Here is an 82,750-nt window from a genome sequence, read left to right as displayed (position 1 = left end):
TAAGGCCAAACGACAACCATCCGAAGACAGTCGCCAAACCTTGAAGAGAAAAACAATCCCGACAAGAGTTATTCTTGCCAAAGAAATCCAAACCAACCATGACCAACCCCGAAGAGCCGACCACGATCAGCGAGGACCATAAAGGCACTGGCTTTTAGCACACTGTTGAGTTCTCAAGAAACGGACACACACCGTTGGAATTCTGTTTCCAGTTTCCCGTTCGGGGCTGTTGTCTCTAGCTTACCGATTTGTTTTCCTTTGTCGAATTGACCGACTCGGGATCACTTCTCGGTGCCGCCCAACATTTAACCACCGAAATCGAGGACTTCGGTAATCATCTGCTGGGAGGCTCCCGGTGACCGCGCCGCCATTCGGCGTCACGTACTCGACCGGATCGACACTCACGTTACCCCGCGCCAGAGATGCCTCTGTCACGAGCTTTCGTGGGGTGTCTTCCGCAGGGCCGGCCGCCTCTCGGCGTCCCGCTCCCCTGCGGGCAATAAGAACTCTACGTGCCTACGGCAGCAAGGTCAAATCCCGCCACCGGCACGTACGTATCCGCAGGTCAAGGTTCGCTGTTTGCGTTCTACCCCAGTGGTTCGGAGCGGAAACCTCAGACACTGAAACAACTTCAAGACCTTTGGCCCCAGGAGCCCACAGCGGACGTCTTGGGGACGATCCACCCCTGTTGGCCGACCTTTCGGGTCAGCCCCGGCGTGGGGCGTACCGCCTCGGCCGCCTCGCGGATGCCCGAGCCGGAGTTGCTCCGGTACCCGGCCCATGAGGGCGACCATCTCTACAACGGACCACGGCCGCCGGGAATTCCCAGCTAGGGGCCGAAGACCGCGAAGGCCGGCTCACCGGACCCTCGGGGTCCGGTGAGCCGGCCTCAGGACGGCGCGCGAACGGCGCCAGAGCCGCGGAGAGCGGTCAGGCGCTCGGCAGGGCCGCCAGTTGGGCCTCCAGACGGGCCACGTCGGCACGGGCCTGCTCCAGACGGCTCCGGGTCTTGGCGACGACCTTCTCCGGGGCCTTGGACATGAACTGCTCGTTGCCGAGCTTGCCCTCGGCCTGGGCGATCTCCTTGCGGGCGGCGGCGAGGTCCTTCTCGAGCCGGGCCCGCTCGGCCGCGACGTCGATGGCACCGGCCGTGTCCAGGCGCACGGTCACGCCGTCCACGGGCAGGGACGCGGTCGGGCTGAAGCCGTCCTCCGGGGGCGTCAGGCGCAGCAGCGTGCGGGCCGCCTCCTCGTACGCCGGGTCGATGCCCTCCAGCGACGCGGCGACCCGCTGGCCCGGCTTGAGCCCCTGGTCGGCGCGGAACCGGCGGACCTCGGTGACGAGCCGCTGGAACCCGACGATCTCCGCCTCGGCGCCCGGGTCGGCGAAGGCGCCCGGCCGCGGCCAGGGCGCCGCGACGATGGTCTCGCCCCCCGTCAGCGCCGTCCAGAGCTCCTCGGTGACGAAGGGCGTCAGCGGGTGCAGCAGCCGCAGCAGGACGTCGAGCACGTGCCCCAGGACCGCGGAGGCGTCGGCGCTCATCCCCGGGATCTTGGACAGCTCGACGTACCAGTCGCAGAACTCGTCCCACGCGAAGTGGTAGAGCGTCTCGCACGCCTTGGCGAACTCGAACCGCTCGAAGTGCGCCTCCACGTCCGCCACCACCGACGAGAGCCGGGAGACGATCCAGCGGTCCGCCACGGTCAGGTTCTCGGGCAGCCCCTCGCCGACCACGCCGACGCCGCCCGCCGGGCTCGTCGCGCCGTTCAGCAGCGCGAACCGGGTGGCGTTCCACAGCTTGTTGCAGAAATTGCGGGAGCCCTGGGCCCACTCCTCGCTGACCGCGACGTCGCTGCCGGGGTTGGCGCCGCGCAGCAGCGTGAAGCGGGTGGCGTCCGCGCCGTACCGGTCGATCCAGTCCAGCGGGTCGACGACGTTGCCGAACGACTTGGACATCTTCTTGCCGAACTGGTCGCGCACCATCCCGTGCAGCGCGATGACCTTGAAAGGCTCGACGCCGTCCATGGCGTACAGCCCGAACATCATCATCCGGGCCACCCAGAAGAACAGGATGTCGTACCCGGTGACCAGCACGGACGTCGGGTAGAACGCCCGCAGCTCGGGGGTGTCGTCGGGCCAGCCCAGGGTGGAGAAGGGCCACAGCGCCGAGGAGAACCACGTGTCGAGCACGTCGGTGTCCTGGGTCCAGCCCTCCGGTGCCTCCTCGCCGGGGCCGACGCACGCCATCTCGCCGTCGGGGCCGTACCAGACCGGAATGCGGTGCCCCCACCACAGCTGGCGGCTGATGCACCAGTCGTGCATGTTGTCGACCCACTCGAAGTAGCGGGGCGCCATCTCCTCCGGGGCGATGCGCACGCGGCCGTCGCGGACGGCGTCGCCGGCGGCCTTGGCGAGCGGGGCCACCTTGACGAACCACTGCAGCGACACCCGCGGCTCGACGATCGTCTTGCAGCGCGAGCAGTGGCCGACCGCGTGGACGTACGGGCGTTTCTCGGCGACGATGCGGCCCTGCTCGCGGAGTGCCGCGACGACGGCCGGGCGCGCCTCGAGCCGGTCCAGTCCCTGGAACGGGCCGTGCGCCGTGATCACGCCGCGCTCGTCCATCACCGAGATCGCGGGCAGGTCGTGGCGGCGTCCGATCTCGAAGTCGTTCGGGTCGTGGGCGGGGGTGACCTTCACGGCGCCGGTGCCGAACTCCGGGTCGACGTGCGCGTCCGCGACGATCGGGATGCGGCGGCCGGTCAGCGGCAGCTCGATCTCGGTGCCGACCAGGTGGGCGTAGCGCTCGTCGTCGGGGTGCACGGCCACGGCCGTGTCGCCGAGCATGGTCTCCGCCCGGGTGGTGGCGACCACGATCGACGCGTCGCCCTCGCCGTACCGGATCGAGACCAGCTCGCCCTCGTCGTCGGAGTGCTCGACCTCGATGTCGGACAGCGCGGTGAGGCAGCGCGGGCACCAGTTGATGATGCGCTCGGCGCGGTAGATCAGCCCGTCGTCGTACAGCCGCTTGAAGATCGTGAGGACGGCCCGGGACAGTCCCTCGTCCATCGTGAACCGCTCGCGGGTCCAGTCGACGCTGTCGCCGAGGCGGCGCATCTGGCCGAGGATCTTGCCGCCGGACTCGGCCTTCCACTCCCAGACCTTCTTGACGAAGGCCTCGCGGCCGAGGTCGTGGCGGGACAGGCCCTCCTGGGCGAGTTGCCGCTCGACGACGTTCTGGGTGGCGATGCCGGCGTGGTCCATGCCCGGCAGCCACAGCGTCGCGACACCACGCATCCGCTGCCAGCGGATGAGCGCGTCCTGGATCGAGTGGTCCAGCGCGTGGCCGACGTGCAGCGAACCCGTTACGTTCGGCGGCGGGATGACGATCGAGAAGTGGGGCTTGCCGGGTACGGCGTCCGGGGTGAAGTGGCCGCCGTCGATCCAGCGTTCGTAGAGCCGCCCCTCGACGTCGGCCGGGGTGTATTGAGTCGGCAGGTCAGCGCGCGAAGTCACGCGAAAAGTTTAGGGATGTTCCGGCGGCTCCGTGGCCGCGGCCCGCAGATCCGGATTTTCCCTCGGTAACGATCGTCCCGCCGGCCGCGCTCGCGCCCGGTCTCCCAGGCGGCGGCCGACGGCCTCGGGCGGGCGGCAACGTACGGTCGGGTCACCCCGGAGCGGGCGTCGCCGGGCGAGCCGCCGTGGCTTCGCCCCCACGTCGGCGGAAACGCCTGATCGCGGCCATGCCGAGAACCGACGGCCGCCGGCACCGGTGCCGGGGTGAATCGAGGAGTCCCGCGCCCGTCACCGGATCGGGCGGCACCTCGGGGCGAAGCCGTACGGCCTCAAGACCGGGCCGTACGGTACGGGTCGGAGGCCGGCCGCCTCTCCGGAGACGGAGAGGCGGTCAGGCCGACTTCTCGCGCGGCTCGCGCTTGGTCCGCTCGCGCGGCACCAGGGTGGGGTTGACGTGCTCCAGGACGGCCTCCCGGGTGATGACGACCCGGGCGACGTCGGCGCGGCTCGGCACCTCGTACATCACGGAGAGCAGGACCTCCTCCATGATGGCGCGCAGGCCACGGGCACCCGTGCCGCGCAGGATCGCCTGGTCGGCGATGGCCTCGAGGGCGTCGTCGGTGAACTCCAGGTCGACGCCGTCCAGCTCGAACAGCCGGTGGTACTGCTTGACCAGGGCGTTGCGCGGCTCGGTGAGGATGCTGATCAGCGCCTCACGGTCGAGGTTGTGCACGCTCGTGATCACGGGCAGCCGGCCGACGAACTCCGGGATCATGCCGAACTTCAGGAGGTCCTCGGGCATGACGTCGGCGAACAGGTCGGCGGTGTCGTCACCGTCGTCCTTGGTGCGCAGGACCGCGTTGAAGCCGATGCCCTGCTTGCCGACTCGCTGCTCGACGATCTTCTCCAGGCCGGCGAACGCGCCGCCGCAGATGAACAGCACGTTGGTCGTGTCGATCTGGATGAACTCCTGGTGCGGGTGCTTGCGGCCGCCCTGCGGCGGGACGCTCGCGGTCGTCCCCTCCAGGATCTTCAGCAGCGCCTGCTGAACGCCCTCCCCCGAGACGTCCCGCGTGATCGAGGGGTTCTCGCTCTTACGAGCGACCTTGTCCACCTCGTCGATGTAGATGATGCCGGTCTCGGCCTTCTTGACGTCGTAGTCGGCGGCCTGGATCAGCTTCAGCAGGATGTTCTCGACGTCCTCGCCGACGTAGCCGGCCTCGGTCAGGGCGGTGGCGTCGGCGATGGCGAACGGAACGTTGAGCAGTTTGGCGAGCGTCTGCGCGAGGAGCGTCTTACCGGAACCGGTCGGGCCCAGCAGCAGGATGTTCGACTTGGCGAGCTCGACGCCCTCGTCCCTGCCGCCGCTGCCCGACTGGATCCGCTTGTAGTGGTTGTACACCGCCACGGACAGGGCCTTCTTCGCCTTGTCCTGCCCGATCACGTACGAGTCCAGGAACTCGAAGATCTCCCGTGGCTTCGGCAGGTTGTCCCACTTGAGATCGGAGGACTCGGAGAGCTCCTCCTCGATGATCTCGTTACAAAGATCGATGCACTCGTCGCAGATGTACACGCCCGGACCCGCGATGAGCTTCTTGACCTGCTTCTGGCTCTTTCCGCAGAACGAACACTTGAGCAGGTCACCACCGTCGCCGATGCGTGCCACCCTGTCTCCTTTTCGTGGGCCGCTCACCCGCTATGAGCGGGGCGAGGGAGCGTGCTGAGGCTCTCGACGTTGTGTCTCGACGTTACCGTCTCCTGGACCGTGAGTGAGCCCTCTGGCGTGGTCAATCTGGCGGACACCGGGGCGTCACCCACAGGCCGCTTATGACGACACTACCTCGGAAGCGCGCTTCTTGCGGCTGGCGATGATGTCATCGACCAGACCGTAAGCCTTGGCCTCCTCGGCGGTGAGGAAACGGTCGCGCTCGATGTCCCGGCGGACCTTCTCCACGTCCTGGCCGCTGTGCTTGGCCAGGATCTGCTCCATCTCCTCGCGGATCCGGAGGATCTCGTTCGCCTGGATCTCGATGTCGCTGGCCTGCCCGTAGCCGCCCTCGGTGGCGGGCTGGTGGATCAGGATCCGCGAGTGCGGCAGCGCGGCCCGCTTGCCGGGCGTTCCGGCCCCCAGCAGCACCGCCGCGGCCGACGCGGCCTGCCCGATGCAGACCGTCTGGATGTCGCACCGGACGAACTGCATGGTGTCGTAGATCGCCGTCATGGCGGTGTACGAGCCACCGGGCGAGTTGATGTAGATGCTGATGTCGCGCTCGGGGTCGATGGACTCCAGCGTGAACAGCTGAGCCATCACGTCGTTGGCCGAGGCGTCGTCGATCTGCACGCCCAGGAAGATGATCCGCTCCTCGAAGAGCTTGTTGTACGGATTCATCTCCTTGACGCCGTACGTCGTGCGCTCGACGAAGGACGGGATGATGTATCGGCTTTCCACCGGCTGGACGCCGGCCCGAATCTCGTGGTTCACGGTGTTCAGTCCCCTAGGGTCAAAAGTCATGACACCGCGCCTTCCGAGGCGACCTGGTTGGCGTTGTGCACGACGTGGTCGATGAAGCCGTAGTCCTTCGCCTCTTCCGCGGTGAACCACCGGTCGCGGTCGGAGTCGTTCTGGATCTGCTCGAGCGGCTGACCGGTGTGGAAGGCGATGCGCTCGGCGAGCGTCGTCTTCACGTAGAGCATCTGCTCGGCCTGGATCCTGATGTCGGCGGCGGTGCCCCCGATGCCACCGGACGGCTGGTGCATCATGATGCGCGCGTGCGGCAGGGCGTAACGCTTGCCCGGCGTGCCGGCGCAGAGCAGGAACTGCCCCATCGAGGCGGCCAGGCCCATTCCGACCGTCGCGACGTCGTTCGGGACGTACTGCATCATGTCGTAGATCGCCATACCGGCGGTCACGGAGCCGCCCGGCGAGTTGATGTAGAGGTAGATGTCCCGCCGGGAGTCCTCGGCCGCCAGCAGCAGCAGCTCCGAGCAGATGCGGTTGGAGATGTCGTCGTCGACCTGCTGACCGAGGAAGATGATGCGCTCGCGCAGCAGCCGCTGATAAAGCTGGTCCCCCAGCGGCAGGAGGGGCGCCTCGGCCGTACGCGCGTCTACGCGCGACGGACGGTCGAAGGTCGGAGGCGTGGTCACTGCGTCACCTGCTCCGGTTCGTTGTTCGTGGTCGGTTGATTGCGACATTAACGCGCTGGAGCGGCGGGTTAAGCCGCCGGGGCGGCTTGTTCGCTTTCGGCGTGGAAGACGGAGGCGGGAATACGGACGGGCCGGCGCCACCGGCGCCGGCCCGTCCGGAAATTCAGCCTGCTCAGGCGTCCGTCTTCTCATCTTCGGCCGCAGCGGTCTCAGCGGCGTCGGCGGTGTCGGCGCCGGTCTCTGCGGCGGCCTCCGCCTCGTCCTCACCGGCGAGCCGGCGCTGCAGCGCGGCCAGGTCGACCTCGGCGCCGTTCTCGTCGGTGGCCTTGACGTGCTCGACGACGAGGTTGAGGGCCTTGCTGCGCAGGACCTCGGACACCACGGCCGGGATCTGGTTGTTCTCGGTCAGGTGCCGCGCCAGGACGTCGGGCTGCACGCCCATCTGCAGGGCGTTGGAGACGACGTACTCCGTCAGCTCCTCGTTCTCGACGGTCAGCTCCTCCTGGAGGGCGAGCTGGTCGAGGATGAAGCCGCCCTTGACCGCCTCGCGGGCGTCCTTCTGCAGCTCCTCGTCGTACTCCTCGGCGGTCTGCTCCTGCTGCTCAAGGTACTTCTCGCGGTCCAGGCCGTACATCTGGAGCTGCTGGTCGAGCTGCTCGTTGCGGCGCTGGACCTCGCTCTCGATCACGCTGTCCGGGAGCGGGATGTCGATCTTCTCCATGAGCGCCTCGAGGGCCTTGTCACGGGCCTGGCCGAGCTGCTGGGCGCGCTTCTGCTGCTCCAGCCGCTTGCGGACGTCCTCGCGCAGCTCCTCGATCGTGTCGAACTCGCTGGCGAGCTGGGCGAACTCGTCGTCGAACTCGGGCAGCTCCTTGATCTTCACGCTCTGCACGGTGACCGTGATCTCGGCCTCCTCGCCGGCGTGCTCGCCGCCGACCAGAGTGGAGGTGAAGGTCTTGGACTCCTCGGCGGTCATGCCGGCGAGCTGCTCGTCGAGCCCGTCGATCGAGGAGTTGCTGCCCACCTCGTAGGAGTAGCCGGTGGTGCGGGCGTCCTCGACGTCCTCGCCGTCGATCTTCGCGGCGAGGTCGATGGAGACGAAGTCGCCCTCCTGCGCCGGCCGGTCCGCGTTGGTCAGCGTCGCGAAGCGCTCGCGGAGGTTGGAGATCGTCTGCTCGATCTCCTCGTCGGTCACGTCGACGGAGTCAACGGTGATCTCCAGGCCGTCGTAGTCCGGCACGTCGAACTTCGGCCGGATGTCGACCTCGGCGGTGAACGCGAACTGCTCGTTGTCCTGCAGCTCGGTGATCTCCACGTCGGGCTGGCCGAGGGCGAAGACCTCGCTCTCCTGGACGGCGCGACCGTACAGGTCGGGCAGCGCGTCGTTGACCGCCTCCTGCAGGACCGCGCCCCGTCCGACGTACTGGTCGATCAGGCGGGCCGGCACCTTGCCCGGGCGGAAGCCCTTGATGCGGACCTGCTGCGAGATCTCCTTGTACGCCTTGTCGAGGTTGGGCTTCAGCTCGTCGAAAGGCACCTCGACGGTGAGCTTGACCCGGGTCGGGCTCAGCTCCTCAACATCGGTCTTCACTGGGGCGGTCTCCTTGATCCGGCCGCGGCACGGATTTCACGTTGGATGTCGTGGGCGGCGGCGTTGTCAGCCGGTCGCGGGCACGCCGAATGCGGGCACCGCGCGCCTTCGCGCGCCAAGTCTATGGTGTTCGGCCATGTCCACGGACAGGCGGGGCGGCAATGCGTGCCCAAGTATTGCGAAAGGGCGCTCATTCCGGAGGCCCCCCCTGGCCGCCGTCGGGTTCCTCAGCACGAGGATCTCCACAGTGGGCACCAGGAAGCACCCACGAATCAGTAAATGTCATGCCATGATGCTGCGATGCTCCAGACCCGCGTCCTCAGCCTGTGCCTGCTCGGCGCGCTGGCCCTGTCCGCGGCAGGCTGCGGCGGGGTGGACAAGAAGGCGTGCGGCCGCCTGGAGAACACCCTGAACGGCATCCGCCGGCAGGCCATGGCGCAGGTCGACGACCCCACCCAGGTGGCGCGGACGTACGCCTCCGGCGCCGCGACGCTCCGGGGCCAGGCGAAGAAGACGGACGGGAACCTGCGCAAGTCCGCCGAGAAGGCGGCCGGCGCGCTGGACCAGCTGGGCCGGCAGGTGCAGGCGGCCGCGGACGGTACCGGGTCGAGCGTCGACTCGTCCGCGCTGATCGCCGCCACCAACGATCTCAAGCACACCTGCGGCTCCTGAACCCCCGGATCACGCCGTACCGCGCGTCATCTCTGGGGACGGCACGTCGTACCGCGCGTCGGCACGGCGTTCGTACGGCGTGGCGGGCGGGACAAGGGACCTTCGTCCCCGGATTGGGGGATCTTCGTCTCACCGCGGCCACACCCGTCCTCATTAGCGTGGTACCCGTGTGCACCCTGGACCCTGGGTGAGGAGTGTCCTGTGTACGACTCCGGTGGCCTGGAGATCCTGTCGGATGAGGAGTGCCGTCGGCTGATCACCGCGGTCCCGCTCGGCCGGATCGTCTTCACGGACCGGGCGCTCCCCGCGATCCAGCCGGTCAACTTTCTCATGTCCAACGGCGAGGTGATCATCCGAACGTCGTCCGGGTCGAAGCTCGCCGCGGCGGCCCGTAACGCCGTGGTGGCGTTCGAGGTCGACGAGTTCGACCCGGCGATTCAGGCCGGCTGGTCCGTGGTGATCGTCGGACACGCCCGCATCGTGTCGGAGAACGGCGAACTCTCCGAACTCCGCGGGCTGCCGCTGCGTACGTGGGCGCCGTCCGCCCAGGACCACTTCATCGCCATCACTCCGGAGCTGATCTCCGGTCGCCGGCTGCCCAAGGCGGCCTGACCGCCGCCTCCTCAGGCCGTACCTGCTTCCCGACGCGGATCAGGCGCGTACCTTCTCGACGCCGACCGCACGCGCGCACGCCGCGCAGCAGAAGATCCGGTCGCCGGCCTCCGCGCCGTGCCCGAGAACCCGGCAGCCACAGTGCTCGCACACCGGGGCGATCGCGTGCGCGGCGCACTCCACGCTGTCGAACACACGAGACGCACCGTCCGCCGTGATGACGGTGAACGCCTTGTCGTACTCATTGCCGCAGACATCACAGTGAGCCATGAGATAACCCCCGAGTTTCGTCAACCGCCACATCCCTAGCGGTTCCCCGTCGGTCGGCGGTCGAAGCGACTGCGGAGAGAGTTCGCGCAGGTGGAGGCCTGCCCCGCGCGGTCGGCCACGGTCCGGAGCGGGCAGGACCCTCACCATGCGACAGATCACGCTGGGAAGCCCCGCGTTCGGCGACCACGCGGAGATTCCGAAGGAGTACGCACACGAGGCCGGCGACGTCTCGCCGCCGCTGCGGTGGTCGGAGGTGCCGGAGGAGGCGGTCGAACTGGTCCTCAGGTGCGAGGACCCGGACGCCCCCGTCGGCACGTTCGTCCACTGGCTGCTCGCGGGGATTCCGCCGGAGACCGAGGGCATGGCGGCGGGCGACCCGCCGACCGGCGCCGTGCCGGGGCGCAACGACTACGGCCGTCCCGGCTACGGCGGCCCGCACCCGCCTCCCGGCGACCGGCCGCACCGGTACGTGTTCCGGTTGCTGGCCCTGTCCGAGCGTTCGGACCTGGCGCCCGGGTTCTCGGCCCGGGATCTGGACGAGGCGGTGGCGGACAGGGTCCTCGCGACCGGCACCCTGGTCGGCCGCTACGGCAGGTGAGCCGCATGTTTCCCGTCCGGCGGGTAGCGCGGAGCGGGAAGAGGACGTCTACGACGGAGGAGGAAACGTGGCAGACCGTACCGCCCCCGAGGTCGGGACGCTGTGGGAGGAGTTCCACCGGCTCGTCAACATGACCTCGGAGGAACTGCGAACGTGGTTGCTGACCGTCACCTCGGGTGAGGAGGCCTTCCCCGACGATCCCGACAAGCTGTGGTTCGGCCTCGGGACCGAGGTGGTGAAGATCCTCGGGAAGCGCAAGGTGGACCTGACCGACGACGACCTGGAGACCATGCGCCGCACGGTCGACGAGATCACCCGGCGGCTGGAGTCGCGGCCGGAACGCGGCGCGGTGAACGACGCGTGGCGCCGGTCGCTGATGACCCTCGGACACGACCCGCTCAGGCCGGACCGGCGCGGAAGCGGTGACCTGCCGTGAGCCCGCACCGGCCGCGATGACCCGATGAGACGAGGAACCCCCGGGCGTGCCGCCCGGGGGTTCCTCGTGATGCGGGATGTCGGGCTGGGGAGATTCGAACTCCCGACCCCTGCGACCCAAACGCAGTGCGCTACCAAGCTGCGCTACAGCCCGTGAGCCACCGAGTGTACCGAAAAGCCGCCCTTCCCGGCTGCCACACTGTTCTCACGTACGGTGACAGGGTCGCTGGTAGCGGGTAGGGCTCGGCGCACCGGCCGACGGACCACCGTACGCCGGGCTCAGCGGCACGGAAAATAACGGGCCAAAGGGAATTCAGCTCCAAATCGGAAATGTACCGGCGCGCCATGGGACCCCTCCCCCACGCACCCGACGAGGACACTTCGCCCGGTTTGTCACCAGCCGATATTCACGGTCAGTAATCACGTCGGCGCTAAAAGTGATCTTATTAATGGTGCGATCAATTAATGCGTCCACGGTGGTCGCAAAGCGCCTCTGATCAGCTACTCTAATGCACACGTCACACGATCGGGAGTCCGGGAGCCCCGCGTCCGTCGCGGGTTCCGGCGCCTCGACCGTCACTGCCGGTAATGCGGAAGATCGCCTCGAGAGGCGTTACGAGATCGTTTTTAAAGGCCGCTCAGCAGCGGGTTCGCCCGCGACCGCGGCGACCGAGGAGTGCCGCCGACACCCGCGGGTGTCGCACAACAGAAAAGGCATCAGGGCCGCCCCCATCTCCGACCGGGGACTGTTGGCGCAGCCGGCGGTAGACGCGGGCGGCCCCCTCCTCCATCGAACCTGCCGGTTTCGGGAACAGACAAGGCTCGCGGGAGTTCATGAAATGGCTATTTCACGCATTTTGCCGCCATTGCACTGGCCACACGGCGGTCACGGGTTGCCATCGCGTCCTACCGTACGCCACCGGCGGTCCGCCGGTCGGAGGTTTGGCGCTTCCGACCGCGGGGAACCGCCCACGGCCACCGGCGGTCGCCATGGATGACATGGGGACACGGTCGTCGGCCGCCACGAGCGGGACATCGGGCGCGGCCGCCGTCCTGGCCGGGGCGCCTCCGTCCTCGACCGTCACCGACGACGGGACACCACCGGTGGCGGCCACCATGGACGAACGGACGTCGTCCGCGCGCAAGGGGGGCGCGTCCTCGCCCGCGCGGCACCGCCACGCCCGTCCCCGCCCCCGGCGGAACCGCGGCGTCCTGTACGTCGCCGGTGGACTGTTCGGGGCGAGCGGGACCGGATGGTGGCTCTCGGAGGCCCGCCACGACGGCCTGCACATCACCGGCCTGCGCCTGCCACCGTCGGTGGTGCTCTGGGGCCTGGTCGGGCTGGCCGGCTGGGGGACGATCCTCCTCCTCGGCGAACTGACGCTGTTCGTCCTCGCGATCGTCAACGTCGCGGATCGTGAGGTGCACGACCGCTGCCGCAACCTGATGATTTTGTGGGGATACGTCCTGACGCTCGGCACGCCCCGCCTCTTCCGGAGACTGCCCGCGCAGTTCGCCCAGCTGTTCACCGAGGAGGGGACGGCCTCCCGGCCCACACGGCCCGCCCGCGACCGGCCGGCCGGCCGACGACCGCGCCGTACCCGGCCGCCACAGGACCGAGGATAGGGACCGAGCGTGCCTACGATCACCGCCCACGCGTGCACAACCGGGGTCCGGGAACCGGTACGCTACGCGAGGGACGTTGTGGGATCGGCGGTCATCCGCTCTTCTCCGGCGCACGCGGGCGTAGCTCAATGGTAGAGCCCCAGTCTTCCAAACTGGCTACGCGGGTTCGATTCCCGTCGCCCGCTCCAACGACAAGGCCCAGGTCAACCGGCATCCGGCGACCTGGGCCTTCGATTTTCGACCGGCCTTACGCGTGTAGGGCGCTCCCCCATCGCTCCTGAGGCATGGTCCGCTTCCCTGACGGGTGCGCGAGGCAGAGGGGATGACCCGGCGCGAGCGCGTCGCTGCGCGAAGCAGGATCAAGAACCCGTGTCGGCCCCGGGTGCGGCTGGATGGAAGTAGACGGTCACGCTGCACCGTTGCTCCCGTGATCGGGCCGCTGGACGTGTTCCCGACGGCTTGGGGTGGGGACATGGCAGGCACGGTGTCCCTCTCCAGGTCCCCCAGGTTCGCGCAGGTCAGAGGCGGGTTGGAGGCACGGGGGCGTCCGGCTCAGTTCAGGCGGGCTCGGAGGAGGCAGAACTCGTTGCCTTCGGGGTCGGCCAGGACGTGCCATGGCTCCTCGCCGGTCTGGCCGATGTCGGCCGGGCGCGCCCCGAGTTTCAGAAGGCGTTCGAGTTCGGCGTCCTGATCGCGGTCGGTGGCGTTGACGTCGAAGTGCAACCGCAGCCTGCCCGCCTTGGGCTCGGTCGTGGGGATGAAGACCAGAGTCGGCTGCAACCCGCCGAATCCCTCCTGCGGTCCGATCTCCACCGCGCCTTCGTCGTCGGTGTCGAGCACGATGAAGCCCAGCACCTCGCACCAGAACTCCGCCAGCGATTGCGGATCCCGGCAAGGGATTATCAGTTCGGAGATGCGACAAGCCATGACCGGCACCCTACGAGGCCACAGGGCCGCCCACCACCGGATTCCTGGCCGCCTGCTTCCCAGCGGTCTTGAGAGCGTCGCCCAGGGCCTTGGCGATCATCCTGTCTCGGTCCTGGCTTGCGCGCTCAAGCGGCGGCAGCTTCGCCGAGGGGATGCGGAAGGCCGAGGGTGACACGGCGGTAGGCGATGGCGGCGAGAGCGAACGCCAGGCCACCGACGGTGAAGAGCACGTCGGTGGCTCCGTTCGCGAACAGGTACCAGAACGAGGGGTGCGAGGTTCCCAGGGTCTGTGCCGTCGTCAGCCCAGTGAATCCTTTCGGCAGGATCCCGGTGACCCGGACCAGATCGTCTCCGACACCCGAGACCCCACGTGCCGCGAGGAGCACGGCTCCCGTCCACGCGGCGGAGAGAAGCATCCATCGAGGGACCCGCCGACCCCACGGCTGAGCCAGGGCCAACGGCAGCAGGGCTCCGACGATGACCATGAGAACGACGATCAACGAGAACACCTGAACGACGACCTGCCCGGCCCCATGCTGATCCGAAGCGGAGGGGAACTCGAGGCCGGTGATGTACCAGACGACGTGCCAGGCCAGAAAGACCATCACCCAGGCGAACGCCATATAGGCGGTCCTTCGATTAGCGCGCAGGACATCGTCGCGCCTGCGGCGATCCGGCGATGTCCGGTCGGCTCGCCGCGGTCGGGCATACGAGGCGAGCAAGCCTCCGAGGGGTTTCACATCGTCGATCATCATTCGGGCCACCGCATCGGCACGTCCCCCTTCCGGGGGGTGATGCTCCCCTGAAAGGCGGAGACGGCTTCGCACAGCTCGCCATCGTCCCTCGTGCCCGTCCGTGCCGTGGGTCGGGGAAGTGGAGATCCCGATGCCCGCGGCCAGTCGCCGGGTTCCGAAAGAACCACGGGAATCACCCGCTTGCCGACGCAAGCCGCTTCCGGACGGTCACCCCCTGCAAACCCATACAGACAAGATCGGATGGCATGGCCTGCGCCAGCCGTCCCAATGGTCAGGAGTGCCTGATGGCAAGGGAAACGCACGTCACGGTCACGAACGGTCCCGGGGCCGAGTCGACCGCGCTCCGGGAAGGGGCCGAGAAACTCGGAGTCGGTGTGCAGGAAGTGACGACCGTACCTGCGGGCTACCAGGACGGTCTGGGCGCCGGCGTCACCTACAAGGTGACCACCGAAGGCCGCTGACGCATCGCTTCAGAGGGTCCGCCCACCGGTGAGCCCAAGCATGGACGGTCCTTCCTCTCCGGGGAAGGACCGTCTCCTTGGGTGCCGCAAAGAGGTGTCCGGCCAAGGCCTCCGGCCTTCCACCGCCGCCCGGATCTCATCAGCGACCAGACCGCAGGACCTGCGAGCAGCGAGAACACCTGGTCCTGCCGACCATCGACGAACTGCGAACGCTCGACGACCACCGTCTGTCTCCCCCATCACTCACATCAGCCGCCGGAGGTGTTCCCGACGGCCGGCGCGTAGGGACGCCGTGGAGGACCTCACGCTCGTGCACCGAAGGGCTCGAACCGCGGGGGCGGCTGTCAGTCCCCATTCGTAGGATCACCGCATGTCCGATGCCTTCACCGTCTTGTGGACCCATGACACATGTCGTGCGCTGCGCAAGGCGGGTCGCGTGGGTGAGCGGCCGCCAGTCGCCTTCAGTGGTGTCCACTCCTCTCTGCCCGCCTGGTCGGGGGCACGCGTTGGGGACGAGGTGTACGCGCTGCACGTCAACCGGTGCGTCGTGTACGTGGTGACTCGGATGCGGGTGATCGACATGGAGCGGCGCGACTGCTGCGGCACCGAGCCGGCGACATGGCGGGATCCGGCTTTCGCCGGGCACGGTGACTGGTCGATGCTCGGCGTCGACGGCTGCGGCGCAGCAGCGGTGCACGTGGACGCGACGCCGGTGCGCTTCGACACGCCGATTCCGGGTGAGCTTCTGACAAGGCTCGAATGGCGTAACCGCCGAGGGCGGACACGCACGTTGAAATACGTGGTGGACGGCCGTCTCGAACGCTCGATCAGCCTCCAGGGGTTCTACCGTCTGGTCGCCGAGTCCGCTGCCGAGCTAGCGGAGCTCTCCGGCGACGCGGTGTAGACGGGCTGCCCGGCCCACATCCGTGTACTCACGCGACAGGTCCGGGGCCGCGCGGACTCACAGCTTGCCGTCGATCAGCACGGGGCGGTGGCCCTCCAGGCGCCGGGCGAACTCTTCGACGAACTCCGGTCGAAACGGGGGCCAGTTCCAGAATGTGAAGCCCAGGTGACCGAAGACGAAGTAGTCATCGGCCCACTTCCATGCGGTCGGCTGCACCCGGCGTGAGCACGCCGGGCAGGGGATGACGACGTCGCGGCCTTCGTCCCAGCCATGTACGACGTCACGGAAGGGCTCCCATGCCGCATCGTCGAGCTGGAAGTACTCGTCGACCAGTTCGATCTCCCTTGAGCAGTACGGACAGGTCACGGCCCTGGGCTCGCCTTGTCCGCCGTCGAAGACGGTACGGGTCGTGGTGATGTCCAGGCCATTCGTCCACACGTCCTGCCAGGGGGTGCTCCAGCCGGAGGCGTCCACGGCCTCATCGGCGCGTGGGCCGGGCGGATACCCGAGATCGCTGACCAGCACACAGTCGGTGCGATCCGCCAGTATGACGCTGGAAGAGATCAGCCAGTCCCGTACCTCCGAGGCCAAGGCGGCTGCGTTCTGCGGTGCCACCTGCACGTCGACGATCGTCTGAAACCAGTCCCCCACGACGACTCCCTGCTCATCACTCTCATCACCGCGAACGGTGCGAACCTACGGCAGGGAACCGATGAACATGCCCGGTGCGGGCAGGCCCTCTTCCCGAGGCCTCGGGAAGAGGGCCTGCCCGCAGCGCTTCACAGGAAGCGCTGCAGCATGACGACGAAGTCGTCATATCCCTGTTCGCGGAGATATACGAGAAACACGTCCATCGGTGGAAGGTTGCTCCGATAGGGCGCTGAAGACGGGCCCGCGTACAGCCCGCCGCCAGGCCCTGCGTATAAGCCACCTCCAGGGCCCGTGTAGAGGCCACCGCCAGGACCGGTGTACAGCCCGCCGCCCGGACCGGTGTACAGACCCCCGCCGGGCCCCGCGTACAGTCCGCCCCCGGGGCCGGCATAGAGGCCGCCGCCGGGACCGGCGTACAGTCCGCCGCCCGGACCGGTGGACCTCCCACCGCCCGGGCCGGTGTACTCGCCGCCGCCGGGACCGGCGTAGAGGCCGCCGCCCGGACCCGCATAACGGTCCCTGGGCCACATGTTGATAATCATGCGGCGAGTGTAAGAGCGGTGCCTGACGCCGGGTACTGACGGGAACGACAGACAACGCCGTACGGCCACGGTCTGCGACGTCTCGTCGAGCGTCCGAGCGAGGCTTCCGTCGCGGTCACCCGGGCGTGCCGCCTTCGTGAACGCCAAAGAGGCCGCCGCCGGGCCCATGCGAGCGAAATGCTCGGTGAGCAGGGGGAACTGGGCGGGGATTCGGGCAGGTCTCCCGTATTCGTACTCGCATTCACCGAGCGTTCGGCACCCATGCGGCCGGACTCGCGCCGATCACGGGCTGTTTCGGCTGGGCGTTGCCCGTCCGTACCGCCGGCCTCGAGCGGTGACCTTCAGGGTGAACGGATACCGCCTGTCGGAGCTGGTCGAAGACCCTGTCGCGGTCGAGCGTTCGTTGGCTCGTCTCGCCAAGGTGCTGGTGGACGCCCAAGCCCACGTGATCCAGCGGGGCCCGCCCGACCTGGCGGATCATCTCGCCGACTTGACCCGCCGGTTGCGGGCCGACGGAGACGCGATCGACGACGCTTTCGATCACGCTTTCCGGGAGGTCACGAGCGCGGCCGCCGACGCCTGTACGGAAGCCGTCCGGCGGAGTGGCATCTCCTCACCGGAAGACGGTGAGGCGCGGATGTACCAGGTGCTCACGTGAAGCCTCGTGGACCTGGTGACGGTCCGCATCGGCGGTCATGGCACCTTCGAGCATCAGGCGGGGGATCCGGCCAAGATCGATGAGGGGCCGGTTCCGAATACTCGGTGAACACCGGAACTGGGTGGAGATTCGGGCAGGTCGTTCGGATTCGTACTCGCGTTCACCGAGCGTACGGCGCCCATACGGGCAGGAGCCGGCGCGTTGACCAGGACGGCGCACGGCCGGACGACGCACGGCCGAGCAGCGCACGGCGGGGCGGCGCACGGCGGGGCGGCGCACGGCGGGGTGGGCTTGCCTCTGACGTATGGGTCAGGGGTTAGCGTCTCGGCGCCCTGTCACCCGGTCGAATCCGTCAGAGGAGCGTTAGATGTCCGATCTGCCGTCCGTTTCCCGTGAAGTGCGTCTCGTGACCGTCCCCTCCGGGTTGCCGCGGCCCGAGGACCTTGCCGTCGTGGAGGCGCCGCTGCCGGCCCCCGGCCCCGGCGAGGTCGTGCTGCGGAACCGGTTCTTCACCGTGTTCGCGTCCCTGCGCACTCTGCTCGGAGGCGGCGTGGAGGGAGCGCCGTTCCCTCCGGTCCGCCCCGGGGACGCTTTGTTCGGTCCGGCGATCGGTGAGGTGGTCACCGCGCCGGACTCCGGCGAACTGCGCGTCGGCGACCTGGTCTCCCACTGGTGGGGCTGGCGCGAGTACGCGGTCGTGCGAGTGGCCGACTGCTCGCCCCTCGCCGGTGCGCTGCCCGATCCGGTCATGAATCTGTCGCAGGGCCGGACCGTGTACGGGGCGCTGACGCGCGGTGCCAGGCTGCGGCCGGGTGACACCGTCTTCGTCTCCGGCGGCGCCGGGGCCGTCGGCTCCCTGGCCGGGCCGATCGCCCGGCTGCTGGGCGCCGGACGGGTGATCGGTAGCACCGGATCCCCGGACAAGGCGAAGCGGATGGTCGCCGAACTGGGCTACGACGCGGTGGTCGTGCGCGGGGAGGGCGCCCTCGTCGGGCAACTGGCCGCGGCGGCCCCCGACGGCATCGACGTCCTCTTCGACAACGTCGGCGGTGAGGACCTGCGGGCCTCCGTGGCGACGGCGCGGGCGGGAGCGCGGTTCGTCCTGGTCGGCGCGCTGTCGGGGCAACTGGCCGTGGACGGCACCGGCGCCACGGCACCGGTGGAGCTCGACTCCTACCAGCTCGTCCTCAAGCAGATCACGATGCTCGGGTACAGCGCCGGAAACGATCCGGACGTTCAGGCCGAGTGGACCGACCGGTTCGCCGGCTGGGCGCGGTCCGGCGCCATCGGCTTCCCGTACGTCCGCGTCGACGGCATCGATGAGGCGCCCAGGGCGTTGCACGAGTTGATGATCGGACGGCACCTCGGCACCGTCGTGGTTGCCTTGTGACCCCGGAGGACGAATGCGGATCGGCGACGCGGCGGCAGCGGCCGGGACGACACCCCGCGCCTTGCGCTTCTACGAGCAGAACGGCCTGCTGCCGCCTCCTCGGCGGACGGCCACGGGGCAGCGCGAGTACACCGAGCGAGAGGTCGCGCGGGTCCGCGTCATCCGTGGCCTGCTGGCGCTGGGGTTGAGCGTCGCGGACCTGCGCGAATGCCGGGACCGTCTGGACCTGCTGGACGGCGACGCGCTCCCGCCGTACGGAGGGCCGGGAGCGTGCGCGCGGCCCAGCGGCGTCGCGGACCGGCGGCTCGCCGCCCTGGACGACGAGATCGCCCGCCTGACGCGGCTCCGGGACCGTCTCGCGGCCCGGATCGACACGCGCACCCCGCCGGTGCGGACCGGGCCGTGACCGGCGGGCGGTCCCCCGCGACGTAAGGCGGTCCGAACTGGCGACCCCGTACGGCGCGGGCAGTGCCATGGGCGCTGCGGTCCGAACCGGCGGCGCCGTACGCGCCTCAGTCCGAGCCGGCGCCCCGTACGGCGTGGGCGGTGCCGTGCGCGCCGGGTCAGTCGCCCTCGCCGACACGGAGCGTGCCGTGCACCGATCCGGTGTCACGGTCCTCCCACAGCATGGTGCCGAGGGAACGCAGCATGGAGACGGCGGCCGTGTTCGAGACGTGCGTCTCGGCGATGATCGCGCTGGCCCCGTGCGCACGAGCCTCGTCGATCAGCAGGCAGATCGCCTCCCTGCTGTAGCCCTTACCGCGGGCCGAGCGGGCGAGCCAGACGTGCGCCTGGACCGCGCCCGGCGCCTCGGCGTGCGTGAAGCGCGCGCCGCCGACGAGCCGGCCGTCCACGAGCACCGCGTAGGCCGCCCCACCCGCCGGCCGGTGGAACTCGGCGAAGGCGGCGCGGCGCGCGTCGGTCCACCCGGGCGCCCCGGGTTCACCGGGCATGACCTCGTGCGGGTCGGCGTCGGCGACCGCGAGCTCGAGCAACCTCGGCAACAGGTTGTCGTCGACCGGTTGCAGTGTGACAGTGCTCATATCCGCAGACTGCCAGGTCGGCGCGACGGTGGCGGGGAGGCACGGCCCGGGAGAGGTCACTTCCGCCGGCACCCCGCCCGGTAAGGCGCACTTCCGCCGGCGCCGGGACCGGACGGCCGTCACTTCCGCCAGATGAGGACCAGCGCGCAGTCGTCGTCGCGGGCGGCGGCCATCTCGGTGACGAGCTCGGTCGCGCCCTCGCGGAACCCGCTGGGGACCAGGCGCTCGACCGCCCCGAGCAGCCGGTCGATGCCGGCGTCGAGATCACGGCCGGGCGCCTCCACCAGGCCGTCGGTGTACAGCAGCAGCGCGTCGCCCGGACGGAGCCGGCCGCGCTCCGGCTCGGCGCTCATCTCGGGGACGACGCCGAGCACGATGCCTTTGGCCGAGCTGACCCGCCAGGTGCCGCTGCCCGCGTCGAACTGCACGGCGGGCGGGTGGCCCGCCGACTCGACGACGTACTCACCGGTCCGCAGGTCGATGGTGAGGTGCACCGCGGTGACGAACCCCTCGTCCCACCGCTGCCGGTGCAGGTAGGCGTTGCAGGCGGACAGGAAGCGGTCGGGCTCGATGGATCCGAGCAGCCCGCCGAACGCGCCGGAGAGCATCAACGCGCGCGTGCCGGCGTCGACGCCCTTACCGGACACGTCGACCAGGGCGACCTCGAGCGTGTCGTCGCGGCAGACCGAGACGAAGAAGTCGCCGCCGAAGGACGAGCCGCCGGCCTGGAGCAGGACCACCTTGGAGTCCCAGCCGCTCGGCAGTGCGGGCATCTCGCCGTGGCGGCGCAGCCGGTCGCGCAGCTCCAGCAGCATCAGCTCGCCGCGCAGGCCCTTGACCCCGATCTGCTCCCGGCTGCGGGCGAGCGTCGTCGCGAGGACCGCCGTGACGAGGATGGTCCCGACGACGCCGGGGCCGACCCGGGAGAATCCCATGGCGATCGCGTCGTACAGCAGGGCGGCGGCGACCACGCCGAGGAGCACCCCGAGGCTTCGGACGCGCAGGAGGAGGCCGCCGGCCAGCACGGTCAGGACGACGGCGCTGGGCGAGAACCAGGTCTGTGAGGCCGGCGCGGAGATCCCGATCACGACGGTGACGGTGACGAGCGCGGCGAGCGCGTTGCGATCCTGCGTGAGCTGGCCGCGCTGGAGCCACTGGTACAGCCGCACGAGGACCGGGATCCGGCGCAGGAACGCGCGGACCCTCGGCGGCAGGAGCTGGACCAGGCGGCTAAGCATGATGCGGGCACTGTATCGAGCATCGCATGATCCGTGCTGAGGCACGGTGGACAGGATTTGCCTCTCGGCCGTCCGAAACACCGGTGGATCACGCGACCGGCGCGCCGCCTCGGCCGCCGGAGAACGGGTGTGCCGCCGCGTGTGTGTTTTCCGGCGGCCCATCGAGGGGAGACCTAACGGATCATCGGATCTTTCGGAGGTGACGGATGGGACAGGCCATGCGTGTCACGGTCGGCGCGGCGATGCGGGCCCGCGACGTCTCACGCGACCGTTCGGAGGACGAGGCGCCGAAACTCTCAGCCGCTCCCCCGCAGCCCGCCAAGCCCCGCCGGGGAGAGAAACGGCGACTGGCGAAGCGCCGCGCCGCCACACAACTCTGATCCGCGGCCGTCCCCCGAGGCCGCCCCGGCCGGACCGGGCCGCCCCAACCGGACCGGACCGCCCAGCGGGACCAGGCACCCCAGCCGGACCGGACGCTGCGTCTTCCCGCGGGTTCGGCCCTTCCGCACCGCGGGTCGGGCCGTTCCCGCCTCCTACGTCTCGCTCCACGCCGGTCGGCCTTCTTGACGGCCCGCGCGACCCGCGCCGAGCCGGCCGGCCCTCCGACCTGATCCAGGCCGCTCGCGCCGACCTGGCGCCGCGCCCCGGGTCCGCCGCCGGAGTCAGTCCGACAGGCGGGGGAGCTCGCCCGTCTCCTCGTAGGCCGTCAGCATGGCGATGCGCCGTACGTGGCGCTGCTCGCCGGAGAACGGCGTGTCGAGGAAGATCTCCACGAACCGGGTGGCCTCGTCCGTGGTGTGCATGCGCGCACCGACGCTGATGATGTTCGCGTCGTTGTGCTCGCGGCCGAGCCGGGCGGTCTCCTCGCTCCAGGCCAGTGCGGCGCGTACGCCGGGGACCTTGTTGGCGGCGATCGCCTCGCCGTTGCCGGAGCCGCCGATGACGACGCCGAGCGATCCGGGCTCCGCGGCGGTACGGGCGGCCGCGTCCATGACGAACGGCGGATAGTCGTCTTGGGGGTCGTACTCCTTGGGACCACAGTCGACCGGCTCGTGCCCCTGCTCGGTGAGCCATCCGATCAAGTGCTGCTTGAGTTCGTAGCCCGCGTGGTCGGAACCGAGATAGACGCGCATGCGGCAAAGTCTGTCAGGTCGCCGCCTCCCGCCGTACGTCCGGGGGCTCGACGCCGTACGTCCGGGGGCTCGGCGCGGGACCGTACGGAGGACGCGGGCCGTCAGGACGGGTCGGAACCGGGCTCGCGCCGCCACGGCTCCGGGTCGAGGGTGCGGTCCTCCGACCTGCCCGGCGCGGGTCGCTCGGGCGGTTCCGCGCCCCTTCCCTGCTCCGGCGGCGCGGGCCGGCCGGGGGTCGCGGACGGGTCCGTGGAAGGGCCGGGCTCCGGCGGCGGGCGGGTCGGCCGTCGTCCACCAGGGGTCCTGTCCCGGAGGTCGCCCCGGGGCGTACGGGGGCGGAGGAGGGGCCTGGGCCGGTCCGGCGTCCGGTGGGAGCGGACGCGCCGTGGGGGGCGGGGTGGCCGGGACCTCGCCGAACCCCGGGTAGGGCGCGGGCGGCGGGAAGGCGCCCCGGCCCGGTTGCGGCGGGGCGTACGGAGCGGACGGGCCCCCTGGCGGCGCGGGCGTGCGCCGGCCCAGGTTCAGGCCGATGAGGACGCCCAGGCCGGTGAGCCAGCCGAGAAAGAGTCCGTAGCCCAGGCCGGCGGTCAGGTTCGACCAGGTGAACTGCCAGGCCACGGTGCCGGGCAGTGGCTCGGAGGCGTTGAACAGCACGCCGCGGATCAGGCCGGCGAGTGCGCCGGCGACGATGGTCGCCCACCAGCCGCAGACGATCGCCCCGAACGCGCCGCCCCGGGCCTCCCCGCCGGCGCCCGCCGGGACGGGCGCCCACCCCGGCCCGCCGACGCGCGGGGCGAAGGAGCGGACCGCCGGAACGATCAGCAGCGCGGTGACCACCACCAGGACGAGCGTGCCCACGTCGGCCGGCAGCAGGGTGGCGGCCCGCAGCGGGCTGACGCGCCAGCTTGGGAACGTCAGGAACCGCACGACGGGCCCGATCTTCTCGTTCGTGAAGCCGTCGTGCCGGAGGATCGCGTCGGCAACCCACTGGTTGCCCAGGAGGACGGCGACCACGAGGACCGCGCCGACGCCGCCGATGACCGCCCCGATCACCCGAGATCGCATGGCGGGACACTAACCCGCCGCGGAATCCGCCGGAAGACCCTTCAGAATTGCAGCGACTTGACCTCCAGGAACTCCTCCAGCCCGTACCGGCCGAGCTCGCGCCCGAGGCCGGATCGCTTGTAACCGCCGAACGGCGCCGAGGGGTTGAAACGGCCTCCGTTGATCTCGATCTGACCCGCCTTGATCCGGCGCGCGACCGCGACGGCGTGGTCGCGGTCCGCCGACCAGACCGCCGCCGCGAGACCGTACGCGGTGTCGTTGGCGATGCGCACGGCGTCGTCCTCGGAGTCGTAGGCGAGGATCGACAGGACGGGCCCGAAGATCTCCTCGCGGGCGATCGTCATCGACGGCGTGACGTCCGCGAAGACGGTGGGCGGCACGTGGTAGCCGGGGCGGAGCGAGGTCTCCGCGCCGCCGGTCACCAGGCGCGCGCCCTCTTCCACGCCCTTCTCGATGTAGTCGCGGACGCGGTCGAGCTGGGCGCGGGAGGCGAGCGGGCCGAGCCGGGTGCCCTCGTCGAACGGGTCGCCGGGGGTGTAACGCTCCGCCGCCTTGGCCGCGAGCGCCACCGCCTCGTCGTACAGGGCGCGGGGCACCAGCATGCGGGTGAGGGCGTTGCACGTCTGCCCGGAGTTGACGAACGCCTTGGCCACGCCCACTTTGACGGCCAGGGGAAGGTCCGCGTCCGGGAGGATGAGGTTCGGCGACTTGCCGCCCAGTTCGAGCGCGACGCGTTTGACGGACGCGGCTGCCAACTCGGCGACGCGCCGCCCGGCCCGCGTGGAGCCGGTGAAGGACACCATGTCGACGTCCTCGTGGGCCGCGATGGCCTCGCCGACGACCGGGCCGGTGCCCGCGACGAGGTTGAAGACGCCGGGCGGGAGGCCGGCCTCGTCGATGATGTCGGCGAGCGCGTACGCGGCGAGCGGCGCGACCTCACTGGGCTTCAGGACGATCGTGCAGCCGGCCGCGAGGGCGGGGCCGACCTTGGCGACCACCTGGTGCAGCGGGTAGTTCCACGGCGTGATCGCGCCCACGACGCCGACCGGCTCGCGGACGATCACCGAGTTGCCGCAGCGCTCCCCCGCGAAGTCGTACGTCTCCAGGAGGTCCACGACGTCGGCCAGCACCGCGATCGGCGTACCGACGTGCACCTTCTGCGCCAGCGCGTACGGCGCGCCCAGGTCGGTCGCGATGATCCTCGCGAGGTCGTCCTGGCGAGCCTCCAGACCGGCCAGGATCGCCCGGAGGTACGCGGCGCGGTCCTCCGGCGTCGTCGCCTCCCAGTCCGCCTGAGCCCGGCGCGCCTGGGCCACCGCCCGGTCGGCGTCCGCCGCCGTGCCCGCCGGTATCCGGTCGATGACCTGCTCATTCGCGGGGTTGATGACGTCGATCGTCGCCGTGGCCGTCGAGTCCGCCCACGCCCCGCCCACATAGATCACATCGCGCATGTCCTCCATCCTTCCCCCGGTCGCCGAGCGCCGACCAACCGTCCAGGTGAGGGATATGGGTCCCCGTCCGAAGCCCGGCCGACGGGGTCGTGGCGGCCCCGCCGGCATACGAACGGCTGTTGCAAGTGTTTTGCAATAGGGATTGAATGGCGGAAAGGGGGCGCCTTCCCGCGCTCACGACCGGCACGAGGAGGACGGATGACGACGGTGCGGTCCACGACACGTACCCGGCTGGGCCGGGCGGAGTGGGGACGCCTCGCCGGGATGGCCGGCTTCGTGGCGCTGTTGCACGTCGTCGGCTGGGGGATCCTGCTGCTCCTCGTGGTGCCCGGGCACTACCACCTCGGCAACGGCAAGCTGTTCGGCGTCGGGATCGCGCTGACCGCGTACGCCCTCGGCATGCGGCACGCGTTCGACGCGGACCACCTCGCCGCGATCGACAACACCACCCGCAAGCTGATGTCCGACGGCCAGCGCCCCGTCTCGGTCGGGTTCTGGTTCTCGCTCGGGCACTCCTCGGTCGTGTTCACCGCCTGCGTGCTGCTCGGCTTCGGCATCAAGGCGCTGTCCAACGGGATCTCCGACGAGGGCTCCGGACTGCACCAGATCACCGGCACGATCGGCCCGACCGTGTCCGGCACCTTCCTCGCCATCATCGCGATCATCAACCTGGTGATCCTCATGGGGATCATCAAGGTGTTCCGCGAGATGCGCGCGGGTGTCTACGACGAGGCGGCGCTGGAGGAGCAGCTCAACAACCGCGGCTTCATGAACCGCATCCTGGGCCGCTTCACCAGGGCGATCACCAAGCCGTGGCAGATGTACCCGCTCGGCTTCCTGTTCGGGCTGGGCTTCGACACCGCCACGGAGGTCGGCCTGCTGGCCCTCGCCGGCTCCGCCGCCGCCGCGAGCTCTCTTCCCTGGTACGCCGTGCTGTGCCTGCCGATCATCTTCGCGGCCGGCATGTCGCTGTGGGACAGCATCGACGGCACGTTCATGAACTTCGCGTACGGCTGGGCGTTCTCCAACCCGGTCCGCAAGATCTTCTACAACATCGTCCTGACCGGCGTCTCGGTGGCCTTCGCGTTCGTGATCGGCGGCACCGAGCTCCTGCAGGTCGCCCAGGACCGGTTCGGGCTGCACGGGGGCTTCTGGGACTGGGTCTCCGGCCTGGACCTCAACACGGCCGGTTTCGTGGTCACGGGCCTGCTCCTGGTGGTCTGGGCGGGAGCGCTGGCGGTGTGGAAGTTCGGCCGGATCGAGCAGCGGTGGTCGGCCGCCCTCCAGGACTCCGACGCCTGAGCGGGTCTACGCTCGGCGCGTGAGTATGCCGGAGTCGCAACAGCCCCAGCCGCTTCCCGACAGCGCCAGGTCCCGCCTCGCCGCCGCGTCTCAGGGCCGGCCGTGCTTCACCTCCGACCTGTCGGTGAACGAGTTCGTGCTCACCACGCAGGCCGGGTTCGAGCCGCTCGGCCTGGTGATGGGGACGTGCATCTACCACATCGGCACGCAGCCGACCCGGTGGAAGGTGAGCCAGGAGCTCTCGGTCCTGACCCAGGCCATGTACAACGCGCGCGAGCTGGCCATGGCCCGCATGGAGTCGGAGGCGGACGCGCTCGGCGCCGACGGCGTGATCGGCGTCGAGATCCGGTCCCGCCAATACGCGTTGTCCTCCGACGTCATGGAGTTCGTGGCGGTGGGCACGGCCATCCGGGGCGACCCGGCGCTGCGCACGCCCGCGGGCCGGCCCTTCACGTCGCACCTCTCCGGGCAGGACTTCTGGACGCTGATCCAGCACGGCTGGGCGCCGCGCGCGATGGTGCTGGGCACGTGCGTCTACCACGTCGCCCACCTGTCGTTCCGACAGGTCCTCCAGAACGCCGGGCAGAACACCGAACTCGACACCTACACGCAGGCGGTGTACGACGCCCGGGAGATCGCCATGTCCCGGTTGCAGTACGAATGCCAGCAGGTGGGAGCGGACGGCGTGGTCGGCGTCTCGGTGTCGGAGGACGACTGGATCTGGGGCGAGCACGCGGTGGAGTTCTTCTGCATGGGCACCGCCGTCAGCCGGTTCCAACCCGACGTCCGCCCGGTGAACCCGACGATGACCATGCCGCTCACCGACTGAGCCCCACCGGCTGGGCGCCGCCCGATGATCGTCCCCCCGGCCCCGCCGGCCGGAGTGGACGATCATCGGGGCGCCGCTCAGTCGAAGATCGGGTCGCGGGTGCGGCTGCGCTTGAGCTCGAAGAAGCCGTCGGTGCCCGCGACGAGGCGGACGCCGTCCCAGAGTTCGGCCGCGGCCTCGCCGCGCGGGATCGGCGACACGACGGGGCCGAAGAACGACGCGCCCTCCACCGAGATCACGGGCGTGCCGACCTCGTAGCCGACCCGGTCCATGCCGTCGGCGTGCGAGGCGCGCAGGGCCTCGTCGTACTCGTCGGTGTCGGCGGCGGACGCCAGGGCGCGGTCGAGACCGGCCGCCTCGAGGGCGTCCTCGATGACCTGGCCGACGTCCTTCCGCTGCTCGTTGTGGAAGCGGGTGCCGAGCTCGGTGTAGAGCTTGCCCAGCACCTCGGCGCCGTACTTCTTCTCCGCCGCGATGCACACGCGGACCGGCCCCCACGCCGTCTTCATGAACTCGACGTACTGCTCCGGCAGGTCGCGCCCCTCGTTGAGCACGGCCAGGCTCATGACGTGCCACCGGACGTCGATCGGCCGCAGCCGCTCGACCTCGAGGATCCACCGCGAGGTCATCCAGGCCCACGGGCACCTCGGGTCGAACCAGAAATCCACCGGCGTGCGCTCGGTGTCGGTCACCGCAACCTCCCACAATGCATCGGCGCGTCCTCCCGGACCGCCGTCGAATCGCCGGGGATCTCACGCCGAGATCACCGGCCCGTCTGCCGGGCTCCGGCGTCACCGCGACACAGGGGCCCGTAACCGGCAACCGACGCGTTCCGGTCGGCATTCCGCGAAGAGTTCGCCCACATCCGGGGGCGTGATCGCCGTGTCAAGGTTAGATGGGTGCTGGGGCGGCCCGCCGTACGTGCGGCCACCCCTCGAGCCGTACCGTTGGAAAGACCACGACGTCGTGAAACGAGGCGAGGAGTTCACTTGGCTGGCAATCTGACGCGCGATGAGGCGCGGGAGCGCGCCCGGCTGCTGACCGTCGAGTCGTACGAGGTCGATCTCGACCTCACGACGGGAGCGGAGACGTTCGTCTCGGACACCACCATCAGGTTCGGCTGCGCCGAGCCCGGCGCGTCCAGTTTCGTCGACCTCCACGACGCGACGGTCCGCGAGATCACCCTCAACGGCAAGGCGCTGGACCCGGGATCGTACGACCCGGAGAAGGGCCGCCTCCCGCTGCCCGGCCTGGCCGCCGAGAACGAGCTGCGGGTGGTCTCCGACAACGCCTACTCCCGCACCGGTGAGGGACTCCACCGCTTCGTCGACCCGGTCGACCAGGAGGCGTACCTCTACACGCAGTTCGAGACCTGCGACGCGCACCGCATGTACACCTGCTTCGACCAGCCGGACCTGAAGGCGCGGTTCGAGCTGAGCGTGACCGCGCCCGAGCACTGGCAGGTCATCACCAACAACGCGCCCGACCGGGCCGAGGGCGGCCGCTGGCACTTCCCGGCGACACCCGGGATCTCCACCTACATCACCGCCCTGGTCGCCGGCCCGTACCACGTGGAGCGCGACGAGTACGTCGCCGACGGCCAGCGCATCCCGCTGGGCGCCTACTGCCGGGCCAGCCTCGCCGAGCACTTCGACGCCGACGCGATCTTCGAGGTCACCAAGCAGGGCTTCGACTTCTTCCGCGACGTCTTCGCCCGGCCGTACCCCTTCGACAAGTACGACCAGCTGTTCGTGCCGGAGTTCAACGCGGGCGCGATGGAGAACGCCGGCTGCGTCACGTTCCTGGAGGACTACGTCTTCCGGTCGCGGGTCACCGACGCCGCCTACGAGCGCCGCGCCGAGACGATCCTGCACGAGATGGCGCACATGTGGTTCGGCGACCTGGTCACCATGCGCTGGTGGGACGACCTGTGGCTGAACGAGTCGTTCGCGACGTACATGAGCGTGCTCTGCCAGTCCGAGGCCACCCGGTGGAAGGGCGCCTGGACGACCTTCGCCAACCTCTGGAAGGCCTGGGCGTACCGCCAGGACCAGCTCCCGTCCACCCACCCGATCTCCGCCGACATCCCCGACATCCGGGCGGTCGAGGTCAACTTCGACGGCATCACGTACGCCAAGGGCGCCAGCGTCCTGAAGCAGCTCGTCGCCTACGTCGGGCGCGACAACTTCATCAGCGGCGTCCGCGCCTACTTCGACCGGCACGCGTGGGGCAACACCTCGCTGTCCGACCTGCTCGACGCCCTCGAAGAGACCTCGGGCCGCGACCTCACCTCCTGGTCCAAGGAGTGGCTGGAGACGGCCGGCGTCAACACGCTGCGCCCGTCGTACGAGATCGACGACGAGGGCCGCTTCACGTCGTTCGCGGTGCTGCAGGAGGCGCCGGAGAACCACCCGACGCTGCGCTCGCACCGCGTCGCGATCGGCCTGTACGACCGGACCGACAAGGGCATCGTGCGCCGCCGGCGGGTCGAGCTCGACGTCGTGGGCGCCCGTACGGAGGTCGCCGAGCTGGTCGGCGAGAGCCGCCCGGACCTGGTGCTGGTCAACGACGACGACCTGACCTACGCCAAGGTCCGCCTCGACGAGCACTCGCTGCGCACGCTCGTCGCCGGGATCGGCGAGATCACCGAGGGCCTGCCGCGCGCGCTGTGCTGGTCGGCGGCCTGGGACATGTGCCGGGACGCCGAACTCGCCGCGCGCGACTACGTCCGGCTGGTGCTGTCCGGCATCCGCGGCGTCACCGACGTCTCGGTGGCCCAGACGCTGCTGCGGCAGGCCCGGCTGGCGACCTCGCAGTACGCCGACCCGGCGTGGCGGGACACCGGCTACCGCCTGCTGGCCGACGAGCTGCACACGCTGCTGACCGAGGCCGAGGCGGGCTCTGACTGGCAGCTCTCCTACACCCAGGCGTTCGTCTCGGTCGCCGCCTCCGACGAGCACATCGCGTACGTCCGCAGACTCCTCGACGGCTCCACGACGCTTGAGGGCCTGGTCGTCGACACGGACCTGCGCTGGTCGCTGCTGCGCCGTCTCGTCGTGCGCGGCGCGGCGGGCGAGGACGAGGTCGAGGCGGAGCTGCGCCGCGACCCGACCGCCGCGGGCGAGCGGCACGCGGCCGCCGGCCGCGCCGCGGTCCCGACCGCCGAGGCCAAGGCCGCGGCGTGGGAGCGCATCATCGGCGGGGAGCTGCCCAACGCGCTGTTCCGCGCCACGCTCGGCGGTCTCGTCGACACCGACGACGTCTCGCTGCTGGAGCCGTACGTCGAGAAGTACTTCGCCGAGGTCGGCCGCGTCTGGTCGTCCTGGTCCAGCGACATGGCCAGCACGTTCGCCGAGAGCGCCTACCCGTTCCTGGTGATCTCGCCGGCCACGATCGACCGCACCACGGCGTACATCGAGGCGGAGAACCCGCCGTCGGCCCTGCGCCGCCTCCTCGTCGAGGGGCGCGACGGCGTCGGCCGCGCGCTGCGGGCGCGGGAGAAGGACCGCCAGAGCGCCTGAGGCACGAGAAAAGCCCCGGCCGGTGCGGCCGGGGCTTTTCCCTTGGTGCGTGGTGGCCGCGCCTCCTCGGGTGGCGGTGGTGGGCCGTGCGTCCTCGGTCAGGCGCGGTAGGCGGCGGCCGACCGCTGGCGCTGCCGGGTGCCGAGGACGTGCTCGACCAGGGTGATGAGCACCTGCTTGACCGACTCCCGCTCCCGAGCGTCACAGGTGATCACCGGGATGTGCGGTTCGAGGTCGAGCGCGTGACGGACCGCCTCGATGTCGGGCTGGGCCGCGCCCTCGAAGCGGTTGAGCCCGACGATGAACGGCATGCCGCGGCGCTCGAAGAAGTCGATCGAGGAGAAGCAGTCGGCCAGCCGCCGGGTGTCGACGAGGACGACCGCGCCGATCGCGCCCACGGCAAGTTCGTCCCACATGAACCAGAACCGCTTCTGGCCCGGCGTTCCGAACACGTACAGGACCAGTCCGTCGCCGAGCGTGATACGACCGAAGTCCATCGCGACGGTCGTGGTGGTCTTCTGCTCCACGCCGGAGGTGTCGTCGACGCCGACGCTCTGGGAGGTGAGCATCTCCTCGGTGCGCAGCGTCTGGATCTCACTGACGGTGTTGACCATGGTGGTCTTGCCCGCCCCGAATCCGCCGGCGACCAGCACCTTGACGGAGAGCTGGGTTCCCATCTGCATTTTCAGTACCCGCTTTCACTGGAACGGGCGCCGGGGTGGAGACGCGAGGAGACGGCGTCCGCTTCCGGGGCCATGGCTGCGGCGAACCAGGGCAGCCAGTCGGAAGTGCCGGTCGATACGGCCCGCTGCGGCGTCACTTGCAAATCTCCTCTTCCCTGCCTTTTTGTGTGCCGGTACGTCGTCCGGCGTCCGCCGGCGCGTCGCCCGGCGTCTCATGCGCGCCACCCGGCTCGTCACCCTGACCGCCGTCGCGGCAGGCCAGACCACTTGATCGCTGCGGTGGCACGGAAACCGGACGATCGCCGTGTCAGCCGACATGATCCCACCGTGAGCGAACCAAGATCCATCAAATGGAGTACGGATTTGTAACTCGGCCCTAACCTTGCCACGGCACGCCCGATTCACCGGGTTTGTCACTCTGGTGCGTGAGATCGGCCGCTACGGGCGGCCGGCCAGGTCCCCACGGCATGGCAAAGTTAACGGGTGGAGACGGCACGGGAAGTACTCACGACACTCGCCAGGCGCTACGCCTTCGGGGATCTCGCCGCTCTGTGCGAGGCCGGGGCGGCGGGGCTGCGACCGGATGTCGCCGCCGAGGTCCGGCTGCTGTGCTCGTTCGGGCAGCGGCTGATCGACCTGGACGCGGAGGACTTCGGCGTGCCGGAGGTCACCGGCGACCCGGTCGTCGACGCCCACAAGGTGCCCGACCACCTGCTCTCCCGCGCCCGGGCCAGCAGGATGCCGCAGTCCGCCAAGGAGCGCACGCGCGGCGCGCTGCGGACCCTGCGCCCGGCGTACGGCCTGCTGCTCGAGGTGATCGAGGCGCGGTGGCGGCGGCGGGAGATGGCGGCCCTGGTCGCCGCCCTGCACATCTCCGCCGAGTACCTCCCGCTGCTGGCCTGGGAGCCGGTCCTCGGCCACGCCGGCGATCCGGCGCTGCTGCCCGCGGCGGTCGGCGGCACGGGCAGCAGGTTCGGCGTCATGCCGCAGCCGGGCCGGCCCCGCGAGTGCGATCTGACGCGCCCCGAGCAGTCCGCCGCCGAGCGCGCGCTGCGGGTGGCCGGTGAGCCCGGCCCCGGCTGGCGCGCGTACCTCGACCGCCAGCACAGCACGCTCGCCTCCGCCCTCGGCCGCTGCGCGGCGTCCTGCCGAACCCCCTGCGACGTGATCACGCGCCTGTCCCCCGACGTGCTGGAGTCCCTGACCGCCCGCTGCCGGCTGGCCGGCGAGTTCTCCGACGGCGCGCTCGTGCGCCTGCGCCACGCTGCGCCGGTCGGGCACGGTTTCGGGGTGCCGAGCCCGGAGGAGGTCGAGGAGGCGTGGGGGCGCACCCGCCGGTCGGTCGGCAAGCAGCCGCTCGGCCGCGCGGTCGCCGAGCCCAGCACCGTCTACTGCCTGCCCGGTCTGCCCGAGCTGTTCTCGGCGGCGGCCGGGTGCCCGATCCTGCCCGACACCCTGCTGCACGACGTCGCCGCGCGCATCGTCGACGTCCTCGACCGCTAGGGCCTGTCTCAAAGCCCCACTGTCCTACTGCGCGGCGCCCAGGCAGCGCCTCGCCGCGTTGTCGCCCCACCCCACGAAAACGCGCAGGGACGGCTTCGCCGACCTCCGCGTTTCCGCGGGGACCCCGGCAGGAGTCGCCAGCCAACACCGGGCTGCCTCCCTCCTCCGCCTTGCGAGGCACCACCTGGGACACCGCTCGCTACGGACGGGGACTTTGAGACAGGCCCTAGGACCTCTCGCGCGGCCCCTCGTCCGTGGTCCCGGCCGTGGAGCGTGATCCACCTTCCCCCTGGCATACGGGAACGATCGCGGCCGGCAGCCGGGGATGACGGGGCAGGTCGTCGAGGAGCACCGGGTCGCCGGTCGCGTCCGCGAGGGGGATCCGCCAGTTCGGGTACTCGTCCGTCGTGCCCGGCTGGTTCTGCGTGCGGCGCTCGCCGACCGCGTCCGCCAGTGACACGCCGAGCAGCCGCGCCGGCGTGCGCGCGAGGAAGGCGTGCAGCGCCGCCGTCATGTCCGCGGCGTCCAGGCCGAGCGCGGTCAGCAGTTCCTTCCACTCGCCCAGGAACCGGGCGAGCTCGCCGTACTCCTCGGCCGCCGGACGGGTGAGCAGGCCGAGGCGTTCCCGCAGTGCGATGTGGTCGCCGTTCAGGTAGCCCTCGATGGGCGGCATGTCGTGGGTGGCCACGGTGGCCAGGCAGAGCTCCCGCCACCGCTCCGGCGGCAGCGGCGCGCCCTTCTCGTCGCGTTCGAACCACGCCATCGACGTGCCGAAGACCCCGCGTTCGGCGAACACGTCCCTCATGTACTCCGCCACGGTGCCCAGGTCCTCGCCGATGACCACCGCGCCGGCCTCGTGCGCCTCGTACAGCAGCTCGCCGAGCAGGTCGCCGTAGGGGTAGGAGACGTACGTCCCCTCGGCGGGCGAGGCGCCCCGCGGCACCCACCACAGCCGGAAGACCTGCATGGCGTGGTCGAGCCGGAGCCCACCCGCGTGCCGCAGGACGTGCCGGAGCATCTCGCGGTACGGCGCGTAGCCCGCCGCCGCGAGCCGCTGCGGGTGCCAGGGCGGCTGGCCCCAGTCCTGGCCGCGCTGGTTGAACTCGTCCGGTGGCGCGCCCACGCTCATCCCCGGCGCGAACAGGTCCTGGTACGCCCACGCGTCCGCCCCGCCGGGGTCCACCCCGACGGCCAGGTCGTGCACGATCCCGAGGTCCATGCCGGCCTCGCGCGCGGCGTCCTGGACGGCGCCGAGCTGCTCGTCGAGCCACCACTGCAGCCGGCGGTGGAACTCCACGCGGTCGGCGCGCCGCTCGCGCTCGGCGGCGACCGCCGGGGAGCCGGGGTCGTGCAGCTCGGCCGGCCAGGACGGCCAGTGGGACCCGTGCTCCTCCGCCAGCGCGGACCAGGTCGCGAACGCGGTCAGCGCCTCGCCCTCGCGCGTGCGGAACGCGGCGTACGCCGCCGCGCGGTCCGGGGCGAGCGGCACCTCGGCCAGGAGTTCCAGCGCCGCCCGCTTGGCCGTCCAGGCCGCGTCGCGGTCGATCTCGTCGGCCGTCCGCGACCGGGCCCGCCGCGGCGCGGCGAGCTCCTCGATCCGGCGCCGCGTCTCCGGGCCGGCCGTGGCGTACTCCGGGACGTCCTCCGGCCGTAGGTACAGCGGGCTGGTGTAGCGGCGGCTCATCGGCAGGTACGGCGAGGGGCGCACCGGCGGCGCCGGCTCGCCCGCGTGCAGCGGGTTCACCAGGACGAAGCCCGCGTCCAGCTCGCGACCGCTCCAGGCCGCCAGCTCCCGCAGGTCGGCGAGGTCCCCCATGCCCCACGAGCGGCTCGACCGGACGGAGTACAGCTGGGCCATCAGGCCCCAGCCGCGCGCGCCGGGGTCCGGTGCCCGCGACGGCGCGACGAGCAGCGGCGCGACCTCCTCCCGCTCGCCGCGCCGGGCTCGTACCCGATGCCGGCCGAGGGGCGTCCCGGGCGGCAGCCGGTACGCCGCACGGAACCCGGCGGCCTCCGCCGAGGTGGCGGGCGGCCGCCCCGTCACCTCGGAGGGCGCCGACTCAGCGGGCACGAGGCGGAGCTCCTGGCCGGTCGCGAGCTCGACCCACACCTCGGCGTCGTCCGCCGCGAGCAGGTCCTCCCCGGCGAAGACGACGGCGGTGGGCGGGAGCAGCCGGGCACGGCGCTCCCGGTCGATCCGCTCCCGCTCCCGGCGTACGGCCTCCGGCGAGGAGACGTCCGCGCCCAGCGCGCCGAGCACCGCCTTGATCGTCTTTTCCGGGACGTCGGCGGGCCGGCCCCGCCAGTCCGTATAGGAGGTCTCGACGCCGTACGCGGCGGCCAGAGCGTTCAGGTCCTCGGTGCCCGCTGCCACGATGTCGTCTCCCACGGTGCCCCCGTCCTCGGTGCCGGTTCCTGCCACGTTGGCTACGATGCCCCGTCGATCAGTCCCAAATCGGGGGATGGCGATGTGCCCAAGGCCGGGCCTCCTCCAGTTGCGCCGACAGGGCGATCAGGGTGGCCTCGTCACCCATCCGGCCGGCGAGCATGACGCCGATGGGCAGGCCGCCGTCGGTCCAGTGCAGGGGGACGTTCACCGCGGGCTGGCCGGTGACGTTGTACACCGAGGTGAACGGCGTGAAGAGCGTCTGCCGTACGAAGTTCTCCTCGGGCCCGACCTCGTCGAAGTACCCGACGGGGACGGGCGGCAGCGCGAGGGTCGGCTGCAGGATCACGTCGTACTGGTCGAGACGCGGCAGCCCCGTCCGTACCGCCAGTTGCAGGGCCGCCTGGGCGCGCAAGAGCTGCGGCGCGGTGATCGCGTTGCCGCGCTCGCGCAGGTAACGGGTCAGCGGGCGCAGCCGCTCCTCCCGGTCGGGCGGGACCGGGGTCATCGTGGCCATGGACGCCCAGAGCACCTCGAAGTGGGGCATCAACTCCTCCTTCCACGGAGTGTCGATGTCCTCCACCTCATGGCCCAGCTCCGCCAGCAGTTCGCTCGCGGCCTCGTACGCGGCCAGGCAGTCGGGGTGCACCTGGGCGGCGGAAACCGGGGGGACCGCGGTCCGGCCGACGCGCAGCCGTCCCGGCGCCCGGTCGGCGGCCTCGAGGAAGGTCCCCTCCGGGGGCGCGGCGCGGTACATGTCGCCTGGGGCGTTCCCGGCCATGACGTCGAGGAGCAGGGCGGCGTCCCGGACGGTCCGCGTGATCGGGCCGCTGGTCGACAGGCCGACGAGGTCGGGGACGATGGGGCCCTGGCTGATGCGGCCGCGCGTCGGCTTGATCCCGAAGAGGCCGCACACGCTGGTCGGAATCCGGATGGACCCGCCGCCGTCGCTGCCGTGCGCGGCCGGCGCGAGGCCGGCGGCGACCGCGGCGGCGGCGCCGCCGCTGGACCCGCCGGCGGAGCGTTCGAGGTCCCACGGCGTGCGCGCGGGAGGCGCCACGTCGTTTTCGGTGTAACAGGGCAGTCCGAATTCTGGTGTATTGGTCTTCCCTAGGAGAATCGTCCCTGCCTGCCGCAGAAAAGCGACGACGTTGTCGTCGGTGAATGCGGTGAAGTCGGCAAAGGCCGCCGAGCCGAGGGTCGTCCGTACGTCCTTGACCATGTTGAGGTCCTTGACGGGGATCGGCACGCCGAGCAGCGGGGCCTCCTCACCCGCCATGACCGCCCGCTCCGCCGTCTTGGCCTGGTCACGCGCGAGGTCCGCGGTCACGGTGACGTAGGCGCCGACGCGGTCCGCGAGACGGTCGATGCGGTCGAGGTAGTGCTCGGCGATGTCGACGGGCGAGAGCTCCCGGCCGCGGATCGCGGCGGCCTGCTCCCGCACGCTGAGGTCATGAATATGCGTCACAAGTGAAAACGGTACGCCCACCGAAAGTTGCAGCAGAGCAGTGGGGGATGGGATTTATCTACCCTGGTAACATGCCACTGAACCGCGCATGAGCGGAGACAAAAGTATCAACCGGACACGACTATGCACCCGGCTCCGGCTCTGGTTACGCTTCGCACGGAAGATCATGTGTGCTGCAGTCAATCGAGCACGGAGTGTCGACATGGCCAGTGTGGAGCGAGGCGAGTCCACTCAGACGTCCACACGCGAGCACCCCGACGACGAACGTCCGTTCGAGCTGCCCGGCGAAGAAGGCTCGGCCGAACGTCCTGACGAGGGACGCCCGCCAAGGCGGCGGAGGGAGCAGGCGATCGGGGGGCGGATCAGCGATCCGCAGATCCAACGCTGGATGATCCGGGCCGGCGCGGCCGCCGTTCTGGGCCTGCTGTTCGCGATCATCTTCGAGATCCGGATCGGCCTGGCCGTGGCGGTGCTCACCGTGGTCGTCGATGTCGTACGGCGATCACGTCAGCACTCCAGCGTGGAGGCGTGGCGCAAGCCGTCGGTCGCGGAACGCCGGACCGAGCGGCAACTGCGGGGCATGGAGAAGGCCGGCTATCGCACCCTCCACGCCCGCGCGGTGCCCCGTGACGAGGAGGGCGTCAGCGACGGGCAGATCGACCACCTCGTGATCGGGCCGACCGGCGTGTACGCCGTCGACTCGGAGAAGTGGGACAAGCGGCTGCCCGTACGGGCGCTGTCGCACCGCAAGCTGTTCCTGGGGCCGTTCAACAAGAAGGAGCGCCTGGACGAGGCCCGCTGGGAGGCCGACCAGGCCAGCAAGCTGATCAGCGGAGAGCTCGGCTACGAGGTCCCGGTGCAGCCGTCGCTGGCCATCTACGGCCCGGCGATCTCCTGGAAGGTCCTGATGGTGCGCAACGTCGACGTCTACTCCGGCGGGCGGGCCCGCAACTACCTGCGTCGCCGGCCCAAGATCCTCACCGCGGTGGACATCGAGCGGATCTACAACGCCGCCGAGCGCGTGCTGCCCCCGAAGTACCCCGATCCCGACCAGGACTGACCTGACGCTCGACGCGCGAGCATCTCGGAAACTGAGACCACCGTCTCATCCGGGCCGCCGACCCCATACGATCGAATCCTGAGCACGGAATCGATGGGAGAGGCAGATGCCCCCGCTGAGGTCACGAACGGTCACGCACGGCAGGAACATGGCGGGAGCCAGGGCCCTTCTCCGGGCCACGGGCGTAGCGCGTGAGGACTTCGGCAAGCCCATCATCGCGGTCGCCAACAGCTTCACCGAGTTCGTCCCCGGCCACGTCCACCTGCGCGAGGTCGGCCAGGTCGTCGCCGCCGCGGTGAAGGAGGCGGGCGGGATCCCGCGCGAGTTCAACACGATCGCGGTCGACGACGGCATCGCGATGGGCCACGGCGGCATGCTCTACTCGCTGCCGTCCCGCGAGCTGATCGCCGACTCGGTCGAGTACATGGTCAACGCGCACTGCGCCGACGCGCTGATCTGCGTCTCGAACTGCGACAAGATCACGCCGGGCATGCTGATCGCGGCCATGCGGCTCAACATCCCGACCGTGTTCGTCTCCGGCGGGCCGATGGAGGCGGGCAAGCCGGTCGACGGCACGACCAAGCTCGACCTGATCGACCCGATGATCGCCGCCGCGGACGAGTCCGTCTCCGACGAGACGCTCGCCCAGATGGAGGAGAACGCCTGCCCGACCTGCGGGTCCTGCTCGGGCATGTTCACCGCCAACTCGATGAACTGCCTGACCGAGGCGATCGGTCTGTCCCTCCCCGGCAACGGCACGATCCTGGCCACGCACGCGGACCGCAAGAAGCTGTTCCAGGACGCCGGGCGCCGCGTCGTGGAGATCGCCAACCGGTACTACGCCGGGGACGACGAGTCCGTCCTCCCGCTGAACATCGCGACCCGCGACGCGTTCGAGAACGCCATGGCGCTCGACGTGGCGATGGGCGGCTCGACCAACACGATCCTGCACCTGCTCGCCGCGGCCCGGGAGGCCGGCGTCGACTTCGGCCTGAAGGAGATCGACGAGCTCTCCCGCCGCGTGCCCTGCATCTGCAAGGTCGCCCCGGCCACCGCCAAGTACCACATCGAGGACGTCCACCGGGCCGGCGGCATCCCCGCGATCCTCGGCGAGCTCGACCGGGCCGGGCTGCTCAACCGCACGGTCCACACGATCCACAGCGGGTCGCTGGGCGAGTTCCTCGACGCGCACGACGTCCGGTCCCCCGGCGTGCGGCCGGAGGCCGTGGAGCTGTTCCACGCCGCGCCGGGCGGGGTCCGCACGACGAAGCCGTACAGCCAGAACAACCGCTGGCAGGAGCTCGACCTCGACCGCGAGCAGGGCTGCATCCGCGACGCCGAGCACGCCTACACCAAGGACGGCGGGCTCGCCATGCTGTACGGCAACCTCGCCGTCGAGGGCGCGGTCGTCAAGACCGCCGGCGTCGAGGAGGCCCTGTGGACCTTCGAGGGCCCGGCGGTCGTCTTCGAGAGCCAGGAGGACGCGGTCGAGGGCATCCTCGGCAACCGCGTCAAGCCGGGCGACGTCGTCGTCATCCGCTACGAGGGCCCCAAGGGCGGCCCGGGCATGCAGGAGATGCTGTACCCGACGTCCTTCCTCAAGGGCCGCGGGCTCGGCAAGGCGTGCGCGCTGATCACCGACGGGCGCTTCTCCGGCGGCACCAGCGGCCTGTCCATCGGCCACGCCTCCCCGGAGGCCGCGGCCGGTGGTGACATCGCCCTGGTGGAGGACGGCGACAGGATCGTCATCGACATCCCGCGCCGCGAGCTCCGCCTCGACGTGCCCGCCGACGAGCTCCAGGCGCGCCGTGAGCGCCTCCTGAAGGAGCTGGGCTCCTTCCGGCCCCGCGACCGGCACCGCCCGGTCAGCGCCGCGCTCCAGGCGTACGCCGCGATGGCCACGTCGGCCTCCACCGGCGCCGCCCGCGACATCTCCCAGCTCGGCGGCTGACCCTCCGGGTCCGGTGGGCGTGCCACGCCCACCGGATCGATCCCCGTTCCTGCGAGAACGGCGCAGACGATGACGTCGTCCGAACCTCCGGTGAACCCGGCCCGCTCCGCGAGGCCGGGGCGTTCAGCCGCGGGTGGCGCCGACGAACTGCATAAGGCCGTACGTGCGCTGGCGGAGAGCGGTGAAGCCGCGGCCGCGCAGGGCGTTGCAGAGGTCGTCGGCGCCGAACATCCGGATGCCGGTCAGCCGCCCGAGGACGGAGCTGCCCGTGCCGATGACGGGCAGCTCCGGCTTCCGGGTCGTGAGGAACGCGGCCCGGCCGCCGGGCTTCAGCACGCGGGTGACGCCGTCGACGGCCGCCCACGGGTCGTCGAAGAGGTAGAGGCCGCCGAAGCAGCACACCGCGTCGAACACCTCGTCGCCGAACGGCAGGTCGGCCGCGTCGCCGCGGACGTACGCGACCTCGGCGGCGCCGTTCGCGCCCCGGGGGCTCGGCCGCACCGTGTCGGTCACGGCGCGGTCGAGCATGGTCGAGGAGGCGTCGACGCCCACGACGAGCCCGTGGCCCGTCATCCCGGCGGCCAGCGCCCGGGTGACGTTGCCCGGACCGCAGGCCACGTCGAGCACCGTGCCGTCCGGGATCGCGGCCAGGTCCAGCCAGTCCCGGGCGAGGGCGTACTCCTCCTCGATGTCCGGGCCGAGCGGGCCCTTGAACATCCCGAACAGCACCGGCCGCCACAGGTCCTCGTAGATCTTCGGGAGGAAGCCGGAGCGCATCAGGCGCTGCGCGATCGTGTCGTGCGGCCGGTCCTCCTCGCCGAGCAGGTCGAGGTAGCCGTGCGCCACGTCCGGCTCCGCGGGCGGCCGGTCCAGCAGCGGCAGGACGCGGTCGAAGGCGTTCGACCGGCCTCCCCCGCTCGCCTCACTCATGGCCGCGGAGCCTCCCCGTCCACCGTGAGCCCCGTGTGGGCGGCCATGAAGGACAGCGTGTCCACGCTGAGGTCGATCGAGCGGCTGACGGCGCGGGCGCCGTGCCCGACCTCGGCCTCGTTGCGCAGGAGGATGGGCCCGCCCGCCTCCGAGGTCGCGTGCTGCAGCGCCGCGCACATCTTGCGGGCGTGCAACGGGTCGACGCGCGTGTCGCTCTCGAACACCGTGAAGAGGGTGGCCGGGTAGGCGACGCCATCCCGCACGTGGTGGTACGGCGAGTAGGAGTACAGCCAGCCGAACTGCTCAGGGTCCTCGGCGGAGCCGTACTCGACGTTCCAGGTCTGGCCGAGGCCGAACCGCTCGTACCGCACCATGTCGAGCAGCGGCGCCGAGCAGACGGCGGCCGCGTACAGGTCCGGCCGCTGGGCGATCGCGGCGCCGACGAGCAGGCCGCCGTTGGACCCGCCGGAGACGGCCAGCCGGTCCGCCGTGGTCCACCCGTCGGCGATCAGCTTCTCGGCGGCGGCGTGGAAGTCGTCGAAGACGTTCTGCTTCTTGTCCAGCATCCCCGCGCGGTGCCACTCCTCGCCCTCCTCCGAGCCGCCGCGCAGGTTGGCGACGACGTAGACGCCGCCGGCCTCCACCCAGGCGAGCGTCCCGGCGGAGTAGGCGGGGGTCAGCGGGACGTTGAAGCCGCCGTAGCCGTACAGGATCGTCGGCCGGGGCTCGCCCGGCGCCGCGTCGGCGCGGGCGACGATGAGCATGCGGACCTCGGTGCCGTCCTTGGAGGTGTACGTCACCTGTCGCGCCTCGACGTCGGGGACGTCGACGGTGCCGGGCGGGGACGCCCAGAGCGTCGTCTCGCCCGTCGTGGCGTCGAAGTGGTAGACGGACGACGGCGTCGTGTGGTCGAGGTAGGTGAACCACGCCTCATGTCCGCCCTCGGGGCGTTCGACGATCCCGCCGATCGACCCGAGTCCGGGCACCGGGACCTCGCCGATCCGCTCCCCCGTCGCCAGGTCGTGGACGGTGATCTCACTGATCGCGTGGCGGGTCCACCCGGCGAGGAGGACCGGCCGGTCCAGGTCGTCGAGGATCGCGAAGTCGGTGAGGACCGCCTCGGCGTCCTCGGGGATCAGGTCGCGCCAGGTGTCGGGCGACACGTCGGCCGGGTCGGCGACGCAGAGCCGGCCGCGCGGGGCGTCCAGGTCGGTGAAGGCGTACGCGCGGCCGTCCCGCGCGACGTGCACGCCGGTCTCGGCGTCCACGCCCTCCTGGATCACCCGCAGCTCCGGGGCCTCCGGGTCGGAGGCGCTCAGGTCGGCGATCCACAGGTCGTTGCGCGGCGCGGTCCCCTGGGAGGAGGAGAGGGTCAGCCAGCGGCCGTCGCGGCTGACGCCGACGCCGTAGTAGTTGGTCTTCTCCCGCCCCGACCCGAAGATCATCACGTCGTCGGTCTCCGGGTCGGTCCCGACCCGGTGCAGGTAGACGCGGCGGTGGTACTGGTCCTCCCCCGCCGGGACCTGGTCGGCGGGGAGCCGGCGGACGTAGTAGTACGCCTCACCGCCCGGCAGCCAGGCGACCGGCGTGTAGCGGCACCGCTCGATCGGTCCCTCGACGGTCTCGCCGGTGGCGACGTCCATCACGTACAGCTTGGACTCCTCGTCGCCGCCGTGGGACAGCTGGTAGGCCAGCAGACGGCCCTCCTTGTCCGGCTGCCAGGAGTCCAGCGTCGTCGTGTGCGTCGGGTCGAGCGCCATCGGGTCGATCAGTGCCCGCTCCTCGCCGCCGGGGTCGACGGTGTAGAGGACGGCGTGCTCCTGCTCCGCGGTACGGCGCATGAAGAACCGGCGCTCGCCCCGCCACACCGGAGCGCCGACACTGCCGGCGCCGAGCAGCTCGCGCACCCGTGCCCGCAGCCGGTCCCGGCCGGGCAGGCCGTCGACCTCCTCGTGGAACAGCTCGTCCTGGGCCGTCAGCCACTTCTTGGTGTCGTCGGCGTTCGGATCCTCCAGCCACCGGTAGGGATCGGCGACGCGGTGACCGTGGATCTCCTCCACGATGTCCTGACGATGCGCGGACGGGTACTGCGGTCGGCTCATGAACCGCACTTTACGAGGTCGGCGGAGCGGCCCGTGCGTGGCGTGGCGGTTTCCCCCCGGTCGCCGCACCGAGAAAGATGTGGGGCGCGTCTTTCCACGTTGATCGGGGGGAACAATGGAAGACACGCACGGCCCGCACAGAGCGGCCTCGCGCGGCGGCGGGCACGCCCGCCGTACGGCGCTGGTCGCGGCGCCCGGGCTGGCCGCCGTCGGCCTCGCCGCCGCGGTCCTGGCCGCCGGGCCCGCGCACGCGCGCACGCCGCATCCGGCGGCGCAGCGGCACGCGAGGCAGGCGGCGCACCCGGGACACACGGCACCACCGTCCCCGTCGCCGTCGCACTCGGCTCAGCCGGCTCCGTCGCCGTCGCGTTCGGCCCAGCCGACGCACACGCCGTCCCAGCCGGCTCGGGAGGGATCACCGCGCTCTCGGGAGGCGCAGGGCGGGCACCGGGCGAAGGGCGCGGACCTGCACCTCGTGTTCGACCGGCCCGAGGCCGCGAAGGACTCCGGCGTCATCTGGCGCTGGACCGTCGTGAACGAGGGAGCCGGCACCGCCGACGACGTCGTCGCGACCCAGCAGGTCACGTCCGGCCACAAGATCCTCGGGCTGTCGAAGCCCTGCGCCTCGGACCACGAGACGGTCGTGTGCCGGTACGACACGATCGGCGCGGGCGACAAGCGCGCCGGCTGGATCAAGACCTCGGGCAGTCTCAAGGGCGGCCCGCTGCGCGTCGACGCGAAGATGACGTGGCGCGACCGGCGGACCGGCTCGGACGCGGGGGCCGAGGGGAACCACCACCCGGGCCACTGACCGGACCGGCTCGGGAACCCGCGCGGGGTACGCCCGTCACCCGGGCCGCCGACCGGCCCGAGCCGCCTCCCGGGCAGCGCTTCCAGCAGAAACCCCGATTTATGGGGTAGCGCGATCCGCATCTCAACAGCCACACTGATTGCAACTCGAGTATCACCCGTGAGGAGGTCCTCGTGGCGGGTGCGCTGGTGAGAACGATCGACGAGCCTCATGCCGAGGCGCGCTGGACCGTGGCCCGGGAGGCAGCCGGCGCCTGCGACGCGGAGGCCGTCTGATGAGACAGGTCCTGCTCCTCAACGCGACATACGAGCCCCTGACCACCCTCCCGATGCGGCGCGCCGTCTGTCTGGTCCTGCGGGAGAAGGCGGAGATCGTCCACCACGACGCTTCCGGAGCGCGGCTGCACTCGGCCTCCCTCGTCCTCGAGACACCGTCGGTGATCCGGCTGCTGCGCTACGTCCGCATCCCGTACCGACAACGCGTGCCGCTCACCCGGGCGGCGCTCATGCGGCGCGACAACTTCCGGTGCGCCTACTGCGGCCTTCGCGCGGAGACGATCGACCACGTCATCCCGCGCAGTCGTGGCGGCAAGCACATCTGGGAGAACTGCGTCGCCTCCTGCATGCCTTGCAACCATCGCAAGGCCGACAAACTACTTGAAGAGATCGGCTGGAAGCTGCACGTCGCCCCCGCTGTTCCACGCGGCGCGCACTGGCGGCTGATCGGCCTGATCAACGACGGCGACCCGCAGTGGGCGCCCTACGTCTCCGAACCCGCGGCCTGATCGCTCCGAGCGGCGGACGGGGCATGACGCACGGGCGGTGACGTCGTACGCTGTGGCGGTGCCACGTTACGACTACCGCTGCCGCGCCTGTGGCGCGACGTTCGAGGTGTCCCGCCCGATGGCCGAGGCCTCCGCCCCGGCCGCCTGCCCCGACGGCCACGACGACACGGTGAAGCTGCTGTCCACGGTGGCGGTCACCGGCGGCGCCACCGCGGCCCCGCCCACCGGCGGCGGCTGCTGCGGAGGCGGCTGCTGCGGCTGAGCCGAGCGCGGCGGCCGCCGCTGTACGGCGCCCGCCACGCGACCGGCCACGCTCACTCCCGAACGCCCCGATCCCGCTCGGCTCCCGCCGCCGGAGCGCGGCCGCCGCCGGCCCGGCGCCGGCTCACTCGCGAGCGACCGCCAGCGCCACCGGTGCGGTCCGGGTCGCCGCGAGCGTGCTCCAGATGCTCGCCGCGGCGGTCGCGATGAACGCGCCGGGCACCAGCAGGGCCAGGAGTTCCCAGGGCACCACGACGAGCGGCCGGCCGACGGCCCGGGCGGACGCCGTGCCGAGTCCGGCCAGCGCGCCCGCCGCCACGAGCAGACCGAGGAACAGGCCGATCGCGGTGACCGCCGCCGCCTCGATCAACGCCATCCGTACGACCTGCGACCGGCTCATCCCGGTGAGCCGGACGACCGCGAACTCCACCTCGCGTTCGGCACCGGCGATCACCACGGCGTTGACGACGGCGACGGCGGCGTAGAGACCGCCGAGGCCGACGAGCACCGCGAAGATCGCCATATTGCCCTTCTGCTGCGCGGCCGCCTCGTCGTCGGCCCACTTCGCCACCGTGCGGACGGTGCCGATCCCCGCCGCGCGGATCCGCGCGGCGACCTGTGACGGAGCGGCGCCCGGGCCGACCTGGACGACCGTCCGGGTCGGCGCCTTGGCGATCATGTCCGCCGGGACGAGGTCGCGCGGGACGAGGAAGCCGTCCGCGCCGTTCTCCAGGACGGGGGCGAGCAGGGCGACGATCCGCACCCGTACGCGCCGCGCGCCGATCCGGACGGTGGCCGGCTGTCCACGCCGCAGGCCCTCCTCGCTGAGGCCGGGCCCGACCGCGATCGTCGCACCGTGCAACCGTTCCAGGGAGCCGGACCGCGGCGGGCGCCGGTGGGTCCGGCCGTACGCCGCCGGGTCGATCGCGACGATCCCCGAGTAGTAGGTGTGCCGCCGGACCGTGACCGAGATGGGGACGGTCGACTCCGGCGACGCGGCCGCGACGCCCGGCACGCCCGCGATCCGGGCGGCCTGGGCGCCGTTCGAGTCGACGACCAGTTCGCCCGCCACGAGTCGTCGCTGTTCCTCGCCGGCCATCCTGCCGAGTGATTCCAGGGCCCCCATCAGGCCGACGACCAGGGACACCAGCACGATCAGCGGCGCGGCCGTGGAGGCGCTGCGCCGTACGCCGTCCCGCAGGTTCGCCTGGGCGATCTCGCCCAGGGTGGTCCGCCGCAGCGCGCGGCCGAGCAGCCCGCCGACGAGCGGTACGACCAGGGGACTCAGCAGGCTCAGAGCCACCGCGCCCACCACCGACACGGTCATCGCGATGAGGAGCGCGCCGAGCACGTCGACGTGGCCGGTCTGCCCGGCGGCGACCAGCCAGATCACGCACGCCAGCAGGGAGAGACCGAACACCCAGCGGGCGGCGGTCATCACGCGGGCGGCGCGCCCGGTGGCCCGGAGCGCCTCCAGCGGACGCACGAGCGCGGCCCGCCGCGCGGCCGTGAGCACGCCCAGCACCGCCACCGTGAGGCCGACACAGCCCGACGCCAGCATGATCCCGGCGTCCAGCCGCGGGGAGACCCCGCCGGGCAGGAACCCGAACGCCGCCAGCAGCCACCCCTGGACCCAGGTACCGGGGACGCCGAGCAGGACGCCCGCCCCGGAACCCACCGCGCCGAGCAGCGCCGCCTCCGCGAGCAGCAGGCCCACGAGCTGAAGGCGGCTCGCCCCGGCGAGCCGCAGCAGCGCGAGCTCACGGCGCCGCTGCGCCACGGTGAACGCGAACGTCGAGCCCACGATGAACAGCGCGAGGAACCCGGCCAGCATGACCGTCATGCCGAGAAGCGTCGCGGCGCCCGCGTAGGAGTCCTGGATCCGCTCCCTGGCCTGCCCGGACACGCCGGCGGGGATCCGGGCGTCGGCGACCGCGGCCATCATCGACAGCGAGGACTGCATCAGCGCGACGCCCAGCGCGACGGCCAGGATCGCGCCGGCGAACATGCGCCGATGTTCCCGGAAGTTGCTCCACGCGAGCCACGGCATGCTCAACCCTCCAGCCGTGCGAGCCGATCGGCGACCTCCCGGGCCGACGGGCGGATCGCGCGGTCGACGATCCGTCCGTCCGACAGGAACACCACCGCGTCCGCCCGAGCCGCCGCGACGGGGTCGTGGGTGACCATGACGATCGTCTGCCCGGCCGAGTCGACCATCTCCCGTAGCAGCCCGAGCACCGTACGGGCCGATCCGGAGTCCAGCGCGCCGGTCGGCTCGTCGGCGAACAGCACCGCCGGCCGGGTCACCATCGCCCGCGCGATCGCCACCCGCTACTGCTGCCCGCCCGACAGCTCCCGTGGCCGGTGCCGCAGCCGGTCCCCCAGGCCGACGGCCCCCAGCACGTCCTGCACGGCCTGCCGGGAGACCTTGCGCCCGGCGAGCCGCAGCGGCAGCGCGACGTTCTGCTCGGCGGTCAGGGAGCCGACCAGGTTGAAGGTCTGGAACACGAACCCGACGGTCCGCCGCCGCAGTGAGGTCAGCGCCCAGTCCTGCGCCGAGGTGATGTCGCGGCCGGTCAGCAGTACCTGTCCGCCGGTCGCCCGCTCCAGACCGGCCGCGCAGTGCAGGAGGGTCGACTTCCCGGACCCCGAGGGCCCCATCACCGCCGTCCACGACCCGGCCGGGAACCCGATGCTCACCCCGTCCAGCGCCCGGACCGCGGCCTCGCCCTTCCCGTACTCCCTGCTGACCTCGCGCAACTCCACCGCGGGCGCGGCCGGCCCCGCGGCCCATGGCCGCCCGATCCCCTGTCCCACCGTCATAGGACGATCCCATCGCCCCGGCCGCTCGGACACATCAGGGCGAAGCACCGACCCGAGGTATACCTGGCCCTACCCCCGCCCTACCGGACGGCCGCCACCTCCCCCGGGAGCGCGACAGGCCACGGCCGCGTGACCGGAAGGCTCGGCACCGCGGCCGCGAAGCGGAATGTCGCGGAACTCCCGGCGCGTCCGGGGCGGAACGCTCGGTGATCGCAAGTGCAGATCACCGGAAACCGCCACAGGTCGCTTGCCGGCTCGGGCGTTCGCCGAGCGTTGTCGCCGCCCTCCGGTCCGCGGCCCCGATCATCCGCCGTAGGTGGCCTCGGACTCCCCCAGGACCGTGGCGAAGTCCGCGGCGAGGCGCTCGGCGTCCGCCGGGGACAGCGCGGCCGTGGTGATCCGCACTCCCGGCGCCGAGTCGATGCGGAATCGCGCGCCGGCGGCGACCCACCATCCGTGCGTCCGCAGCCCGTTGACCACGGCCGACTCGTCCCTCACCGGCACCCAGACGTTCATGCCGCTCGCGCCGTGGGCCGCGATCCCGCGCCGCCGAAGCTCGGTGATCAGGTTCCGCCGTCGTTCGTCGTACGCCTCACGCGCCTCTGCCACGAGCGTCCTCGCCCGTACGTGGGTCATCAGCCCCAGCACCGTCTCCTGGAGGAGGTGGCTCACCCAGCCGGACGTGAGCATGAGCCGACCGTCGTGCCGGGCCGCCGTGGTCGGGTCACATGCGGCGGCCGCCCATCGCAGGTCGGGTCCGAGGGACTTGGTCACGGTCCGGACGTGCGCCCATCGCGCTAGGCCGCCCTCGCTGAGCGAGTTCAGGCGTGCGCCGGCGATCTGCGAGGCGTGGTCGTTCTCGATCAGGAGCACGTCGCCGGCCTCGCGGAGGACCTCGACCAGCGCGTCGCGGCGCGCCGTAGAGAGGCATCCGCCGAAGGGGTTCTGCGCGCGGGGGCCGCACACGACGGCGCGCGCCCCGGAACGGAGCGCGGCGCGCAGCGCCTCGGGCCGCATCCCCTCGTCGTCCACCCGGACCGCGGCCGTGCGCAACCCGAGGGCGGGGACCAGGTCGAGCAGATGGTGGTAGCCGGGGTCCTCCACGGCCACCGCGTCGCCGGGCCGCAGTTCGACGGAGAGCAGCCGCCCGATCAGGTCCAGGGCGCCGTGCGCGAACGTCACGTGGCCCACCGGCACGCCGTCGGGGCCCATCCAATCCCGCACGGCCTCTTCCAGACGCGGCAGGCGCGGTGCCGAGCGGTGCGGGCGGACGCCGGAGAAGAACCGCGTCTCCACGGCGGGCAGGAACGCCGGGTCGGGATGGCCGCCCGCCAGATCACGCAGCCCTGCCGGCACCTTCGGCGGCCGCCGGGACGCCACGGCCGGAGCGGGGGCCACCACCGTGCCGCCGCGCCCGTGCGTGACCACGATGCCGCGCTGCCGGAGGTCCTTGTAGGCCGTTGCGACCGTTCCGGGGCTGACTCCGAGGTCCTCCGCGAGTCCGCGCACGGACGGCAGCGCGGCCCCGGGCGCCAGCACGCCGTCGGCCACGGACCGTTCGACGGAGGCGGCAATGGCCTTGGCCGTCGCGCCCTTGATCCCATATTGTGTTGCCACGTACTACATTTTGTATCAATACATAGTTCGTCGCAAGAGAATTCGAGGTGGCGGTGTGAGTTCGAGCCGCGGGTGGGCCAGACTTCGCGTCACCATCCCCGGAGGCCGGGACGGTCGCCGGATGATCTGGGTCGCCCTCGTCGACAGAGTGGGCAGCGGCCTGTGGGCCGCCACCTCGGTCCTCTACTTCACCTACGTCGCCCGGCTCACCGTGGCCCAGATCGGCGTCCTCGTCGCCGCCTCAGGGATCATCGGCATCGCGGGAGCCCCCGTCGGCGGCCGACTCGCGGACCGGTTCCCGGCGACCCGGGTGCTGGCCGGCTTCCAGTTCCTGCGCGCCGCTGCCAGTCTCGGTCTCCTGCTCGCCGCGGACCACATCGCGCTGCTCATGATCTGCTCGGCCATGGCCGGATTCGGCTACCGGGCCGCCAGTGTCCTGACCCGGCTGTACGCCTCACGCATCGCGGGCGCCGAGCGCGTGCGCTATCAGGCCGTCAACCGTACGGTCGCCAACGCCGGGTGGGCCCTGGGCGGCCTCGGCGCGGCGGCGGCCCTCGCCGTGGGCACGACCTTCGCCTACCGGTCCCTGCTCCTCGGCGACGCGCTCTCGTTCGTGGTCATCGCGCTGATCACCCTGCGCTGTGTGGAAGCCGGCCCGACGGCCGGCGCCGTTCCTCAGGACGCGGCCGCCGCCCCGACCGCGGTGGCGTCTCCCTGGCGCGACCGGACCTATCTGGCGTACGTCGCCACCGAGACGGTCCTCTTCTTCCACGACGCCGTGTTCACGGTCGGCCTTCCGCTCTGGGCCATCCATGCCACCGAGGCACCACACGCCCTCGTCCCCTTCCTGCTGGTGGTGAACAACGTGCTGGTGGTCGGCCTGCAGATGCCTCTCGCGCGCCTCGGTGCCACCACTCACGCGGCCCGCGCCCTCCTCCTCCCGCTCTCCCTCATGTTCGCCGTGGCCGCCGCCGCCATCGCGACGTCCGCCGCCGGTGGAGCCGTGCTCGCGAGCGTGTGCCTCGTCGCGGCGGCCACGGCCTTCACTCTGGCCGAGATGGTCCACGCCACCGTCTCCTGGGAACTGTCGATCGCGCTGGCTCCCGACGAGAACCAGGGCGCCTATCTCGGCGTCCACGGCCTGGCGCAGGCGACTCAGCGCGCCGCCGGTCCGATGGCGGTGACCGCCGCGATCAGCGTCGGCCCCGTCGGCTGGCTCTTCTTCGGCCTGGCCATCGCGGGCGCCTGCCTGGTCCAGCACCGCCTCGTACGCCGTCCCCTGGGCATGGACGGTGGCCCATGGACCGATCCCGTCGGTCAGACCGCGTCGTAGGACGTCAGGTGGTCCGGTCGGGTACGGCCGCGTCGGCGATCACTTCGGCGGGTCGCGGCGAGGGGCCACCGCGCCGAAGAGGGGCCAGCCGTCGACCCGTACGGTCGTGGTGTCACGCAACCAGCCGGGCGAGGTCCCGGACCTCACGGGGAGCCACCGGATCGAGGTAGGGCCAGGCCTCATTGCGCCAAGGCGTACGCACGGCCGGTTACCGTACGTACGTGGCAGATTCCGCGGCTCGTACCGCGCTGGAGGCGGTGCTCCGGCGCCGTTTCCTGATCAGCGGCTGGCCGTGGCGGTGCCTGGCCTACCTGGTCACGTCGGCGGTGCCGCTGGTCGCGATGGCCGTGCCGATCCTGCTGTTCGGGGTGCCGTGGGTGTTCGCGCTGCGGCGGGCCGCGGACGGCGGCCGGGCACCGCTCACCGTCGCCCTGCTCGTGACGCTCGGCGTACTGCTCGTCGCGGGCGTCGGCCCGCTGTTCGCCGTTCCGCTGGCCGAGCTGGAGCGTCGCCGGCTGCGCCTCGTGGACGCCCGGCCGATCGAGTCGGGGCACCGTACGGCCCGGGGCTCGTGGGCCTGGCTGCGCACCCGCTACACCGAGGCGGTGACCTGGCGAGAGCTGGGCTACATCTGTCTGCTCGGCGCGGTGGCACCGGCGCTGTACATGGCGCTGCTGGCGTTCGCGCTGGTGGTCGGGGCGTTCCTCATCAGCCCGCTGCTGGCCGATGGCACCGCGGTCGCGCTCGGGTTCGACAGCGTGACGAACGCGACGGAGGCCCTCCCCTACGCGCTCGCCGGTCTGGTGCTGCTGCCCGCCGTCCCGTACCTGACGGCGGTGGTCGCCGGGGCGCACGGGGCCGTGGCCCGGGCGCTGCTGGGACGCGGGCCGGACGAACGGCTGCGGGCCGAACTCGTCGAGGTGTCGCGGTCCCGGGCGCGGCTGGTCGACGCGTTCGAGGCCGAGCGCCGGCGCATCGAGCGGGACCTGCACGACGGCGCGCAGCAGCGCCTGCTGGGGCTCACGCTGCACCTGGGCATGGCCCGGCTGGACCTCCCGCCCGGCTCCCCCGCGGCCCAGAACGTCGCCGACGCGCACGAACAGGCCAAACTGCTCATGACGGAGCTACGGGAGTTGATCCGCGGCATCCACCCGCGGGTGCTCACCGACCGGGGACTGCCCGCCGCGCTGCGCGAGCTCGCCGACCGGTCCGCCGTCCCCGTGACCGTCGACGCCGACCTGCCGGGTCGGCTGCCGGCCCATGTCGAAGGGACCGCGTACTTCGTCGTCGTCGAAGCGCTGAACAACATCGCCAAGCACAGCGGCGCCGCCGAGGCCGTGGTCGCCGTACGCCGGCGGGGCGACCTGCTGACCGTGGAGGTCCGCGACGACGGCGAGGGCGGAGCGGACCCGCGCGCGGGGTCCGGGCTGACCGGCCTGGCGGACCGGGTCGCCGTGATCGACGGCAGAATGCTCCTGTCGAGCCCGGTGGGCGGGCCGACCGTCGTCCAAGTGGAGCTTCCGTGCGGGAAAGAGTAGTCCTCGCCGAGGACGGGGTGCTGCTGCGTGAGGGGCTGGCCGGCCTGCTCGGCCGGTTCGGCTTCGAGGTGGCGGCCACGGTCGGCGACGCCGACGCGCTCCTGACCGCCGTGGCCGAACACCGGCCGGACCTCGTCGTGACCGACATCCGGATGCCTCCCGGATTCACCGACGAGGGGCTGCGCGCCGCCGTCGAGCTGCGGCGCGCCGACCCCGGACTGGCCGTGGTGGCGCTGAGCCAGTACGTCGAACTGAGCTACGCGGCCGACCTGCTCGACTCCGGGGACGGCCGGGGCGTGGGGTACCTCCTCAAGGACCGGGTGGTCGACGTCGAGGAGTTCGTCGCCGCCCTGCGCCGCGTGCTCGACGGGGGAACCGTCGTCGATCCCCAGGTCGTACGGCAGTTGCTGCGCCGCCGGCGCGATCCGCTGGCGCGGCTGTCGGCGCGCGAACGCGAGGTGCTCGGCCTGATCGCCGAAGGGCACTCCAACACCGCGATCGCCCGGATCCTCGTCATCTCCGAGGCGACCGTCGGCAAGCACGTCGGCAGCATCCTCACCAAGCTCGACCTGCCTCCGACGGAGGACACGCATCGCAGGGTCCTGGCGGTCCTCGCCTATCTGCGCAGCGGCACGGGTGGATGAACACGAGCGTCCGGCCTCATCCGTGAGCGGCGGCGGGCGCACACGACCGCTCCGCCCACGCCGACCATGACGTGAGCGGCGTCGGTGCACACGAGACGCCGCCCACGCCGGCCGTGACGTGAGCGGCGGCGGGTGGCACCGCCGCCGCTCACGGCCCCCTTCTTCAAGCCGGCCGCCCGCCGCGCGGGCACCCGCTCGAAGTCGGCGACGCCGCCCGGCCCCGCGTCGGGGCCGGGCGGCCACCGCGTACGGACGGCTTCCCCCGCCAGGTCACCGCCCGTACGCGGCGCTCACCTCACCGGGCCCGCACCTCCGCGCGGGGTACCCTCGTCCAGATACTTCTCGAGGTAGACGGTGACGGTGCCACCGGTGACCTTGCGATCGACCTCCCGCCACTCGAACGTGCGGTACAGCGCGAGCGCGGCCCGTTGCCGCACCGTCGTGTCGGCCCGGAGCACGCGGTAGCCGAGTTCGGCGGCGCGCTGCTCCAGGACGGTGACGAGCAGCGCGCCGTAGCCCCGGCCCTGCAGGTCGGGCCGGACGCGCAGGCGCACCATCTCGGCGGTGACGGCGTCGACGCGCCGTAGGCCGCCGAGCGCCGCCATCTCGCCGCGTACTTCTCCGACCAGGAACTCGCCCCGGTCGCGTAGGTAGATCTCCTCGATGCGAGCGAAATCGTCGTCGTAGTACACGCCGTCGCCCGGACGCACCCCCACCCGGAACAGGCACTCCTGGTGGAGGGTGAACGCCGCCTCCTGGTCACGAGCGGTGTAGCGCCGCAGGTGGAGGCCGGCGACCTCCCACACGGGCGGTTCGTACGACAGCCGCTGCACGCTCGCCGAGATGCCTCCCGGCAGGCGGGCCACCCGTCAGGCCTGCTTTCGGGTGATGCCCACCGTGGCCGGACCGGCGAGTGCGTCACGGAACTCGCGGGCCGCCCGGATGTCTCCGTACTGCGCGACCACCGCGCTGGCGAGCTGACGGGCCCGGTGGATCACGATGTCAGTCCGGTGCGCGGCCGACACCGCGAGGATGGTCTCCTTGGCGGTGCGCAGCGCCTCTTCGGGCTCTCCTTCCTGGAGCCGGCACGACGCGCGGTCGAGCCATATGAGCGTGCGGTCGAGTTCCTCGGTCGCGGGGTAGAGGGTCAGCGCCTTGCGGAGCGTCTCCTCGGCGTTCCCGTGATCGCCGAGGTTGGTGTAGGTGTCGCCCGTGTGGAAGGCCAGTTGGCGCTCGGTGTAGCCGAAGGCAGTGTCCTTGACCTGGTCCTTTCCGAGTTGGGAGAAGACCGCCTGGCCGCGGGCGATCGCGCGCTTGGCGCTGGGGGTCGCCTCGTTGCGGCCCCGCTTGACGAGCATGCCGAGCGCGCGCGCCTCGACGATCGGGGCCATGGCGCCGGCCACGCTGGGTACGCGGCCGGCCAGGTCCTGCGCCCGGCGGGCCAGGTGCAGTGCCTCACGGGGATCCCCGTAGTACATCGGGACGAGCGACTCGCGCACGCTCACCCAGGCCCGGAGCGCCCGGTCGCCGGTCTCGTCGGCGGCCGTCCGCGCCGTGCGGAAGAAGGAGCGGGAGAGGCGGTGGTCGCCCAGATCGATCATGATGACGCCGGACAGACCGGACAGTTTCGCCGCGATGCGGCAGAGTCTTTCCTGCAGCTCGATCGGTTGCCGCTGCTCGCACATCCGGCGCACCTCGCTGAAGTCCAGCAGGACGTCGCAGAGCAGCCGCAGCGGTGGGGTGGACATGTACTGCTGTCCGTACCCCTGGACGGTCTCCTCCCACTGGTCGAGCATGGTCGGGGACACCGAGGCGTTGACCAGGGTGTCGTCCATGCGGCGGCGGATGCCGTCCACCGCCCCCAGGATCTGGCCGTCGAGCACCACGCCTGCTCCGGCCAGGAGTTGCAGGAGAGTTCGCCGAAGCACTATGTCCTCCTCGTCTCCGTCCGTGCCGCTCGCCGGGCCTTCGGCGCGGTAATGAACCCGGGAGAGGCGTGGATCGGAGGTTCGTTCGAATTTGGCCGCCCATTCGCTGCCGCCGGTGACGACGGTTCGCGGCCCGATCACACTGTCGGGCTCGCGGGGGCCGGTCTCCTGGACGCCGGCGCGTGGGCGGTCGTGCCGGTTGCCGCAGACGCACGGTCCTTGAAGACCGAGGTCCGCGGGCTCTACGCGATAAACGCCGCAGAGGTAGTGCAGATATTCGGGACCCGGGCGCTTGTAGCCGCTCTCGTACGCCGACAGCAGCGTCTCACCGAGCTTGGGACGAGGTTTTCCCTCGAGCTCGTACAGCGCCCTGACCTGGGCGACGACATCGGACAGGGCGATGCCGTGCGCGAGTCGCTGGGCTTTGATCTGACTGGTTCCGAAGATCGGCGCGCATTGATCGTGAATTTCCCGTGCGATGTCCGGCGGCGCGAGGCCCTGGGCCAGTCCACGGGCACGGATACGACGTGCCGTATCAGCCTCTTTGCGAGGTGGGTCCTTTTTGCGGGGATCTGTTACTTCCGCACTTGGGGGATCTGTCATTCCCGGCCTCCTCGGGGGGAAAGAGCCGACCGGATAACTCATGGCCACGGAGATGAAATCTCGCGTACGCAGCGTAACTCCGGCATCGCCGTACGCCAACTGAATCAGTCAGATAGAGGTGCGTTACGGTCGCACTCCCCATACCGGAGCAGAAAAAGCTTCAACGTCAGTAGAAAAACTTCTACCCGAGTGGACAGATGTTGGTCCCCGGCCGGGCCGGCGGTCCCTTGACCGCTCTTACGGGGCTTGCGATCCTCGCACCGCGTAACGAGGTGAGTTCACCGTGTGAGTGAGGGAGGCACGCTCCGTGTTCGACGAACGTCGACTGGGATACCTCGAAGGACTGGTGCGGGAGTTAGGCGAACGCGGCCTGGTGGCCCGCGTGGTCCGCAGCCGGTCCGGCCCGGCGTTCTGCCGGGTCGTCAACCCGGACGCCGCGAGCATGTCGGAGAACGTCATGTGCGCGCCGGCGCCGGACATCCCCGACCAGCGGTCCTGGTACTTCTGGTGGTCCTGGGGCGAGCCCATGCACCAGGTCGACGACCCCTGCGGCGCCGCCGTGAAGGTGGCCCGCGTTCTGGAGGCGCGCGGCGCCTAGGGAGTGCCCGACAGAGAGCCAGCGGACACCCCTGAAGATCCCCCCGCGGAGCCGGTTGCCAGTGGCGCGGACTGACCGGCTCCGCGGGGCCCGCGCGGCGCGCATGCCCCGGATGGCACCAGGGACCCGCCGTCGTCGCCTACGATCCATCCCGTAGGTTCGCCGGTCCAACGCGGTCGCCGATCACGGGCGCCGCTCGGGAGGATGTCTCGTGTTCGCGCGTCTTGCGATGTCGGTCTTGCCGTCCATGAGCGGGAAGACGTCGGTCAAAGACGCCTGCATGACCGATCCGACGCCGAAGCAGCCCGACCACATCACCACGGGTTGCCGGCTCACCTGGAACCTCACGCACAACGGCGACCTCGCCCACTGGTACCACGTCTGGCTCGACGGCAGCAGCCCGATCACCTGGACCGTGAAGCTGATCCTCACGATCGTGATCGCGTACGTTCTGCGCCGGCTGACGCACAAGCTGATCACCAAGGTCACGATGCGGATGGCCGAGGGCACCATGCCCGAGCGGCTCCGCGAGAAGACCCGCACGATCTTCGACGGCAGCCCCGTGCTGGTCAGCGAGCGGCGCAGGCAGCGCGCCGAGACGATGGGGTCGGTGCTGCGCAGCATCTCCTCGGTGATCATCCTCGGTGCCGCGACGCTCACCGTGCTGGGGTATTTCGGGCTCAACCTCACGCCGTTCCTGGCCAGCGCCAGCATCATCGGCGTCGCCATCGCCTTCGGCGCGCAGAACCTCGTCAAGGACTTCCTCACCGGCATGTTCATGCTGCTGGAGGACCAGTACGGCGTCGGTGACGTGATCGACGTCGGCAGTGCCAAGGGCACGGTCGAGGCGGTCACCCTGCGCACGACGCGCCTGCGCGACGCCGACGGGGTCGTCTGGTACGTCCCGAACGGGGAGATCAAGCGGGTCGGCAACGAGTCCCAGAACTGGGCCCGCGTCGTCCTCGACGTCCCGGTCGAGTACGACGTCGACCTGGACAAGGTCCGTACGCTCCTGAGCGAGACCGCCTCGGCCATGGCCGCCGAGCCGCCGTGGGACGAGATCATCCTGGAGGACCCGACGGTCTGGGGCGTGCAGGCCCTGTCCAACGAGGCGGTCGTCGTCCGCGTCGTCTGCAAGACGGCCCCCGGTCAGCAGGGCGACGCCGCGCGGGAGCTGCGCGAGCGCCTCAAGAAGGCGCTCGACTCGGCCGGGCTGTCCATCGCGGCCTTCACGGCCGCGTAGGCTGGGGCGCGTCATGACACAAGAGGTCACTTTCTACGAAGCGGTCGGCGGCGAGGAGACCTTCCGCCGCCTGGTACACCGGTTCTACGAAGGGGTGGCCGCCGACCCGCTGCTGCGCCCGATGTACCCCGAAGAGGATCTCGGTCCGGCCGAGGAGCGGCTCCGGCTCTTCCTGATCCAGTACTGGGGCGGTCCGCGCACGTACGGCGAGCGGCGCGGCCATCCGCGGCTGCGCATGCGGCACGTGCCCTTCCGGATCGGCGAGGCCGAGCACGACGCCTGGCTCGGCCACATGCGCAGCGCCGTCGAGGAGCTGCAGCTTCCCGAGCCGCTGGAGACGATGCTCTGGGACTACCTCGTGATGGCGGCGAACACCCTCATCAACGCACCGGGCTGAGTCACGGCCGCGCGCCGGCCGCCGTCGCGGCCTCGGCGCGGGCCGGCGCCCGCTCGGACCGTACGGGGAGCAGCAGACCCGCGACGATGGGGAACGCCACCGCGACCGCGAAGGCCGTCCCGTAGTCCGACCCGCCGATGAGGGAGCCGAGCACCGGCGGGGTCGCCGCGGCGAGGAGGTTCTGGCCGGTGTTCTGGAAGCCGAGCGCCCGCCCGGCCCAGGCCCGCCCGGCGTACTCCGCCACCGCCGTGAAGGCCAGCCCGTTGGGGGTCACGGTGATCACCGCGGCGACGACGAGGACCGCGGTGGCCGCGCCCCAGTCCGCCAGCGCGCCGATCGTCAGGGCCAGCATCACGACGCCGATGCCGATCGACAGGACGCGCATCGGCCGCAGCCGGCTGCCCGCGCGGTCCGACCAGTGGCCGACGGCCAGCCGGGCCGCGGCCCCGCCGACCTGGGCCGCCGCCAGCAGCCGGCCGGCCGTGCCGGCGTTCCAGCCCTGCGCGTCGACGAGGTAGACGAGGGCGAACGCGGACACGGTGAACTGTGGGACCACGAGGAGCGCGCTCGCCGCGTGGATCCGCCACAGGACGGGCGTGCGGTACGGCGAGCGGCCGCCGTGCGGTTCGTCGCCCGCCGTACGGGCCGGGTCGCGGACGAGCACGGCCACCAGCAGCGCGGCGGCGAGGCAGACGCAGCCGAGGAAGACCAGGCCGCCCGCCAGACCGGCTCCGGCGGCGAGAGGCGGCAGGACGACGGCCGCCAGCCCGACGCCCAGCGGCTGCCCGGTCTGGCGTACGCCCATGGCGAGACCGCGCTCATGGGCGGCGAACCAGCCGAGGATGAGCCGGCCGCTGGCCGCGTGGATGGACGCGCCGCCCGCTCCGGCGAGGAAGAAGCAGCCGCCGAGCGGCACGGGGTGGTGCACGGTGGCCGCGGCCAGCAGCGCCGCGCCGGCCACCGTCAGGCCGGTGGCGAGGATGATCCGCTCGCCCCAGCGGTCGGCGGCCATGCCCCAGAGCGCGAGCGAGACGAGGAGGCCCGCGACCGGGCAGGAGATGAGGGTCGCGGCCTGACCGAGCGAGAGCCCGGCGTCGGCGCGCAGGGCGGGGATGAGGTACGGAAGGCCGTACTGATACGCGCACCCGGCGACCATGGCGAGCAACCCGACCCCGAGGACCAACCACCGTCTGCTCATATGGTGATATTAACGTACCAATATGTGAGACGATCAGATCGCGAAAATGACGCGCCACCGGCTCCTCGCAGGGTCCGGTGGCGCGTCTTCCGTACGACGGCCCGTCATTGCGGACGGCCGACTGTCACCGCGAGCGGCGGCTCGTCACAGCGGGGGGCGCTGGGCGAGGCTCGGGTCCTCGGCGACCTGCGGCGGGATCGAGAGCGTCCGCGCCTGCTGCGACGGGGAGACACCGGCCCAGCGGAGCAGGTCCGCGGTGGCCCGCGCCCGCTGCGCGTCGGGCAGCTTGGCGATCAGCCGGCCGCTGTGGTTCTGCCCCGGCGCCACGTAGACGGCGGAGTCGCGGCTGCCCGGACCGACGCGGAACGGCTCGGCGCCCCACGGGTCGTTCTGGCCGTAGACGAACATCATGTGGGTCGCGTGGGTGCGGACCCAGTGGTCGACGTCCTTCATCGCCGCCGGGTCGAACCGCATCGGGATGTCGCTGGGCACGTACGTCCGCGGCTGGTAGCTGCTCTCGTACCGGAGCAGCGGGCGCAGGTGCTTGAACTGCGGCGACGGCCAGCCGAGCTGGGTGCCCGCCTGGTAGTAGTACGGGATGTACGGCTCCAGGCTCTGGTCGGTGTAGGTCAGCGCGCCGGAGATCGTGTCGAAGTAGGAGTAGATGACGTCCGTCGAGGCGGTCGTCGCCGGGACGTCCGCGCACTCCGACTGCAGGTGGTACTGCCAGAACGCCCACTCGAAGTCCATCACCGAGTTCTCGAAGGCCCGGTCGACGGTCTTGATGATCTTCCAGGTGTAGCCGGCCTTCTGGGCGTCGGTGGTCATGCGGGCGAGGATCTCCGGACGCCGCTTGAGCAGCTCGCGCTGCAGGCTCTCCAGGTTGGCGCGGCACTTCGGGTCGGTGCCGACGGTCTTGAAGAACCGGTCGTACGCACTGTCGTCATTGTTGTTGACGTCGTTGGGGGCGACGTAGGCGACCGTGCCGTCGACGTCCGAGGGGTAGAAGCGCTTGTGGTAGGTGGCGGTCATGCCGCCCTTGCTGGCGCCGGTCGAGATCCACTTGCCGTGGTAGATCGTTTTGAGGGCCGTGATCAGCCGGTGCTCGTCGGTGGCGGCCTGCCAGATCGTGTCCTTCTTCCACACCGCCGGCTCGGGCCGCGACGGCGTGAAGTAGCGGTACTCCACCGAGATCTGGTTGCCGTCCACCAGCGCCGTCGGCTCCGAAAGGAACATCGTCTCGGGCGTGTTGTAGCCGCTGGTGTACAGGACCATCGGCCGGTCGGCGGACTTGTGCTCGAGCAGCACGCGCTGCTCGAACCAGCCGCGCTCCGGGTGGCGGTGGTCGACCGGCTGCCGGTAGTTCAGCCAGAACCACCGGTACCCCGACAGAGCGGAGGTCTTCTCCTCCACCGTCATGCCGGGAATCGCCTTGAGCCTGGTCAGGACGTCGTCGCCCCCGGCTCGGACGGGCGCCGCGTGCGCGGTACCGCCGAGGCCGCCCAGCCCGGCTGCCAGCAACAGTGCCAGCACTCCTCGAGAGAGGTTGCGCATTCTTACCCCTTTTGTGTCGGATCGCGAGAATGCAACCGCGACATTACGGGGCAAAGAACGCTTAAATCCTGATCTACTCGAAGTTCGTTACGGAACTGTCGCCCGTCCCGCGCCCGGTCACGAGGTACTGCTCCAGAAAGGCGCGCTCCTCCTCGTCGAACCGCCGGGTCCGGTTCTGCTTCAGGCCGTAGCCGACCATCACCGAGGTCGCCCGCGCGTACACGTGCTCGTCGTCGCGCACCTCGTACGCCAGGCGAAAGGACGCCGCGCGGATCTCCGTGACCCGCGTCTCCACCCGCACCGGCTCGGGCCGCAGCAGCAGGGGCCGCTTGTAGTCGACCTCATGGCGGGCCACCACCAGGCCGTGCAGGGGCCGCCGGCGTCCCTCACGGTCCGGGTCGGTGTAGAACATCGCCACCCGGGCGTCCTCCAGGTACGTCAGGTAACGGCAGTTGTTCACGTGGCCCAGCGAGTCGATGTCGCCGAACCGCACGTGGAACTCGTGCACGTGCCTGTGGGGTACGCGGACGTGGCCGGGGTCGAGGGCAGGCTGGGTCATCACTGGTCCATCTCGTGTCATGGGTCGCACGGTCGGCGTCCAGTCTCCCGGTTCCCATCCCGCCGGACCGCACCCGGGGTGCGCCCATCGACACCGGATGACCGATGGATCGGCGTGGCACGTCGCCGGGGCGACGCCGGCCACCACGGGCCGGCCGTGCCTCCCGGTCAGGTGCGTTCGTACCAGCCGTCGATACGACCGCGGCCGAGGACGTCACCGGCGGCGGCCAGCACGTCGCGCGGCTTGGCGGAGTCCAGTGCTGTGCCGCTCGCGGCCTCGGTGACCGGTTCCGCCAGGGCGAAGAGCTGGAACACGTAACGGTGCGCGCCATGTCCCTTGATCGGCGCCGGGCCGAGGTAGCCGCGGCCCATGCCCGAACGCAGTAGGCGCACCCCGTCGGCCGGGTCGCCGTCGCCCAGCCCCCCTTGGGCGACGCCGGTCACCGAGGGATCCACCAGGGCGACACCATGGATGAACGGCGCGCGTGTCGGCGCGTCGGGATCCTCGATGACCAGCAGCAACTGTGCCGTGCCCTCGGGTACGGCGGTCCAGGTCAGGGCCGGTGACAGGTCCGTGCCGCCGACTCTCTTCGCGGCGTGGACGGTCGGGATCGTCGCCTCGTGCTCGAAGTCCGGACTGCTCAACGCCAGCGTGTCCGCGCCGGCCAGGTTCGGCGCGTTCCAGGCGAGGCCCACCTGCCCGGCCCGCCGGTTCTTCAGCAACTTGCCCAGCACTGCCATAGGTCTCTCCTGTCCGTCCGCGGTCACAGCCGCCGGGTGTCCGCCAGGGCGCACAGGGGTTCGGCGAAGCGGCAGATCTCCTCGGCCGCGTCGAACTCCTGGGTGATCGGCTCGGCCGACTCGGGCGGAGTCGGCGCGCCCGGCCAGGAGTGACCGCCTCCGAACACCGTCCAGGTGACGACCCGGGTTCCGCCGACGCCGGCGTCCGCCGTCGTACGGCTGGAGAACTCGGTGGTGTGCGTCCGGCCCGGTCCGGGCGGGCACCGATCGATGGCGCGCCAGCGCCCGGCCGTCTCCTCGAGGGACAACGTACGGCCGCGCGGCTCCCCGCCCGGCCCGCGGTGCCGGGAGTACCCGCCCTCGATCGGTGAGATCCTGTCGGCCGTGCCGTGAATCAGCAGTGCCGACACCGCGTGCGTCGGCGATACGTCGCGCAGGGCCGCGGGCATTCCGCCGGCGACGGCCGCCAGCACCGCCACCCGTTCGCTCGCCTCCAGCGCCAGCCGGTGGGCCATGAACGCGCCGTTGGAGATCCCCGCCACCACCGTCCGGTCCGGCGAGGTACCGCACCGGTCGGCCGACCAGTCGGTCAACGCGCGGAGGAACGCGACGTCGTCCACGCCCGCCTCGTCCGCCGTGGTGACACCACGGCCGTCCGCCCAGCACCCCCCGTGGCCGTCGGGATAGGCGATCGCCATGCCCCACGTGTCCGCCTGCCGGTCGAAGGTGGTCCACTCGCGCATGATCCATCCTCCGAGGTCGGGATGGTTGCCGTGCAGCACGAGCACGAGCGGTATCCGCCGGTCGTCCGGCGCCGCTCGGGGCAGCCGGATCGTGAAGTGACGGTCCCCTCCGCCGATCCTCAGCTCACCGGTGACCAGATCACCATCGGTTGCCATGCGCCCGCACCCCACCGGATATATGCGCAGTCTACCTGCGCAGTTTTTCGGTACTCTAACGGATGTGGGAGGGCACACGGCACGCCCGGCGGAAGACGCGTCGGCGATCGCCGACGAACTGCAGACGGTGGTCGGCGCGCTGGTCCGGCAGATACGCGCGGTGTCGCCGGGCCGTGAAGTGACGCTGTCGCAGGTCTCGATCCTCAAACGACTCGACCGCGAAGGGGCGCACACCGTCGCCGACCTGGCCCGACTGGACAAGATCACTCACCAGTCGGTCACCGTCTCCGTGGCCGGACTGGTCGACCGGAGGCTCCTGCGGCGCGTCCCGGATCCTCACGATCGGCGGCGCAAGCTGCTGGTCATCACGGATGAGGGCAAGCGTCTGCTGACCGAACGCCGGGACGCGGGTCACGAGAATCTCACCGACGCGATCGCCGACCGGCTCACCGCCGCGGAGCGGAGGCGACTGTCCGAAACACTCGTCCTGCTCCGCCGGCTGCTCGACTGACAAGGCCGTCCCGGCTCTTCGAACCGTCCTCCTGAGCCGAAAAGGAACGGGCCGCGGGACCCGGAGGTCTCGCGGCCCGTTCTCGCCGATGTCTCAGCGGGTCAGCTTGCGGTGGGTGACGCGGTGCGGGCGGGCCGCCTCGGCGCCCAGCCGCTCGACCTTGTTCTTCTCGTAGTCGGCGAAGTTGCCCTCGAACCAGAACCAGTTCGAGCCCTCTTCCCACGCCAGGATGTGCGTGGCGATGCGGTCGAGGAACCACCGGTCGTGGGACGTGATCACGGCGCAGCCGGGGAACTCCAGCAGGGCGTTCTCCAGCGAGCTGAGCGTCTCGACGTCCAGGTCGTTGGTGGGCTCGTCGAGCAGCAGGACGTTGCCGCCCTGCTTGAGGGTGAGCGCGAGGTTGAGGCGGTTGCGCTCACCACCGGACAGCACGCCGGACGGCTTCTGCTGGTCCGGGCCCTTGAAGCCGAACGCCGCGACGTACGCCCGGCTCGGCATCTCCACCTGGCCGACCTTGATGTGGTCGAGCCCGTCGGAGACGACCTGCCAGACGTTCTTCTGCGGGTCGATGCCGCCCCGGCTCTGGTCGACGTAGGAGATCTTGACGGTGTCGCCGACCTTGAGGACGCCCTCGTCCGGCTTCTCGTCCGCGGTGACGCCGTCGGGCGCGCCCGCGCCGGCCGCGTTGACGATCATGCGGAACAGCGTGGTCTTACCGACGCCGTTCGGGCCGATGATGCCGACGATGCCGTTCGGCGGCAGGTTGAAGGACAGGTCCTCCATCAGGAGACGGTCGTCGAAGCCCTTGGTGAGGTGCTCCGCGACGATCACCGTCGTACCCAGGCGCGGGCCCGGCGGGATCTGGATCTCCTCGAAGTCCAGCCTGCGGGTCTTGGCCGCCTCGGCCGCCATCTCCTCGTAGCGCTGGAGACGGGCCTTGCTCTTGGTCTGGCGGGCCTTCGGATTGGAGCGGACCCACTCCAGCTCCTGCTCCAGGCGCTTCTTGCGCTTGGCGTCCTTCTGGCCCTCGACCTTGAGGCGCTCGGCCTTCTTCTCCAGGTAGGTCGAGTAGTTGCCCTCGTATCCGACGAGCCGGCCCCGGTCGACCTCACAGATCCAGCCGGCGACCCTGTCGAGGAAGTAGCGGTCGTGGGTGACCGCCAGCACGGTGCCGGCGTACTTCTCAAGGTACTGCTCGAGCCACTGCACGCTCTCGGCGTCGAGGTGGTTGGTGGGCTCGTCGAGCAGCAGCAGGTCCGGCGCCTCCAGCAGCAGCTTGCACAGCGCCACGCGGCGCCGCTCGCCACCGGACAGCTTGGTCACGTCGGCGTCCGGCGCCGGGCACCGGAGCGCGTCCATCGCCTGCTCGAGCTGACTGTCGAGGTCCCAGGCGTTGCGGTGGTCGAGCTGCTCCTGGAGCTTGCCCATCTCGTCGAGCAGCTCATCGGAGTAGTCGGTCGCCATCTTCTCGGCGATCTCGTTGAACCGGTCGAGCATCGCCTTCGTCTCGGCGACACCCTCCTCGACGTTGCCGAGGACGGTCTTCTCCTCGTTGAGCGGCGGCTCCTGCTGCAGGATGCCGACGGTGAACCCGGGCATCAGCCGGGCCTCGCCGTTGGAGGGCTGCTCGAGGCCGGCCATCATCCGCAGCAGCGTGGACTTACCGGCGCCGTTGGGGCCGACGACACCGATCTTCGCTCCGGGGAGGAAGCTCAGGGTGACATCGTCCAGAACCACCTTGTCGCCGTGCGCCTTGCGCACGCGCTGCATCGTGTAGATGTACTCCGGCATGGTTTCAAGACTAGAGCCTCCGAGGGGATGGCCTTGCCGTGATTCGGCGCGCCTCGCCCGGCTTCTTCGTCGCCGGCAGGCAGATCCGGTTGCGCCCGGACTCCTTCGCGCGGTAAAGCGCCAGATCCGCCGAGGCGAGCAGCTCGATCAGGTCGTGCCCGTGGGTGCGGAACAGGGCGACGCCGATCGAGATCGTCACCGTGATCGTGGCGTCGTCGGCGGGGACGCACATCCGGCCGACCCGGCTGCGGAGCCGTTCGGCCACCCGGCAGGCCTCGAGCATGTCGGCGTTCGGCAGCAGCACGGCGAACTCCTCCCCGCCGAACCGACCAACCACGTCGTACTCCCGCAGTTGCTGGACCAGGGTGCCCGCCACCCCGGCCAGCACCTGATCGCCGGTCAGGTGCCCGTACGCGTCGTTGACCCGCTTGAAATGGTCGATGTCGATCAGGAGCAGGGCCAGCGACTCGTCGGTGCGCACCGCGCGGCTGATCTCGGTGCCGGCCTCCAGCTGCCAGGTCGCGGCGTTCAGCAGGCCGGTCTTCGAATCGAGCCGGGCGGCGGCCCGCAACTGGGTGTGCATCAGGCTGCGCTGCAGCATCATCACCGGCGGCAACGCGATCACCAGCAGCACCGGGGTCAGCGCACAGGAGATGGTGATCAGGATCCCGACGCAGATCTCCACGAGGTCGAGGAGGAGGATCTCACGGTTCCACAGCAGGTCGCGCCACGAGCGCTCGGTGTTCGCGATCTGCGCCGCGACCACGACGATCGCCGTGTTCACCACGGTGAACAGCACGGCGCAGATGACCACCATGGGAAGCCTGGTGTCCAGGTCGGTGAGCCACGAGGCGGGGTCCCGGAGCGGATGCGGCACGACCGCGTGGAACGTGGCGGAGGCGGCCGCTCCGGCCAGGCCGTGCGCGGAGGTCACGATCACCCGCCGGTGCAGCATCGTCCGGCGCACCCGCAGTTGCAGCAGGATCTGCAGCGGGATCGGCATCAGCAACGCGTACACCGGCTGCATCAGCAGCGCCCCGGGCAACCACCACGCCGACAGCAGGTCACGCGCCACACCAGCCGGCATGCCGAGCCGCCGGGACGCCTCGATGCTGATCGCCCCGCAGGCCAGGAGCGCCCCGAACAGGACCGGCGCCTGCGGGCACCACGTCGCGTGCGTGGCGGCGACACCGATCAGCGCGGCGTGCAGCGCGACGACCACGAAGACGTACGGGGCGAGCAAGGGCGGCTGCTCCAGCAACGGCCATCGCCGCGGGGCGGCGGCGACGTCACCGTGTCCGTCGCCGGAGGTTTGCAGTGCCGTCATTCATCCCCCTACGGGTCAGACCGTGGCCGCCCCTTCGGGCGGCCGCCGACGCAGGACGGCGGCTCATGCTCGCTCTTGATCGAATCACGTTCAGTAATAGGATAGTTGCAATGTGTGCGGAGTGGGCAAGAAATTCGGTACCTTCTTAGGGCGGTCCGGTGGCGGGCCGCGGCGGCCCGCAGCGATGGGCGCCGCGCCGACCCCATCAGACGTGCTCGTGACCACCGGCTCCCCACGCCGGCGGACGCGCCATCCCGAAAGGAAGGCACGATGCGCGGCATCTCCTGGATCTGACGGCGTCACACACCGTTCCGACAGCCTGAGCATGGGTGGCGCATGCTCGGCCGGGCGCTTCGAACGGTGTCGGGCGTTCTGGTCGTCCGCGTTCGCCCCCGTGTCCGGGCGGCGCTCATCATGTCGGTGGCCCCAGGGTGCCGGTGTGGGGTGCCTCACGCCCTGGGACAGCGGTACCGCTCGGACGAAGCTCCTGGCGGCCGACGCGGCGCTCCGTCGTGCGGTGGCCGCTTGCGGCCAACTCATGACCCGCCATGCCGCCGCCCCTCGCGCCGACCGCACGAGCCATGCGCACCCGCCGCCTGCCGACAGACCTCAGGACCCCAGAGGCCACTGAATGCGAGAGGGCCGAAGGCGGGCGCAACGCGCGAAGGCCGACGGCGGACGCGACGCTCAGAGGCCGACGGCGAAGGCGCGACGCTCGACGGGCGGTGAGCGGAGGCGCCGGGCGGCGCCTCCGCTCACCGGTCGTCGGTGTGCCTACCGTCCCCGTGCCGCCTGGGTGCTCACCCGGCGGGCCCAGGAGACCCCGGAGGGGCGCATCAGGCGACCGCCCGGATCTCGGTCCGCTCGGCGGTCTCGTCGGTGTCGCCGGAGCCCTCCGTGACCTGGGCGGTGAGCTCCTCCGCTCCCTCGGCGTCCTCCTTCGCGTCGAGCCAGCGGTCGGCGAGGTCGTCGGCCTGTCTGCGGTCCTCCGACAGGTTGATCGAGGAGCGCTGGGAGCGCTGCAGGCGGGCGACGCCGCGGCTGAGGTCGTGGCCGACCGTGGTCGCCTCGACCTGGGCGGAGAACCGCGTCTGGCCGTCCTTGGCGTACTCCCGGATGCGGAGGCGGCCCGTGACGATGACCGGATCCCCTCGTTTCAGATCGCTCTCCTGGAGGTTGGTGGCGAGGGAACGCCAGCAGGTCACGGTCAGGAACATCGGGTCCTCGTCGCGCCACTGGCCGAGGTCGCGGTCGAAGCGGCGTGGGGTGCTGCCGATGCGGAGGGACATCAGGGACGTGCCGCTGGACAGGACCTCGAAGTGGGGCTCGGCGGCCACGAAACCGATCACGGTGATCAGCGCGTCGTTCACGAAGGCTCCTGGGGTGCGTGCGCGGCGGCCCTGCGCCGCCGCCGTCACCCCCACCGTCGAGGATGCCGGACCCCGCCCACCAGTCCCCTCCGTGAACTGTGGATAACTCCCCGTGCCCGGCCCGTCTCGGCGCGGGAGGTCAGGGCGCGACGTCGCGGATGGCGTGCCCGGCCTGGTCGCGGAACCGCGCGTACACGGCGAGCTCCTGCTCGACGGGCGCGATGACGAGCTCGCGCGCCGCCGAGGCGACGCCCTCGCGCATCTGCTGCTCCATCCGCTCGCTGTGCTTCACCGAGGTCAGCGCGATCGTGTTACGTGCGGCCAGCGCGGTGAGCAGGCCGAGTCCGAGAACGCAGACGAGGACGAGCGCGGCGTACGGCGCGACGCCGGCCTCGCCGAGGAGACGGGTCGGCGCGTGGGCGAGCTTGAGTCCGGCGAAGGCCGCGATGGCACCGAGCCAGACGACGCTGATGGCGGCGACGACGAGCAGGAGGTACTGCCAGATCCGTACGGCCCACCACCAGCCCGGAACCTGGTTGAAGGACGGCACCACGGCGCGCAGCGCGGCGCCGAGCGTCTCCGGGAGCGCCTCGGCATGGGACCGGCCGGCCTCCCGTACCGACCGGCGCCAAGAGGGCGGCAGGTCGCGGACGACGTCCTCGGTGACGTCCTGCAGGGCGTTGTCGACGTGGGCCTGCTGGGCGTTGACGGGCGTGGTGAACGCGGCGCGCAGCTCGTCGCGGAGCTCGCCGAGGCGCATGCGGCGCAGCGGGTCGCTGCGCAGGCGGGCCACGAGACGGGCGAGGGGCCATCCGACGTAGTCGAGCGCGCGCAGTGCGTACGCGCTCTCCATCGCCTCGGCCACGGCGGAGATGCCGGCGGCGTCCACCAGCGCCTCGACGAGCGCCGCCGCGCGCTTGTCGTCCACGGCGGTGGGCGGCTCGACCGAGCCGAAGGCGCCCTCGAACCGCTGGATGAGCCGGTCCATGTCGGCGATGAGCCGCCGGGTGCGGGCCCGGCGGGCGGCCACGGTGTCCGCGATGACGTCGCGGAAGTCCTCGATGCCCGCCCCGGACTTGGCCGAGGAGGTCAGGATGCGCGGAGCACGCAGGCCCTCGGCCTCCAGCAGCCGCCTCAGGTCCTTGACGCACTCGTCGATCTCTTCGGGCGCGAGCCGGTCGACCTGGTTGAGGACGATCAGGCTGATGCCGTCGTGGCCGGCCAGCGGCTCGAGGTAGCGCCGGTGCACGGCGAAGTCGGCGTACTTCTGCGGGTCGAGCACCCAGATGAGCAGGTCCGCGACGCCGACGTACCGGTCGACCTCGGCGACCTGCTCGGACCGGACGGAGTCGTGGTCGGGCAGGTCGAGCAGGATGAGGCCCTGCAGCGAGCCCGCGCCCTCGGCGCCGTCCGTCTGGTCGAGCGCGCTGGCGCGGGCGTACCGGTGGCGCTTCTCGATCTCCAGCCAGTCCAGCAGCGGTCCGGCGCCGTCGAGGCCCCACACGCAGGCGTGCGCGGAGGACGTCATCGGGCGGCGGAGCCCCGTCGGGGACAGCTCGAGGCCGCAGACGGCGTTGAACAGCGACGACTTGCCGCTGCCGGTGCCGCCGGCGAGCGCGACGATCGTGTGGTCGCCGGACAGGCGCAGCCGGTCGCCGGCCCGGCCGAGGAGCGCGGCGGCGTCGTCCATGAGCTCCTGGTCGACGCGGCCCTCCCCGAGCTCGACGAGCCGGTCGAGGGTGGCCAGGCGCCGGGTCAGCCCGGACATCTCGGGCGGCGCCGCCTCCGTGTCCGGCGCGGGGTCCTGCCCGGGCGCGGTCGGCTGCTGCGGGGAGGTCTGCCGGGACGTGCCGGAGACGCCGGGGGTGGTCGTCGTCATCGGTCGCGATCCTCCTCGGTCACCGGGCGACCTCGAGGTTGTAAGTGGCCTGGTAGAGCTGGACGGGGGTGGTCTCGTCGGGCACCCCGGCGCCGTCGAGCACCTGCCCGAAGCGGATGGCCTCCTCGTCGAACAGCATGCCGGTGCGGCCGCGCAGGTCGGCCCGCGCCTTGGCGCTCATGCTGCGGAGGGACTCGGCGCCGAAGAGCGCCTTGAGCAGCCGCTGCGGCACGGCGCTGGTGCCGCCCTCGACCGCGATGTCGCTGGTGCCGAAGCCGAACAGACCGACCATCAGCACGAGTGCCAGGGCGTCCTCATCATAGGAGACGAACTTGGCCACCGAACGCTTCGTGACCCCCTCGGTGCGGATCAGGTCGGCGATGTGGTCCTGCCAGGCGCTGACGGCGCGGGTGACGCGCCGGGGCAGCTCCGCGGAGGCGCGGTCCAGCGTCTGGTCGCGCCCCTCCAGCAGCATGGCGCCGGCCGGGCGGCTCCGCCAGCGCTTCACGACCTCCTCCGCGGAGCGCTCCGCGCCGGCCACGATGAGGGACTCCAGGGCGCTGCGCAGGGCGGCCTTGAGGGCACGGACCCGGGTGGGCGTGCGCTTGCGGCGGTTGCCGCGGTGCCCGGTCTGGCCGCGGCCGGCGTGCAGCGCGCGCTCGAGGTCGCCGGTGCCGGCGAAGTCCTGCCAGCGGGCGAGGACCTCGCCGCGCAGCAGGGAGCCGTTGCGGGTGGCCTCGTCGAGCTCGGCGAGACCGGTCGCGTAGGCGCCCTCGACCTCCTCGCGGAGCATCGTGCGCAGCGCGACCTGCTCCTCGACCTTCGCGGCCAGCTCGGGGACGCGGGTACGGAAGGTGTCGAGCACGCCACCCAGAGTAGACCTGATGACCTCGGCTCGGCCATCCTCGTCCTCGCTGATGCCGCTCAGCCAGACCTGGACCTCGTCGGCCGCCTCGGACGGCAGCATCCCGCCGGACACCGTGGTCTCGGGGATGACGAACTGCGCGGCCTGCTCGAGGCCGTTGTCCTTGAGCATCTCGGCGAAGTGGCCGACGATCTCCTCGCCGCCCTCCGGGACGCGCGACAGGACGACGCCGAGGGTGGCGCCGTGGTCGCGGGCTCGGTGCAGCAGGCGCCAGACGAGGGCGTCGGCGTAGCGGGCCGCGGTGGTCACGCAGATCCACACGTCGGCCGCCGCGAGGAACTGCGCCGCGAACTCGTGGTGCTCCTCGAACACCGAGTCGACGTCCGGGCTGTCGAGCAGCGCGAGCCCCTTGGGCAGCACGTCGCTCTTCATGATCACCAACTGGTCGCCGACCACGGCGTCCGGCGCCGGGCCGGGGACCCGTCCGAAGCCGGGCAGGACGTAGCGCTCGTCGAGCCACCAGTCCGCGTCGTCGGGATGGCAGACGAGGATCGGGCTGCTCGTCGTGGGACGCAGCACGCCCGTCGCGCTGACCCGCTCACCGACGAGCGTGTTGACCAGCGTGGACTTGCCCGCGCCGGTCGACCCGCTGAGCACCACCAGCAGCGGGGCGTCCTTGCGGCGCACCCGGGGCAGGAGGTAGTCGTCGAGCTGGTTCAGCAGGTCCTGTTGCATGACCCGCGCCTCGTCGACGCCGGGGGCGTCGAGCACGAACCGGAAGGAGGCGATCTGGTCCCGTAGATCGACCAGGGCCTCGTCGAGTGGAAGGGGTGTCGCCGCGCGTTTGATCGCGCTCTGGTCAGCCGGGGGTGTCACGGAGTCCGCCCCAAATCCGCGTTCAGCATGTCGATCTGGCGCGCCACCTGCACGACGTCGCCCACGACGACGATCGCCGGCGGCCGCACGCCGATGGCCGTCATCTCGTCCACAACCGTCGCGAGCGTCGCCATGAGGGCGCGCTGGGTCTGCAGCGTACCGTCCTGGATGACGGCGACGGGAGTGTCAGGCGACCGACCATAGCGCATCAGCGTGTCGGCGATGACCCCCATGCGTTCGACCGCCATCAGCAGCACGAGCGTGCCCTGGGCGCGGCCGAGCCCCTCCCAGTCGACGGTCGACGCGGGGTCCCCCGGCGCGACGTGCGCGGACACCACGTGGAACTCCTGCGACACGCCTCGGTGGGTGACCGGGATGCCGACCGCGGCGGGCACGGCGATGGCGCTGGTGATGCCGGGGACGACGGTGACCGGGATCCCCTCACGCGCGCAGTGCAGGACCTCCTCGGCGCCCCGGCCGAAGACGAACGGGTCGCCGCCCTTCAGGCGGACGACGAAGCGTCCCGCCTTGGCCTGCTCGACGAGCACCGCGTTGATGCGCTCCTGCGTGACCGAGCGGCCGTACGGGATCTTGGACGCGTCGATGATCTCGACGTCGGCGGACAGTTCGTCGAGGAGCTCGCGGGGGGCGAGCCGGTCGGTGACGACGACGTCCGCCTGGGCCAGGAGCTGCCGGCCGCGTACGGTGATGAGCCCCGGGTCGCCGGGGCCGCCGCCGACCAGCGCCACGCCCACCGGGCGCCGCCGCGAGTGCCGTGCCTCGATGGTGCCGTCGCGCAGCCCGGCGACGACGACGTCGCGCAGGCCCGCCGCGTGGCGCGGGTCGCCGCCCGCGAGCACCCCGACGGTGGTCTCGCCGACCCGGCCGCTCGCCGGCGTCCAGGCCGGGGACAGCTCCGCGTCGTCGGCGCGCACGCACCACGTCCCCTGGCCCTCGGCCTCGGCGGCGACCGCGGCGTTGACCTCGCCGTCGTCGGTCGCGGCCTGCACGAGCCAGGCGCCGGCGCAGTCGCCCGGCCGGTACGCCCGGCGCTCCCACGTGATCTCGCCGCGGGCGGCCAGATCGTCCAGCATCGGCGTGGCCTCGGGCGCGATCAGCAGCACGTCGGCGCCGGCGGCCAGCAGTGTGGGGACGCGTCGCTGGGCGACGCGCCCGCCACCGATGACGACGACACGGCGGCCGTCGAAGCGCAGGCCGAGAAGGTAGGGCGGCACGAAAGATCTCCTGGTCGAGATGTGGACGGTCTGGTCCGGCACCAAAGGTACCCGCGCCGGTCAGGCGCCATCCGGCGCGGCGGCGTCATTCTCGGCCTCCCCGGCCGGGCCCGCCGCGGCGACACCGGCGGAGGCCTCCCGGCCCCGGCCGGCCCGGTCCGGCGCGGCGGAGTCCTCCTGAGCGCCGCCCGCCGGACCCGCCGCTGCGGAGTCCTCTCGGGCACCGCCGGCCGGACCCGCCGCGGCGACGTCGGCGGCGTCCTTGTCCGCGACGCCCGCCGAGTCGAACGTGGCGACCTCGTGCAGCACCCGTACGGCGCCGGCGATGAGGGGCAGGGCGAGGAGGGCGCCGGTCCCCTCCCCCAGGCGGAGCCGCAGGTCGACGAGCGGGCGCAGCCCCATGGACGCCAGGGCGGCGGCGTGGCCCGGTTCGGCGGAATGGTGCCCGGCGAGGCAGAAGTCGCGGGCGCCCGGGGCGAGCGCGACGGCGACGAGCGCGGCGGCGCCGGCGATCACGCCGTCGAGCACGACGGGGACGCGGTGGGCCGCCGCGCCGAGGACGAAGCCGGCGATCGCCGCGTGCTCCAGCCCGCCGACCTGCGCCAGAACCGCGAGCGGAGCGGCGGACGCCACCCGGGCGTCCGCGCCCGCCGTTCCGTCGTGTCCGGGCAGTTCGGTACGGGCGCGGGTGAGGGCTGCCCGGACGACCTCGACCTTCCGGGCGTGCGTGGCGTCGTCGATGCCCGTGCCGTACCCGGTGACGTCGTCGGGCGCGCGGCCGGTGAAGGCGGCGATGAGGGCGGCCGAGGCGGTGGTGTTGGCGATGCCCATGTCCCCGGTCAGCAGGCACCGGTGACCCGCCGCGACCAGGTCGCGGGCGGCCTCGATGCCGACCTCGACGGCCCGCCGGGCCTGCTCGGCGGTCATCGCCGGGCCCCGGGTCATGTCGGCGGTGCCGTTCGCGACCTTCCTGGCGAGCAGGCCGGGCGCCTCGGGCAGGTCTCCATTGACGCCCACGTCGACGACGGTGACCTCGGCGCCGACCTGCCGGGCGAAGGCGTTGACCACCGCGCCGCCCGCGAGGAAGTTGTGCACCATCTGGCCGGTCACCTCCTGCGGCCAGGGGGTGACGCCCTGGGCGTGCACGCCGTGGTCGGCGGCGAACACCGCCACCGCGGCGGGCGCGGGCAGCGGCGGCGGACACACGCCGGCGACCCCGGCGAGACGGATCCCCAGCTCTTCCAGCTCGCCGAGCGAGCCGCGCGGCTTGGTCAACCGGTCGTGCCGTTCGCGGGCCGCCCGCATCGCCGCTTCGTCCAGCGGCCGGATCGCGGCGACCGTCTCGGCGATCAGCTCCATCTACGTCTCCCTAGGAGGTCAGGTCGGTCAGCACGGACTTGAGCACGCCGGTGAAGGCGTCGTTGGTGGCGGCGTCCCGTACGGCGACGCGCAGCCAGTCGGGTCCCAGGCCGGGGAACGTGTCGCCGCGCCGGACCGCGTAGCCGCGGTCGCGCAGCGCCGCGCGTACGGCCAGGCCGCCTGACGGTCCGGGGACCCGCACGCACAGGAACGACGCCCGCGCGTCGGGCACGACGTGCGCGCCCAGCGCGCGGATCTCCGCCGCCAGCCGGTCCCGCTCGATCGCCAGGTCCCGCGCCCACGCGTCGGCCTCGGCGAGGGCACGGGGACTCGTGCAGGCCTCCGCGGCGACCAGCGCCGGGGCGGACACCGACCACAGCGGCTGCGCCTCGGCCAGCCGGGCGATCAGCGACGGCTCGGCGAGGACGTAGCCGACGCGCAGTCCCGCCAGGCCCCAGGTCTTGGTGAGGCTGCGGATGACGACCAGCCCGGGGACTCCGGTACGGGACGCGAGGCTCTCGGTCTCACCGGGGACGCAGTCCATGAACGCCTCGTCGACCACCAGCGTCCGGCCCGGCCGGGCGAGCGCCGCGATCGCCGCCGCCGGGTGCAGCACGGACGTCGGGTTCGTCGGGTTGCCGAGCATGACCAGGTCGGCGTCCTCGGGCACCAGGCCGGCTGCGGACCTCATCCCGTCTCCGGGCACCGCGCCGCCCCCGAGCACCACGCCGTCTCCAGGCACCGCGCCGTTCCCGGACACCGCGCCGAGCCGGAAGTCGCCGTCCAGGGTCACCCGGTCCGGCTCGTGTCCCGCCGCCCGCAGCGCGGCCTCCGGCTCGGTGAACTGCGGGTGCACGACGACCGGGCGCCGGGGCGTGAGGACGCGGGCGAGCAGGACGAACGCCTCCGCCGCCCCCGCGGTCAGCAGGACCTCCTCCGGTGAGCGGCCGTGACGGCGGGCCACCGCCGCCCGTGCGCGGGCGGCGTCGGGATAGGCCGCCAGCCCGGCCACGCTGTCGCGCAGCAGCGCGGCGAGCCAGGCGGGCGGCGTCCCCGGGCGGACGTTGACGGCGAGGTCCACCAGGCCGGGTCCCACCTCCGTGTCGCCGTGGTGGCGCAGGTCGACGTCAGCGCACACGGGTACGGCTCGGATCGTCCGGGTGGGCATGCGCGGGATCGCCCGGGTGGAGATGCGCGTGACCGTGCCCGTGCGCGGGGTCGTCCGGGTGGTGGTGCGGAACCTGTGGCGCTCCGACGCGGTCCTCGAAGCCCGGCATCGCGATGCGGTACACGCAGGTGTCGCAGTTCATCCGGATGTCGCCGGCCAGGGCCTCCTCGTAGCGTTCGAGGACCAGGTCGGCGAGGCCGTCGCAGTCGCCGATCACGTCGGCGCACCGGACCTCCACGTCCTCATGCGCCTGGGCCTGCGCCGCCACGCGGTCCGGCAGCACGCCGGGGAACAGGAAGTACGGCAGCACGACCACGCGGCGCGCGCCGAGCCGGCGGCAGCGGTCGAGCCCCTCGGGGACGCCGGGCCGGGCCAGCGACACGAACGCCGGTTCGACCATGCCCAGGCCCCGGCCCTCCCACAGCAGCCGGGCGACCTTGTGGACCTCGGCGTTGGCGTCCGGGTCGGTCGAGCCCCGGCCGACGAGCAGCACGGCGGTGTCGGCACGCTCGGCCGGGTCGAGGACGGCGGACAGGCGCTCGTCCAGGAGGTCCAGCAGCTTGGGATGCGGGCCGAGGGGGCGGCCGTAGACGTACGACAGGCCGGGCCGGCGCGCCCGCTCACGGGCCAGCGCGCCGGGGATGTCGCCCTTGCCGTGCCCGGCGGCGACCAGGACCATCGGCACAGCGGCGAAGTGCCGGTGCCCGGCGTCGTACAGCTCGGCGACGGCGTCGGTCAGCGGCGGGGGCGACAGCTCGATGAACCCTCCGGACACGTCGACCGGCAGCCGGCCCCGCAACCGCTCGACGAACCGGCCGAACTCCTCGGCCCCGCTCTCGTCGCGCGTTCCGTGCCCGACCAGCAGCAGCGGCGTCATGGGTTCCCTTCTTCTTCCTCGGCCGTGCCCTCGTAGTAGAGGAGGGCGTTGAGGGCGGCGGCGGCCACGGCGGAGCCGCCCTTCTCGGAGACGTTGCTGACGGCGGGCAGCCCGCTCTTGCGCAGCGCCTCCTTGGACTCGGCGGCGCCGACGAACCCGACCGGCAGCCCGATCACGAGCGCCGGGTCGACGTCGCGCGCGATGATCTCCTCCAGGGCGGTCGGCGCGCAGCCGACGACCCAGATCGCGCCCCGGCCGACCTCGGCGTACGACAGGCGGATCGCCGCGGCCGAGCGGGTGATCCCCGCGGCCCGCGCCATCCGCGCGGCCGCCGGGTCGCCGACCGAGCAGATCGTCTCCCGGCCGGTGATGCCGGCGGCGACCATGGCCACGTCGGTGACGACCGGCGCCCCCGCGCGCAGCGCCCGCAGCCCGCGCCGCAGGTGGGCCTCGTCGGTGACGAGGTCGACGGCGTACTCCAGGTCGGCGCTGGCGTGGATGACGCGCTCGGCGACCGCCCGCCACAGGGGTGGCATCGGGCTGAGGTCGACGCGCGACCGCAGGATCTCGTACGACTGTTCCTCGATGGGATGGATGGTCCTGGTGTTCATGCACTGCTCCCGTAGCGCTGTTCGAACCGGCCCGCTCTCCAGAGGACGGCCGCGACGAGCCAGGAGATGACGAACACGGCGACGATTCCGTAGCCGAGGTACTCGAACCGGTCGGCGAGGGCGGCGTAGGAGTCGAGGAACGCCGCGCCGGCGTACTTGGCGAGCAGGTCGGCGAGGTAGACGCTGCCGATGAAGCCGGCGATCAGCACCGTCATCGCGGTGGTCGCCATGTTGTAGTAGAGCTTGCGCGCCGGGCTGCGGAACGCCCAGGAGTACGCCCGGGTCATCAGCAGGCTGTCGCAGGTGTCCAGCGCGCTCATCCCGGCGGCGAACAGCAGCGGAAGGGTCAGCGTCGCCAGCAGCGGCAGCGCGCCCTGGCCCGCGCTCTGCGCGGCCAGCCCGAGGAGGGTGACCTCCGAGGCGGTCTCCAGGCCCAGGCCGAACAGCAGGCCGACCGGGTACATGTGCCACGACGACTTGATCAGCGCGCGGGCCCGGCCGCCGAGCATGCGGTTCATCAGGCCGCGGTTGAGGAGCTGGATCTCCAGCTCGCGCTCGTCGAGGTCGCCGCGGGTCATCCGCCGCCACAGCCCGGCGACGCCGCGCAGCACCACCGCGTTCAGGGCCGCCACCAGCAGCAGGAAGCCCATCGCGACGACGACCGAGACGGCTCCGCCGACCTCTCGGAACGAATCGATCTGCGCGGTCGTCGCCGCGCCCGCCGCCAGGGCGATCACGGTGGAGAGCACGAGCACGACCGTCGAGTGGCCCATCGCGAAGAAGAAGCCCACGCCGACGGACCGGCGGCCGCGCTGCAGCATCAGCCGGGTCGTGTCGTCGATCGCGGCGATGTGGTCGGCGTCGAACGCGTGCCGCATGCCGAGGACGTACGCCGTGACGCCGGCGGCGGTGAACGAGCCGGCCGCGGCGAGGTTGCGGGAGTAGTAGAAGTACAGCGACCAGCCGGTGATGTGCAGCAGCGCGATGATGCCCAGGATCCCGGACAGGCGCGCGCGTTCGGCGCGCGTCCAGGTCCCGACCGTCAGCGGCACGGGGGGTGTCGTCAAGGGGCCTCCTTCGACGGCCCGCCGACCCGGCGGGTGCGCCGGGTCACGGGAGTTCCTCGATGGCGTCGACCGGGCAGATCTCGGCGCATTCGCCGCATCCGGTGCACCGTTCGGGCAGGACCCGCAGCGGGTCGCCGCCGTGCGCGGCCCACCCGGCGTGCGGGCGGATGGCGTGTTCGGGGCAGGTGAGCAGGCAGGCTCCGCAGCCCTGGCAGCGTCCGGTGACGCGCACGGTCAGGCCCATCGGTACCCGCGCGGGGTGACGAACCGGCCGGCGACCGCGCGGCTGCGGCTGGAGCCGACGACGACGACGGTGAACATGTCGATCCGCGCCGGGTCCAGCTCGGCGAGGGTCGTCAGCGTCACGGTCTGGTCGGGGCGGGTGGCGTTGCGGACGTACCCGACCGGGGTCTCCGGCGGGCGGTGCGCGGCGAGGATCGCGAGGGCCTTCGGCAGTTGCCAGTCACGGGCGCGGCTGCGCGGGTTGTAGAAGCAGACCGTGAAGTCGCCCTCGGCGGCGGCGGTGACGCGGCGTTCGATGACCTCCCAGGGGGTGTGCAGGTCGGACAGGGAGATGTAGGCGTGGTCGTGGCCGAGCGGGGCGCCGAGCAGGTTCGACGCGGCCACCGCGGCCGTGATGCCGGGGACGCCGTCGACGTCGATGTCCGCGTCGGCGAACTCCAGCGCCGGGCTGGCCATGGCGTACACCCCGGCGTCGCCGGAGCCGACGAGCGCGACCGCGCGGCCGGCCGACGCCTCGGCGACCGCGGTGCGGGCGCGTTCCTCCTCCTGGCCGAGGCCGGAGGCGATGACGCGCGTGCCGGGCCGGATGAGGTCGCGGACCTGGTCGAGGTACTGCTCGAGGCCGACGACGACGGACGCCCGCTGCAGCGCGGCGATCGCGCGCGGCGTGAGCAGGTCCCGCGCGCCGGGCCCGAGCCCGACGATGGCGAGCCGGCCGCGCGGGGCGAGCCGGGCGACGGCGGCCGTGGCGTTCGCGGACTTGCGCTTCTCGACGACGAGTTCGGCGTCCCGGCCGTGCGTCCGCGCGCCGTGCAGCGCGGCGGCCTCGGCGACGCTGGGCGTGCCGACCTCGGCACGGACCACCTCGGAGGGGTTGGGCACGGCGACGGCGGCGAGCGCCTCGGCCGGGTAGGTGACGACCTCCCAGCCGCGTGCCGCGGCCGCCTGGAGAATGCCCTCCTCGTCGGCCTTGAGGTCCACGGTCGCCAGGCACCGTACGGACGCGGGGTCCAGCGCGGCGGCGGCCAGGGCCTGGTCGACGAGCGTCCCGACCTCCTCGGCGGACACGCCGCGCGCCGAGCCGACGCCGACGACGAGGGACTTCGGCCGGTAGACGAGCGCGCCGCCGAACCACCCGTCGTGGCACATGCAGTCCATGGCGGCGTGGTCGGTGACGAGGATGTGGTGCGCGGCGTCCTCGGCGCCGGAGGTGACGTTGGGCGGCAGCGGGGGCAGCGGCCAGTCGTCGGCGCCCTCGATCCGCACCGGCTCGCCGGACAGCACGGCCGCGCCGACGTGCGCGAGCACGGTGGGGTCGTGCACGGTGAAGCCGAGGTCGGCGCCGTAGGAGTCGAGCGGGGTGACGTTGCTCCGGTCGCTGGCGGTGGTCACCACCGGCGTGCAGCCGAGCACCCCGGTCAGCCGGTGGGCGAGCAGGTTGCCGCCGTGGTGGCCGCCGAGGACGGCGACGGCGAACGCCATCGACTCGTCCACGCAGACGACCGCGGGGTCGGTGGTCTTGTGGCCGAGCAGCGGCGCGAGCACCCGGACCGTCGCGCCGACGGCGAGGAAGCTCACGATCGCGTCGCAGGTCCGCCACGCCTCGCGGAGCGCGTCGCCGGCCTTGTCGGCGGTCAGGACGCGGACCTCGTCCGGCCAGGCCGCGCGCAGCGTCTCGGCCGCGGTCCGGCCGCTCGCGGTCGCCGCGACGACCCCGATCCGCCCCATCGTCTCCGTCACCGCGACCTCCCCGTCAGCACGAACACCGGATTCTGCGCCTCCAGCCGGAACGACCCGCCGGGCAGGTCGGCGAACCGCGACGCCGCCAGTTGCACGCCCTCGATCTCATAGGCGGCGTCGGCCAGCAGCCGCCGCGCAGCCGCCGCCCGGTCGACCGCCGCGAACGTCGCCACGACCGTCTCGGGGCGGCGCGCGAGCGCACCGCCGAGCGCGTCGAGGCCGCCGCCGCCGACGAACACCGCGTCGGGGTCGGGCAGCCCGTCGTACGCCTCGGGCGCGGCGCCCGCGACGACCCGTACGCCGGAGGAGCGGGCGTTGCGGCGGATCAGCTCGCAGGCCGCCGGGTCCCGCTCGATCGCGATGACGGCCGCGTGGTGCTCGGCGCACTCGATGCCGACCGACCCGCTGCCCGCGCCGACGTCCCAGATGAGCCTGCCGAGCGTGGGCCGCAGGCGGGACAGCACGACGGCCCGCACCTCCCATTTGGTGATCATCCCGGCGCGGTGCGCGTAGAAGTCGTCCGCATGCGCCCAGCCGTCGGGCGGCGCGGCGGGCTGGTCGTGCACGCGGGCGGCGGCCGCGAGCCGGTCCTCGTCGAGGACGACCACGACGTTCGGGTCGGCCCAGTCGCTGGCCGCGGCCTCGGCCGGCGTACGGCGGACGACGCGCTCGCCGGGACCGCCGAGACGCTCGGCCACCCAGAGGGTCCGGTCCCATCCGGCGAGCCGGGCGGCGATTTCGCCGGGGCCGCAGGCCGGGGAGGTCAGGACGGCGACCTTGGGCAGTGCCCGGCACGCGTTGAGGGCGGTGCGCGGGTCGCGGCCGTGCGCGCTCACCACCACCGCGTCGTCCCAGGGCAGGCCGATCCGCGCGAACGCGGTGGCCACCGAGGACACGGCGGGCAGCACCTCCGGGGCGTGACCGCGCCCGCGCAGCGCCCGCAGGATGCCGAAGAACGCCGGGTCGCCGCTGGCCAGCACGACGACGTCGCCCTCCGCCGCGTCGACCTCGGCCAGCGCCGCCGGCACGTCGCCGAGCACGATGCGGCGGGCCCGCTCCGGCGGGCGTACGGACTCCAGGTGCCGCCGGCCGCCGACCACCAGGGAGGCGGCCTGGAGCCGGTCCATCGCCTCCTGCGACAGCGGAGAGCCGTCGCAGCCCACCACGGTGATCATCGGGCGAGCCGCCCGTACATCGCGATCATCCGCTTGCCGGTGAAGTCGACCAGCACGACCTGCGCCGCGATCCCGCTCGCGCCGGGCACCTGGGCCGCCTGGTCCTCGGCGAAGTGTTCCAGCACCCCGGCGACGCGGCGGCACAGCTCGCGGCCGGCGCGGCCGAGCAGCCCCGCCTCCTCCCACAGCTCGTACGCGTGGCGGGCGGTGTTGGCCTCCGCGACGCGCGCGGCCAGGTCCGCCGAACCGCCCATGTCCCTGGTGATCTCGCCGAGCAGCGCGGTGTCGACCTTGGACCGGGTGTAGTGCGTCATCAGCACGCCGGACGCGAGCTTGGTCAGCTTGCCGGCCATCCCGACGAACACCACCTGCGTGACGCCGTGCTCCACGGCCCTGCGCAGCGCGGCGCCGGTGAAGTCGCCGACCTCGACGAAGCACACGTCGGGCAGTTTGGGCAGCAGCTTCATCGCGCCCTGCTCGGTACGGCCGCCGGTGCACAGGACCAGCGTTCTCTCCCCCTGCGCGGCCAGCACCGAGACCGCCTGCTCGACGCTCGCCCGCCACGACGCCGTCGAGAACGGCCGGACCACGCCCGTCGTGCCCAGGATCGAGATGCCGCCGAGGATGCCGAGCCGCCTGTTCGTGGTCTTGCGCGCCATCTTCTCCCCCTCGGGCACCGAGATGACGACGCGTACGCCCCGGGCGTCCAGGTCCACCGACTCGCCCACCGCCTGCTCGATCATCCGCCGGGGCACCGGGTTGATCGCCGGGCCGCCGACCTCCAGGCCGAGGCCCGGCTTGGTGACGACCCCGACCCCGACGCCGCCGTCCAGCTCGATGCCCGGCTCGTTCCGCCAGGAGACGGTGGCGGTCAGGTGGGCGCCGTGCGTGACGTCCGGGTCGTCCCCGGCGTCCTTGACCACGACCGCCTCGGCGCGCCCCTCACCGAGCGCGCAGGAGTCCACCGCGAACGTCACCCGCCGGCCCGACGGCAGCGCCACCTCGACGACCTCCGGCGCGGTGCCCGTGGCCAGCGCCTCCGCCGCGGCCTTGGCCGCCGCAGAGGCGCAGGTGCCGGTCGTCCAGCCGGTGCGCAGCGCCTTGCCGCGGACCTTCATGGTCCGCGGCATGTCGGGCTCGTACGGTGTGGTCATCGTCCGCTCAGCCGCCCCGCAGCGCCCGGCGCGCCGTACGGTCCGCCCGCCGGTGGCCGTGGAAGTGGCCCGGGTGGTACAGGTGCGAACGCGTGCCGCCCGCCGCCAGCGCCGCGCCGACCAGCACGAGGGTGTGCTTCCACAGCTTGTGCGCCTTGACCGTCTCCTCCAGGGCGTCCAGGCGGCACCGCACGATCAGCTCGTCCGGCCAGGTGCACTGGTAGGCGACCACGCACGGCGTGTCCGGCGGGTAGCCGCCCTCGAGGAGCTCATCCTGGAGCTGTTTCGAGCGCGCCGCCGACAGGAACAGCGCCATCGTCGTGCCGTGCCGGGCGAACTCCCGCACCTCCTCACCCGGCGGCATCGGCGTCTTCCCCCCGCCGAGGCGGGTGAGGATCACCGACTGGGCGACCTCCGGGATGGTCAGCTCCCGCTCGACGGCGGCGGCGACGGCCGAGAAGCTCGACACGCCCGGCACCACCTCGGTGTCCAGGCCGAGGGCGCGGCAGCGGTCGAGCTGCTCCTGCAGCGCGCCCCACAGGGCCGGGTCGCCGGAGTGGATCCGCGCCACGGTCAGCCCCTCGGCGGCGGCGCGCTCGTAGTACGGCAGCACGCCCTCCATGGGCAGCCGCGCCGAGTCGACGATCTCCGCGTCCGGGCGGGCGTGCTGGAGCACGTCCTCGTGGACCAGGCTGGCCGCCCAGATCACCACGTCCGCCTCGGCGATCGCCTTCGCGGCCCGGAACGTCAGCAGGTCCGCCGCGCCCGGCCCCGCCCCGACGAACACCACACGTCCACTCATGAGGTCTTCCCCCTGTTCAGCTTGCCGCCGGTGACGGTCCGGCGGCCGGGCACGATCAGCGTCGACAGGTACGGGACCGGCCCCTCGAGTCCCTTCGCCGCGCGCACGTCCTCGTCGGGCAGGCCGAGCCGCGCGCCGTACACCGCGTCGTCGAGCCGGCCCGCGTCCCGTACGGCCGCCAGGGTCTCGTCCGCGACCCGGCCGAACTTGTACGCGACGACGGTGTCGCAGGTCTCCAGGACCGTGCGCAGGCGGCCCGTGCCGCCCGTCAGCGGCAGCAGGCACAGCGACTCGTCGCCCTCGGTCAGGACCGTCCCCGACCGCGCGGCGAGGTCCTGCATGGCGGTGACGCCCGGCACGGTCTCGACCTCCACGCCCGGCTCCCGGTCGCGTACGGTCCGGGCCAGATAGGTGAAGGTGGAGTAGACGTTCGGGTCGCCGATCGTCGCGAACGCCACCGTCCGCGCGCCGCCGGCGAACGCCTCGACGACCCGGCGCGCGGCGGCGTCCCACGCGCCGACGCGCCGCTCGCTGCGCCCGCCGCGGTCGTTGAGCGCGAAGACGACGCGCTCGGCCCTGTCGGTGTACGCGCGTACGACGGACTCGGCGCGGCCGGGCTCGTCGAGCGCCATCACCGGGACGAGCACGACGTCGGCCTCCCGCAGGATCCGGACCGCGCGGACGGTGACGAGCTCGGGGTCGCCCGGCCCGACGCCGACGCCGATCAGCCGCTTGTCAGGGTTCATGCGA

At 71.8% G+C, this 82,750-nt stretch carries 72 protein-coding genes, 2 tRNA genes and 1 pseudogene (1 of these 75 cut by a window edge); 27 read left to right on the top strand and 48 right to left on the bottom strand.

The window, feature by feature from the left end; genetic code table 11:
- Positions 1-930: 930 nt before the first annotated feature.
- The 5 genes from ABD978_RS31590 to tig form a co-directional block, all read right to left on the bottom strand.
- A complete protein-coding gene (locus ABD978_RS31590) occupies positions 931-3,516 on the bottom strand; it encodes a valine--tRNA ligase (RefSeq protein WP_345362963.1) in 2,586 nt (861 codons plus the stop codon).
- A 391-nt stretch (positions 3,517-3,907) separates the two neighbouring features.
- On the bottom strand, positions 3,908-5,182 hold the full coding sequence (gene clpX / locus ABD978_RS31585) for an ATP-dependent Clp protease ATP-binding subunit ClpX (RefSeq protein ID WP_345362961.1): 1,275 nt from the start codon (positions 5,180-5,182) through the stop codon (positions 3,908-3,910).
- Between the two features lie 159 nt (positions 5,183-5,341).
- The gene (locus tag ABD978_RS31580) at positions 5,342-6,028 is read right to left on the bottom strand and encodes an ATP-dependent Clp protease proteolytic subunit (RefSeq protein ID WP_345362959.1); all 687 of its coding nucleotides are present in this window, start codon (positions 6,026-6,028) and stop codon (positions 5,342-5,344) included.
- Positions 6,025-6,663 carry an ATP-dependent Clp protease proteolytic subunit gene (locus ABD978_RS31575; protein ID WP_345362957.1) on the bottom strand — a complete coding sequence of 213 codons (639 nt, stop codon included), beginning with the start codon at positions 6,661-6,663 and terminating at the stop codon, positions 6,025-6,027. Before ABD978_RS31575 ends, ABD978_RS31580 begins: the two co-directional genes overlap by 4 nt.
- A gap of 172 nt (positions 6,664-6,835) precedes the next feature.
- The gene (tig, locus tag ABD978_RS31570; protein ID WP_345362955.1) at positions 6,836-8,254 is read right to left on the bottom strand and encodes a trigger factor; all 1,419 of its coding nucleotides are present in this window, start codon (positions 8,252-8,254) and stop codon (positions 6,836-6,838) included.
- A 300-nt stretch (positions 8,255-8,554) separates the two neighbouring features.
- Here tig and ABD978_RS31565 point away from each other — a divergent pair, with 300 nt between their 5' ends.
- Positions 8,555-8,926, top strand: a complete 372-nt coding sequence (locus ABD978_RS31565; protein ID WP_345362953.1) for a hypothetical protein — start codon at positions 8,555-8,557, stop codon at positions 8,924-8,926.
- A gap of 201 nt (positions 8,927-9,127) precedes the next feature.
- Positions 9,128-9,538 carry a pyridoxamine 5'-phosphate oxidase family protein gene (locus ABD978_RS31560; protein ID WP_345362951.1) on the top strand — a complete coding sequence of 137 codons (411 nt, stop codon included), beginning with the start codon at positions 9,128-9,130 and terminating at the stop codon, positions 9,536-9,538.
- Positions 9,539-9,577: 39 nt separating this feature from the next.
- Here the strand turns inward: ABD978_RS31560 and ABD978_RS31555 are convergent, their stop codons facing one another.
- Entirely contained in the window at positions 9,578-9,808 is a 231-nt protein-coding gene (locus tag ABD978_RS31555; RefSeq protein WP_252786627.1) for a hypothetical protein, read from the bottom strand.
- A 145-nt stretch (positions 9,809-9,953) separates the two neighbouring features.
- Between ABD978_RS31555 and ABD978_RS31550 the strand changes: the two genes are divergently transcribed.
- Together ABD978_RS31550 and ABD978_RS31545 are read left to right on the top strand one after the other, a co-directional pair.
- Positions 9,954-10,406 carry a YbhB/YbcL family Raf kinase inhibitor-like protein gene (locus tag ABD978_RS31550; RefSeq protein ID WP_345362948.1) on the top strand — a complete coding sequence of 151 codons (453 nt, stop codon included), beginning with the start codon at positions 9,954-9,956 and terminating at the stop codon, positions 10,404-10,406.
- A 67-nt stretch (positions 10,407-10,473) separates the two neighbouring features.
- Positions 10,474-10,842, top strand: coding sequence for a DUF3140 domain-containing protein (locus ABD978_RS31545; protein WP_345362946.1), 369 nt, complete (start codon positions 10,474-10,476; stop codon positions 10,840-10,842).
- 79 nt (positions 10,843-10,921) lie between these two features.
- Here the strand turns inward: ABD978_RS31545 and ABD978_RS31540 are convergent.
- A tRNA-Pro gene (locus tag ABD978_RS31540) sits at positions 10,922-10,995 on the bottom strand.
- Positions 10,996-11,840: 845 nt separating this feature from the next.
- On the opposite strand from ABD978_RS31540, the gene ABD978_RS31535 reads away from it, so the two are divergent.
- Together ABD978_RS31535 and ABD978_RS31530 are read left to right on the top strand one after the other, a co-directional pair.
- Complete coding sequence (locus ABD978_RS31535) at positions 11,841-12,467, top strand: hypothetical protein (protein WP_345362944.1); 627 nt, start codon at positions 11,841-11,843, stop codon at positions 12,465-12,467.
- A 114-nt stretch (positions 12,468-12,581) separates the two neighbouring features.
- Positions 12,582-12,655 (top strand) — tRNA-Gly (locus ABD978_RS31530).
- Positions 12,656-13,019: 364 nt separating this feature from the next.
- On the opposite strand, the gene ABD978_RS31525 is transcribed toward ABD978_RS31530, so the two are convergent.
- Together ABD978_RS31525 and ABD978_RS31520 are read right to left on the bottom strand one after the other, a co-directional pair.
- Positions 13,020-13,394, bottom strand: a complete 375-nt coding sequence (locus ABD978_RS31525) for a VOC family protein (protein ID WP_345362942.1) — start codon at positions 13,392-13,394, stop codon at positions 13,020-13,022.
- A gap of 125 nt (positions 13,395-13,519) precedes the next feature.
- A complete protein-coding gene (locus ABD978_RS31520; protein WP_345362940.1) occupies positions 13,520-14,149 on the bottom strand; it encodes a DUF3995 domain-containing protein in 630 nt (209 codons plus the stop codon).
- 284 nt (positions 14,150-14,433) lie between these two features.
- Between ABD978_RS31520 and ABD978_RS31515 the strand changes: the two genes are divergently transcribed.
- Entirely contained in the window at positions 14,434-14,610 is a 177-nt protein-coding gene (locus ABD978_RS31515; protein WP_345362938.1) for a hypothetical protein, read from the top strand.
- 370 nt (positions 14,611-14,980) lie between these two features.
- The gene (locus ABD978_RS31510; protein WP_345362936.1) at positions 14,981-15,514 is read left to right on the top strand and encodes a hypothetical protein; all 534 of its coding nucleotides are present in this window, start codon (positions 14,981-14,983) and stop codon (positions 15,512-15,514) included.
- Between the two features lie 57 nt (positions 15,515-15,571).
- Here the strand turns inward: ABD978_RS31510 and ABD978_RS31505 are convergent, their stop codons facing one another.
- Positions 15,572-16,165 carry a hypothetical protein gene (locus ABD978_RS31505; protein WP_345362934.1) on the bottom strand — a complete coding sequence of 198 codons (594 nt, stop codon included), beginning with the start codon at positions 16,163-16,165 and terminating at the stop codon, positions 15,572-15,574.
- A gap of 876 nt (positions 16,166-17,041) precedes the next feature.
- Here ABD978_RS31505 and ABD978_RS31500 point away from each other — a divergent pair.
- From ABD978_RS31500 to ABD978_RS31490, 3 genes are all read left to right on the top strand, one after another.
- Positions 17,042-17,365, top strand: coding sequence for a hypothetical protein (locus ABD978_RS31500; RefSeq protein WP_345362932.1), 324 nt, complete (start codon positions 17,042-17,044; stop codon positions 17,363-17,365).
- A 367-nt stretch (positions 17,366-17,732) separates the two neighbouring features.
- Positions 17,733-18,755, top strand: a complete 1,023-nt coding sequence (locus ABD978_RS31495; RefSeq protein ID WP_345362930.1) for an MDR family NADP-dependent oxidoreductase — start codon at positions 17,733-17,735, stop codon at positions 18,753-18,755.
- A 13-nt stretch (positions 18,756-18,768) separates the two neighbouring features.
- A complete protein-coding gene (locus tag ABD978_RS31490) occupies positions 18,769-19,161 on the top strand; it encodes a MerR family transcriptional regulator (protein WP_345362928.1) in 393 nt (130 codons plus the stop codon).
- Between the two features lie 157 nt (positions 19,162-19,318).
- Here ABD978_RS31490 and ABD978_RS31485 read toward each other — a convergent pair whose 3' ends face one another.
- The 4 genes from ABD978_RS31485 to ABD978_RS31470 all read right to left on the bottom strand — a co-directional run bounded on the left by ABD978_RS31485 (position 19,319) and on the right by ABD978_RS31470 (position 24,685).
- On the bottom strand, positions 19,319-19,798 hold the full coding sequence (locus ABD978_RS31485; protein ID WP_345362926.1) for a GNAT family N-acetyltransferase: 480 nt from the start codon (positions 19,796-19,798) through the stop codon (positions 19,319-19,321).
- 119 nt (positions 19,799-19,917) lie between these two features.
- Positions 19,918-21,036, bottom strand: a complete 1,119-nt coding sequence (locus ABD978_RS31480) for a PP2C family protein-serine/threonine phosphatase (RefSeq protein WP_345362924.1) — start codon at positions 21,034-21,036, stop codon at positions 19,918-19,920.
- A gap of 662 nt (positions 21,037-21,698) precedes the next feature.
- A complete protein-coding gene (locus tag ABD978_RS31475) occupies positions 21,699-22,169 on the bottom strand; it encodes a ribose-5-phosphate isomerase (protein WP_345362977.1) in 471 nt (156 codons plus the stop codon).
- 1,106 nt (positions 22,170-23,275) lie between these two features.
- Complete coding sequence (locus ABD978_RS31470; RefSeq protein WP_345362923.1) at positions 23,276-24,685, bottom strand: aldehyde dehydrogenase family protein; 1,410 nt, start codon at positions 24,683-24,685, stop codon at positions 23,276-23,278.
- Between the two features lie 198 nt (positions 24,686-24,883).
- Between ABD978_RS31470 and nicT the strand changes: the two genes are divergently transcribed.
- Both nicT and ABD978_RS31460 read left to right on the top strand, forming a co-directional pair.
- A complete protein-coding gene (nicT, locus tag ABD978_RS31465; protein ID WP_345362921.1) occupies positions 24,884-25,987 on the top strand; it encodes a Nickel transporter NicT in 1,104 nt (367 codons plus the stop codon).
- Positions 25,988-26,012: 25 nt separating this feature from the next.
- A complete protein-coding gene (locus tag ABD978_RS31460) occupies positions 26,013-26,816 on the top strand; it encodes a heavy metal-binding domain-containing protein (protein WP_345362975.1) in 804 nt (267 codons plus the stop codon).
- Positions 26,817-26,893: 77 nt separating this feature from the next.
- Here ABD978_RS31460 and ABD978_RS31455 read toward each other — a convergent pair whose 3' ends face one another.
- Positions 26,894-27,508, bottom strand: a complete 615-nt coding sequence (locus ABD978_RS31455) for a mycothiol-dependent nitroreductase Rv2466c family protein (protein ID WP_345362920.1) — start codon at positions 27,506-27,508, stop codon at positions 26,894-26,896.
- A 297-nt stretch (positions 27,509-27,805) separates the two neighbouring features.
- Between ABD978_RS31455 and pepN the strand changes: the two genes are divergently transcribed.
- Positions 27,806-30,337: an aminopeptidase N gene (gene pepN / locus ABD978_RS31450; protein WP_345362918.1), complete on the top strand. Its 2,532-nt coding sequence runs from the start codon at positions 27,806-27,808 to the stop codon at positions 30,335-30,337.
- Between the two features lie 98 nt (positions 30,338-30,435).
- Here pepN and ABD978_RS31445 read toward each other — a convergent pair whose 3' ends face one another.
- A complete protein-coding gene (locus ABD978_RS31445) occupies positions 30,436-31,020 on the bottom strand; it encodes a GTP-binding protein (RefSeq protein WP_345362916.1) in 585 nt (194 codons plus the stop codon).
- Between the two features lie 483 nt (positions 31,021-31,503).
- On the opposite strand from ABD978_RS31445, the gene ABD978_RS31440 reads away from it, so the two are divergent.
- A complete protein-coding gene (locus ABD978_RS31440) occupies positions 31,504-32,523 on the top strand; it encodes a hypothetical protein (RefSeq protein ID WP_345362914.1) in 1,020 nt (339 codons plus the stop codon).
- Positions 32,524-32,749: 226 nt separating this feature from the next.
- Here ABD978_RS31440 and malQ read toward each other — a convergent pair whose 3' ends face one another.
- Positions 32,750-34,945, bottom strand: a complete 2,196-nt coding sequence (gene malQ / locus ABD978_RS31435) for a 4-alpha-glucanotransferase (RefSeq protein ID WP_345362912.1) — start codon at positions 34,943-34,945, stop codon at positions 32,750-32,752.
- A gap of 22 nt (positions 34,946-34,967) precedes the next feature.
- Positions 34,968-36,377 (bottom strand): amidase, encoded by a 1,410-nt coding sequence (locus ABD978_RS31430; protein WP_345362910.1) that lies wholly within the window; start codon positions 36,375-36,377, stop codon positions 34,968-34,970.
- 202 nt (positions 36,378-36,579) lie between these two features.
- Between ABD978_RS31430 and ABD978_RS31425 the strand changes: the two genes are divergently transcribed.
- Together ABD978_RS31425 and ilvD are read left to right on the top strand one after the other, a co-directional pair.
- Positions 36,580-37,437, top strand: a complete 858-nt coding sequence (locus tag ABD978_RS31425; protein ID WP_345362908.1) for a nuclease-related domain-containing protein — start codon at positions 36,580-36,582, stop codon at positions 37,435-37,437.
- A 106-nt stretch (positions 37,438-37,543) separates the two neighbouring features.
- On the top strand, positions 37,544-39,388 hold the full coding sequence (gene ilvD, locus ABD978_RS31420; protein WP_345362906.1) for a dihydroxy-acid dehydratase: 1,845 nt from the start codon (positions 37,544-37,546) through the stop codon (positions 39,386-39,388).
- A 123-nt stretch (positions 39,389-39,511) separates the two neighbouring features.
- Here ilvD and ABD978_RS31415 read toward each other — a convergent pair whose 3' ends face one another.
- Positions 39,512-40,318: a class I SAM-dependent methyltransferase gene (locus tag ABD978_RS31415; protein ID WP_345362904.1), complete on the bottom strand. Its 807-nt coding sequence runs from the start codon at positions 40,316-40,318 to the stop codon at positions 39,512-39,514.
- Complete coding sequence (locus ABD978_RS31410) at positions 40,315-42,420, bottom strand: prolyl oligopeptidase family serine peptidase (protein WP_345362902.1); 2,106 nt, start codon at positions 42,418-42,420, stop codon at positions 40,315-40,317. Before ABD978_RS31410 ends, ABD978_RS31415 begins: the two co-directional genes overlap by 4 nt.
- Before the next feature lie 115 nt (positions 42,421-42,535).
- Between ABD978_RS31410 and ABD978_RS31405 the strand changes: the two genes are divergently transcribed.
- From ABD978_RS31405 to ABD978_RS31395, 3 genes are all read left to right on the top strand, one after another.
- Positions 42,536-43,231 carry a hypothetical protein gene (locus ABD978_RS31405; RefSeq protein ID WP_345362900.1) on the top strand — a complete coding sequence of 232 codons (696 nt, stop codon included), beginning with the start codon at positions 42,536-42,538 and terminating at the stop codon, positions 43,229-43,231.
- Between the two features lie 274 nt (positions 43,232-43,505).
- Positions 43,506-44,015, top strand: coding sequence for an HNH endonuclease (locus tag ABD978_RS31400; protein ID WP_345362898.1), 510 nt, complete (start codon positions 43,506-43,508; stop codon positions 44,013-44,015).
- A gap of 58 nt (positions 44,016-44,073) precedes the next feature.
- Positions 44,074-44,277, top strand: a complete 204-nt coding sequence (locus tag ABD978_RS31395) for an FmdB family zinc ribbon protein (protein WP_345362896.1) — start codon at positions 44,074-44,076, stop codon at positions 44,275-44,277.
- A gap of 123 nt (positions 44,278-44,400) precedes the next feature.
- On the opposite strand, the gene ABD978_RS31390 is transcribed toward ABD978_RS31395, so the two are convergent.
- The 3 genes and pseudogenes from ABD978_RS31390 to ABD978_RS31375 all read right to left on the bottom strand — a co-directional run bounded on the left by ABD978_RS31390 (position 44,401) and on the right by ABD978_RS31375 (position 48,716).
- Positions 44,401-46,326 (bottom strand): FtsX-like permease family protein, encoded by a 1,926-nt coding sequence (locus ABD978_RS31390; protein ID WP_345362894.1) that lies wholly within the window; start codon positions 46,324-46,326, stop codon positions 44,401-44,403.
- A 2-nt stretch (positions 46,327-46,328) separates the two neighbouring features.
- Positions 46,329-47,099 (bottom strand): annotated as a pseudogene (locus tag ABD978_RS44040) (ABC transporter ATP-binding protein).
- Positions 47,100-47,402: 303 nt separating this feature from the next.
- The gene (locus tag ABD978_RS31375) at positions 47,403-48,716 is read right to left on the bottom strand and encodes an aminotransferase class I/II-fold pyridoxal phosphate-dependent enzyme (RefSeq protein WP_345362888.1); all 1,314 of its coding nucleotides are present in this window, start codon (positions 48,714-48,716) and stop codon (positions 47,403-47,405) included.
- A 121-nt stretch (positions 48,717-48,837) separates the two neighbouring features.
- Between ABD978_RS31375 and ABD978_RS31370 the strand changes: the two genes are divergently transcribed.
- From ABD978_RS31370 to ABD978_RS31360, 3 genes are all read left to right on the top strand, one after another.
- Positions 48,838-50,049: an MFS transporter gene (locus tag ABD978_RS31370; RefSeq protein WP_345362886.1), complete on the top strand. Its 1,212-nt coding sequence runs from the start codon at positions 48,838-48,840 to the stop codon at positions 50,047-50,049.
- Positions 50,050-50,270: 221 nt separating this feature from the next.
- Positions 50,271-51,587, top strand: coding sequence for a sensor histidine kinase (locus tag ABD978_RS31365; protein WP_345362884.1), 1,317 nt, complete (start codon positions 50,271-50,273; stop codon positions 51,585-51,587).
- Positions 51,572-52,231, top strand: coding sequence for a response regulator transcription factor (locus tag ABD978_RS31360; protein ID WP_345362882.1), 660 nt, complete (start codon positions 51,572-51,574; stop codon positions 52,229-52,231). Before ABD978_RS31365 ends, ABD978_RS31360 begins: the two co-directional genes overlap by 16 nt.
- Positions 52,232-52,521: 290 nt before the next feature.
- Here ABD978_RS31360 and ABD978_RS31355 read toward each other — a convergent pair whose 3' ends face one another.
- Both ABD978_RS31355 and ABD978_RS31350 read right to left on the bottom strand, forming a co-directional pair.
- A complete protein-coding gene (locus tag ABD978_RS31355; RefSeq protein ID WP_345362880.1) occupies positions 52,522-53,097 on the bottom strand; it encodes a GNAT family N-acetyltransferase in 576 nt (191 codons plus the stop codon).
- Between the two features lie 3 nt (positions 53,098-53,100).
- Complete coding sequence (locus ABD978_RS31350; RefSeq protein ID WP_345362878.1) at positions 53,101-54,762, bottom strand: NsdA family TPR-like regulatory protein; 1,662 nt, start codon at positions 54,760-54,762, stop codon at positions 53,101-53,103.
- Between the two features lie 307 nt (positions 54,763-55,069).
- Between ABD978_RS31350 and ABD978_RS31345 the strand changes: the two genes are divergently transcribed.
- The 3 genes from ABD978_RS31345 (at position 55,070) to ABD978_RS31335 (ending at position 57,000) form a co-directional block, all read left to right on the top strand.
- Positions 55,070-55,360, top strand: a complete 291-nt coding sequence (locus tag ABD978_RS31345; RefSeq protein WP_345362876.1) for a hypothetical protein — start codon at positions 55,070-55,072, stop codon at positions 55,358-55,360.
- A 280-nt stretch (positions 55,361-55,640) separates the two neighbouring features.
- Positions 55,641-56,603: a mechanosensitive ion channel family protein gene (locus ABD978_RS31340; protein ID WP_345362874.1), complete on the top strand. Its 963-nt coding sequence runs from the start codon at positions 55,641-55,643 to the stop codon at positions 56,601-56,603.
- Positions 56,604-56,616: 13 nt separating this feature from the next.
- Positions 56,617-57,000 (top strand): globin, encoded by a 384-nt coding sequence (locus tag ABD978_RS31335; RefSeq protein ID WP_425550785.1) that lies wholly within the window; start codon positions 56,617-56,619, stop codon positions 56,998-57,000.
- 1 nt (position 57,001) lies between these two features.
- Here the strand turns inward: ABD978_RS31335 and ABD978_RS31330 are convergent, their stop codons facing one another.
- The 5 genes from ABD978_RS31330 to ABD978_RS31310 form a co-directional block, all read right to left on the bottom strand.
- Positions 57,002-58,198: an MFS transporter gene (locus ABD978_RS31330; protein WP_345362872.1), complete on the bottom strand. Its 1,197-nt coding sequence runs from the start codon at positions 58,196-58,198 to the stop codon at positions 57,002-57,004.
- A gap of 144 nt (positions 58,199-58,342) precedes the next feature.
- The gene (locus ABD978_RS31325) at positions 58,343-59,752 is read right to left on the bottom strand and encodes a S28 family serine protease (protein WP_345362870.1); all 1,410 of its coding nucleotides are present in this window, start codon (positions 59,750-59,752) and stop codon (positions 58,343-58,345) included.
- Between the two features lie 73 nt (positions 59,753-59,825).
- Positions 59,826-60,311 (bottom strand): acyl-CoA thioesterase, encoded by a 486-nt coding sequence (locus tag ABD978_RS31320; RefSeq protein WP_345362868.1) that lies wholly within the window; start codon positions 60,309-60,311, stop codon positions 59,826-59,828.
- Between the two features lie 167 nt (positions 60,312-60,478).
- Complete coding sequence (locus ABD978_RS31315; protein WP_345362866.1) at positions 60,479-61,051, bottom strand: YbhB/YbcL family Raf kinase inhibitor-like protein; 573 nt, start codon at positions 61,049-61,051, stop codon at positions 60,479-60,481.
- A gap of 23 nt (positions 61,052-61,074) precedes the next feature.
- Complete coding sequence (locus ABD978_RS31310; RefSeq protein WP_345362864.1) at positions 61,075-61,950, bottom strand: CE1 family esterase; 876 nt, start codon at positions 61,948-61,950, stop codon at positions 61,075-61,077.
- Positions 61,951-62,014: 64 nt separating this feature from the next.
- Here ABD978_RS31310 and ABD978_RS31305 point away from each other — a divergent pair, with 64 nt between their 5' ends.
- Positions 62,015-62,461, top strand: coding sequence for a MarR family winged helix-turn-helix transcriptional regulator (locus ABD978_RS31305; protein ID WP_345362862.1), 447 nt, complete (start codon positions 62,015-62,017; stop codon positions 62,459-62,461).
- A 93-nt stretch (positions 62,462-62,554) separates the two neighbouring features.
- Here the strand turns inward: ABD978_RS31305 and ettA are convergent, their stop codons facing one another.
- From ettA to ABD978_RS31215, 18 genes are all read right to left on the bottom strand, one after another.
- Positions 62,555-64,252, bottom strand: coding sequence for an energy-dependent translational throttle protein EttA (gene ettA, locus ABD978_RS31300; protein WP_345362860.1), 1,698 nt, complete (start codon positions 64,250-64,252; stop codon positions 62,555-62,557).
- 10 nt (positions 64,253-64,262) lie between these two features.
- On the bottom strand, positions 64,263-65,579 hold the full coding sequence (locus tag ABD978_RS31295) for a GGDEF domain-containing protein (RefSeq protein ID WP_345362858.1): 1,317 nt from the start codon (positions 65,577-65,579) through the stop codon (positions 64,263-64,265).
- An 836-nt stretch (positions 65,580-66,415) separates the two neighbouring features.
- On the bottom strand, positions 66,416-66,949 hold the full coding sequence (locus ABD978_RS31290) for a single-stranded DNA-binding protein (RefSeq protein ID WP_345362856.1): 534 nt from the start codon (positions 66,947-66,949) through the stop codon (positions 66,416-66,418).
- A 139-nt stretch (positions 66,950-67,088) separates the two neighbouring features.
- A complete protein-coding gene (locus ABD978_RS31285) occupies positions 67,089-68,828 on the bottom strand; it encodes a P-loop NTPase family protein (RefSeq protein WP_345362854.1) in 1,740 nt (579 codons plus the stop codon).
- 19 nt (positions 68,829-68,847) lie between these two features.
- The gene (locus ABD978_RS31280; RefSeq protein ID WP_345362852.1) at positions 68,848-70,569 is read right to left on the bottom strand and encodes a GTPase family protein; all 1,722 of its coding nucleotides are present in this window, start codon (positions 70,567-70,569) and stop codon (positions 68,848-68,850) included.
- Positions 70,566-71,804 carry a uroporphyrinogen-III C-methyltransferase gene (gene cobA, locus ABD978_RS31275; RefSeq protein WP_345362850.1) on the bottom strand — a complete coding sequence of 413 codons (1,239 nt, stop codon included), beginning with the start codon at positions 71,802-71,804 and terminating at the stop codon, positions 70,566-70,568. Before cobA ends, ABD978_RS31280 begins: the two co-directional genes overlap by 4 nt.
- 60 nt (positions 71,805-71,864) lie before the next feature.
- Positions 71,865-73,163, bottom strand: a complete 1,299-nt coding sequence (gene cobT, locus ABD978_RS31270; RefSeq protein WP_345362848.1) for a nicotinate-nucleotide--dimethylbenzimidazole phosphoribosyltransferase — start codon at positions 73,161-73,163, stop codon at positions 71,865-71,867.
- 10 nt (positions 73,164-73,173) lie between these two features.
- The gene (locus ABD978_RS31265) at positions 73,174-74,301 is read right to left on the bottom strand and encodes an aminotransferase class I/II-fold pyridoxal phosphate-dependent enzyme (RefSeq protein ID WP_345362846.1); all 1,128 of its coding nucleotides are present in this window, start codon (positions 74,299-74,301) and stop codon (positions 73,174-73,176) included.
- A complete protein-coding gene (locus ABD978_RS31260) occupies positions 74,291-75,208 on the bottom strand; it encodes a sirohydrochlorin chelatase (protein WP_345362844.1) in 918 nt (305 codons plus the stop codon). Before ABD978_RS31260 ends, ABD978_RS31265 begins: the two co-directional genes overlap by 11 nt.
- Complete coding sequence (locus tag ABD978_RS31255; protein WP_345362842.1) at positions 75,205-75,819, bottom strand: precorrin-8X methylmutase; 615 nt, start codon at positions 75,817-75,819, stop codon at positions 75,205-75,207. The genes ABD978_RS31260 and ABD978_RS31255 overlap by 4 nt, the downstream gene beginning before the upstream one ends.
- Positions 75,816-76,886 (bottom strand): HoxN/HupN/NixA family nickel/cobalt transporter, encoded by a 1,071-nt coding sequence (locus tag ABD978_RS31250; RefSeq protein ID WP_345362840.1) that lies wholly within the window; start codon positions 76,884-76,886, stop codon positions 75,816-75,818. Before ABD978_RS31250 ends, ABD978_RS31255 begins: the two co-directional genes overlap by 4 nt.
- Positions 76,887-76,929: 43 nt before the next feature.
- On the bottom strand, positions 76,930-77,118 hold the full coding sequence (locus ABD978_RS31245; RefSeq protein WP_345362838.1) for a ferredoxin family protein: 189 nt from the start codon (positions 77,116-77,118) through the stop codon (positions 76,930-76,932).
- Positions 77,119-77,120: 2 nt separating this feature from the next.
- Positions 77,121-78,869: a precorrin-3B C(17)-methyltransferase gene (cobJ, locus tag ABD978_RS31240; protein ID WP_345362836.1), complete on the bottom strand. Its 1,749-nt coding sequence runs from the start codon at positions 78,867-78,869 to the stop codon at positions 77,121-77,123.
- Positions 78,866-80,044 carry a precorrin-6y C5,15-methyltransferase (decarboxylating) subunit CbiE gene (gene cbiE / locus ABD978_RS31235; protein WP_345362834.1) on the bottom strand — a complete coding sequence of 393 codons (1,179 nt, stop codon included), beginning with the start codon at positions 80,042-80,044 and terminating at the stop codon, positions 78,866-78,868. Before cbiE ends, cobJ begins: the two co-directional genes overlap by 4 nt.
- The gene (locus ABD978_RS31230; protein WP_345362832.1) at positions 80,041-81,198 is read right to left on the bottom strand and encodes a cobalt-precorrin-5B (C(1))-methyltransferase; all 1,158 of its coding nucleotides are present in this window, start codon (positions 81,196-81,198) and stop codon (positions 80,041-80,043) included. The genes cbiE and ABD978_RS31230 overlap by 4 nt, the downstream gene beginning before the upstream one ends.
- A 7-nt stretch (positions 81,199-81,205) precedes the next feature.
- Complete coding sequence (gene cobM, locus ABD978_RS31225) at positions 81,206-82,000, bottom strand: precorrin-4 C(11)-methyltransferase (RefSeq protein WP_345362830.1); 795 nt, start codon at positions 81,998-82,000, stop codon at positions 81,206-81,208.
- Positions 81,997-82,746: a precorrin-2 C(20)-methyltransferase gene (cobI, locus tag ABD978_RS31220; protein WP_345362828.1), complete on the bottom strand. Its 750-nt coding sequence runs from the start codon at positions 82,744-82,746 to the stop codon at positions 81,997-81,999. The genes cobM and cobI overlap by 4 nt, the downstream gene beginning before the upstream one ends.
- Positions 82,743-82,750 carry the final stretch of a GNAT family N-acetyltransferase gene (locus ABD978_RS31215; RefSeq protein ID WP_345362826.1) on the bottom strand. The gene runs 529 nt beyond the window's last position, so the window shows 8 of its 537 coding nt (coding positions 530-537); its start codon lies off the right edge, out of view; the stop codon is at positions 82,743-82,745. The genes cobI and ABD978_RS31215 overlap by 4 nt, the downstream gene beginning before the upstream one ends.

It is taken from the genome of Actinoallomurus liliacearum, assembly GCF_039542035.1.
GTDB lineage: Bacteria > Actinomycetota > Actinomycetes > Streptosporangiales > Streptosporangiaceae > Actinoallomurus > Actinoallomurus liliacearum.
Note: the sequence above shows the minus strand (reverse complement) of the source record. Positions and strands in the feature narration are given on the sequence as shown.

What these genes read in the sequence shown, in the direction of transcription:
- ABD978_RS31580 (WP_345362959.1), bottom strand. Translation starts at nt 6,028, where the DNA reads ATGACTTTTGACCCTAGGGGACTGAACACCGTGAACCACGAGATTCGG.
- ABD978_RS31565 (WP_345362953.1), top strand. Translation starts at nt 8,555, where the DNA reads ATGCTCCAGACCCGCGTCCTCAGCCTGTGCCTGCTCGGCGCGCTGGCC.
- ABD978_RS31555 (WP_252786627.1), bottom strand. Translation starts at nt 9,808, where the DNA reads ATGGCTCACTGTGATGTCTGCGGCAATGAGTACGACAAGGCGTTCACC.
- ABD978_RS31550 (WP_345362948.1), top strand. Translation starts at nt 9,954, where the DNA reads ATGCGACAGATCACGCTGGGAAGCCCCGCGTTCGGCGACCACGCGGAG.
- ABD978_RS31535 (WP_345362944.1), top strand. Translation starts at nt 11,841, where the DNA reads ATGGGGACACGGTCGTCGGCCGCCACGAGCGGGACATCGGGCGCGGCC.
- ABD978_RS31525 (WP_345362942.1), bottom strand. Translation starts at nt 13,394, where the DNA reads ATGGCTTGTCGCATCTCCGAACTGATAATCCCTTGCCGGGATCCGCAA.
- ABD978_RS31520 (WP_345362940.1), bottom strand. Translation starts at nt 14,149, where the DNA reads ATGATGATCGACGATGTGAAACCCCTCGGAGGCTTGCTCGCCTCGTAT.
- ABD978_RS31515 (WP_345362938.1), top strand. Translation starts at nt 14,434, where the DNA reads ATGGCAAGGGAAACGCACGTCACGGTCACGAACGGTCCCGGGGCCGAG.
- ABD978_RS31510 (WP_345362936.1), top strand. Translation starts at nt 14,981, where the DNA reads ATGTCCGATGCCTTCACCGTCTTGTGGACCCATGACACATGTCGTGCG.
- ABD978_RS31495 (WP_345362930.1), top strand. Translation starts at nt 17,733, where the DNA reads ATGTCCGATCTGCCGTCCGTTTCCCGTGAAGTGCGTCTCGTGACCGTC.
- ABD978_RS31490 (WP_345362928.1), top strand. Translation starts at nt 18,769, where the DNA reads ATGCGGATCGGCGACGCGGCGGCAGCGGCCGGGACGACACCCCGCGCC.
- ABD978_RS31485 (WP_345362926.1), bottom strand. Translation starts at nt 19,798, where the DNA reads ATGAGCACTGTCACACTGCAACCGGTCGACGACAACCTGTTGCCGAGG.
- ABD978_RS31480 (WP_345362924.1), bottom strand. Translation starts at nt 21,036, where the DNA reads ATGCTTAGCCGCCTGGTCCAGCTCCTGCCGCCGAGGGTCCGCGCGTTC.
- ABD978_RS31475 (WP_345362977.1), bottom strand. Translation starts at nt 22,169, where the DNA reads ATGCGCGTCTATCTCGGTTCCGACCACGCGGGCTACGAACTCAAGCAG.
- ABD978_RS31470 (WP_345362923.1), bottom strand. Translation starts at nt 24,685, where the DNA reads ATGCGCGATGTGATCTATGTGGGCGGGGCGTGGGCGGACTCGACGGCC.
- nicT (WP_345362921.1), top strand. Translation starts at nt 24,884, where the DNA reads ATGACGACGGTGCGGTCCACGACACGTACCCGGCTGGGCCGGGCGGAG.
- ABD978_RS31460 (WP_345362975.1), top strand. Translation starts at nt 26,013, where the DNA reads ATGCCGGAGTCGCAACAGCCCCAGCCGCTTCCCGACAGCGCCAGGTCC.
- ABD978_RS31445 (WP_345362916.1), bottom strand. Translation starts at nt 31,020, where the DNA reads ATGCAGATGGGAACCCAGCTCTCCGTCAAGGTGCTGGTCGCCGGCGGA.
- ABD978_RS31425 (WP_345362908.1), top strand. Translation starts at nt 36,580, where the DNA reads ATGGCCAGTGTGGAGCGAGGCGAGTCCACTCAGACGTCCACACGCGAG.
- ilvD (WP_345362906.1), top strand. Translation starts at nt 37,544, where the DNA reads ATGCCCCCGCTGAGGTCACGAACGGTCACGCACGGCAGGAACATGGCG.
- ABD978_RS31415 (WP_345362904.1), bottom strand. Translation starts at nt 40,318, where the DNA reads ATGAGTGAGGCGAGCGGGGGAGGCCGGTCGAACGCCTTCGACCGCGTC.
- ABD978_RS31410 (WP_345362902.1), bottom strand. Translation starts at nt 42,420, where the DNA reads ATGAGCCGACCGCAGTACCCGTCCGCGCATCGTCAGGACATCGTGGAG.
- ABD978_RS31405 (WP_345362900.1), top strand. Translation starts at nt 42,536, where the DNA reads ATGGAAGACACGCACGGCCCGCACAGAGCGGCCTCGCGCGGCGGCGGG.
- ABD978_RS31400 (WP_345362898.1), top strand. Translation starts at nt 43,506, where the DNA reads ATGAGACAGGTCCTGCTCCTCAACGCGACATACGAGCCCCTGACCACC.
- ABD978_RS31390 (WP_345362894.1), bottom strand. Translation starts at nt 46,326, where the DNA reads ATGCCGTGGCTCGCGTGGAGCAACTTCCGGGAACATCGGCGCATGTTC.
- ABD978_RS31370 (WP_345362886.1), top strand. Translation starts at nt 48,838, where the DNA reads ATGATCTGGGTCGCCCTCGTCGACAGAGTGGGCAGCGGCCTGTGGGCC.
- ABD978_RS31350 (WP_345362878.1), bottom strand. Translation starts at nt 54,762, where the DNA reads ATGACAGATCCCCCAAGTGCGGAAGTAACAGATCCCCGCAAAAAGGAC.
- ABD978_RS31340 (WP_345362874.1), top strand. Translation starts at nt 55,641, where the DNA reads ATGACCGATCCGACGCCGAAGCAGCCCGACCACATCACCACGGGTTGC.
- ABD978_RS31335 (WP_425550785.1), top strand. Translation starts at nt 56,617, where the DNA reads ATGACACAAGAGGTCACTTTCTACGAAGCGGTCGGCGGCGAGGAGACC.
- ABD978_RS31330 (WP_345362872.1), bottom strand. Translation starts at nt 58,198, where the DNA reads ATGAGCAGACGGTGGTTGGTCCTCGGGGTCGGGTTGCTCGCCATGGTC.
- ABD978_RS31325 (WP_345362870.1), bottom strand. Translation starts at nt 59,752, where the DNA reads ATGCGCAACCTCTCTCGAGGAGTGCTGGCACTGTTGCTGGCAGCCGGG.
- ABD978_RS31320 (WP_345362868.1), bottom strand. Translation starts at nt 60,311, where the DNA reads ATGACCCAGCCTGCCCTCGACCCCGGCCACGTCCGCGTACCCCACAGG.
- ABD978_RS31315 (WP_345362866.1), bottom strand. Translation starts at nt 61,051, where the DNA reads ATGGCAGTGCTGGGCAAGTTGCTGAAGAACCGGCGGGCCGGGCAGGTG.
- ABD978_RS31310 (WP_345362864.1), bottom strand. Translation starts at nt 61,950, where the DNA reads ATGGCAACCGATGGTGATCTGGTCACCGGTGAGCTGAGGATCGGCGGA.
- ettA (WP_345362860.1), bottom strand. Translation starts at nt 64,252, where the DNA reads ATGCCGGAGTACATCTACACGATGCAGCGCGTGCGCAAGGCGCACGGC.
- ABD978_RS31295 (WP_345362858.1), bottom strand. Translation starts at nt 65,579, where the DNA reads ATGACGGCACTGCAAACCTCCGGCGACGGACACGGTGACGTCGCCGCC.
- ABD978_RS31285 (WP_345362854.1), bottom strand. Translation starts at nt 68,828, where the DNA reads ATGACGACGACCACCCCCGGCGTCTCCGGCACGTCCCGGCAGACCTCC.
- cobT (WP_345362848.1), bottom strand. Translation starts at nt 73,163, where the DNA reads ATGGAGCTGATCGCCGAGACGGTCGCCGCGATCCGGCCGCTGGACGAA.
- ABD978_RS31260 (WP_345362844.1), bottom strand. Translation starts at nt 75,208, where the DNA reads ATGACGCCGCTGCTGCTGGTCGGGCACGGAACGCGCGACGAGAGCGGG.
- ABD978_RS31255 (WP_345362842.1), bottom strand. Translation starts at nt 75,819, where the DNA reads ATGAACACCAGGACCATCCATCCCATCGAGGAACAGTCGTACGAGATC.
- cbiE (WP_345362834.1), bottom strand. Translation starts at nt 80,044, where the DNA reads ATGATCACCGTGGTGGGCTGCGACGGCTCTCCGCTGTCGCAGGAGGCG.
- ABD978_RS31230 (WP_345362832.1), bottom strand. Translation starts at nt 81,198, where the DNA reads ATGACCACACCGTACGAGCCCGACATGCCGCGGACCATGAAGGTCCGC.
- cobM (WP_345362830.1), bottom strand. Translation starts at nt 82,000, where the DNA reads ATGAGTGGACGTGTGGTGTTCGTCGGGGCGGGGCCGGGCGCGGCGGAC.
- cobI (WP_345362828.1), bottom strand. Translation starts at nt 82,746, where the DNA reads ATGAACCCTGACAAGCGGCTGATCGGCGTCGGCGTCGGGCCGGGCGAC.